The sequence below is a fragment of the Azotobacter tropicalis genome (assembly GCF_059739045.1).
Genome location: NZ_AP046060.1, coordinates 114511 through 227825 on the forward strand (window position 1 = coordinate 114511; position 113315 = coordinate 227825).

Annotated in this window: 102 protein-coding genes, 21 pseudogenes and 2 CRISPR repeat arrays (2 of these 125 only partly in view); of the genes and pseudogenes, 74 read left to right on the forward strand and 49 right to left on the reverse strand. The window is 61.4% G+C overall.

The window, feature by feature from the left end:
* Positions 1-612 (forward strand): annotated as a pseudogene (locus tag Atro_RS22505) (IS630 family transposase) (it extends 485 nt beyond the left edge of the window).
* A gap of 9 nt (positions 613-621) precedes the next feature.
* On the opposite strand, the gene Atro_RS22510 reads toward Atro_RS22505, so the two are convergent.
* The 6 genes and pseudogenes from Atro_RS22510 to Atro_RS22535 form a co-directional block, all read right to left on the reverse strand.
* On the reverse strand, positions 622-2649 hold the full coding sequence (locus Atro_RS22510; protein WP_497927955.1) for a di-heme-cytochrome C peroxidase: 2028 nt from the start codon (positions 2647-2649) through the stop codon (positions 622-624).
* 218 nt (positions 2650-2867) lie between these two features.
* A pseudogene (locus tag Atro_RS22515) lies at positions 2868-3110 on the reverse strand (transposase); the annotation flags it as partial.
* A 39-nt stretch (positions 3111-3149) separates the two neighbouring features.
* A pseudogene (locus Atro_RS22520) lies at positions 3150-4353 on the reverse strand (IS3 family transposase).
* 87 nt (positions 4354-4440) lie between these two features.
* Positions 4441-7187 (reverse strand): annotated as a pseudogene (locus Atro_RS22525) (M10 family metallopeptidase C-terminal domain-containing protein).
* 277 nt (positions 7188-7464) lie between these two features.
* A pseudogene (locus Atro_RS22530) lies at positions 7465-7644 on the reverse strand (PD-(D/E)XK nuclease domain-containing protein); the annotation flags it as partial.
* A 346-nt stretch (positions 7645-7990) separates the two neighbouring features.
* Positions 7991-8675, reverse strand: a pseudogene (locus Atro_RS22535) (IS630 family transposase); the annotation flags it as partial.
* A gap of 383 nt (positions 8676-9058) precedes the next feature.
* Here Atro_RS22535 and Atro_RS22540 point away from each other — a divergent pair.
* Entirely contained in the window at positions 9059-10015 is a 957-nt protein-coding gene (locus Atro_RS22540; protein WP_497927956.1) for a DNA replication terminus site-binding protein, read from the forward strand.
* 79 nt (positions 10016-10094) lie between these two features.
* Here Atro_RS22540 and Atro_RS22545 read toward each other — a convergent pair.
* A pseudogene (locus tag Atro_RS22545) lies at positions 10095-10706 on the reverse strand (RNA-guided endonuclease TnpB family protein); the annotation flags it as partial.
* Between Atro_RS22545 and Atro_RS22550 the strand changes: the two are divergent.
* Positions 10699-11058 (forward strand): annotated as a pseudogene (locus Atro_RS22550) (RNA-guided endonuclease InsQ/TnpB family protein); the annotation flags it as partial. The pseudogenes Atro_RS22545 and Atro_RS22550 overlap by 8 nt on opposite strands.
* A gap of 44 nt (positions 11059-11102) precedes the next feature.
* On the opposite strand, the gene Atro_RS22555 reads toward Atro_RS22550, so the two are convergent.
* From Atro_RS22555 to Atro_RS22565, 3 genes are all read right to left on the reverse strand, one after another.
* The gene (locus Atro_RS22555; protein ID WP_497927957.1) at positions 11103-11510 is read right to left on the reverse strand and encodes a hypothetical protein; all 408 of its coding nucleotides are present in this window, start codon (positions 11508-11510) and stop codon (positions 11103-11105) included.
* Positions 11507-11968, reverse strand: coding sequence for a ParB/RepB/Spo0J family partition protein (locus Atro_RS22560; RefSeq protein ID WP_497927958.1), 462 nt, complete (start codon positions 11966-11968; stop codon positions 11507-11509). The genes Atro_RS22555 and Atro_RS22560 overlap by 4 nt, the downstream gene beginning before the upstream one ends.
* A 582-nt stretch (positions 11969-12550) precedes the next feature.
* Entirely contained in the window at positions 12551-13675 is a 1125-nt protein-coding gene (locus tag Atro_RS22565) for a ParA family protein (RefSeq protein WP_497927959.1), read from the reverse strand.
* Positions 13676-14881: 1206 nt separating this feature from the next.
* On the opposite strand from Atro_RS22565, the gene Atro_RS22570 reads away from it, so the two are divergent.
* A complete protein-coding gene (locus Atro_RS22570) occupies positions 14882-15781 on the forward strand; it encodes a RepB family plasmid replication initiator protein (RefSeq protein ID WP_497927960.1) in 900 nt (299 codons plus the stop codon).
* Here the strand turns inward: Atro_RS22570 and Atro_RS22575 are convergent.
* The gene (locus Atro_RS22575) at positions 15700-16314 is read right to left on the reverse strand and encodes a DUF4113 domain-containing protein (RefSeq protein ID WP_497927961.1); all 615 of its coding nucleotides are present in this window, start codon (positions 16312-16314) and stop codon (positions 15700-15702) included. The two genes, Atro_RS22570 and Atro_RS22575, sit on opposite strands and share 82 nt — an antisense overlap.
* Before the next feature lie 604 nt (positions 16315-16918).
* Between Atro_RS22575 and Atro_RS22580 the strand changes: the two genes are divergently transcribed.
* The 12 genes and pseudogenes from Atro_RS22580 to Atro_RS22635 form a co-directional block, all read left to right on the forward strand.
* The gene (locus tag Atro_RS22580; RefSeq protein ID WP_497927962.1) at positions 16919-17158 is read left to right on the forward strand and encodes a hypothetical protein; all 240 of its coding nucleotides are present in this window, start codon (positions 16919-16921) and stop codon (positions 17156-17158) included.
* 194 nt (positions 17159-17352) lie between these two features.
* Positions 17353-18198, forward strand: coding sequence for a hypothetical protein (locus Atro_RS22585; protein WP_497927963.1), 846 nt, complete (start codon positions 17353-17355; stop codon positions 18196-18198).
* A 562-nt stretch (positions 18199-18760) separates the two neighbouring features.
* Positions 18761-19936: an RNA-guided endonuclease InsQ/TnpB family protein gene (locus tag Atro_RS22590; protein ID WP_497927964.1), complete on the forward strand. Its 1176-nt coding sequence runs from the start codon at positions 18761-18763 to the stop codon at positions 19934-19936.
* A 779-nt stretch (positions 19937-20715) separates the two neighbouring features.
* Positions 20716-20985: a hypothetical protein gene (locus tag Atro_RS22595; RefSeq protein ID WP_497927965.1), complete on the forward strand. Its 270-nt coding sequence runs from the start codon at positions 20716-20718 to the stop codon at positions 20983-20985.
* 16 nt (positions 20986-21001) lie between these two features.
* Positions 21002-21304, forward strand: coding sequence for a hypothetical protein (locus Atro_RS22600; protein WP_497927966.1), 303 nt, complete (start codon positions 21002-21004; stop codon positions 21302-21304).
* A 1025-nt stretch (positions 21305-22329) separates the two neighbouring features.
* Positions 22330-22473, forward strand: a complete 144-nt coding sequence (locus Atro_RS22605) for a hypothetical protein (protein WP_497927967.1) — start codon at positions 22330-22332, stop codon at positions 22471-22473.
* Between the two features lie 307 nt (positions 22474-22780).
* A complete protein-coding gene (locus Atro_RS22610; RefSeq protein ID WP_497927968.1) occupies positions 22781-23182 on the forward strand; it encodes a histone-like nucleoid-structuring protein, MvaT/MvaU family in 402 nt (133 codons plus the stop codon).
* A gap of 19 nt (positions 23183-23201) precedes the next feature.
* Positions 23202-23927 carry a hypothetical protein gene (locus tag Atro_RS22615; protein ID WP_497927969.1) on the forward strand — a complete coding sequence of 242 codons (726 nt, stop codon included), beginning with the start codon at positions 23202-23204 and terminating at the stop codon, positions 23925-23927.
* 84 nt (positions 23928-24011) lie between these two features.
* Positions 24012-25508 (forward strand): DEAD/DEAH box helicase, encoded by a 1497-nt coding sequence (locus tag Atro_RS22620; protein ID WP_497927970.1) that lies wholly within the window; start codon positions 24012-24014, stop codon positions 25506-25508.
* Positions 25509-25662: 154 nt separating this feature from the next.
* Positions 25663-27123, forward strand: a complete 1461-nt coding sequence (locus Atro_RS22625) for a 3'-5' exonuclease (RefSeq protein WP_497927971.1) — start codon at positions 25663-25665, stop codon at positions 27121-27123.
* 27 nt (positions 27124-27150) lie between these two features.
* Positions 27151-27966 carry an IS5 family transposase gene (locus Atro_RS22630; RefSeq protein WP_497927947.1) on the forward strand — a complete coding sequence of 272 codons (816 nt, stop codon included), beginning with the start codon at positions 27151-27153 and terminating at the stop codon, positions 27964-27966.
* Positions 27967-28380: 414 nt separating this feature from the next.
* Positions 28381-28569, forward strand: a pseudogene (locus Atro_RS22635) (transposase); the annotation flags it as partial.
* Between the two features lie 236 nt (positions 28570-28805).
* On the opposite strand, the gene Atro_RS22640 reads toward Atro_RS22635, so the two are convergent.
* Entirely contained in the window at positions 28806-29714 is a 909-nt protein-coding gene (locus Atro_RS22640) for an AraC family transcriptional regulator (protein WP_497927972.1), read from the reverse strand.
* A gap of 114 nt (positions 29715-29828) precedes the next feature.
* Here Atro_RS22640 and Atro_RS22645 point away from each other — a divergent pair, with 114 nt between their 5' ends.
* A complete protein-coding gene (locus Atro_RS22645; RefSeq protein ID WP_497927973.1) occupies positions 29829-30170 on the forward strand; it encodes a carboxymuconolactone decarboxylase family protein in 342 nt (113 codons plus the stop codon).
* A 51-nt stretch (positions 30171-30221) separates the two neighbouring features.
* Here the strand turns inward: Atro_RS22645 and Atro_RS22650 are convergent, their stop codons facing one another.
* Positions 30222-31148, reverse strand: coding sequence for a LysR family transcriptional regulator (locus tag Atro_RS22650; RefSeq protein WP_497927974.1), 927 nt, complete (start codon positions 31146-31148; stop codon positions 30222-30224).
* 136 nt (positions 31149-31284) lie between these two features.
* Between Atro_RS22650 and Atro_RS22655 the strand changes: the two genes are divergently transcribed.
* Positions 31285-32019 carry an SDR family NAD(P)-dependent oxidoreductase gene (locus Atro_RS22655; RefSeq protein ID WP_497927975.1) on the forward strand — a complete coding sequence of 245 codons (735 nt, stop codon included), beginning with the start codon at positions 31285-31287 and terminating at the stop codon, positions 32017-32019.
* 27 nt (positions 32020-32046) lie between these two features.
* Positions 32047-32253, forward strand: a complete 207-nt coding sequence (locus Atro_RS22660) for a tautomerase family protein (protein ID WP_497927976.1) — start codon at positions 32047-32049, stop codon at positions 32251-32253.
* A gap of 29 nt (positions 32254-32282) precedes the next feature.
* On the opposite strand, the gene Atro_RS22665 is transcribed toward Atro_RS22660, so the two are convergent.
* Complete coding sequence (locus Atro_RS22665) at positions 32283-32870, reverse strand: CGNR zinc finger domain-containing protein (protein ID WP_497927977.1); 588 nt, start codon at positions 32868-32870, stop codon at positions 32283-32285.
* A 223-nt stretch (positions 32871-33093) separates the two neighbouring features.
* Here Atro_RS22665 and Atro_RS22670 point away from each other — a divergent pair, with 223 nt between their 5' ends.
* Positions 33094-33984, forward strand: a complete 891-nt coding sequence (locus Atro_RS22670; RefSeq protein ID WP_497927978.1) for an alpha/beta fold hydrolase — start codon at positions 33094-33096, stop codon at positions 33982-33984.
* Positions 33985-34164: 180 nt separating this feature from the next.
* On the opposite strand, the pseudogene Atro_RS22675 reads toward Atro_RS22670, so the two are convergent.
* The 3 genes and pseudogenes from Atro_RS22675 to Atro_RS22685 all read right to left on the reverse strand — a co-directional run.
* Positions 34165-34326 (reverse strand): annotated as a pseudogene (locus Atro_RS22675) (winged helix-turn-helix transcriptional regulator); the annotation flags it as partial.
* Between the two features lie 97 nt (positions 34327-34423).
* Positions 34424-34858 (reverse strand): GTP pyrophosphokinase, encoded by a 435-nt coding sequence (locus tag Atro_RS22680; protein WP_497927979.1) that lies wholly within the window; start codon positions 34856-34858, stop codon positions 34424-34426.
* 2 nt (positions 34859-34860) lie between these two features.
* Entirely contained in the window at positions 34861-36030 is a 1170-nt protein-coding gene (locus Atro_RS22685; protein ID WP_497927980.1) for an ATP-binding protein, read from the reverse strand.
* Positions 36031-36401: 371 nt separating this feature from the next.
* Here Atro_RS22685 and Atro_RS22690 point away from each other — a divergent pair, with 371 nt between their 5' ends.
* The 11 genes from Atro_RS22690 to traN (Atro_RS22740) all read left to right on the forward strand — a co-directional run bounded on the left by Atro_RS22690 (position 36402) and on the right by traN (Atro_RS22740) (position 46371).
* The gene (locus Atro_RS22690) at positions 36402-36878 is read left to right on the forward strand and encodes an Xre family toxin-antitoxin system antitoxin (protein ID WP_497927981.1); all 477 of its coding nucleotides are present in this window, start codon (positions 36402-36404) and stop codon (positions 36876-36878) included.
* Positions 36878-37345: an RES family NAD+ phosphorylase gene (locus Atro_RS22695; protein ID WP_497927982.1), complete on the forward strand. Its 468-nt coding sequence runs from the start codon at positions 36878-36880 to the stop codon at positions 37343-37345. Before Atro_RS22690 ends, Atro_RS22695 begins: the two co-directional genes overlap by 1 nt.
* A gap of 358 nt (positions 37346-37703) precedes the next feature.
* On the forward strand, positions 37704-38060 hold the full coding sequence (locus Atro_RS22700) for a hypothetical protein (protein WP_497927983.1): 357 nt from the start codon (positions 37704-37706) through the stop codon (positions 38058-38060).
* Positions 38061-38161: 101 nt separating this feature from the next.
* A complete protein-coding gene (locus Atro_RS22705) occupies positions 38162-39157 on the forward strand; it encodes an AAA family ATPase (RefSeq protein ID WP_497927984.1) in 996 nt (331 codons plus the stop codon).
* A 96-nt stretch (positions 39158-39253) separates the two neighbouring features.
* On the forward strand, positions 39254-40378 hold the full coding sequence (locus tag Atro_RS22710; RefSeq protein WP_497927985.1) for a DUF3150 domain-containing protein: 1125 nt from the start codon (positions 39254-39256) through the stop codon (positions 40376-40378).
* Positions 40379-40457: 79 nt separating this feature from the next.
* Positions 40458-42335 carry a VWA domain-containing protein gene (locus tag Atro_RS22715; protein ID WP_497927986.1) on the forward strand — a complete coding sequence of 626 codons (1878 nt, stop codon included), beginning with the start codon at positions 40458-40460 and terminating at the stop codon, positions 42333-42335.
* A gap of 72 nt (positions 42336-42407) precedes the next feature.
* A complete protein-coding gene (locus Atro_RS22720; RefSeq protein WP_497927987.1) occupies positions 42408-42824 on the forward strand; it encodes a hypothetical protein in 417 nt (138 codons plus the stop codon).
* Between the two features lie 110 nt (positions 42825-42934).
* Entirely contained in the window at positions 42935-43147 is a 213-nt protein-coding gene (locus Atro_RS22725) for a hypothetical protein (RefSeq protein ID WP_090732726.1), read from the forward strand.
* A gap of 233 nt (positions 43148-43380) precedes the next feature.
* Positions 43381-43578, forward strand: coding sequence for a hypothetical protein (locus tag Atro_RS22730; RefSeq protein WP_497927988.1), 198 nt, complete (start codon positions 43381-43383; stop codon positions 43576-43578).
* A gap of 205 nt (positions 43579-43783) precedes the next feature.
* Entirely contained in the window at positions 43784-45820 is a 2037-nt protein-coding gene (traN, locus tag Atro_RS22735) for a conjugal transfer mating pair stabilization protein TraN (RefSeq protein ID WP_497927989.1), read from the forward strand.
* Positions 45787-46371, forward strand: a complete 585-nt coding sequence (gene traN, locus Atro_RS22740; protein WP_497927990.1) for a conjugal transfer protein TraN — start codon at positions 45787-45789, stop codon at positions 46369-46371. Before traN (Atro_RS22735) ends, traN (Atro_RS22740) begins: the two co-directional genes overlap by 34 nt.
* A gap of 38 nt (positions 46372-46409) precedes the next feature.
* Here the strand turns inward: traN (Atro_RS22740) and Atro_RS22745 are convergent, their stop codons facing one another.
* The 8 genes from Atro_RS22745 to Atro_RS22780 form a co-directional block, all read right to left on the reverse strand.
* Positions 46410-47228: a hypothetical protein gene (locus Atro_RS22745; protein WP_497927991.1), complete on the reverse strand. Its 819-nt coding sequence runs from the start codon at positions 47226-47228 to the stop codon at positions 46410-46412.
* 221 nt (positions 47229-47449) lie between these two features.
* Positions 47450-50236: direct repeats of the CRISPR family, unit length 28 nt; unit sequence TTTCTGAGCTGCCTATGCGGCAGTGAAC.
* A gap of 129 nt (positions 50237-50365) precedes the next feature.
* A complete protein-coding gene (cas6f, locus tag Atro_RS22750) occupies positions 50366-50929 on the reverse strand; it encodes a type I-F CRISPR-associated endoribonuclease Cas6/Csy4 (protein WP_497927992.1) in 564 nt (187 codons plus the stop codon).
* Positions 50926-51942, reverse strand: a complete 1017-nt coding sequence (gene csy3, locus Atro_RS22755; RefSeq protein WP_497927993.1) for a type I-F CRISPR-associated protein Csy3 — start codon at positions 51940-51942, stop codon at positions 50926-50928. Before csy3 ends, cas6f begins: the two co-directional genes overlap by 4 nt.
* The gene (gene csy2, locus Atro_RS22760) at positions 51929-52915 is read right to left on the reverse strand and encodes a type I-F CRISPR-associated protein Csy2 (protein WP_497927994.1); all 987 of its coding nucleotides are present in this window, start codon (positions 52913-52915) and stop codon (positions 51929-51931) included. The genes csy3 and csy2 overlap by 14 nt, the downstream gene beginning before the upstream one ends.
* Positions 52905-54176: a type I-F CRISPR-associated protein Csy1 gene (csy1, locus tag Atro_RS22765; RefSeq protein WP_497927995.1), complete on the reverse strand. Its 1272-nt coding sequence runs from the start codon at positions 54174-54176 to the stop codon at positions 52905-52907. The genes csy2 and csy1 overlap by 11 nt, the downstream gene beginning before the upstream one ends.
* 478 nt (positions 54177-54654) lie before the next feature.
* Positions 54655-57984: a type I-F CRISPR-associated helicase Cas3f gene (gene cas3f, locus Atro_RS22770; RefSeq protein WP_497927996.1), complete on the reverse strand. Its 3330-nt coding sequence runs from the start codon at positions 57982-57984 to the stop codon at positions 54655-54657.
* Entirely contained in the window at positions 57981-58952 is a 972-nt protein-coding gene (gene cas1f, locus Atro_RS22775) for a type I-F CRISPR-associated endonuclease Cas1f (RefSeq protein ID WP_497927997.1), read from the reverse strand. Before cas1f ends, cas3f begins: the two co-directional genes overlap by 4 nt.
* Before the next feature lie 172 nt (positions 58953-59124).
* Positions 59125-59993: direct repeats of the CRISPR family, unit length 28 nt; unit sequence TTTCTGAGCTGCCTACACGGCAGTGAAG.
* An 807-nt stretch (positions 59994-60800) separates the two neighbouring features.
* Entirely contained in the window at positions 60801-62012 is a 1212-nt protein-coding gene (locus Atro_RS22780) for an RNA-guided endonuclease InsQ/TnpB family protein (protein ID WP_497927998.1), read from the reverse strand.
* Between the two features lie 23 nt (positions 62013-62035).
* Between Atro_RS22780 and tnpA (Atro_RS22785) the strand changes: the two genes are divergently transcribed.
* Positions 62036-62452 carry an IS200/IS605 family transposase gene (gene tnpA, locus Atro_RS22785; RefSeq protein WP_497927999.1) on the forward strand — a complete coding sequence of 139 codons (417 nt, stop codon included), beginning with the start codon at positions 62036-62038 and terminating at the stop codon, positions 62450-62452.
* A gap of 158 nt (positions 62453-62610) precedes the next feature.
* On the opposite strand, the gene Atro_RS22790 is transcribed toward tnpA (Atro_RS22785), so the two are convergent.
* Positions 62611-62808: a hypothetical protein gene (locus Atro_RS22790; RefSeq protein ID WP_497928000.1), complete on the reverse strand. Its 198-nt coding sequence runs from the start codon at positions 62806-62808 to the stop codon at positions 62611-62613.
* A 73-nt stretch (positions 62809-62881) separates the two neighbouring features.
* The gene (locus tag Atro_RS22795) at positions 62882-63271 is read right to left on the reverse strand and encodes a phage tail terminator-like protein (RefSeq protein WP_497928001.1); all 390 of its coding nucleotides are present in this window, start codon (positions 63269-63271) and stop codon (positions 62882-62884) included.
* Between Atro_RS22795 and Atro_RS22800 the strand changes: the two are divergent.
* The 3 genes and pseudogenes from Atro_RS22800 to Atro_RS22810 all read left to right on the forward strand — a co-directional run.
* Positions 63259-63476: pseudogene (locus Atro_RS22800) on the forward strand (IS5/IS1182 family transposase); the annotation flags it as partial. The gene Atro_RS22795 and the pseudogene Atro_RS22800 overlap by 13 nt on opposite strands.
* Positions 63477-63572: 96 nt before the next feature.
* A pseudogene (locus Atro_RS22805) lies at positions 63573-63757 on the forward strand (type II toxin-antitoxin system HicA family toxin).
* 30 nt (positions 63758-63787) lie between these two features.
* A complete protein-coding gene (locus Atro_RS22810; protein ID WP_497928002.1) occupies positions 63788-64192 on the forward strand; it encodes a type II toxin-antitoxin system HicB family antitoxin in 405 nt (134 codons plus the stop codon).
* Positions 64193-64345: 153 nt separating this feature from the next.
* On the opposite strand, the gene Atro_RS22815 is transcribed toward Atro_RS22810, so the two are convergent.
* The gene (locus Atro_RS22815; protein ID WP_497928003.1) at positions 64346-65140 is read right to left on the reverse strand and encodes an RNA-guided endonuclease InsQ/TnpB family protein; all 795 of its coding nucleotides are present in this window, start codon (positions 65138-65140) and stop codon (positions 64346-64348) included.
* On the opposite strand from Atro_RS22815, the pseudogene Atro_RS22820 reads away from it, so the two are divergent.
* Positions 65103-65279: pseudogene (locus tag Atro_RS22820) on the forward strand (transposase); the annotation flags it as partial. The gene Atro_RS22815 and the pseudogene Atro_RS22820 sit on opposite strands and share 38 nt — an antisense overlap.
* A 340-nt stretch (positions 65280-65619) precedes the next feature.
* On the opposite strand, the pseudogene Atro_RS22825 reads toward Atro_RS22820, so the two are convergent.
* The 13 genes and pseudogenes from Atro_RS22825 to Atro_RS22885 all read right to left on the reverse strand — a co-directional run.
* Positions 65620-65883 (reverse strand): annotated as a pseudogene (locus tag Atro_RS22825) (type II toxin-antitoxin system RelE family toxin); the annotation flags it as partial.
* A complete protein-coding gene (relB, locus tag Atro_RS22830; protein WP_497928004.1) occupies positions 65867-66094 on the reverse strand; it encodes a type II toxin-antitoxin system RelB family antitoxin in 228 nt (75 codons plus the stop codon). The gene relB and the pseudogene Atro_RS22825, both read right to left, overlap by 17 nt.
* 406 nt (positions 66095-66500) lie before the next feature.
* Positions 66501-68126 (reverse strand): NADP-dependent glyceraldehyde-3-phosphate dehydrogenase, encoded by a 1626-nt coding sequence (locus Atro_RS22835; RefSeq protein ID WP_497927749.1) that lies wholly within the window; start codon positions 68124-68126, stop codon positions 66501-66503.
* Positions 68127-68191: 65 nt separating this feature from the next.
* On the reverse strand, positions 68192-68947 hold the full coding sequence (tpiA, locus tag Atro_RS22840) for a triose-phosphate isomerase (RefSeq protein WP_497927750.1): 756 nt from the start codon (positions 68945-68947) through the stop codon (positions 68192-68194).
* Positions 68944-70263 (reverse strand): phosphopyruvate hydratase, encoded by a 1320-nt coding sequence (eno, locus tag Atro_RS22845; RefSeq protein ID WP_497927751.1) that lies wholly within the window; start codon positions 70261-70263, stop codon positions 68944-68946. Before eno ends, tpiA begins: the two co-directional genes overlap by 4 nt.
* Positions 70256-70387, reverse strand: coding sequence for a hypothetical protein (locus Atro_RS22850; protein ID WP_349618597.1), 132 nt, complete (start codon positions 70385-70387; stop codon positions 70256-70258). The genes eno and Atro_RS22850 overlap by 8 nt, the downstream gene beginning before the upstream one ends.
* 15 nt (positions 70388-70402) lie before the next feature.
* The gene (gene pyk, locus Atro_RS22855; protein WP_497927752.1) at positions 70403-71848 is read right to left on the reverse strand and encodes a pyruvate kinase; all 1446 of its coding nucleotides are present in this window, start codon (positions 71846-71848) and stop codon (positions 70403-70405) included.
* A 47-nt stretch (positions 71849-71895) separates the two neighbouring features.
* Positions 71896-73428, reverse strand: a complete 1533-nt coding sequence (gene glpD / locus Atro_RS22860) for a glycerol-3-phosphate dehydrogenase (protein ID WP_497927753.1) — start codon at positions 73426-73428, stop codon at positions 71896-71898.
* A 213-nt stretch (positions 73429-73641) separates the two neighbouring features.
* Positions 73642-73854 carry a transposase gene (locus Atro_RS22865; RefSeq protein WP_497927754.1) on the reverse strand — a complete coding sequence of 71 codons (213 nt, stop codon included), beginning with the start codon at positions 73852-73854 and terminating at the stop codon, positions 73642-73644.
* A gap of 52 nt (positions 73855-73906) precedes the next feature.
* Positions 73907-74245, reverse strand: a pseudogene (locus tag Atro_RS22870) (transposase); the annotation flags it as partial.
* 281 nt (positions 74246-74526) lie between these two features.
* A complete protein-coding gene (locus tag Atro_RS22875; RefSeq protein ID WP_497927755.1) occupies positions 74527-75282 on the reverse strand; it encodes a DeoR/GlpR family transcriptional regulator in 756 nt (251 codons plus the stop codon).
* Positions 75283-75387: 105 nt separating this feature from the next.
* Positions 75388-76905, reverse strand: a complete 1518-nt coding sequence (gene glpK, locus Atro_RS22880; RefSeq protein ID WP_497927756.1) for a glycerol kinase GlpK — start codon at positions 76903-76905, stop codon at positions 75388-75390.
* A gap of 28 nt (positions 76906-76933) precedes the next feature.
* Complete coding sequence (locus tag Atro_RS22885; RefSeq protein ID WP_497927757.1) at positions 76934-77773, reverse strand: MIP/aquaporin family protein; 840 nt, start codon at positions 77771-77773, stop codon at positions 76934-76936.
* Positions 77774-78337: 564 nt separating this feature from the next.
* Here Atro_RS22885 and Atro_RS22890 point away from each other — a divergent pair.
* The 3 genes and pseudogenes from Atro_RS22890 (at position 78338) to Atro_RS22900 (ending at position 81502) form a co-directional block, all read left to right on the forward strand.
* A pseudogene (locus tag Atro_RS22890) lies at positions 78338-79532 on the forward strand (GntP family permease).
* 21 nt (positions 79533-79553) lie between these two features.
* Positions 79554-80093: pseudogene (locus Atro_RS22895) on the forward strand (iron-containing alcohol dehydrogenase); the annotation flags it as partial.
* On the forward strand, positions 80036-81502 hold the full coding sequence (locus Atro_RS22900; RefSeq protein ID WP_497928005.1) for a CoA-acylating methylmalonate-semialdehyde dehydrogenase: 1467 nt from the start codon (positions 80036-80038) through the stop codon (positions 81500-81502). The pseudogene Atro_RS22895 and the gene Atro_RS22900, both read left to right, overlap by 58 nt.
* A 50-nt stretch (positions 81503-81552) precedes the next feature.
* Here Atro_RS22900 and Atro_RS22905 read toward each other — a convergent pair whose 3' ends face one another.
* Entirely contained in the window at positions 81553-82356 is an 804-nt protein-coding gene (locus Atro_RS22905; protein WP_497927758.1) for an IclR family transcriptional regulator, read from the reverse strand.
* 185 nt (positions 82357-82541) lie between these two features.
* A complete protein-coding gene (locus Atro_RS22910) occupies positions 82542-83219 on the reverse strand; it encodes a hypothetical protein (protein ID WP_497927759.1) in 678 nt (225 codons plus the stop codon).
* A gap of 451 nt (positions 83220-83670) precedes the next feature.
* Between Atro_RS22910 and ssb the strand changes: the two genes are divergently transcribed.
* The 20 genes and pseudogenes from ssb (at position 83671) to Atro_RS23010 (ending at position 97602) form a co-directional block, all read left to right on the forward strand.
* Positions 83671-84165: a single-stranded DNA-binding protein gene (gene ssb / locus Atro_RS22915; RefSeq protein ID WP_497927760.1), complete on the forward strand. Its 495-nt coding sequence runs from the start codon at positions 83671-83673 to the stop codon at positions 84163-84165.
* Positions 84166-84318: 153 nt separating this feature from the next.
* Entirely contained in the window at positions 84319-85464 is a 1146-nt protein-coding gene (locus Atro_RS22920; protein ID WP_497927761.1) for a recombinase RecT, read from the forward strand.
* A gap of 136 nt (positions 85465-85600) precedes the next feature.
* Positions 85601-85780, forward strand: coding sequence for a hypothetical protein (locus Atro_RS22925; protein ID WP_497927762.1), 180 nt, complete (start codon positions 85601-85603; stop codon positions 85778-85780).
* On the forward strand, positions 85761-86270 hold the full coding sequence (locus tag Atro_RS22930) for a hypothetical protein (RefSeq protein WP_497927763.1): 510 nt from the start codon (positions 85761-85763) through the stop codon (positions 86268-86270). Before Atro_RS22925 ends, Atro_RS22930 begins: the two co-directional genes overlap by 20 nt.
* A 104-nt stretch (positions 86271-86374) precedes the next feature.
* Positions 86375-86659, forward strand: coding sequence for a hypothetical protein (locus tag Atro_RS22935; RefSeq protein ID WP_040107235.1), 285 nt, complete (start codon positions 86375-86377; stop codon positions 86657-86659).
* 150 nt (positions 86660-86809) lie between these two features.
* Positions 86810-87181, forward strand: a complete 372-nt coding sequence (locus Atro_RS22940; RefSeq protein WP_497927764.1) for a hypothetical protein — start codon at positions 86810-86812, stop codon at positions 87179-87181.
* 87 nt (positions 87182-87268) lie between these two features.
* Entirely contained in the window at positions 87269-88309 is a 1041-nt protein-coding gene (locus tag Atro_RS22945; RefSeq protein WP_497927765.1) for a lambda-exonuclease family protein, read from the forward strand.
* 227 nt (positions 88310-88536) lie between these two features.
* Positions 88537-88884 carry a type II toxin-antitoxin system RelE/ParE family toxin gene (locus tag Atro_RS22950; protein WP_040107375.1) on the forward strand — a complete coding sequence of 116 codons (348 nt, stop codon included), beginning with the start codon at positions 88537-88539 and terminating at the stop codon, positions 88882-88884.
* Positions 88881-89225 (forward strand): helix-turn-helix domain-containing protein, encoded by a 345-nt coding sequence (locus tag Atro_RS22955; RefSeq protein WP_040107376.1) that lies wholly within the window; start codon positions 88881-88883, stop codon positions 89223-89225. Before Atro_RS22950 ends, Atro_RS22955 begins: the two co-directional genes overlap by 4 nt.
* A 281-nt stretch (positions 89226-89506) precedes the next feature.
* Positions 89507-90531, forward strand: a pseudogene (locus Atro_RS22960) (IS110 family RNA-guided transposase).
* A 319-nt stretch (positions 90532-90850) separates the two neighbouring features.
* Positions 90851-91111, forward strand: coding sequence for a type II toxin-antitoxin system Phd/YefM family antitoxin (locus Atro_RS22965; protein ID WP_497927766.1), 261 nt, complete (start codon positions 90851-90853; stop codon positions 91109-91111).
* Complete coding sequence (locus tag Atro_RS22970; RefSeq protein ID WP_497927767.1) at positions 91108-91449, forward strand: type II toxin-antitoxin system RelE/ParE family toxin; 342 nt, start codon at positions 91108-91110, stop codon at positions 91447-91449. Before Atro_RS22965 ends, Atro_RS22970 begins: the two co-directional genes overlap by 4 nt.
* 163 nt (positions 91450-91612) lie before the next feature.
* Complete coding sequence (locus Atro_RS22975; protein WP_497927768.1) at positions 91613-91912, forward strand: hypothetical protein; 300 nt, start codon at positions 91613-91615, stop codon at positions 91910-91912.
* Positions 91913-92168: 256 nt separating this feature from the next.
* A complete protein-coding gene (locus Atro_RS22980) occupies positions 92169-92345 on the forward strand; it encodes a hypothetical protein (RefSeq protein WP_497927769.1) in 177 nt (58 codons plus the stop codon).
* A 14-nt stretch (positions 92346-92359) separates the two neighbouring features.
* Positions 92360-92950 (forward strand): MobH family relaxase, encoded by a 591-nt coding sequence (gene mobH / locus Atro_RS22985; protein ID WP_497927770.1) that lies wholly within the window; start codon positions 92360-92362, stop codon positions 92948-92950.
* Between the two features lie 8 nt (positions 92951-92958).
* Positions 92959-93231, forward strand: a pseudogene (locus Atro_RS22990) (TraI domain-containing protein); the annotation flags it as partial.
* A 713-nt stretch (positions 93232-93944) separates the two neighbouring features.
* Positions 93945-94736, forward strand: coding sequence for a hypothetical protein (locus Atro_RS22995; protein WP_497928018.1), 792 nt, complete (start codon positions 93945-93947; stop codon positions 94734-94736).
* Positions 94729-96567, forward strand: a complete 1839-nt coding sequence (gene traD / locus Atro_RS23000) for a conjugative transfer system coupling protein TraD (RefSeq protein ID WP_497927771.1) — start codon at positions 94729-94731, stop codon at positions 96565-96567. The genes Atro_RS22995 and traD overlap by 8 nt, the downstream gene beginning before the upstream one ends.
* A gap of 14 nt (positions 96568-96581) precedes the next feature.
* Positions 96582-96959, forward strand: a complete 378-nt coding sequence (locus tag Atro_RS23005) for a hypothetical protein (RefSeq protein WP_349617918.1) — start codon at positions 96582-96584, stop codon at positions 96957-96959.
* Positions 96952-97602 (forward strand): IncC plasmid conjugative DNA transfer DtrJ family protein, encoded by a 651-nt coding sequence (locus Atro_RS23010; RefSeq protein WP_497927772.1) that lies wholly within the window; start codon positions 96952-96954, stop codon positions 97600-97602. Before Atro_RS23005 ends, Atro_RS23010 begins: the two co-directional genes overlap by 8 nt.
* A 251-nt stretch (positions 97603-97853) precedes the next feature.
* Here Atro_RS23010 and Atro_RS23015 read toward each other — a convergent pair whose 3' ends face one another.
* A complete protein-coding gene (locus Atro_RS23015; protein WP_497927773.1) occupies positions 97854-98588 on the reverse strand; it encodes an SDR family oxidoreductase in 735 nt (244 codons plus the stop codon).
* A 447-nt stretch (positions 98589-99035) separates the two neighbouring features.
* On the opposite strand from Atro_RS23015, the gene Atro_RS23020 reads away from it, so the two are divergent.
* Together Atro_RS23020 and Atro_RS23025 are read left to right on the forward strand one after the other, a co-directional pair.
* Positions 99036-99464, forward strand: a complete 429-nt coding sequence (locus Atro_RS23020) for a DoxX family protein (RefSeq protein WP_497927774.1) — start codon at positions 99036-99038, stop codon at positions 99462-99464.
* Between the two features lie 60 nt (positions 99465-99524).
* On the forward strand, positions 99525-100448 hold the full coding sequence (locus Atro_RS23025) for an NADP-dependent oxidoreductase (RefSeq protein ID WP_497927775.1): 924 nt from the start codon (positions 99525-99527) through the stop codon (positions 100446-100448).
* A 13-nt stretch (positions 100449-100461) separates the two neighbouring features.
* Here Atro_RS23025 and Atro_RS23030 read toward each other — a convergent pair whose 3' ends face one another.
* Positions 100462-101520: an RNA-guided endonuclease InsQ/TnpB family protein gene (locus Atro_RS23030; protein WP_497927776.1), complete on the reverse strand. Its 1059-nt coding sequence runs from the start codon at positions 101518-101520 to the stop codon at positions 100462-100464.
* 21 nt (positions 101521-101541) lie between these two features.
* Between Atro_RS23030 and tnpA (Atro_RS23035) the strand changes: the two genes are divergently transcribed.
* Positions 101542-101958, forward strand: a complete 417-nt coding sequence (gene tnpA / locus Atro_RS23035; protein ID WP_497927777.1) for an IS200/IS605 family transposase — start codon at positions 101542-101544, stop codon at positions 101956-101958.
* 84 nt (positions 101959-102042) lie between these two features.
* On the opposite strand, the gene Atro_RS23040 is transcribed toward tnpA (Atro_RS23035), so the two are convergent.
* The 4 genes from Atro_RS23040 to Atro_RS23055 all read right to left on the reverse strand — a co-directional run bounded on the left by Atro_RS23040 (position 102043) and on the right by Atro_RS23055 (position 105178).
* Positions 102043-102912 carry a helix-turn-helix domain-containing protein gene (locus tag Atro_RS23040; protein ID WP_497928006.1) on the reverse strand — a complete coding sequence of 290 codons (870 nt, stop codon included), beginning with the start codon at positions 102910-102912 and terminating at the stop codon, positions 102043-102045.
* A gap of 156 nt (positions 102913-103068) precedes the next feature.
* Positions 103069-103488 (reverse strand): nuclear transport factor 2 family protein, encoded by a 420-nt coding sequence (locus tag Atro_RS23045; protein WP_089169851.1) that lies wholly within the window; start codon positions 103486-103488, stop codon positions 103069-103071.
* Positions 103489-103547: 59 nt separating this feature from the next.
* Complete coding sequence (wrbA, locus tag Atro_RS23050; protein ID WP_198868159.1) at positions 103548-104147, reverse strand: NAD(P)H:quinone oxidoreductase; 600 nt, start codon at positions 104145-104147, stop codon at positions 103548-103550.
* A 125-nt stretch (positions 104148-104272) separates the two neighbouring features.
* The gene (locus Atro_RS23055) at positions 104273-105178 is read right to left on the reverse strand and encodes a LysR family transcriptional regulator (protein WP_497927778.1); all 906 of its coding nucleotides are present in this window, start codon (positions 105176-105178) and stop codon (positions 104273-104275) included.
* A 99-nt stretch (positions 105179-105277) separates the two neighbouring features.
* On the opposite strand from Atro_RS23055, the gene Atro_RS23060 reads away from it, so the two are divergent.
* The 12 genes and pseudogenes from Atro_RS23060 to Atro_RS23115 form a co-directional block, all read left to right on the forward strand.
* A complete protein-coding gene (locus tag Atro_RS23060) occupies positions 105278-106201 on the forward strand; it encodes a pirin family protein (protein WP_497927779.1) in 924 nt (307 codons plus the stop codon).
* Positions 106202-106377: 176 nt separating this feature from the next.
* Positions 106378-107142 (forward strand): SDR family NAD(P)-dependent oxidoreductase, encoded by a 765-nt coding sequence (locus Atro_RS23065; protein ID WP_497927780.1) that lies wholly within the window; start codon positions 106378-106380, stop codon positions 107140-107142.
* A gap of 36 nt (positions 107143-107178) precedes the next feature.
* Entirely contained in the window at positions 107179-107481 is a 303-nt protein-coding gene (locus tag Atro_RS23070; RefSeq protein WP_165892784.1) for a putative quinol monooxygenase, read from the forward strand.
* Positions 107482-107510: 29 nt separating this feature from the next.
* Positions 107511-108350, forward strand: a complete 840-nt coding sequence (locus Atro_RS23075; protein WP_497927781.1) for an oxidoreductase — start codon at positions 107511-107513, stop codon at positions 108348-108350.
* A gap of 63 nt (positions 108351-108413) precedes the next feature.
* Positions 108414-109180, forward strand: a pseudogene (budC, locus tag Atro_RS23080) (meso-2,3-butanediol dehydrogenase).
* A gap of 177 nt (positions 109181-109357) precedes the next feature.
* Positions 109358-109528, forward strand: a complete 171-nt coding sequence (locus tag Atro_RS23085; RefSeq protein WP_497927782.1) for a hypothetical protein — start codon at positions 109358-109360, stop codon at positions 109526-109528.
* Between the two features lie 25 nt (positions 109529-109553).
* Complete coding sequence (locus Atro_RS23090; protein ID WP_497927783.1) at positions 109554-109802, forward strand: Atu4866 domain-containing protein; 249 nt, start codon at positions 109554-109556, stop codon at positions 109800-109802.
* Positions 109803-109929: 127 nt separating this feature from the next.
* Positions 109930-110847, forward strand: coding sequence for an AraC family transcriptional regulator (locus tag Atro_RS23095; protein WP_497927784.1), 918 nt, complete (start codon positions 109930-109932; stop codon positions 110845-110847).
* A 17-nt stretch (positions 110848-110864) separates the two neighbouring features.
* Positions 110865-111741: pseudogene (locus Atro_RS23100) on the forward strand (transposase); the annotation flags it as partial.
* Between the two features lie 379 nt (positions 111742-112120).
* Positions 112121-112912 (forward strand): DsbA family protein, encoded by a 792-nt coding sequence (locus Atro_RS23105; RefSeq protein WP_497927785.1) that lies wholly within the window; start codon positions 112121-112123, stop codon positions 112910-112912.
* On the forward strand, positions 112905-113195 hold the full coding sequence (traL, locus tag Atro_RS23110; protein ID WP_497927786.1) for a type IV conjugative transfer system protein TraL: 291 nt from the start codon (positions 112905-112907) through the stop codon (positions 113193-113195). Before Atro_RS23105 ends, traL begins: the two co-directional genes overlap by 8 nt.
* Positions 113195-113315 carry the 5' portion of a TraE/TraK family type IV conjugative transfer system protein gene (locus Atro_RS23115; RefSeq protein ID WP_497927787.1) on the forward strand. 512 nt of this gene lie beyond the right edge of the window, so 121 of the gene's 633 nt are visible here — the first part of the coding sequence; its start codon is at positions 113195-113197; its stop codon lies beyond the right edge, outside the window. Before traL ends, Atro_RS23115 begins: the two co-directional genes overlap by 1 nt.

Below are 113315 nucleotides of genomic sequence, written 5' to 3' on the forward strand. Positions count from 1 at the left end.
GGGCTCTATCTAAATCCCCCTGATAAAGCGCTGGTACTGTGTGTCGATGAAAAAAGCCAGATCCAGGCGCTCAATCGAACACAGCCGGGGCTGCCGTTGGAGCCTGGGTATCCGGCGACCCGTACCCATGATTATCAGCGCCATGGCACGACGTCCTTGTTTGCCGCCCTGGATGTGGCCACCGGCGAGGTGATCGGACGCCTCAAGCGCCGTCATCGCAGCGCAGAATTCCTGGAGTTTCTCAGGGCCATCGAGGAAACGGTCGAGAGCGACAAGGCCATCCACCTGATCATGGATAACTATGCCGTGCACAAGACTGACAAGGTGCGCGCCTGGCTTGTCGCGCACCCGCGTTATCACGTGCATTTCACCCCGACGTCTGCGTCATGGCTGAATCGGGTGGAGCGCTTTTTCTCGATGCTCACCCAGAAGTGGATAAAGCGCCAGGCCCATACCAGCGTGAAGGATCTCGAGCAGTCCATCGAGTATTACCTGGCGACCTACAACCAGAATCCAAGGCCCTTCCGCTGGAGTAAGGGAGCAGGTGAAATCCTGGCCTCTGTCGGCAGGGCTGCTCGAGCCTTGCAAAGAAATAGTGAAGCGAACTTGTGATTCACCACACTAGAGGGTCTTTAGATACTCGATCAGCTGGTATCTCTCCTCTTGACTCAGTGCTCTGCCGATTCGACCTTTGATCTGATCATCCGTGAACAGATGACCGGTGTTATGATTCCCGAGTTCATGGGTATTCAAGTAGAACAAACCACCCTCGTATTCCGGAATGAAATCTTCAGGCGTTTCTCCAGAGCCAACACTGTAGCTGTCCTCGAAACCCACGGCATCCGAATCCTGCAGAATCCCAACATTCTTGGGATCGAACACCTGGCTTCCCAACTGTACGAACTGAGGACGATCCTTCAAAGGGGAAAGCAAATCGAACAAAGTTGGTACTGAGCCATTATGCAGATATGGCGCTGTTGCCCAGATACCATTCAGTGGCCGGGCCTTGTAGCCTTGGCCAACCTGTAGGCAATTGGGCCGTTTCCCCTCCATTTGGGATCTAGATGAAACCGGAATATAATTTTGATCGAACCACTGCTGATTGGTGCGATTCACTAATGCTCCCAGGGCCAAACCGAAGTTAGATGTTGCACTATCGTCAAGGTTGACGAACTTCAAGGCTTGTTCCCCTTGATCGCTGCCAGTACTCACCAGGGTGCAGACCTGAGTGTCTAGGTCCACGTTCGTTGTGTCGACAGTGCGTTCTGCCAGAACGATGGACTGAGCGACATCTGTACCAATCGTGTTTACCGGAATGATGTTCACGTGCAGATACTTTGCAGGGGTCTCTTTAGCGCTCTGGTACTGGTCAACATACTTGATGGGACGCCAGTACTGATCAGTCCAGAAATCGCTCTCTGGCGTGATTGCCGGCAGATGACACTGCTGACAGAGCTCCCGATACAGTGCCTTCCCCTTGGAGGCTTTAGTCATGTCGACTGCTGGCAGTGCTTCTGGCCACTCGGGAGCGGGGAGCCCGTTGAAGCGATTGTTCTCCAGAGGGTCTGATCCTGCCAGCCAGGATTCTATTCCGACCAGATTGTGGTAGTTGATGGATGAAGCGAAACGCTGGGCTTTAGGCCCTTTTGTGTCGACATAGGCCTCGACACCTAAAGCCTCACCGGCATTTCTGATCAGTGGCTGCATGATGGAGCCATCATACTGAACCCAGTTGAACCAGGATGTCGTCCAGATGTGGGGATAATTCACTGGTGCATCAATCGGCGTATAGTTGCCAGCAACATCTGTATCATGACTGAAAACCTGATTTCCGATCCGGTTCAGGGCATCGAGGCGAGTGAAGCCTTCAGTGACATCGATGATATCCGAGTCTTTTGCAAGGGCTGCAACCATAGCCTCCAGCTCCTCTCTGAGCTTGTTGCGGCTGGCTGTATTCATATTGCTGCCAAGCACCCTTCTGGCAAAGCGATTAAAGCGGCCATCAAGTACTGAGAATTTCCCTGACAATGCAGTCTGACCGATAGCGGCACCCAGCGTGCGGGTCACCAGGCCAAGGTCAATCATGGCTGGACCACCATTCACGATATAGCGCTTGTCCTCATGAATGAATTGCCCTGTGTGGCAGGCGGCACAGGTAAATCCGGCAGCGGCTGCCTTGCGGTCAATGCCCTCAAAGCGAATGCTGGGAGTCTTGGCGATACCGACAGGCAGGCCATCAGGATTCCACTCAGACTTCTGCGAGCGAATAAAACCCATGTGGAGTATGTACTCCTCCATAAATGGCTCTTCTGATCCAAAGAACACCAACCAGGGGTTGCTTTTCGGCGCTTCGAGGGCAATCAGCCAGTCATATGGAATCGGCAGAGTGGCAGTACCTTGAGATGCATGGTGAAACCAGCTCGAGTCCTTGCCATTCCAGACAGTGTTGTTCAGCTCGACAGGCTGGCCCAGATCAACGTAAGCCGGTAGTTCTGGGGGGGTCAAAGCGTACTTCAGACTGTCAATCGCGGATTTGATCTGCAGGCTGATGTATGTGCCGGCAATCACTAGAACAAGGGTGGTCAGCCAGGACCACTTGGATTTTGCAACACGTTTGAGTCGCGATTGTAGTATTTGTGAAGAAATCATTGTATTTCCTTGATTTATAGTTATTTTTCCATAATGGGATGTTGCTGAATGCAGCAACGCCTTAAGGAAACTCCGAACAAGCCAGCGCCACCCCGGCAATGGCCCAACTAACCCGCCATCCACCGACCAAAACCAGGTGGTACCTCCAGAAACCTGGGCCTTGCCCTGATTTCTGCCTTTTACAGGCGCATCTCCCCTGCCTCGGCCAGCAGATGCCGTCAGGCCATCCACAGGTTTGACAGGGCTAACAGCGTTATCAGTTGCGCCGTATTCTTGGCCAGACCACGGAAGCGCACCTTGACGTAGCCGAACTGCCGCTTGATCACTAGGAACTGGTGCTCGACCTTGGCGCGTGCCTGAGCCTTGGCCTTCTCGATCTTGCGGATCGCCTTGTACAAGGCGCTGCGCTTGCCATGTTTCCTGTAGGTGCTGCGCCGGGCCGCAATTTGCCAGATGACTTGACTGGACTTGCCCCTATCAAACCGGACACCGACACCCCGTTAAGTTGATGTCGCAGTCATCCGCCTGAACTCCCGAGGCGAGCGGTAGTTCAAGGCGCTGTGCGGATGCTCCTCGTTGTAATGCATGAAGGCAATCTCCAGATTGCGTAGCGCCGTCAGGCGATCCGGCTTGGGCATGTGGGCGATGTAGTCGCGCTTCATCGTTTTCACGAAGCTTTCCGCCATGCCGTTGCTCTGAGGGCTGCAGACCGGTGTGGTCAGCGGCAGCAAGCCAATCTCCCAGGCGAAGGCCCGGGTCTGCTCGGCGGTGTAAGCCGAACCGTTGTCGCTCAACCATTGGATCGGTGCGGGCGGCAACGTCTGGCCGAAGCGCCTCTCGACGGCCTCGAGCATGGCATCGCGAACATCGTCACCACGGTAGCGGTGAGGGCTGGTCACCCAACTGATGGCCTCCCGGTCGCAGCCATCCAGGGCGAAGGTTATGCGCAGGCGATCGCCATCGTCGCAGTGAAATTCGAAGCCATCCGAGCCCCAGCGGGTGTTGCTCGTCTTGACCGCCACACGACCGTCATGGCGACGCGCGATGCCAGGCCGCTTGCGGCGCCGCTCCAGCAGCAACCCGTGATCACGCAGCACCCGGTACACCCGCTTCGCGTTGACGGCCGGCTGAGCCTGTTGCTCGGCCTGTCGACGCCGAAGCGTCCACACTCGGCGGTAGCCGTAACTGGGCAAGTTGGAAACCGTGCCCCTGATCCAATCCGCCAATGCCGCATCGTCGAGCGTCTGTTGGGAACGAGGTCTCCGTTCCTCAAGAGCCTGGTTGATTCGAGCCGTCAGTTGCGAGCGCGACACACCGAGACTTCGTCTGACCCGCTTCACTGGTCGTCCCCCGGCAACCAGGGTGAGTGCGCAATCCATTTTCGCGAGCGGGCCGCCTCGACAGCTTTCTTGAGGATTTCCGCCTCCATCGTCTTCTTGCCCAGCAGCCGTTGCAACTCGCGGATCTGCTTCAAGGCATCGGCCAGCTCCGAGGCGGGTACCACGGCCTCGCCGGCACTGACCGCCGACAGGCTGTCGTCCTGGTAGAGCTTGCGCCAATGGAACAGCTGGTTGGGGTTGATGCCGTTGCGCCGGGCCACCACCGAGACGCTTTGTCCCGGCTCCAGGCTCTCGCGCACCATGGCATGGCGAGCTTCTCCTCGACGCTCCAGCGGCGACGCCGCTCCTGGCCGAGCACTTCGATGTATCTGTCTTTGCTGGTAGTCATAAACACGACCGTTTGCCTATCCCTTATGGTAAGGGGGAAACGGTGTTCAGTGTTTCTGAGGACTCATCCACAGACAACCTGTTCAGACTGTGCGACACCGATCAACTCGAAGTCCGCCACCGGTGCGGCAAAGAGGAAATCCTCGGTAGAAAGATCGCCATGGTCGCCATCTAGGACAATCTCGAAACGCCGTCCTTCCGCATCTGTCTCGAAGCTCTTTAGATAGGTGCGCTCGCCGCTCACTTGCACGGCCAGGGTGCCGTTGTAGCCGTTGCCCAGACCACTGAAGCCAAGCGCCGAGAGATCGATGCGATCCGTGCTGCTCTCGAAATCACGGATCCGGTCAGCGAAGCCCTCGCTGGCGGTACGGTAGCTGTCCTCGAGGCCCGCAAAGCGAAACAGATCAGCACCGCTGCCGCCGCTCAGAACATCGCGCCCGGCGCCGCCGACCAAGCTATCGCCTCCGGCACTGCCATCCAGGCGATCGTCGCCGGTGCCGCCGTGCAGGTAGTCGTCGCCGTCCGCGCCGCGGAGGATTTCCGTCGCCGCGGTACCAATTAACAGGTCGTCGACCGCATTGCCTTTAAGAGTCACGGCGGTGAAGAGCACATTGTCGTTGTCGAGCCGGCCAGTGAGATCGCCGTCCAGGGTAAGTTCGAAACGCTGTCCTTCGGTGTCTGCCTCGAAGCTTTTGAGATAGGTGCGCTCGGCGCTCACCTGCACGGCCAGGGTGCCGTTGTAGCCGTTGCCCAAGCCGGTGAAGCCGAGCGCCGAGAGATCGATGCGATCCTCGTCGGGGTCGAAGTCGCGGATTCGGTCGGCGAAGCTCTCGCTATCAGTGCGGTAGCTGTCCTCGCGGCTGGCGATGCGGAATACATCGGCGCCGCTGCCGCCGATCAGCAGGTCACGTCCGGAGCCGCCATCGAGCAGGTCGTCGCCGCCGGCGCCGTGCAGGCGGTCGTCACCGCCCGCGCCGTCAAGGATCTCCGCCAGCCGCGTGCCGCTCAGGTGCTCGCCGACCGTGCTGCCCTCAAGGAACTGCGGCGCGAAAATCAGTTGACCGCCGTCGAGTTGGCCGCCGAAGTCGCCGTCCAGGGTTACCTCGAAACGCCTTCCTTCGGTATCCGCCTCGAAGCTTTTGAGGTAGGTGCGCTCGCCGCTCACCTGCACGGCCAGGGTGCCGTTGTAGCCGTCGCCCAGGCCGGTGAAGCCAAGCGCTGAGAGATCGATGCGATCTTCGTCGGGGTCGAAGTCATGAAGCCGGTCGGCGAAGCCTTCGCTGGCAGTACGGTAGCTGTCTGCGCGATTCGAGAAACGGAACAGGTCAGCGCCGTCGCCGCCGGTCAAACTGTCGCGCCCGGCACCACCGTCGAGGATGTCGTCGCCGCCAAGAAAGGCAGCATTGCCCCGCCGTTCAGAATGTCATCGCCACCCTTGCCGAGGAGCAGTTCGTCGATGTCGGCGTGACGGCGGCCGATCAGCTCGTCGTTGCCGTCGCCACCCTCGACGAGAACGATGCCATCGTCCAGGTCGCCGAAGTTCGTGTCACGACTGCCGTCGGCGTTCATACGGATCACGCCGAAATCCCACTCCCCCGAGGGCTCATCATCTTCCAGGGTGCTCGATTCGGCGGTGAAGTGCCCTTCGGCCAGGAGGATCTTGCCGTCGGACTGGACGGCGAGCCTGGAATAGCGCTCGTCGCTGGAGGGGGAGGTGAGAAAGCCGTCGTTACCGAAGCCGGTGTCGAGGCTGCCATCGGCGTTCAGCCGGGTTATGGTGTTCTGGTACTCATAGCTGCCGCCGCCGAATAGCAGGATCTTGCCATCGGGCTGTACCATGGCATCGCTCCTCGCATCGAAGACCCCCACGGGATCGACGATGGCCCTGCCCTGGTCGCCGAAACCGCTGTCGAGACTGCCATCGGCATTCAGGCGGATCACGCCGAAGCTGTAGTCGTCGTAGTAGCTGTTGTGGGTAAGGTAATGCTCGTAGTAGCCAGTGCCCGCGACCAGAATCCTGCCGTCGGCTTGCAGGAACAGACCGTAGCTCTTGTCGTCGCTCGCGTGGGTCATGCCGAGATCGACGACCACCTTGCCGAGGTCACCGAACCCGGTATCGAGGCTACCGTCGGCATTCAGCCGCATCACGCTGAAGTCCCAGCCGCCAGTGGCAGGGTTGTAGCTGGAGCCCGACACCAGGATCTTGCCGTCGGGCTGCACGACGAGGCTGTCGACTTGGTCCTCGCCGCCGGCGATATCGACGATAATTCTGCCGAGGTCGCCGAAACCGCTGTCGAGGCTGCCATCGACATTCAGCCGGATCACGCCGAAATCGCCGTCGCCGGAGCCGGCCAGCAGGATCTTGCCGTCGGGCTGCACGACCACGACACGGGCGAGGCCTCCGCCGTCGAAATTGACGCTGGCCTTGCCGCCCTCGCCGAAGCTGGTGTCGAGGCTGCCGTCGGTGTTCAGGCGGCTCACCGCGAAGTCATGATCGGCGCTGAACCCGGCCACCAGGATACGGCCGTCAGCTTGCAGGGACAGGCTGCTGCCCCAGTCGCTGGAGACCTTGCCGAGGTCGCCGAAATCGGTGTCGAGGGTGCCGTCGGCGTTCAGCCGGATGACGGTCTCGGAACCGTAGAAGCTGCGGCCCAGCAGCAAGACCTTGCCGTCGGGCTGCACGAGCATGTCCTCGATGTTCCGGTCGTTGTCGTTGGGGCTGTAGGCACTCTTGTTGTCCACGAGCACCTTGCCGGTGGCCGCGCGGGGCGTGGAGGGCGTTACGTTACTGCTTAGTGTCGATATAACCATTCAACAATCCTTGTTTGGCTTGATGTTTTGCAGAAACCCCATGTGGGATGCCTTGGTGGGTACCAATTGCAAACTCGCAGCAGCCTTTCAAGACAGCTGCTCCGCTCGCCACTTTCCTGCTCAGAAGGGTTCTTACTAGGGGGGTGAACTCAAGCAGATCTGTGACCGTTTTGATTTGAGCAAAGTGCCCAACCTTGTAGCGTAAATTTTAACCCGGCCAGCTGTTTCCTTACTCCGCTAGCCTTGGATCTCACCAACGTCTACTTGCGCGAAGTGGTCAGTAGCCCTGCTCTACCTCGAACCCCACCACACTTCGACTCTTGTGGCTGAACTCCACGCCGATCAGGTGAATCGGCGCGTGGTACTTCTCGGCATAACCGCGCTCGCGGATCTGCTGCAGTGCCTTGCCTTCGGGCACCAGCTCCACCACCTTGAACTCGAACAAGTAGACTTGGCCTATTCCAGCAATTGAGCAAAACTGCCGCGCATCCTACGCATGAACGCTTCGGCGTCATGCGCTAGGGCCTGTTACCACTACTCTCCGCGAGCCGCGTTGCTGCGCCAAATGGCGCCAGGCGAGGCGCGGGACGCAGGGAATGGCATTCCCTTGCCAAGTCCCGCAACGACGCATGGCGCCATTTGCCGCGCAACCCACAGGGACGGGCCTGTTTTTGCGCAGTGCGTCGTTGCTCGTCGTTCATTTGGAATGACCAAACTTCTCTCCTCGCACCTAACTCCGCGCAAAAACAGGCTCCGTCGCGACCGCGCGGAGTAGTGTTAACAGGCCCTAGAGCATTTTTACCTTATCCCGATTCATATCCGGCTGCCTCGAAGTAGTGCCTGCAGTCCTGCGCCGAGAACTGCCCGATTGCCTCGCCAATGCTCTGCCACAGCTCCGGCACGGTCCGCGCCGCCGCCTTTCGCAGCAGCGCCTTGAGCTTGGAGAAGGCCATCTCGATCGGGTTCAGGCCGGGGCTATAGGGAGGCAGGTAGCGCAGTGTGGCTCCTGCGCCTTCAATGGCCTGGCGTACCCCCGCGACCTTGTGGGCCGGCAGGTTGTCCATCACCACGATATCGCCGGGCGTCAGCTCGGGAACCAGGACCTGCCCGACATAGGCCAGGAAGGCCGGGCCGTTCATGGCGCCGTCGAGCACCAGCGGAGCAGTTAGCCCGCCCACGCGCAGGCCGGCGGTAAAGGTCGTGGTTTTCCAGTGACCGTGAGGGACCGCGGCCAGGCAGCGCTCGCCGCGAGGGGCCCAGCCTCGCAGGCGGGCCAGGTTCGTCGCGGCGGCGGTTTCGTCGACGAAGATCAGATCAGCTTGCGCCAGTCGAAACCGGGTTGTTCCTCGAACCACTCCTGTCGGGCTGCCTGGACATCCGGCCGCTGCTGCTCGGCCGCATGCGCGGTCTTTTTTTGAACGTCATGCCGTGCCGGTCGAGAAACGTCCATACCGTCGCCAGGCTGACCCGAATATCAGGGCGGGCGCTTCGAGATTCGCCGCTTCCTCTACATGGCAACCGTGACTCGGAAGACGGTTACTCAGTCCCTGCAGGTGGGCCATCAGACCATAGTCCGTGACAAACAGCTTGGACGACATCTGGAGTCTCTTGCCGAGATTGGAGGACCAAGCGGATCAGAAACAGACTCTCCTGCATGATAATACCATCCCTATACTACCCAACCAACTTCCCACCTAAAGCAGCTTCCTCCCCTCCTTCTCCCCACAACTCAAGAAAAAAGAAGAAGAAAGGAGAGAAAGAAGCAAGAAAAAAGCTGGCCAAGCAGGAAGAACAGCCAAACGGGTCAGGCGTGAGGGGGCATGCTAAGATTGAATATGTAGGGATGGTATTATCAGCTAAGGAGCCCCTCCATGTACAAAGAGATCCAGAGCACATTTGCCCGACTGCGCGGCGCACTGCACGACTTCAACCTCATCTGGCCCGACCACGTTGTCTCAGGTATGGTCTGGCGGCTCCCCTTGCTCACAGAACAGCGGACCCCCGATACCATCCAGGTCGAACGCCTGGTTGGGCAAGAAGCCGTGGCAGCGACACAAATGGCACTGGTTGAATTCGAGCGCGACCTCGGCCAGGCACCTGGTACCGTCATACGCCTGCCAGGCTACTTCGTAGTCAGCGAATCGGTCTTGGAAAAGGTCCGCCAAATCAACGCGCTCAAGGATGAAGTGGCTGCAGCCATCGAGAAACTGCGCCTCGAGCTCAATCTCGTGCCGGCCGCCCGCCCCCGTCTCATGCGCCGAGCACTGGGTGCCAAGTTCAACACCAAGCAGCTGCTGCGCCACATCCAGTGCTTCGAAGGAGCCCCGCGGCTGATCACCTTCACCTGGGCAGGCCACACCACCGCCACCGGCAGGGTCTCCACCGCCAAGGTGCGCGAAACACTTCAGGCAAGTGCCGAAGCTAGAGCCGGTCGCGAAGGTCTGCAGATCGAAGAAACCCCAGAATTCCTAGAGTTGCGCACTCTGGTGAACATGGCCGACTCTGAAGTACTTACAGAGCGAAAGTCGGTAGCGCCCCATCCGCGTGCCATGCTGTGGTTCACCGACAGCTCACGCTATGACGCGATGATCCACGCCAACCTGCCAATGTTCGTCATGGCTGGAGAAAATACTTTCGAGATGAGGGAATTGAAAAACTTCGATCGTAATGCGCGTCAAGCCAAGCGACCTGATGAAAAGCGCCGGATAGAGGTTTTACCCAACCGGGATCTCTTCCTATCCAGTCGTCGGCGAGAAACCGAGGAAATTTCACCCAATAAGGTCGAGGAAGCGAATGTCGCCTCAACCTATCGGAACACCGAATACTGACCGCCTCCCCTCCAGGCAAACCAGCTTGGCAACCACGCTTCTTGACTGCTCCCCTCCCTGAAGGAAGGGGATTCCCAATTCACCGAGAACAGGACACGGATACTTGACCCATGCCGCTTACGTTCTCTCCAAGGGCTAACACCGCCAGCCCGGCGGCTTTCACGTTGATCGCGGCGTTCACGTCGCGGTCATGCTCGGTTGCGCATTCCGGGCAGCTCCAGCGGCGAACATCCAGCGGCAGGCGCCCGAGGGTATGCCCGCAGCAGGAGCAGCGCTTCGAGCTGGGATACCAGCGGTCGATCTGGACGATCTGCCGACCGGCCCACCCGCCCTTGTATTCCAGCTGGCGAACAAACTCGCCCCAGCCGGCATCGGCAATGGCCTTGCCCAGTTTCGGATTGCGGATCATGTTCTTCACGGCAAGGGTTTCGGCGCAGACCACTTGGTTCTCGTTGATCAGTCTGCGGGACAGCTTGTGCAAGCCGTCCGCTCGGCAATCGGAAATTTTCGCATGAATACGGGCCACTTTCCGTCGGGCCCTGGCGCGGTTCTTCGAGCCGGGCTGCTTCCTCCCCAGCCGGCGTTGGGCCAGGGCCAGACGGGAGGCGTATTTCGCGCTGTGGCGGGGATTGCCGAATCGTTCGCCCTTGCTGGTGACGAACAGGTCTTTCAGCCCCAGGTCGATGCCGAGCGAACAGGTGCGGGCCAAGTCAGGGCTCAACCGAGCGATTCTGGACCAGAGCTGATTTGAGTTCCGCCGCCAGCTGGATTACAAGCTGGCGTGGAGCAGTGGCCATCTGGTGGCGGTGCCGCCGCGGAACACCAGTCGCACCTGTCCAGCCTGCGGGCATGTATCGGCGGAGAACCGCCGCACGCAGGAGCGATTCGCCTGCGTCGAGTGCGGCTTCGAGGAAAACGCCGATCTGGTCGGCGCCATCAATGTGCTAAGGGCGGGACACGCCCGGTTAGCCTGTAAAGTGAGCGGTGCAGCAAGGCCGCCAGCAGCAGGAACCCACCGAGGTGAGTCAGCCCTGTCGGGCTGAACACGGTAGGAATCCCCTTCCTTTCCGCCCTTGGGCGGCGAGCGTCAGCGAGAGGAAGGGGAGGATGTCAACGTTTCCAGGAACGCGGCCAGCTGTTCACTGAACACTTCCATGTTCACATTCTTTTCGCAGCGAAATTCCATTTTGCGCCCGTCAATTTTCATCGTCCCGAGCCCGGTGAATGATTTCGATACGACTCTCGACAGATCCGGATTACCCTGCTGCTCGGAAATTTTTTTGCTGATCCAGCGTAGAGCCTGCACCTGGCTGAGGCCCTCGTCGCACATCGCGATGATCGCCTCCAGCAGCAGTTCAGGATGAGTTTTTCCAAACTCAATGAACTCTTTGGCCTTCAGGCCGCCGATCAAGCCAGGATTCTTGTCCAGAATCTTGCGTACCTCCTCTGGCAACTCCATCAGAAGCAGGCAACGACTGACAATGGAAACATTCACACCCAACCGCCTGGCCAAGGCTCGCTGACTGGACTCATCACCAGAGGACAGAATATGGCGTAGCTGCGGCCACGCTCATATTCAGTAAGTGGCTCCTGTCCCTCGTTATCCGTGAGGGCCAGAATTTTCGCCATGGCATCGCTCATTGGACGAACGTAAGCCATTACCGTTTTGAGCCCCACAAGCTTGTGGGCTCGCCAACGCCGTTCTCCACCGATCAGCTCATACTCACTCGATCCGATGGGGCGAACAATCAAAGGTTTGATCAGACCTATGGATTGGATCGAGTTGGCCAGCTCCTCAATGGCAGCCTCATTGAATGTCAGACGTGGCTGGTAGGGGGAGGTCTTGATCGCCTCGACAGGGAGCTCTACCAAAGTCGTTTGTGAGTCATTTTTGGCTACGAGCTCTACAGCAGCCTCAGCAGGGCCATCATCTTCTTTGCTCATGGCAAGCATTTGAGCTCTTGATACCTGTTCCGTCGGTTGCGGTGCAGTTGCTGGCATCCTTAGCCCCACCATTCCTGCCGTTCTTTTACGGCCTGGATAGTCGTCAGATCTCACTCCAAATTCTCCATGTTCAGCTGTTGCTTGAAGCAACAGGTCACTCGGGGGTAAGGGTGTTGCTTCAAGCAACACCCCGGCAGGGCTAACACTGTTGCTTCAAGCAACACCCCGGCAGGGCCAACACTGTTGCTTCAAGCAACACCCCGGCAGGGCTAACACTGTTGCTTCAAGCAACACCCCGGCAGGGCTAACACTGTTGCTTCAAGCAACACCCCGGCAGGGCTAACACTGTTGCTTCAAGCAACACCCCGGCAGGGCTAACACTGTTGCTTCAAGCAACACCCCGGCAGGGCTAACACTGTTGCTTCAAGCAACACCCCGGCAGGGCTAACACTGTTGCTTCAAGCAACACCCCGGCAGGGCTAACACTGTTGCTTCAAGCAACACCCCGGCAGGGCTAACACTGTTGCTTCAAGCAACACCCCGGCAGGGCTAACACTGTTGCTTCAAGCAACACCTTGAACGGTCCCAGGATCAGGCTATCGCTCGCATACGCTCGAGAATCTCACCGAAGACAGTCCTGGCTGATTCGAATGTTTTGGATGTCGCTCCTTTCCAGAGAAGCAATGGAACCCCCTGGTCCAGGGCTTTACCGTAATCCTCGGAAAAGTAGAGCCTTTCGTCCGTAACCCGATCAGGGAAGAGCTCATTGAGAAGCACTAGGTTCTCAAGAAGGCGCCTACGGTTTTTGATAAACATTGTCGGCAAAGCCGCAAGCGCAGGAGAGCGCTTATAGTCCTGCGCAAAGCGAACCACCCAATCGTGTAATCGCATCAACGCACGGAAGGAAAACTTATCCATACGAATAGGACACAGCAGAAGGTCGCAGGCAGCGACGGAGTTCTTGGTTAACCTGGATGCAGCAGGCGCATTGTCAAAGATGATGACGTCGTAAATGGAAAGATCACAGTCAGGCAGTCCTCCCGTGTTGCCAGCCTCAATCCATTGCGCATACCAGAAGTCGCTATTGTTCGCGGCATCTAGGGCAACGCCAAGATCGTCCAAGTAACCATCGGATGGAATGAGGTGAACACCGTTCTCACCAAAGGGCTTTTTAATTACCTCATTGAGGGTCTTGCCTGGGAATGGGCGCATTCGAAGCAGAGGGCTAACAAGGTTACCGAGATGACCATCGACAAGGCGGTCAGCAGGAATTCCCATGGCTTTCAGGTCTGTTTCACTCAAATCTGGATCATAGCCAAGCATGCACGACGAGTCGCCTTGGGGATCATTATCGATAATGAGGGTTTTCAGGCCGGCCAACTGAAGATAAATGGCAAAGTTGACTGCCGTAGTGGTTTTCCCAGTACCTCCTTTCTGAACAAAGGTGGAAACCACGATCTGCCTCTGCAAGCCTTTGGCATACCCCTTTGCCCGGCGCAGGGCCGCGATTGTGAAAATGTCATCGAGCGTATAGGCCCTGGCCGTGGCGGTGCCACGAGGTATCCGACGAATCTCGATTCCATTTTCTTCTTCAATGTCTTTTAACCTTCGGGTCGTCAGGCCAAAGCATTCGGCCGCGAACTGAGGCGGATAGAGAAGAGAATTGAAGTCTACAAAGTTGGCACTTTCTTCCGGCAATTCACTCTGAACGTTCATGTCAATCTCGGCCATGGGTGGGTATGGCAAAGATGATAATAGGGTTATTCATTTTTTAAAGTGAAAATTCAGGTTGTGATACATTTTTCTTCAAAATTCCTGAATTCTCCAGATATGTCCGGGTGAGGCTTGAGCTGTTGCCACGGATCCAGATCCTCAACTCCATCAAGCACTTCTCGCTGCCGAGTAGCACGCTTGGATTGGCAGCAGCGCTTCCAACGCTATAGCGTCTACAGTTTTTTGACTTGGCAAGGTAGAGATCGAGCTGGTACCCGGAAAAGGCAAAGGACGAAAGTGCCTAAAGAAGGGATAGAGATTTCCGGTCGCACAGATGGTGGCCCCCAGCCTCAGAGGATAGAAATTTCCGGTCACCTGAAGGGCGGCATCCAGTCTTCCAAAGGGTAGAAATTTCTAGTTCCTGGGAGGGCGGCATTCACCTTTCCAAAGGGATAGAGATTTCCGATCACCAGGAGGGCGGTATCCAGTCCCTCAAAGGATAGAAATTTCCGGTTCCTGGGAGGGCGGCATTCATCTTTCCAAAGGGATAGAGATTTCCGGTCACCAGGAGGGCGGTATCCAGTCCCTCAAAGGATAGAAATTTCCGGTTCCTGGGAGGGCGGCATTCACCTTTCCAAAGGGATAGAGATTTCCGGTCACCAGGAGGGCGGTATCCAGTGCCTCAAAGGATAGAAATTTCCGGTTCCTGGGAGGGCGGCATTCACCTTTCCAAAGGGATAGAGATTTCCGGTCACCAGGAGGGCGGTATCCAGTCCCTTAAAGGATAGAAATTTCCGGTCACCAGGATGAAGCATCACCTCCCAAAGGATAGAGATTTCCGGCCTGCACTTCTTCTCTCCAACGGCTAGGCAAGTCAAAAGCGGGGAAATCTTTGAGGCTTTTAAGCCCTTGTGAAGCTAAAGGTTGTGATTTTTAAAGCTTTTAAAGCTTTTAAAGCTTTTCGGAGGGCTGAAAGCCACGGCTGATGCGGTCTCCAGAGGCCCAAAGGATAGAGTTTTCCGGTTAAAAGATAGAATTTTCCGGTCTAAAGGATAGGAAATTCCGGTATATAGGATAGAAATTTCCGGTGAAGGATAGAAATTTTCGGTCGGCTATTTGAAAAATAGGAGAGCATTATGGATATAGAAAATTGACGTCTATCCATGGTGGATCTAGCATTCGCGCCAGACGCTAAGGAGTGCCGTCTGGATGAACACCAGTACAACTGATCTTGTGGTGAAATCGAATCGACTTATCGAGGCGGGATACCGGCTCGATCTGATTGAGCAGCGCATGGTTCTGGCAGCAATTGTCGAGGCTCGGGAAACGCAAACAGGCCTCTCTGATGGTTATGTGACCTTGGAAGCCAAGCGTTTCTGCAAACTCTTTGGTATGCGGCCCGACTCGGTGTACGGACAGCTAAAGAAGGCTCTGAACACCCTGTATGAGCGGGAAATCACGTTCTACGACATTCATCCAGAGACCGGTGCAAGACGGCATAACTCCATCCGCTGGATTAGCAGCAAGACCTATATCGACGGCGCCGGGGCTGTTCAAATGCGCTTTGCCCCCGAGATCGTTCCCTACCTGACTCGCCTTGAGGCCGAGTTTACCTCCTACCGCCTGGATCGCATCGGGCGCATGTCAAGTCCACATGCAATCCGGCTGTATGAGCTGCTGCTCCAATACGAGAAGCTGGGGCAACGTACCTTTACGATGCAAGAGTTCCGACGGATGCTCCAGATCGAGGATATGTATGAGAAGCTATCGGCCTTGAAGCGGTACTTGCTTGAACCCGCCGTAAAGCAGATCAATGAACTCTCTGACCTCGAAGTTTCCTGGAGCGAGCGCAAGCAGGGGCGTGCAGTCACGCACCTTGTTTTCGATATTAGTTTGAAAGATATGCGCCTGTTGCCCAAGCCGGACAAGCCCGCAGTAAAGCCTAGGAAAGCCAAGTCGAAGTCAACGACGCTGCTTGCTACTCGCCCGAATGCTCCTGAGTGGTTCACCCTCGACTTCATCCGTACTCACCAGCAGCGTGACGAGTCCTTGGAGGCAGCAGAGGTTCGGTTGCGCGAGCAGTTCAAGTTGTCTCCCTTGGAGAGCTGATCGCCGCTGAAAAGAAAGCACCTTGCCTTCGGCAATCCCTGCCAGGAGGTGGTATATGCAGGGCTCAGCAACTCCTGGCGCATGACCCAAGAGCCGCTGGCATTCTCTCTCCCGAAACGCACCGTCCCTCGCCCATGCTTGGCGTTGATCGCATCTAGGACCCGCATCAGCTGTTCGCTGTTGGATCTGGGCTTGGGGGCGAAAAGATCGCCTGTGATTGTTCCGTGCTCGACGAACTGGGAGAAGACGACTCCTGCCTTCGCATAGGCTGGGCCAGGCTGGTAGAGCGCCCGCAGGCCTCCAATCGCTGCCTGAACCAGATCGCGCGTATCGTCGGTGGGATAGGGTAGGGCAATGATCCGCGAGCCACTGTAGGAATCGCCCGGGCTGAACAGGCTGGTTCCGGCAAACACCTGCAGGCAGTTGGCGAGGCTCGCCTGCTGGCGCAGCTTGACCACAGCCGCAGCGTGGGCGGTGAACATGACCACAGCTCTCTCCAACTGCTCGAGGGAGAAAACTTTCGTTCCGAGCAACTACCGCCCAGCCAGGCTATGCAGTACCCAGAGGCAGAGGCAGAGGCTGAGGTTAAGGGCTTTGGGAGAGGCTGGCGATTAGGTGGGCGTTCATCTTCCATTGCTTACTGTGTTTTTATACAGTAAAAATCTAATCCAAGATTCACAGCCAGTGAAGCCCACCGGCAGGCCCGCTTGGGTTTTCTCTAACTCGTGAGAGAACGGATTCGTCTTTCACACACCACGAGCAACCTGATGCAGTCTTCACCTTCCGTTCCATCCACCTCTGGGCGCCGTTTTTGGGTCCGCGACCTGTCGTCGCATTACGGCGCGCCGACCTTCGATCTCGTCTTTTTCGATACGGGGAACGGCGTAGAGCGACATTCGAAGCCGTCTGGAATAGCCAGGAACAGGCCATTCTCGAAGCCGAACACCTGGATGCAGCCCAGCTACGCCCGCTGCATTGGGATGTGTGCAGGCAAAATAGTGGCGATCTTGTTAATTTCTAACCGCTTTATGTACGAAATTGCACAAAAAAGATGCGATCTTGCACTGACGGTTATAAATGACGCATCATGGATAGATTGCTTCAACGTCGCCTTTCGAGGCTCAAGGAGTGAGCGCCATGGTCTTTGACCGGACAGTCGTAGCAGCGCACGTCAGCGCTGGTTTTATTGCCGATGCCACTATCCGCCCTGCCGAGGATCAAGAGGCGTGGGTGCTCGAGTTTGCACGCGTGGATGGCGACAAGGATTGCCTGACCTATGCGCGCCGAACCTGTGTCAAAACATACAAGCACTGCGATGCGGCCTTGACCGACGCTATGGCCGTGGGAATGAAGAAAGTGACGGTTTTGATGAGTTAAACCGACGTAGAAAAGCAGAAGGCCCGGTCTCGCAAACCGGGCCTTCTGCAGAACCATGGGTAGGTCAACTGTTTCGCGACCGTTCCTACCCCAATGACAACCAGCCATTTGGTGAGTTGGAGTATGACTTTGCCTGTAGATTTGTGCAAGGATGAAGCCGCCTCTTCCCTCGCCACCGATCCGGTGAGGAAACGATGGCCAAGCTAGCGCACAAGAACCTGCACCCCGCATCCCCGGCTGCGGCACTACGCGCCCCGCCCCGCCCTGATCCCGGCGCTGATCCGCGCCATGAACGACGGCTTTCCGAGGCCCAGCTGAAGCTGCCGTTCTTCAAGAAAGCGCTCGCACGCCTGAAATCGATTGCCCAGACACGCACTCAGCTGCTGCCCAGAATGATCTCCACCAACGGCAGCGAGCGCGTCACCCGCATCGAGGTCTACAACAACCTGGCGGCAGTGGCCAATCCCCTGCTGGCCCGCCTGGATCTGGCCACCGGCGTGCTCGGCTGGCTGGATGAGGGCGGCAATTTCCGCCTCAACAACCAGAAAAACCTGGCCCGCGATGCCGGTCTCGCACCGGCCTGCCTGAACCGGCTGTTCAAGCGGCTCGAGGGCGTTGGCTACCTCACCCGACGGCTCGAACGCATCGCCGTTCGCGAGCACGGCATCCAGCTTGTGCGCACCCGGGTGCTGATCAAGTTCACCGACCTGTTCTGGCAACACCTCCGACTCTCGCTTGCCCATACCCTGGCCCGGAAAGCGGCACGCAAGAAGCGCCTGCGCAAGCTGCATGCCCTCGAACTCGCCAAGGCTCAAACCGCCCGCACGCCGGCCAGGAGGAGCAACCTGCGAGGGCAGGGCAGAGCGGCGGCGGCACTCAACGGCAGACTCCGGGTCCGAACCGCCCCCCTCGACGACAGCAGGATGCCCGAACAGCTGCTGCGACATGAAATCCTGCTCCGGCTCAAGAGCGAGCATCCCTCGCTCCCGGCCGCCGAGCTGAATGCCATGGCAGACGCCATCCTTTCCGGCGCCGGATAGCGCTCGCCGGCAAAACCGAAAAGGCGCCCCCTCCCCAACCTTTATCGTCGTGCCTGGCGAGGCGTTGTCGTGCCTGACGGAAACCCAGCCACCGAACCCTCCTCTCCCCAAGGCCAAAGAGCCGCTAGCAAGACTTCCAAGCGCTCCCTGAACAGCCCCCCATTCCGGCCAATCGAGCAGGTCGCTCAGCACACAAACCGGCGATACGGAAAACGGCACGTCGATAAGTCGAATTTTAAATAGCCTCCAGTACCAACCTTTCCGGTTGAAAAGCCTTTGCCTTGGATCAAACAGCATTCCCAAACAGCCACTGCACTCGTTCGCCACCGTCGCGTAACGGTTCGGCCCCTTCTCCCAACCAGGAGAAGCTGATCGGGGATCGGCGATCGACCCTCAGCACCGAGCCGCCAAAAAACGAAGCGTTCAGCAAAAATCCGCGAGAACCCTCGCCCATTCGGGCGGGGAGGAAAGCGGGGCGTGCAGGGCACGCCTGAGGGACGCAAGGGTTGACGGAGCCGTTGGGCTGAATACTATATATTTATCCAGCTTTCTGGTGTGATTCATGCTGAAGGCCACCAAGGTACGCCTCTACCCGACCTCCGAACAGGCGGAATTTCTGCATCGCCAGTTCGGTGCCGTGCGGTTCGTGTACAACAGCGCTCTTCGCATCCTGTCCCACCGCTACAAGCACCACGGCCAGTCCCTGAGTGCCAGACACGACATCAAGAAGCTGCTGCCGGTCGCCAAGACCTCCCGAAAGTACGGCTGGCTGAAAGAGGCGGATTCGATGGCGCTCCAACAGGCGTGCCTCAACCTCGACAAGGCCTTCCAGAACTTCTTCAACCCCAGGCTCAAGGCCCGGTATCCGCGCTTCAAGAGCAAACGCGGCAAGCAGTCCAGCTATCACTGCGTGGGGGTGAAGGTCGGTGACGACTGGATCAAGGTGCCCAAGCTGGGGCCGATCAAGGCGCGGATTCATCGGCCCCAGGGCGGCAAGCTGAAAAGCATCACGCTGACCCGCACCGTTACCGGCCAGTACTACGCTTCCCTCCTGGTTGATACCGGTGAGGCCGCCCCGGCGCCGCTGACGACGCTCGACGCAGGCAAGGTGCTGGGTCTCGATGTGGGCCTGACCCACCTGCTGATCGACTCCAACGGTGCCAAGATCGACAACCCGCGCTTTCTCAGGCGTGCCAGGGCGAACCTTCGGCGCAAGCAGAAGGCGCTGTCGCGCTGCCGGAAGGGCAGTGCCAATCGGGCGAAAGCCCGCCTCAAGCTGGCCAAGGCCCATGAGCGCGTGGCCAACGCCAGAAATGACTTCCAGCACAAGCTGTCTCACACGATTGTTGGCGACAACCAAGCGGTGATCGTCGAGACCCTGCAAGTCAAGAACATGCTGAAAAACGGCAAGCTGGCCAAACACATTGCCGATGCCGCATGGCACTCTCTGCTGATCAAGCTGGAGTACAAGGCCAAGGTGCAGGGCAGACACCTGGCCAGGATCGACCCGTGGTTCGCCAGCTCGAAGACCTGCCACGTATGCGGCTACAAGGCAGAGTCGATGCCGCTGGGTGTCCGTGCATGGCAGTGTGCCGATTGTGGCACCCCTCATGACCGTGACATCAATGCTGCCCTGAACATCAAGCGACAAGGCATTTTGAAGTTGAAGGCGGAAGGACTGTCCGTCTCTGCCCATCGAGGCTTGCATAAATCCGGTGTGTCGCCGGTTGCAGCCTGAGAAGTGGGAAGCCTCGCCCGATAGGGCGGGGAGCAGTCACAAACACTGAATTCAAGCCAGAAAATGGCCTGAAATGACCGCACACGGCCGAAATCGACATGCACACTCAAGGCTCGTAATCGAGATCAAATCAAGGAGCCTTCCGTGACCCCACTGAGCACGCGCTTCAGTGTCCTATCCAACCAGCGGTAATCGGACTGGATATTGGCGCAACACTTCCGGTCATCAGAAATACGTTCAAATCGCTGGACCCAATGATTGGACATTCCTACACAGGCGGACCGCTATTCAGGATCGCTGCCTATGAACTAAGCGAGTTAGGCATTCTCGGGGCGGAACTGGCCTTCAATCGCGACCATTGTTTGGATGCCTTCTACTTTCAGTTCGAAAAGGTCCATTACCCATACTTATCGGAGCACTTAAAAAATGTATTTACATGTGCAAGTGAGCACGACCATGTTCAGAGTAACTTCATATCCGTTTTCAACCATGGCCCTCTCGAGATCACCCTCGACCCTCAAAGGCCCGGCAACGCATGTTTTTTAAGTTACACCAGCCTCTCTTTCAAACGGGCCCGTGAAGCTTATACCTGTGCGATAAGCGACAATGTTTTATTGCCTTGCACTTCCTGACTAATTTAAAATACAAGGACCGTAAGCCTGGTATTCGAATTAGACAGGCGGTTATCCAATCGATCCACCTGTTCAGACACTCTTTGAGTTTGAAAAAGGGTCATTGCACATGTGCAATGCCTCGCATGGACATTTAAGGATAAGACCATGGAAATGATAAATAACGTCGAACCCAGCAAAGCTTATGATCTGCGTATTACTGCGGTCTCTCGCCAGACGATCATCATGAAGTCCGATCTGGAGAGCCTGGATATATTGGCCCGGTACGTGATCGCTGCCGCGTTGTGGAGCAAATGTGCGGAGTGTGCGCGGCAAGCCTTGCTGTCGGCTCAGGTGCCTCTCATCAGCGAGGCCGCCCAGCAGAGCCAGGCAACGGAAACAGTACAGCGCACGATTGCAAATGTGCGTTTGAACTGACGGGGAGGTTTTAAAAATGGATGCCTCTGCTGCAAAAATGCTGAAGGTGCGCTTCAAGCACCAGAGGCGCCATTTCGACGCGACCGTGACCTTCGCTGGAACCATCGCAACGGTGGTCCTCTCGCCGCTGCCTCGCTACTCATTCACCGTCGACCTGGACGCTCCCGAGGACGTCACCCTTACGCTGCCCTCGGATCGTGAAGGCGCGAAGCCCGTGATCTGTGGCAGCCTGGACAATATACCCTTCCTCGCCGAGGCCCTGGACGCAGCCCGTACTGCGTTGTGGCTGGCGCCAAAAGCTCCCCCGCACTACGTCTGATTTGGCCAGCAGGATTTTTCTGACTGCGTTCCAATGGTAATGTTAAGCTGAATTGACCATTGGAGCTTGCCAAGGCAAGCATAAGGTTATTGAAACGGTAGCAATGTGCATTTAATTTATTTGCGGCAATTCTCGAGGAGGCCTGTAATTGGCAGTCTTTCTTGTTAACCGAGTGGACATTAATTGACGGGCGAGATGGGTGCTCGACATGACCAAATCGCACAATGACGACGCGCACATAAAAACCGCTGAAAATAGGGCATCCTCCTCAGACACAGCTGAGAAAGGGAATTTATATATATGAAGAACTCTAATCCATATGTCATACGCCGCTTCCCCTACTGGGTCGCTCCCCCCGAGCCCCATGAAACCTTCCGGGATATAGAATGGGGCGTAATGGAGGTTCTTTCGGATGACACTCTCCGCTTCGTCCGTGAGCAGCCGGATAAGGCCGAACTGGAAAAATTGATCCGGCATCTGGAAAGCCAGTGCTAAGCAAAAGGCCACCCCCACGGTGGCCTTTCTGCTTTTGAGGCTTGCCGAAGTTAATTTCCGGCCATTTTGTGGCTTGAAAGGCCCACACGCTGCGAACGTTCTTGTTTAACGTCCTGCTAGAGCATTCGACATCCACTGTCTGGCCTGGCCGCGCGCCCTGAAGCACGCTTCCCCGGGTCGGGCTCCTTCAGGGCATCCGGCATGGACTTTCAAGCACTCGAGTTCCACCCATTCTCCAATTTCTTTCCGCTCCTGCAGGATGAGGACTTCACCCATCTCGCCAAAGACATAGAGCTCCACGGGCAGCGCGAACCGCTCATCCTTTTCGAAGAGCAGATCCTCGATGACCGCAACCGCAACCGCAACCGCAACCGCAACCGCAACCGCAACCGCTATCGCGCCTGCCTGGAGCTGGGGCGAGAGCCCGTACGCGCTCCTTCGAAGGAGCCGACGCCCTCGAGTGCTGAGCCTCAATTTGCACCGACGACAGCTGACCATCGCCCAGCGGGCGGTGATCGCCGCCGAGCTGTGTGCGCTGCGCGAACGGACGCCAGCCCGAAGTGGTCGCCGAGCGGCTGCTGGCCGATTTGGAGGAGGGCATCGACCTTGAGCGCCTGTTCTTCACGATCGAGGTGGCCATGCATCTTCGTGATCGGGTGATTGCCCGGGAATGATGGGCCGATCTGGAGTTGGGTCTTGCCGAAGCGGTAGTGAAATGAACTTCACCGGCTCACGCTTGGCCAGGCGTTGTTCCCTGCCAGAGCAAGCGGCTTAAAAAGTATCGACCTCAAGGATAAACGCCATGTACGAGCGCCTGAAAACAATAGCCTGGTATTTGGGCTGGCCCAGTGCGGGCTATGTCGTGGGACACTTGCTGTTGCAGCTCAGTGGAATAATCAAGTGAGCTTTCATTTGCTCGAGGCAACAGCTGCAGTAGTAATATGTTGCCGTTAGGCATAATTAATCGACGAGGGAGTTTAGATGTCCAAGATCCTGGAGTTTCGTGCTGCCGAAGAAGCACTCAATGAACTGCAAGCCAAGCTCGATGCCCTGAAGGGAAATGAGCGCTTGCAGGAGGAGTTGGAGTTCGAGCAAAAGCTCCGCCAGTTGATGCAGGAGCATGGAAAGACCCTGCGCGACATCAACCTGCTGCTGGATCCGCAGCAGGCTAAGCAGAGTGTTCCCTCTGCCAAGCAACCAAAGCAACCACGCCGGCCGCGCGAGGAGAAACGCTACCGCAACCCTTATACCGGCGAAGTCGTGGCCACCAAGGGTGGCAACCAGCGCACGCTCAAGGCCTGGAAGGAGCAGTTCGGGGCCGAAGTGGTAGAGAGCTGGCTTGAAGGCGCGCAACAAGAAGAACCGCTGGCCAATGCCGGCTGAAGCCGGCCTGTAGCTCGTCATGCCGTCGCCTCCCAGCGCCTTGTCCGCCCGACCCACCCTGGCCGAGATCAACGCGGCACTGGCTGGGCTCGGGCTCCCGCGAATCCCGCAGGAAAAGATCGCCGTGGTCCTTCAGGTCGAGGACCGTGCGCGAATCGTCGCCGCCATCGACCGGGCACCCCAGGATGCGGAGGCCCGGCGCTTTCTGGCCGATGTGCTGAGTGCCGCGGGCATCGGCGCAGAGGCAGCCATCGACACTTCGCGGGTGCCGGAACAGCCGGATCCTCGCCTGGATAATGCCGCCGTGCACGTCTATGGCGGTCGGTTCGCGCTGTGCTTCGAGGCCGACACCACCCGCCAGGGTTTCCCTACGGTGGCGCTCGATGCGACCAACGCCGACGGTCCCCTGCAGTACAACTGGTCGCAGAAGATCCGCCTGCAACTGACGCGGGCCGAGATGCCTGTGGTCACTGCCGTGTTGCTGGGCGTATTGCCCGGATGCGAGTTCAAGAACCACGGCCAGGACAAGGACAAGGGCTTTTCGCTGGAGCGGCAGAAAGGTGGTCGCGTGTATGTCAAGGTGTTCGCCCGGGAGCAAGGCGTGAAAGGCGTTCCGATCATTCCCGCCGATCTTTTCTTCGTGTCGGCCTTGTTCATCCGGCAACTTCAGAAGGCCTGTCCCTGGATGAATGCCGCCTCGCTGGTCGAGTTGATCAGAATGACCCAGGCCTTTCCGGAAAGTTGAACTTGGCTAATTAGCCCGGCTCTTCGCTTGGGATTTTGGGCGGCGGTGTTATCCCTGTTTGCACTACATTGCAGGGAGAGACCGATGGAACTTCGTCCTTATCAGAACGACCAACTTCACCTGCTTCGGCAAGGCATTGCCGCCAAGCAGTATGTGCAAATGCTCATGAGTCCCACGGGCTCCGGCAAGACCGAAGTCGCCAAGGCCATCATCGCCGGTTCGCAGGCGAAGGGGCGCCGGGCCTGGTTCGTCGTCGACAGCGTGAGCCTGCTCGACCAGGCCCTGAGCCGCTTTCACCAGAGCGGCCTGTATGCCGGCGCCATTCAGGCGGACCACCCATGCACCGACTACGGCAAGCCCATCCAGATCTGCACGGTGCAGAGCCTGCGGCCCCGGCTGCCACACCTGCTCGCCGCGCAGCCGCCGGACCTGGTGCTGATCGACGAGGCGCACATCCTCCACAAGCCCCACCTCGAGCTGATCGATTGGTGCCGCGCCAACAAGGTGCCGGTGATCGGCCTGAGCGCCACGCCGTTCCGCCGCGGCCTGGGCAAGATCTTCGACCGGCTGGTCAGTTGCATCACTACCGAGGAGTTGACCGAGCAGGGCTATCTGGTACCGACCCAGTGCTGGGCCCCATTCGTGCCTTTGCTCAAGGGCGTGGGCACCAAGGCCGACGGCGACTGGATCGAGGACGAGCTGGCTGAGGTGATGGGCGACGCCCAGCTGCTCGGCGATATCGTCGCCCACTGGAAGGAACTGGGCGAGAACCGCAAGACCCTGGTGTTCGCCTGCAACGTCAAGCATTCCAAACGCCTCGCGGAAGCCTTCTTCGCCGCCGGCGTCATGGCCGCGCACATCGACGGCTACATGCCGCCGCACGAGGTCGAGGAGATCCTGCGGCTCTACAAGGCGGGCAGGATCAAGGTGCTGGTCTCGGTGGCTATGCTGATCAAGGGCTTCGACGACCCGGAGATCGCCTGCCTAGTGCTGGCCCGCCCCACCCAGTCGCTGATACTGCATTACCAGATGCTCGGTCGCGGGCTGCGCCCCTCGCCGGAAACCGGCAAGACCGACTGTATCATCATCGACCATGCCGGCAACCTGCTGCTCAACGGACGGCCCACCGATACGCTGCCTGACCGTCTCGATATCGGCGATGGCGAGCCGGTGGACAAGCGCCCGCAGAACAAGGAGGACCACGAGCAAAAGACCAAGGCCTGTCCGCACTGCGGCTTCGTGTTCAGCGGTCTGCGCTGCCCGAAATGCGCCCACGAGATCCTGCTGCCCGATGGCGTGGCCGTCGCCGCGGGCAAGCTCGCCAAGCTCGAGGATCGCCGCCAGGTGCTCGGGCCGACCTGCAAGCAGGACATCTACCGGGAGCTGCTGGGCTATGCCCGCGCGAAGGGCAAGAAAGAGGGCTGGGCCTACTACGCCTACCAAGCCTTCCTGAAGGAGCCGCCGGATCGCGCCTGGCGCAGCAGCTCCCTGCAGTCCAAGCCCCTGACGCCGGAGATGCGCGGCTGGATCAAGGGCTACAACATCCGCCGGGCCAAGAGCCACGCCAAGTACGGCACGTGAGGCGGTCCGGGAAACCATACGGCCCGTGCGCCCCTGCGGGCCATTGCCCCTGCCTGATCCTTCACTTTCAAGCCACAAAAGCGCCGGAATAGGCCGCCCGGCGCCCGCCAGGCCTGCCACCATCGTCGACTTCACCGGGCAAAAAGGATTCACCATGAAGTCGACAGCAGAACAGCTTCCCATCATCCACTACGAGGGCAACCACCTGGTCGTGAAGGCCTACGCCGGCTGCGGCAAGACCACCACCCTGGTGGCCTATGCCGAGCACCACAGCCCTCTGCGCATGCTGTACCTGGCCTACAACCGCGCCATCCGCGACGAGGGCGCGGCCAAGTTCCCGCGCAACGTGGTCTGCAAGACCTCCCACCAGTTGGCCTGGCCCGGCTTCGGCCAGCGCTACCAGCACAAGCTGGGCAACATTCGCCTGACCGATGCCGCGGGCCTGCTCGAGACCCGCCACTGGGGCAGCGTTCGCGATGCCCTGGCCGTGCTCAACGCCTATCTCTCGAGCGCCGACCGGGAGATCGGCCTGGCCCATGCGCTCGCCGGACTCGACGGGGAAAGCTTCACCACCGGCGGGGACGCCCATATCGAGCGAACCATCAGCTCGGCCCAGCGGCTGTGGGAGGCCATGATCGACCCCCAGCACAACTTTCCCTGCCAGCACGATGCCTACCTGAAGCTGTTCCAGTTGAGCCGGCCGAAGCTGCCCTACGACGTGATCCTGTTCGACGAGGCCCAGGACAGCAATCCGGTCACCGCCGCCCTGGTCGCCGAGCAATCGACACGGAAGATTTTCGTTGGCGACAAGTGGCAGCAGATCTACCGCTGGCGCGGCGCGGAGAACGCCCTCGACCGGCAGATCGAGGCGGGCGCCGATGCGCTCTATCTGACCAACTCGTTCCGTTTCGGGCCGCTGATCGCCGGCGTGGCCAATGCCATTCTCGCGCTGCAGGGCGAGACCCGCCCCCTGGTGGGGTTCGGCCCGCGCGATCGGGTGTCGACGCGCCTGCCGTTCGGCTGCGAGCGCTACACGGTACTGAACCGGACGGTGGTCGGCGTGATCTTGACCGCCATCGGCGCAGTCGGCCAGGACAAGGTCGTGCATTGGAACGGGGGGATCGACGCCTACCAGCTTTCCGACCTGGAGGATGTCCATCACCTGCGGGAGGAACAGGTCGAGAGGATTCGCAACCAGCGGCTGCTGGCGCAGTTCAAGACCTTCGCCGATTTCAACGAGGCGGCAGAGGAATCCCAGGATCCGGAGATGAAGCGCACGGTCCGCCTCCTCGAGGAGCACCACGACATCCCGCGCTTGATCGCTGCGCTGCGCCGCCATTCCACGAATGACCCCAACGAGGCGGATATCATCGTCAGCACGGTGCACCGGGCCAAGGGCCTGGAATGGGACATCGTGGTGCTGGAGGAGGATTTCCCGGACCTCTTCGACGACGAGAAAATCTCCCCGGAGCAGCGGGTCGACGAGTTGAACCTGCTCTACGTGGCGGCTACCCGTGCCAGGCAGCACCTGGTCGTCAACGGCATCGTTCAGGCCATCGTCCGGTTGGCGCATTCCAGGGCGAAGGCAGCCAATGGCTCTAGAGCCTGTTATTAACCACTGCTTTGGTTATCGTTTGCAGTTATGCAGACGACAACCCGAAAACCCTACCCCACCGATGTCAGCGATGAGGAGTGGGCCTTCGTGGCGCCCTATCTGGCGCTGATGCCCGAATCCTCCGCCCATCGCGTCCACAGCCTGCGCGAGGTCTTCAATGCCCTGCGCTACATCGTCCGCGGCGGCCTGCTCTGGCGGCAGATGCCGCATGATCTGCCGCCGTGGCAGGTGGTGTATCAGCAGACCCGACGCTGGATCGAGGCCGGCGTCTTCGAGGAACTGCTGCATGATGTGCGCGAGTTGATCCGGCTGGCGGACAAGCGCAAGGCTCAGCCCAGCGCCGTGATCCTCGACAGCCGCACCCTGCAGTCGACGCCGGAAAGCGGCGCACGGGCCGGCTATGACGGGGCCAAACGCCGCAAGGGCTCGAAGGTGCATATGGCCGTGGATACGCTGGGGCAGTTGCTCGCCCTGCGGGTGACGCCCGCCAACGAACAGGACCGCGCCCAGGTGGCCGCCCTCGCCGAGCAGGTGCAGCGGGTGACCGGTGAGGCGGTGGAGGTTGCCTTCGCCGACCAGGGCTACAGCGGCGAGTCGGCGGCCCGACAGGCAGAGGCGCATGGCATCCAGCTGGAAGTGATCAAGCACACGGAAGCGAAGAAGGGCTTCATCCTGCTGCCTCGGCGCTGGGTGGTCGAGCGCAGCTTCGGCTGGATGGCCCGCTTTCGAAGACTGAGTCGGGATTACGAGCGCCTGGCCTCGACGCTGGCGGGCTTTCACTTCATAGCCTTTGTTTGCCTGATGTTGCCGACTGCTCTCAAGGCCTTGGCAGCACCAGGCTGATCAAGAAACGAACGGGTTAATAACAGGCTCTAGGGGCTGTTGACGTTTCGAGCCAGAGGGGGCGATGAGGAAAGGCAAACCTGCAGGATCGGAGTTCCCACACCGATAACCCTGCAGGTTGGCAATGCTCCGATTGATGCTCAGTGGCGAACTTTGTCGAAGCTGGGGTTTGGGGAGCAACGGAACCAAAAAAAACCAACGTAAGGCGGGATTAGAGTGCGGCGCCGCCGTGAACACGAGCAGTTCTCAGGACTTTGATTTGACGAACGGGTTTTCTGCACGACTACTGCCGCCTTTACTCTGGCAAAGAAGACGCCCCTGGCCTGGTTCGGCAAAACGGTGGTTTTTCCGAACTCACCAGACGCCACAAGGGTTTGCGGGCCGGCACCGGGCTTAAATGCACTTTCTGTTCCGTTGCTCCCCAAACCCCAAGCTGGAAAAGTACTGCTTCAGCAATCCATCTACCAAAACTGGATCTGCGCATGACGGTCGAGGGCATGCATCTACCGGATGCGCATGGGCTGCCTCTGGAGAGACCTGCCCAGCGCCTTCGGATGCTGGAACCGGGTCTACAAGCGCTTCAATGCCTGGTCGTCGGCGGGTTTGCTTACTCCACAGAGCCCGGTGGGCTGCTCTTTCCCTCCCGGCAAACCGCATGCGGTGCTTTCGCCGCTTTGCCAGCCCCTCTTCAACGGATCGCCCAGCACGCCAGGCCACGGTGGCCTGAGTGAGTCTGAGTGAGTGCAAGAGTCGAGAGCGGGACCAGGCCAATACGACGGGAGGGTACGCTTTCGGCTCCCACTGGGGAAGGCAGGCCGGGTTTTGGAAGGATGCTCGACTCAGCGGACTGTCCGGGCGGCTTGGCGAAACTGCCCCGGCGCCACGCCGAACGTTTGGCGGAACGCCCGGGTGAACAAGCCTTGAGACTGGTAGCCGACCTCCAGAGCAATGGCGCCGACGCCGAGGTTCGAGCCGAGCAGCAGCGCTCGGGCGCGCTCCAGGCGCAGCCGGGTGAGCAGCGCCAGCGGCGACATGCCCGCCAGCCGGGCGAAGCGGCGCATGAAGGTGGAGCGCGACATGCTGGCCTGCCGGGCCAGTTCGTCGACGGTCCAGTTTCGCGCCAGGTCCTCGAGCAGGACGTTCGCCACCTTGCCGAGACGCCGGTCCAGCAGCAGCGCGACGACGCCGGAGATATCCTGCCGCTGCGCCAGGTAAGCGCGGAGTATCAGGGTGAACAGGGCGGACGACAGCGCGTCGATGACGGCGCCGGTGCCGAGGTGTTCTTCCTCGGCCTCACCCCGCAGCAAGCCCACCAGCGCGCCCAGCGGGTCGCCATCACTCGCCGCCGGGAACTGCACCAGCACCTGTTCGGACAAGGCGGCGAACAGCGTGGCGCCCGGTGCATGGAGGAAGCGGCCGCAGAGCATGTCCAGCCCTTCGTCGGGGTGTCCCAGGCGCAGCCGCGGCAGCCAGCCCGAAGTATCCCGCAGCACCTCGCCCCGCCCGCTCCCGCCGCGCAATCCATGGGCCATGCCGTGCGGCAGCAGGAGGATCTGCCCGGCGCTCAGGCGCCGGACGGAACCGTCCGGCAGCTCCAGCCGGCATTCGCCGCGCAGGACGATGTGATAGGTCGCCTCGCCGGGGGGCAGCGGCGGATGGTCCAGGGGCCAGTCACCCTCGAGCCGGCAATGCAGGTCAAGCATACCCTTGAGACCGGCCAGGCCGATCAGTCTGTCGATGGCATTCATTCGGGACTTTGGGACAAGAAACCGGGCCGATCGGAGCAATCCCTCCCGCTCTTCCGGGACAGACTGGTGTCACTGGCGCCGCCAGCCCACCATCCGACGCGAGGAGAAAATATCATGCTGTTCAACTGGTCCGAATATGTCCCTGCCGTGAAGAAAGCCTTCGGCAACCTCGGCAAGTCCCACCCGAAGATGCTCGATGCCTACAAGGCGCTGGGCGAGGCCGCCAGCGCCGACGCCGCACTGGATGCCAAGACCCGCGAGCTGATCGCCCTGGCGGTGGCCGTCACCACCCGCTGCGACGGCTGCATCGGCGTGCATGCCGAAGCCGCCTACAAGGCCGGCGCCAGCGAAGCGGAAGTGGCCCAGGCGCTGGCCACGGCCATCTCGATGAACGCCGGCGCGGCCTACGTCTACTCGCTGCGCGCCCTGGAAGCCTTCGAGCAGAACCGGACCTGACCGGCCGAAGAGTGGCAGGTGCCGCCCGGTGCCTGCCGACAGCCTGGCCATTCAGGTGGCGCGATCCCAGTGTGCCCGCTGCTCCATGAGAAAATCGATGAAGGCGCGCAACCGCAGCGGCAGGTGCCGGCCGTGCGGGTACAGCAGGGTGAACGGTCGCGAGCATCCGCCGTATTCCCGCAACACCTCCACTAGCGAGCCTTCAGCCAGTTCCCTTTCCACGATGAAGCGATAGGTCTGGAACACCCCCGCGCCGTGCCTGGCCAGGGTGACTCCGCCCAGCACATCGTCCGAACAGACATAGCCGCCATCGGCGAGGATCTCCCGGTCCCGCCCCGCTTCCCGGAACAGCCAGGCGATGCGCCGCCCGCTGCTGGGCAGCTCGAACTGGATGCATTCGTGACGCGCAAGGTCGTCTAGCGTTTCCGGAACTCCGGCGCGGGCCAGATAGCCTGGCGCGGCGACCACCACCAGCGCGGCATCCTCGAGCGGACGGGCGATCAGCGTCGAGTCCGGCTGCGCGCGGACGCGGATCGCCATGTCATAACCCTCGTCGACAAAATCGATGTTGCGGTTGCTCAGGTGGATATCCACCTTCACCTTCGGGAAGCGCTCACGGAACGCCGGCAGCAGCGGCAGTATCCGGTGGTGCCCGTAAGTGGTCGGGATACTGATGCGCAGCACCCCGGACGGCTCCAACTGCTGGCCCGTTACCTCGCGCTCGGCCTCCACCAGTTGGGCGAGGGCCTCGCGGCACTGCTCGAAGTAGGCGCGTCCCTGTTCCGTGAGGCGAATACTGCGCGTCGTGCGGACGAACAGTCGGGTGCCCAGCCGCTCCTCCAGCCGCGCGACCGACCGGCTGACCGCAGCCGGCGTCACGCCCGCGGCGAGCGCCGCCGCCGTGAAGCCACCGCTCTCTGCCGCGAGGCAGAACAGCTCGATGCTGCCCAGCTGGATGTCGTCGAAATGGCGCCGCATGACTCATTACACCATGTAATTAGTGAAGTGCATCAAACCGTATTTATCCAAATACCAGGGCACAAATAAAGTCGCTCTCATCAGCGTGATGCCGCCGGCCCGCTGGCCTTTTCCACTTCCCACAGGAGCATTCGTCATGAGCAACTCGCGCACCGCTGTTATCACCGGCGCCTCCAGCGGCATCGGCCTGGGTTTGGTCCAGGCCTATCTGGATCGGGGCTTCAACGTCGTCGGCAACGCCCGCTCCGAAGAACGCCTGGCTCAGGTCGGTGCCGACCTGGGCGACCCCGAACGCTTCCTCGGGGTCGCCGGTGACATCGCCGTGCCGGAGACTTCCCGGCGCCTCTTCGAGCAGGCGGTGCGCCGCTTCGACCAGGTCGACATTCTGATCAACAACGCCGGCATCTTTCTGCCCAAGCCATTCATCGAATACAGCGAGGAAGACCTCGACAGCCTGCTGGCCACCAATCTCAAGGGCTTCGTCTATGCCTCCCAAGCCGCCGCCCGGCACATGATCCCGCGCCGGCAGGGCCATATCGTCAACATCACCGCCAGTGTCGCCCTGCAATCGAACATCAGCGTACCTGCTCTCCTGCCGGTGCTGATCAAGGGCGGGATCAACCAGGCGACCCGGGCGCTGGCGCTGGAGCTCTCGCCCCACAACATCAAGGTTAATGCCGTCGCCCCCGGCATCGTCGATACGCCGATGCACGATCCGGAAGCTCGGCGTTTTCTCGAAGGCCTGCAACCGGCTGGCCGAATCGGCCGAGTCGAGGAGATCGCCGCCGCCGTGCTCTATCTGACCGACGCCGACTTCACCACGGGTGTGGTGCTGCCGGTGGATGGCGGCATGAGTTCGGGCAAGTGGTGAGCCCTTTCAGGACAAAGGAGATCCGTCATGCCCTTCGTCAGCATCCGCCTCACCCGCGACGGCATCACCCGGGAACAGAAGGCCCAGGTGATCCGGGAAATCACCGAAACCCTGCAACGGGTGCTCGACAAGCGCCCCGAACTCACCCACATCGTCATCGAGGAAGTCGATACCGACAACTGGGGCTACGCCGGGATGACCACCACGGAATACCGTGGCAGGACACCGGAATGACGCAGCGGAACGGGTGAGGCTCGCCGCCGTCAGCTCTGCTTGCGCTTGCGGAACTCGGCCACCTTGGAGCGGTTTCCGCAAAGCGCCATGCTGCACCAGCGCCGGCGGTGGGACTTAGTCCGGTCGTAGAACCAGAGGGTGCATTGCGGGTGCTCACAGACCCGTATCAGCGAGAAGTCGCCCGCACACAGCAATTCGGCTGCCTGCTCGGTCAAAGGTGCCAGGAACTGGGCGGCGGACTTGCGCTCGCCGACCGTCTCCAGCCGGGGACCTTTATCGACATCCCAGTGCACCTGGCGGTAGCTGGCGGTCTGCTTCAGAAAGCGGTTGAGTTCGGATGGGTCGCCGGGCTGGCCTGCCTTGCGCCGCTCGACCAGAACCCGAATGGCTTCGCGCAATGCGCGAGCCGTCTCCAGCAAGGCTCCGGGCGGCAGGCTCGGCGCCTCGTCCGTGGTGGCTATCTCCAGACGCGCCAGCCAGCGCAGTACGTCCGTATCGGATTGCCAGAAGTCGTATGAAACACCGTCAATACAAGCCACGGTATTGAGCATGTCGAGCACGGGATGGTCGGCCAGGACATAGGGCTCGGCCGGAGCATCGCCAGATTTTGCAGTCATTTCGATCCTCCGTCGCGACAGCCCATAGTAACCCTCATACATCGCTTTTCAAGTTACCCGATGCAAACGAGCCAGCATCGGCTCTCTTCGCCGCTGGCGGGGTAAAGACGACGAGTAGCATTATAACCTTTAAAAATTGATTTGACAGGTTACAAAAAAGAGCCAGAATGAACTCGTCAGTAACCTTTAAAAGGCTTTTAAAAAGTTACAGAGGGCCGCCCAGATGACTACCACCTCCTTCAGCACCGCAACCGCTATCCGCCACCAGTTCGCCGACGCCGATGGCGTCCGCGTGTTCTACCGTGAGGCCGGCAATCCCGCCGCGCCGGTTTTGCTCCTGCTGCACGGCTTCCCGAGTTCGTCCCATCAGTTCCGCACGCTGATTCCGCTGCTGGCCGACCGCTTCCACGTCATTGCCCCGGACCTGCCCGGTTTCGGCTTCACCGAGGTGCCGGCCGAGCGTAACTACCGCTACAGCTTCGACGCCCTCGCCCAGACCCTCGGCGCCTTCGTCGACGTGCTCGGCCTCAAGCGATACGCCCTGTATGTGTTCGACTACGGCGCGCCGACCGGACTACGCCTGGCCGTGGCCCACCCGGAGCGCGTCACCGGCCTCGTCTCGCAGAATGGCAACGCCTACCTGGAGGGCCTGGGTGATGCTTGGGCGCCGATCAGGGCCTACTGGAACGAGCCCAGCCCGGAAAACCGCCAGGTCATCCACGATGCCATCCTTCACCTGGAAGGCACCCGCTGGCAGTATCTGCACGGAGTTGACGATCCAGCGCTCGTCGCCCCCGAGGCCTATACCCTCGACGCTCTGCTGCTGGAGCGCCCCGGCAACAAGGACATCCAGCTGGACCTGTTCCTCGATTACGCCAACAACCTCGAGCGCTACCCGGATTTCCAGGCGTTCTTTCGCGACACCCAGGTTCCGACCCTGGTGATCTGGGGCCGGCACGATCCGTTCTTCATTCCGCCGGGCGCCGAAGCGTTCAAGCGCGACAACCCTGACGCCGTGGTGGAACTGCTGGACACCGGCCACTTCGCGCTTGAAACCCACGTGGAATACATCGCCAAACGTATCCATGAGGTAGTGGGGAACTCGACCCACTAACAACGCGCGCCCCCAACGAAGCCATCACGTAGGGGGCGCTTTTCATTGGACGGACGACGCATGGTCACGATACTGCGTAGGTAGTGGGCCGTAATCTTGCTCAGGGGCGGATGGCCGGGATTGTGTTCCTGCCGAGTAGAGCACAGCACTCCTGTGGGCCAGCCAACCCGGATGGCGAGCTTATTGCTGATCGTAGCGGCTTCTGGAGCTTCTGAATTCGTCCGCGTTCTCCACGACCCATATCCATAGCGGAATCATCCGCACCAGCAATTGTTTGCCTAACTCTGACAGTTCGTATTCGACTCTTGGTGGGACTTCCCCGAAGTCGTAGCGGCAAATCAATGAGCCCGAGCGCGGCGCCGGGCAAGCTCTGCAACCAAGTTCATGACGGTCTTGGCATCGTCGCCATGCAACGAGGAATCACCGTGGACAGTGTTAACTAAGCCTCCGGTGAGTCCAGGTACTTCCATGCCCGGTGGTACTTCGCGACGCGCTGTAGGTCTTTCTCGCTCACCGCGTTGAGCCGCAGCAGATTCATGTTGTCCTCGATGTCCAACAGTTTGATCTTCCTGGCGAGCGGGTGGACACGAACGCGGTCAATGAAGGCCTCGTAGCTTTCGCCCTTGCGGCGGGTAAGCACTACAACCGCGCTCACGACCGATTCTGGAAATCCATCGTTACGCAAATCGTCAGCAGTTGTAGGGGAATCCTCGATCACATCATGGAGCAAGGCGACACACTGGGCGATTGGGTCATCCAGGCGGGCCGCGAGGCGAAGCGGATGCAGGATGTACGGCTTGCCCGCCTTATCCACTTTCCCTCCGTAGGCCTTGAGGGCTCGATGCAGAGCGAGTTCGATCAGGGCTGAGGGCATATTCATTTTTTCTCGCGTTCCTTCCGCGTTAGCCATTCAGCCATGGACGAATCCTCCAGGGCGTATTCACCCCGAGAGGCCTTCCAGACAAGCTCTTTCTCGCGCAGCACATCGAGCGCCTTCTGGACGTTCGGAGTACTGGCGTTGGCCTCAGCGCCAGCCAGCTCCAGCTTGCGGTTCACTTCGATAAATGTCTGCTCAGAAAATGGCGTGAAAGGCTGCTTGCTCATGACTCGCTCGCCCATCACCTCCAGCACCGCCCGTTGCAGCGGCGAAAGATCGTTGTAGGCGCTCTCATAGTCGCTCCAGACCCCGGCTTGGTGATTCAGGGCGCCAGTGCGTAGTAGCTCCGCGAGATTACTGGCTTCGCCCAGGCCTACGCTTACCTCCGTGAGCAGGGCGTTGAGCATTTCCGGGCGACGGCCAACCAATCCGAACGCATAATCCATGTCGTCGGCGCTGAACTGGTTGGTAGCGGCGAGGCGGGTATTCCACACGCCGGTCACGAACTCAACGAAGTCGCGGCCAAGCAGCGGGAACGGCGTGATCTGAGCGCCATAGAAGGGCTGCTTGGACTTGAGGACTAGGTTGGCCAGCTTGTCCCGGCTCGACCCGGTGAAGACCAGTCGCAGTCCATCGGGGCGGTTGCCCCGGTTGAGGTGATCCCGCGCAGCCTTGAGGGCGAACATGGTGTTGATCCCGCTCTCGCTGTTCAGCGCGTGCTGAGCCTCGTCTACGATCAGGACTATCATCTGGCCGGAGACTTGGTGCAATACATCTAGGGCCTTGGCCAGTGTCGTGCCTGGAGGCAGTTGCGGCTTGCTGAAATCCCAACTCAGGGTGCGAAGCAGGTTAATCTTCTCGACGCCGACCTTCTTTGCGGCCTTGCGGGCGGTGCTGTCGAACTCTGCCAGGGCGCGCCCAATGGCGCCGGCAATCAGCTCGGCGGGATCGACCTCTCGGTTTTCCCAGAGGTCCACGTATACCGGCAGCCAGTCCTGGGCTTCGCATTCGGGTGCGAGGTCGTTTTCGAGAAACGTGCTCTTGCCAGTGCGGCGAGGTGCTGCCAGAAACATGCCCGAGCTGTAGTCGGCAAAGGACTCGCCGGCCAAGTCTCGCACAAGAGATTCGGCTAAGGCCTTGCGGTGGAAGATGGGACGGGACGGACTCATCTGATTATCCTAAATTATCTGACTTACTATAATTTATACCTCGCTGGATATTTTTAGCATAATTCAGTGCTTGGTGAGAGCTAATCGTCCCCGCTATCGGGCTGGGTCACTGCGAGACTGGGGGATAGATCGACAATTCCCGCCACCCAGGCTGGGAAGCCGGCACCGCTGAAAGATCAAAAGGCTGGGTAGCGATGATTATGCGCTGGGTGACCCGGTGGCCAAATCGATCTGGTTTCCTGTGGTTACGGGGCAGACCACAACCGGGCGCATCGCAGGCTGCACGACAGATACCGCACCTTGCACCACTCCCACCCTGAGCTGGGGTATTATTCAAGTGACTAAATAAAAATCATCATTTGGAGATACGCATGGGCGAGCACGCCGTTACTGGGGCCAGCGCCAAGAGAACGTCCAGCGGCAAGAAGCCGAATCCGCCGTCGTTCTGGACCATGGCACATGCTCTAGCCTTGAAGAGTGAGCATGAGCGGATACAGACCATCCAGCAAGGAATGGAGTCGGTATGGGTGGAGGCTTTGAAGAAGGCATTCGACCTTAATAGGCAAACGCTGGCCCCCCTCATCAACCTTTCAGAGTCCACCTTGGATCGCCGGCTGAAGGCTCGTTCACTGCTCGATCCTGTGGCATCCGAACGACTCGACCGCATCGCTCAGGTGGCCGTGCTGGCTGAATCGGTGTTTGAGGACAAGCAGATAGCGGCGCGCTGGATGTCTACCAGCAACGATGTGCTCGGGGGGAAAACACCGCTCTCGCTGTGCGACACGGAATTGGGGGCTCGGCAGGTCCGCCGGGTGCTGCACTCGATTGAGTGGGGAGGGGTGGCCTGATGCGCGCTTGGCGCATTGCAAAGGCCAAGCGCGCTAGAGACCTTTCCGGCCAGGGCGCTGCGCTGGAGGGTGGCCGTTGGAATGAGGTGGAAGTGCCGGCGGTCTACATGGGCTTGTCCCCCGGCATCTGCTGTCTCGAAACCTTCGTTCATCTACCTGCCCGGCCACTTATCCCGATGAAGATCACACTGTTCGAGTTGCCCGATGATCCCGACCTGTACTTCGAGCCGCCCGCTGCGGAGCTGCCGACCTCCTGGAACACGATGCCAGCCGACCGGCAAAGCATGGCATTCGGAACAGAATGGATCAGGAACGGGGAGCAGCTCGGGCTCATTGTTCCCTCAGCTGTGATGCCGCTGGAGCGCAACATCGTGATCAACCCTCGGCACCCAGCCATCGAGCAAGTACAAATCGTCGAGGTGCTCGACTTCAGCTACGACGACCGCATGTTCCGCGTTCGCCCCTAACAGGGATGCTGTAACGCAGGCTTGCAGGCCCCCGTCCGATTGGGCATCCTTGAACGAGCCGATAGGTGCGTTGGCTGTACGCTACACAGCCTAAGAATCCTAAAACAATGCCCAGGCGTTGTTTCCAAATAACGCTCATTGATATGAGGGCGTTATTTCAAAAAGAGTGCATCCAACCGATGCCACTTTTTCTCCAAAGAATCATTCATCTGCGCGTGTGCGCTGATGTTTGTCCGTGCTCGGCACGGGTCGTTGGCTGACGACACTTTCAGCCTAAATACTGCAACTTAAAAACTCAAACCCTGCGGGGATTTCCCCGCCTGGGGATTTCTTCGCTTCAAGTCATTGGAGTCGAGAAATGAAAACCGAACCCGTCATTAACCTGACGAAATTTAAAATTACTCCGGAACTCGCCAGTTTCGGTGTGCACGACTTGAGCAACTGGAGGGAGTTTCAGGAGATCAGAGGTCTCTTGTACTACCCCGATCCGCCGACCAAAGAGCAAATCGATCAGCGCGTTGAGCGCCTGGCGAATATTGCCCTGCGCGAGGCCAAGAAAACGGGCGCGACTCAGGTATTGGTGAGTTGTCCGCCCTGGATGCTGTCGCCGCTGTGCAAGGAGCTGTTGTATTTGAACATGCAGCCGGTGGTGACCTTCACGAAAAGCAACAACGACAAAGGCGTGACCGTTCTTTCATTGGTCAACGCCGCTTAATTCAAACACCCACTTAAAAAGTTTAAAACTGCCCTTGGGGGAGATATTCCCCTATGGGGATGCTCCTTTTTCGGGCGTTGCATTTGAGAAAGGAGAGCATCATGAAATTCAACGCCAAAGTCGGCATGAGCGAGTTCGGTTTTGCTTCGAGCGCGCAAGCGCCCGCCTTCGAGGCCGGACACGAGTTCATGCCATACGTGGCTCCCAAGAAGGATTATTTCTTCCGCCAGGAGCTGTTGAGGCCGCTGATGAACTGGCTCTATACCCCTTGCGGGGATAGCGCTCTGCTCGTCGGGCCTACGGGCTCCGGCAAGTCCTCGCTCGTCGAGCAGTTGACGGCCCGCCTGAATTGGCCCTGCCTCACCGTCTCGGCGCACAGCCGGATGGAGATGCCGGAGTTGACCGGCTACAACCTGCCGGTCACCGACCCGGTGAGTGGCGACCTGAACACGAAGTTCGTGGACGGGCCGCTGACGCGAGCCATGCGCCATGGCTTCGTGTTCGTGCTCGACGAGTACGACACGCTCGATCCGGCGGTGACGGTGGGCTTGCATGCGGTTCTGGAGGGACGCCCTCTGGTCATCGCGGAGAATGGTGGCGAAGTGGCGCCACCACACCCGAACTTCCGGTTTGTCGCCTGCGGCAACACGGCAGGGCAGGGTGACGACAACGGCAATTACACGGCAACGATGCAGCAGAACCTGGCGTCTCTGGATCGCTTCCGCGTCTGGGAAGTGCCCTATCTGGCGGCTGAGCACGAAGTGCAGACCATCGTGTCCGCGCTTCCGCAACTGCCGGAGGACATGGCGAAGCGGATGGTGCAGGTCGCAAACTCGGTTCGCAGTCAGCATCAGGGACTGGGCGGTCAGTACCTCAGCGTCACGCTGTCCACCCGGACCGTGCTGCGCTGGGCGCGGATCGCCTGCGGCTACACCCAACTGGGTGCCAGCAAGAATCCCATCCAGGACGCCTTGAACGAGTCGCTGCTCAATCGCTGCGACAAGGTGCAGAAACTGGCCATCACGAAGATCGCCCAGAGCGTCTTCGGCGGTGACTGGAAAATCCAGAATGGCAGTTCGGATGACCTCCCGTTCTGAATTTTAACTTCAAGTTTCAATTAAACCCTCAGGGGGAATCATTCCCCTGTGGGGGTGATTCCTCCTGATTTTGCTATCGAGAAAGGAGAATCACCCATGACCCTCCCAACGAACGAGATCCGCATTCTGGATCAGATTCTGCTGGTCGACCTGTCCGCCATCCATTTGTGGACAGCTCGGAAAAAACTGAAGGCCGAAATGCTGGAGGGCAAGATTCCTCCGGCCGATCTGGCTTCGCTGGGTTCGATGCGCGTCATCGATCCGGAAAAGCTCAAGCCGTTCGAGAAGATCAAGCGGCAGGCGATCAAGGCAGTCGAGGAGTGCGGGGTCAAGTTCCTGGGCGGCTATGCCGTTTCGCAGGACAAGATCCAGGAGGTCGTCGACCACCTGGAGGCCCTGAAGACGCAATTCTACGACCTGAAGAGCAGCTTCCTTCCCAACTATGACCGCTGGGTCAGCGACTGGGTGAACCAAGGTTGGGAGAAAGTCGAATGGCGTGAAGCCATCCGATCGTCGGCGACGCCCAAGGCGGAAGTCGATGCCGGCCTGCAGTTCGGCTACGCGGCCTGCCGCGTGGCGCCGGACGGCGACAAGCACCTGTCCAGCACGCTGGGCGGGCAGGTCCGTGGCCTGGCGGATCAGCTCTTCGCCGAGACGGCCGACACGGCGGAACGCCTGCTGGAAACCGGCCTGGCCACTCGTGGCCATGTCACGCAAAACACGCTCAATACGGTGCGCAAGATGAACGCCAAGCTGAAAGGCTTGATGTTCCTCTCCTCGGAGGTGAAAGGCCTGTCCGATCACATCGAGGCGACCCTCGCAGCGCTGCCCACCTCAGGCGTGGTCAACGGCGTTCAGTACGGCGCCGTCGTGACGCTGATCTCGTCGCTCTCGACCGAGGAGTCGATCAAGCGCCTGATCAAGCACCTGAACATCGCCAATGGCTCTGACGAGGCTGTCGCGCCGGCGGTGGAGGTTCAGTTGCCGACCGAGCCGGCGGCTCCCCAGGAGCCTGTCGTTGAGGCGGTCGTGAACTCGGAAAAGGCCTCGGTCACTCTGGATGCTTTGATATCCGAGCTCGTGCTGGCGACGGCGCTTGCCGAGGTGACCGAAAGCCCCGTCGCCGTCTCGCCAGAGCCTGCGCCGGAGCCGGAAGTCGCCAAGCCGGCTGAAGAAACCGAACCCGAACCGCTGCCCCAGGCTGCCGGCTTCTGGTTCTAAAGCCCATCAACCCCCTGCGGGAGTCCCCTCCCGCGTGGGGGGATTCCCTTTTTCCGCTGTGTGAGAAAGGAGAATCGCAATGCAAAAGAAAACCCTGATGGGCTCCCTGCCGGTCTATGCCCAACACCTGAGCGAGCAGACCGGCGTGAAGGTGGTGGTCGAGGGTTCCCAGGCCTACACGGATGGGACCAAGGTGGTCGTTCCCTTCACGGAGACCGATCCCGAGCTGTCCTTTGGGTATGTCGCTCACGAGTGCTCGCATGTCCGCAATACCGACATGCAGTGCTTCGGCGAGGCGCAGGCGGTGCCGTTCCGGCTCTCCGTGCTGAACATCCTCGAAGACATCCGCATCGAGCGGATGAGCATGGATCAGTACCCGGGCACCGAAGGCGACCTGAACCATCTGGCGAAGGCTGTTCTCGGCGACCGGCTCGATCCGGCTGAGGTGGTCCAAAAACCGGCGCTGCACGTCGTCCACGACACGCTGTTGCTGGCGGGCCGTTGGCAGGTGCTCGGCCAGGATCTGGAGCAACCGGCCACGGTGATGCTCCAGGCGCACGAAAAGCTGCTGGGCGCTCAACTGAGTGCCCGGATCATGCAGAAGGTCGGGGAGGTCCTGCAGTGCGACAGCACCCGGGACGTCCTCGCGCTGGCCGATGCCATCATTGCGCTGCTGCCCTCGCAGGAGGACCCGCAGGACAAGGGTGGCTCCGACCAGCAGGAGCAGCCCCCTCAAGAGAACTCGCAAGAGAGCTCGGGAGGTGGGCAAGGCGACCAGCAGGATCAGGAGCAGCCGGACAGCCAGCCGCAGGAGGGCGATGACGCTTCGGCGTCGAAGGTCGACTTGGACGAAGGCGAAGGCGAAGGCGAAGAAGCGGGGCAACCCGATTCCGAGCAGAAAAACTCCGCTGGGGATCAGGCCGGTGACGGCCAGGACGATCGGCAGGACGGCGGCTCCAGTCGCAGCCAGGGTGGCGACACCCCGGCCGAGGCTGAAGGCGACGCTGCTGCCGGCGATTCGGGCAGCCAGTCAGGCGATCACCCCAGTCAGGAGGCGAACGACCTGCGCGAGCAGGCCATGCAAGCCACCGCGGGTGACCTGCAAGGGTTGATCTCCGAGGTGGGCGATAAGGCGGCCGAGCTGCTGAGCCAGAAAGCCAGGCGCGATCCCTGCGCCAGACGGCTGCTTTCCCTGGCTGGGCGCTCCTGCTTGCGCAGCGATGCGGCCAGTGGGCGCCGGGTTCAGCTCGGTCTCGAGCAGTCCTCCGGGCTGCGGCAGTGCCTCAACGGGCTGCTGCAGGCGCAGGTCGACTGCCGGGTCAGCCTCAAGCGCCAGGGCAAGCGCCTGGATACCTCACGGATCGCCTTGCTCAAGGCGGGCGAGACGCGGGTGTTCAGGAGCAAGGCCCGGGCCGAGCGCCAGTCCGCCGCGATCCAGTTTCTCCTCGACAAGTCGGGGAGCATGAGTGGGGCGATGGACGAGGCCGAGGCCGCGCTGTACGCGGTGCTGCAGGCTGTGGAAAACCTGCCGCAGGTATCGACCGGGGCGATCGCCTTCCCTGAGCAAGGGACGGATGGCGTCACGCGGTGCGCCCTGATCAAGGGACACCGGGAGCGGTTGTTACAGGCGGTGCGGCTGGGCGGCTTCGGTGCCCTGCCGCAGGGGTTTACCCCTCTGGCCGAAGCGCTGTGGCCGGCGGCAGTCGAACTGCTCAGGGCCAAGGGTGAGCGCAAGATCCTGTTCGTCATCACCGATGGTGCGCCGGACAGTCCCCTGCTGGCCCAGGAAATGGTCGAGCGCTGCAAAAACAACGGTATCGACGTGATCGCGTTGGGCTTTGGAAAGGCGACAGCCGACCTCCTGAGCCGGACGTTCACGAAGTACCGCGCCGTGGGTGAGGTATCCCGACTCAGGCAGGCGCTCTTCGAGCTCATGCGCGAAGTCCTGGTCGCCTGATCCACCACCCAACCAACCCGATAGGGGGCCTTCCCCTACCGGGCGGCCTCCGTCGGTTTGAGGAGGCCTGAAATGAAAACGGCATTGGCAGTACTGCCTCTCGATCTGTTCGGCGAGGAGGTGATCCTTCGGCGCCGCTGGTTCGAGCGGCGCCCCGTGCGCAAGCCGGCCCCTGCACGACAGGAGCCGGTCCAGCTGGGGTTCCTCGACATCCTCGAGATGTCGGACGAAGCGCTGGAGCAACTGCGGGTACACGACGACATCTCGGATGAGTACGTCGAGTGGCTGCGGGAGTACCTGCTGAAACTGACGCTGAGGCAGCTCGTCCACCCCCAGGTGAGCGAGTTGCACCGGCGCGAAGCGGTTGAATGGGTGATGTCGGACGAAGTGCACCCCTTCAGCTTCAAGGTGTGCTGCGCGGCCTTGCAGGCCGATCACGAAGACGTTCGCGAGGGCGTCCTGGCGATCATGCGCAAACACGCGAGTTGAACCAGCCCCGGCGGGAAGCTTTCCTGCCGGGCTGTTTCTTCGCCCATAACCCCTGACGGGAAAATCCCGTTGGGGATTTCTCCTGTCGGGTTGTTCACACAGGAGAAAATATGTTCAAGAACATTCTGATCCGGTGGTTTCAGAGCTGCCTGATCGGTGTCGGCTGTAGCCTTCTGGCGACAGCCTTCGTCGGTCTGATTGGTCTGGCAGCCACGCCTTGGGAGGTCAGCCTGACGCTGGTTACCGGCATGCTAATGTTGGTAGCAGATTTGATATTCTCGGGCGTTCAGGCGCTGCCCAAAGGCCCCCAAAAAGGAGAGTGACATGACTCTTGCATACGCAGTCACCGGCGTTGTCCTGACACTCTGCATCGTTGCAGCCATTGGCTACAGGGTTGCAGTCTGGCTGGATAAAAAGTACGGGACCGAAAACAAATAAATCGGTTCAGGCGCAGCCCGGCTGCGCGTGACGCCTGATCGAGGTCACCCTTGGGGTGATCCACCCGAGTTCTTCCGACTGGGAGGACTCCGGGGATCACCCTAAGGAGAAAAGACCCATGAATGCAGTACACGCTATCTTCTGCCGCGAACGCGACGAGCTGATGATCGATTCGGGAAGGATCTTCAAGGTCCCCCCGCAGGTCGCTCGGACGGTCAGCGCCAACGCGCCCGACACACGCTTCGTGAAGTCCTGGGCGGTGATATTCGGCCTGATTCCGGCTCACGCGCAGGTCACCGTCCTGCAGTCGGCGTGAGCAGCAGATAGAGACCCGAGGCCCCGGTCTGGACTTCCAGCCGGGGCCTTTCGTTTTTCGCGTTTCAAGAGGCCAAATCAAGCCAGAAAATCGCCGGAAAAGCCCACACAACCCCCTATCCGGCTTTCTAGCATCGCGGTATCCCCCTCACGAGATACCGTCCTATGCAAACCTTCCGTTCCCCCGCCTGGCCCGCTGGCTCTGTGTGAGCCTGATCGGCCTGCACCTGAACCTGCTGTCCCACAGCGCCTGGGCCGATGCTGTTTCGGACAGCGCGGCGCAGGCTCAGCAGCTCGGCAGGCAGGTCCTCCAGGCCTTCCCGGACAGCCAGCCGCACAAAACCCTTCAGGACATCTTCCCGGACAGCGGCAAGGCCTCGACGGCCACGCTGGAGGAGGTTTTCGGGGATGACACCGCGACCGTCCAGCTGGGGCTCGAGGCCAATGCCCGCCTGAAAGACGAAGCCTCCGAGGAGGGCGAGGCCTACCGAACCATGATTCAGAGCGCCAACCGGGTGTCACCGGACCTTTCCAACGACCCGGTGTTTCGTCAGGCCGATGAAGTGCGCTCCACCAGTTACATGTCCGCCTTCAAGAAATTCTTTAGCGATTGTTCGAGCCAGGAAATTTTCGAGAACGCTACGCGGGACACGCACATCGCCAAGTATCGGACCTGCGAGCGCCTGGTCGATCAGGGCGGAACCGTCGAGTTCATTCACGACTACAGTGCCGGGGTTGTCGAATATGACTCTGGCCAGCCGAACTATCAATCATGCGGCGTAGGCTGCCTGTATGTGTGGGTCGGTACAGTCGGCGACAACTACTGGAATGGTAACTGCAGCATCTTCGAGGAGTACACGCGGTTTCGAGTAGTTGCGAAAGAAGCGATCCAGTCTGCCGTGATTGAATATGCCGCGTTCGACGATTACTTCGAGGTTTATTTCAACGACCAGATGCTCTGGACGCATACGCCGGGTGTCTTTCCGCCGGAAACGAAGGGCAAGTGCGAGCGCAATACCAGCTGGAAAGTGAACCCCAACACCGATGTCACCAATGTAATCAAAAATGGCGGCGAATATATAACCTTCAAAACTCGCACTTCGGTCACGCGCAAAGGCGAGGGCTATGCGCGCATCAAGATCACCTACGATCCGACCAAGGCCTTTGTCGACAACGGCTGGGGGCCGCAGGACCGCCTGCCGATCTTTGGCATGATCAACGACGGCTTCTGCAGCAACACCTCAATGGCCTGTACCTCCATGCCGGAGAAAGATGCCAACGGCTGCATCACCGAAAACGGTGTTTTGCTCTGCCCTGGAAACATGCCGGCCTCGCCACATCCGGACATCGATCCCTTCTGCAAGCGGGCAACTGTGAGTGCCGAATGTTCTTTCTACAAGGGGCAGATGGCCTGCTACACCGATGCACAGGGGGTTGAGCGGTGCCCGCAGAACGACGGCGGCAACCTCAACACCTGCCGGGAATACGAGCAGAACTCCTCCTGCGGCTTCATTTCGCAGAAGTGCATCGAGGGTGCCCAGGGGCCGTCAGGGCAATGTTACGCCTTTGAAGAGGTCTGGGACTGCGGCTATGACGTTTCCGTACCCACCCTCGTCAACACGGGCATAAAGTACGATTGCCCCGGCCCCGTGAACTGCATGGGCGGCGAGTGCTTCGATACTAGCAACGTGAAAAGCACCGACTTCGCTTATGCCGTGGCCATGCTCCAGGCTACCCAGTTTGCCGAACATGATCTCGAGTGCGGAGGGGACGGGACAGATGTATTGGAATCCAATACCTGCAAAGTTTTCAAGGGCGAGGGCATGGAATGCAAGAAAGCCCTGGGCGGGTATGTCGACTGCTGTGAAGCACCCGATGGGGTCAGTATCTTCGATTATGTGCGACTTACTATGGCCAGTTTGAAAATGGCTTCTGCAGTGCATGCACTCGCCATCGACAAGTCCATCACCAATGGATATTGGTATGCGGCTCAGAATGCCATTTTCGACGGAGCTGCGAAACTCATCAGAGGCGAGTGGAGTAACGTGCTGAGTACGGCAACGGGTTCTTTTGATAAAACTGTAGCAGAAAAATATGGAGTTGGCGCAATCCAAGGATTTTTAATGGAGCAGACCTACAGTGCAATGGTGGAAATGGGGGCCACGCAGGCGGCCAGTGCCATTTTCGAGCCTGCCGCTACGGAGGAGGGATGCAACTTACGTCTCAAGCGGCAGCATTTGTAAACTTCGTCGGCATGGTTTATACAGCCTATGTCGTTACCGACATGATGATCAAGGTCATCTGGGAATGCGAGCAAAAAGAGTTCGAGCTCGGGGCGAAAAAGGAAACCCGTCAGTGCTCCTATGTCGGTAGTTACTGTGCTTCCAAAGTGTTAGGCACTTGCGTGGAAAAGAGGGAAGCCTACTGCTGTTTCAGTTCGGTCGTGGGGCGAATCATTCAAGAGCAAGGGCGGCCCCAACTGGGCTTGGATTTCGGAGATCCCGAAAATCCCGTTTGCGAGGCGTTGACGGTTGAGCAGTTGGGTCAGATCGACTGGAGTCAGATCGATCTTTCAGAGTGGATCGGCATGCTGTATACCACAGGTCATCTGGATACGCCCGATACCGCCACACTTGAAAATCTTACAGGCTCTGGTAGCTCGCTCGGAAATGTATTTGATAATACGACACGGCCGAACAGCTTGAGTCGAAATATCGAGCGGCTGGATGGCGTCGATGTCGATCAGATAAAGTCTCAAGCAGAGCAGGAGATCAAAGGGGATATCTTCCAGTAACATGAAGCCCCGTGCTAAGCGGGGCTGTCTTTTTAGTATTATTTTCCAACGAAACCGTATTCTTTACCTGCAACCAGAATCGAAGGTGGAAATGGAGTAATTCCTTTCCCTGCTTTCGGTTGGCCACTGTTATAAATTACAAGCCAGCTTGGTAGTTGTGAGCTAAATAATTTCATTGCCTTATCTCGCGCAATATCGTTTTCGTAGGCGTCCATCCAAATTTGATCAAAAAATTTACTAAAGAAAATTGGCCCATAGTATTGCCCGGCAGGCGCAAAGCTGGGGCCATCCACAGGGCCTCCGGAAGGAGGAATAGGGTTCTCCATGAACCTTTCCTTGGGACTTGTATATTGGCCTGGAGAATTATCCGCCAGCGCGCTGGGCTTGACCTTGAGATTCGTTGGATCACTGAACGCCCGCGTTCTCGCCTGGCTCCAAGTATCCATGGCAACCTGTATTGCTTCGGCCATACTGCTGGCTTTCCCAACGGGAACCCAGGCAGCAGCTTGCTCTATTTGCCAGGAGCCCAGCGCCTGGCCGGTTGGAATCAGAAACAAGGCTGCCCCAATTCCACCAAACGCCAAGTCACCCATCGAGCCACTATTACCTCTGACTGGCTCGCTCACCCCTGCAATCAAACCATATTGGCGGGCAGTTTCGACTGGGACATCCTTCATGCCCTTGATGCCCATATCGTCGCGCAGAATCTTCATCGCGTCCGACCACTTCTCACGAGGCGTTTGCTCCGGGTCCTGGAGCGTGATCTGAGGGGCCGGCGGCTCCTTGCTCGCACACCCAACCAGAAGGGCGGCAGTGAAGGTGGAGCAAAGCAGGCGACTGATGTGTTGCAGTTCCATAAAAATTCCCTTTCGATTCGTGATTGCAGAGTAACGGGTCGGCACTAGACACCCAAATGCAGAGGAAATTTTCCTGCCCCTTCAAGCATCTGCCGCGTTCGTTCCAGGGAATAAAGAAAGCCCCCACTGGGGGCTTGAACTTGGCTACTGATACTTGACCTGAGCTTCTGAGGCCATGCTTGACGCTTAAGCCAGTGCTGGAGGAGGGCCGAGGCCGTCGATTTCCAGGCTGCCTATGCGGCAGTGAACTACACCGTCAAGTCGATCAACTTCGACTCCATTTTCTGAGCTGCCTATTCGGCAGTGAAAAATTCCCTTTAAAAATCATGGGAAAGGTACCTTTCTGAGCTGCCTATGCGGCAGTGAAGGAGTCGTTCCACCGGACGGCACGCTACGGGGATTTCTGAGCTGCCTATTCGGCAGTGAACGCTTCGACGCCTTCCTTGCCGGCCTTGATCTGTTTCTGAGCTGCCTATTCGGCAGTGAACCCAGGGCATCGGCAGGACGGCAGGTCGGACGCTTTCTGAGCTGCCTATGCGGCAGTGAAGAGCGCCTCATCTCCCAGCTCTCGATCTGCCTATTTCTGAGCTGCCTATGCGGCAGTGAACGACTCTTTCCCGGAGTGCCGGCTGCATGCGAATTTCTGAGCTGCCTATGCGGCAGTGAACCAGATTCGGGCGACAATGGCAGGATGCGGAGATTTCTGAGCTGCCTATGCGGCAGTGAACGAGTGAGTTTTTGAAGCGCGAGTGCCTCTGTTTTTCTGAGCTGCCTATGCGGCAGTGAACCTGCCCGACGGCTCGGTGATCGTCATCGACGATTTCTGAGCTGCCTATGCGGCAGTGAACGCTCCCGGCATGGCCGGCGCGGTCGCCGTGGTTTTCTGAGCTGCCTATGCGGCAGTGAACCACTCGCTGGAGATGAACGAGCTCGTCGAGCATTTCTGAGCTGCCTATGCGGCAGTGAACGATATCGTGTGCTGGGTATTCGATGGTTTCCTTTTCTGAGCTGCCTATGCGGCAGTGAACCGATAGCGCCGGGCAGATCCTGCGGCCCTGCGTTTCTGAGCTGCCTATGCGGCAGTGAACCGTTACGTTTCGAGTCGGCTCCGATGCTCTCTTTTCTGAGCTGCCTATGCGGCAGTGAACGCCGCCGTATCCAACGCCGCCGAAGCGGGCAGTTTCTGAGCTGCCTATGCGGCAGTGAACTTTGCCAGTCTGAAAAGAGTACTGCTGTTGAATTTCTGAGCTGCCTATGCGGCAGTGAACGGAGTGTGTTCGCTATCCGGACGGCATTCACTTTTCTGAGCTGCCTATGCGGCAGTGAACCCCCCATTTGCCCGCTGGCTCTGCGCGAGCCTTTTCTGAGCTGCCTATGCGGCAGTGAACTGCTGGGCGGACTGCTGGAACAGGTTGACGTTTTTCTGAGCTGCCTATGCGGCAGTGAACCTGAGATGGCCGGTACTCCTGGCGCTCGGTTCTTTCTGAGCTGCCTATGCGGCAGTGAACTGACTCTCTCCGCGCCGCCCGCGGGCAGCGTTTTTCTGAGCTGCCTATGCGGCAGTGAACCCGGTGACCGCCGCGCAGGCTTTTTTTTGCCTTTTCTGAGCTGCCTATGCGGCAGTGAACGGCTCCAGTTCGGCCAGGTCATCGGCGGTCAATTTCTGAGCTGCCTATGCGGCAGTGAACCAAGGATGCGGAGCGGTATCGGTGGGCTCGTATTTCTGAGCTGCCTATGCGGCAGTGAACTCCCGCCGTGGGTAGATGGCGTTCTCGGGCATTTTCTGAGCTGCCTATGCGGCAGTGAACGTCATCTACATCGGCGCCTTCTGCATAGATCATTTCTGAGCTGCCTATGCGGCAGTGAACTATACGATTGTCTTTCATGTAGGGAGCATTACTTTCTGAGCTGCCTATGCGGCAGTGAACGTACCTGATCGGCCACAACGTCGACTACGACTTTTCTGAGCTGCCTATGCGGCAGTGAACGTTCATTTCTTCTCCTTCGCCGGCTTTGTCACTTTCTGAGCTGCCTATGCGGCAGTGAACGTGAGCCTCGACTACAACACCAAGCCGGTGCTTTTCTGAGCTGCCTATGCGGCAGTGAACGTTCTTGTCACGCTAGACGACGTGCACATTGATTTCTGAGCTGCCTATGCGGCAGTGAACCCGTGGAAATCGACTGCGGCCTGGGTTACTGCTTTCTGAGCTGCCTATGCGGCAGTGAACTCATCCGTTGTTGTTCCTAGCACGTTCGCAATTTTCTGAGCTGCCTATGCGGCAGTGAACGTGGGGATGCGTGACGGCAAACCCCACCAGGTTTTCTGAGCTGCCTATGCGGCAGTGAACGGACGTGCGCGGCGGCTCCATGGTCGCCAAGTTTTCTGAGCTGCCTATGCGGCAGTGAACAAGCAGCCCAAATAACCTGGGTCTGGTGTCCTTTTCTGAGCTGCCTATGCGGCAGTGAACGGCTTTCAGGCGCTGTTTCTTGGCCTGCCACTTTTCTGAGCTGCCTATGCGGCAGTGAACTTGCCGCGAAGGTCCACCCGACTGTCGGCTATTTTCTGAGCTGCCTATGCGGCAGTGAACTCGTAGACCGATCGGTCAAACCTGGCGATGTCTTTCTGAGCTGCCTATGCGGCAGTGAACTGAATGCGGCGGCGGGACCACTGGCACATGGCTTTCTGAGCTGCCTATGCGGCAGTGAACGTGTGTATGCTTGCGGGTGTCTAAGTCGCGTCTTTCTGAGCTGCCTATGCGGCAGTGAACCATCACAGGTCCCCCAGGTCATCGGCCCAAGATTTCTGAGCTGCCTATGCGGCAGTGAACCATGACTGACGCGATCACCAGCAGGGCTGGCATTTCTGAGCTGCCTATGCGGCAGTGAACGGAAGCTGGGCGGAACGCAGACTCTCAAGCAATTTCTGAGCTGCCTATGCGGCAGTGAACTTCGGAATCAGTGTCACCCCTGACGCCGATTTTTTCTGAGCTGCCTATGCGGCAGTGAACTAGAGCCCTTTCACTTTAACTGTCTGATTCTTAAAGAACTACCCCATTTCCTCGCCGGTACACCCTTTTTGTGCAGGCGTTACAAGTGCCTGATTTTCCATGGCCTTTGTCAGGCCACAGAAAAAAGGGTCAGAACCAGGGGATGGTGGTGCTTGCGCTCAGGCCGTAAGTGCTGAAGCGGCCGGGGCTGGCGCTGTCCTGCAGCGGGCCGTGCTCGATGAACAGGCGAAAGCGCTGGCCGCTGCTCTGGCTGCGCATTTCCACCCAAGGCAGGCGGGTCAGGCGCATGGCGCTGTCGGGGATCTGCTCATGCGCAGCGGCCTCGTCCAGTCCCTTGCGCTTCATCAGCCGGCGGCGCAGGCGCTCCGGGTTGCTGTCCACCTGCACCCGGCGCACCACCCGGTACTGGCAGCCAGCCGGCACGGCAGCCGGCTCGCTCTGGCGCATATGGTCGCGCATGCCGGTCAGCCATTCCTGCTGCTGCAGTTGCCGCAATGCACTCAGGCTGCCGTGCAGGCGCAGGTGTTGGCCAGTGCCACGTTCGCTGTGGCCCGGCAGGCTGAGGCCCACCGAGCCATCGCCCAGCTGCACCAGCGCCCGGTGCAGTTTGGCGAACAGCGCCCGCAGCAGCTGGTCCGGCGCGAACTCCGGGTCAGGCAGCAGGTGCAGGTCGAGGTAGTGGTCGTGGCTCATTTTTCCGCGTCCCCGAACACGCCACCACGGATCAGGCAGGCCATCACGAAGTGCTGCTGCTCCAGCGCCGGGGCATCGCCATTCAGCACCCAGTTGTCCAGCAGATTGTAGAAATCCTGTTTCTGCTTCGGCTGGCGGTAGGCCTTGCCCTGCGAGGTCACCGAGCCGTAGGGCTCCACCGCAATCGGCCCCAGTTCGCCGGCACCCTCGTACCAAGTGTCGATGGTGCGCAGCGCGTTGCCGATCTTCTGCGAGTGGATGGAGGCCACGTCGCGCACGGCGTACAGGGTCTTGCTCTTCTGGCCCTTCTTGTCGCCACGGTCGAGGATCAGCTCCTGCGACGGGAACACCTCCTGCCCGGCGCCGATGCGCACCCAGGCGGTCACCTGCAACAGCACATGGCCATCTCCGCTCAGGCCTTGCTCGATCACCGTCGCCAGCGCATCCAGATCGCTGGTGTGCGGAAACTCGCGCAGGCCGATCTGCAGCGCATCGAAGTCCCAGCTCTGCTCGGCCTTGCCGTCACGCAGGCGGCTGACCCGCACCAGCACCGATTCGGCACCCACCCGGTTGCGCCACAGGAAGCGGCCGTTGGCCAGATTGACCGCGTAGCGGTGTGCCAGTTCGGCGAAGCTGCCGTACTGGGCGATGGTGGCCTGCAGTGCCGCCTGATAGTCGGCATCGTTGCAAGCATTCGGCGTGCCGGCACCACCGAGCACGCGCAGGGTGAAGCTCAGTTGCAGGCTGTCGCAGTCCGCCGGCAGGCTGGCGACATCCACGGTCTGCAGGTTGGGCTTTTGAATTTCGCCGTTCAGTTTGGCCGGATCGGCATCCTTGGCCTTCAGGCGGTTGGAGATGGTGCCGCGCACCGACTTGGCCTGCACACTGACCGGCTGCCAGGCTGCGGCGTCATCGCGCTGATCCCAGCTGCCAGCGAACAGCAGCGCATCGGACGGGTCGAGCTTGCGCTCGAAGGCAAGGACGGAAGCGGTTTTCAGATCATTCTTGGCCATGACGGATTTCCTTTTCGGTGTCTTGCAGCTGGAAGTCGGTGGTTTCACACAGGTACAGGCCATCGGCTGGTTCGGCGCGGTGATACCAGAACAGTTCGGAGAGATCGCGCACCCGGTGCGGGCTGAGCCACTGCCCCAGGCTGTACAGGCTTTCGACGAAGCGGAATGGCGTATCGCGGTCGCGGGCATTGCGCACGCTGCCGGCGGGCTGTAGCTCGCCGAGGGCGCGGTAGCCGACCGGGATCGGCACCAGCCAGCCGGCACGTGGGCGCATATGCCAGCCGGCGGCAGCGCTGTGCGGTTCGACATCGGCCTGCGGCGGCTCGATGTTCATGCGGGTCAGATCCAGCAGCGCATCCAGGGTATCGGCCTGCGGATCGGCAGATTGCAGCTGCGCCGCATGCTCGGCCAGCAGCGCCTGCCGGCTGACCAGCGCAAAGCCCGGCAGCAGGCGGCGGCGCAGGCGACGCAGACCTCGCTCACGCTCCTGCTCCGTGCCACGGTTTGTCAGCAGCTGCGGATACTGGCCCGCTGCCGGCAGCAGACTGCCACCAGCCAGCCGCATGCCCAGCGCCATGTCGAGCATGAAGCTGGCGAACTCGCGCTGCACCTCCTGGGTATCCGGTATGTCCGCCCCCTTCATGCCAATCAGCAGGCTGACTTCCAGATGCACCCGGCCTTCCTCGACGATGGCGGCAGTGCTGCCGTCGGCATTCACCGGGTTGCGCGTCAGGTGAAACACATGGGTGCGCTTGCCAGCCGGCCGTGAGGTCTGTGCCTCGAAGTGGTGGCAGACGATGGCCACGCCATTCAGTTCGATATCCAGATCATCCGCCTGCAGGCGGCGCTGCAGTGCATGCACGAAGCCGGTAAAGGCGGTGACGGCCGGAAAGCCCCAGCTCATCGGCCCGGAGATGGTATTGGCATTCTGCACCCGCAGGTGCGGCAGCAACAGCATGGCTTCATGCTTCATCGTCGAGCACCTCGCGCAGCAGTTTCAGTTCGCCATGCAGGTCGCTCTTCCACTGGGCATGGGCATCCTCATCCAGCCGCAGCTGGCCTTCACCCAGCACATGGTTCAGCCAGTTGGCAAAGCGCTGGCTGACCTGCTGCTGCCAGTCGCCACTGTAGCCCTGCGCATGCTGCGGATCGAGCCAGCGCTGCTCGGCCGGATGCAGCTTACAGTCTTCAGCCGCACTCCAGCCCGGCTCCAGCGCCTGCAGGCTGGCGGCATACTGCAGCAGCTCATCGCAGATCGCCGCGACCATCGCGGCGCGCTTGCGGCGGATATGCACGTTGTTGCGCTCGGTACCCTGCAGGAACTCGCGCAGCCCGCCGGTCAGCTCGCGCACCTGACGCTGGCCACCGAAAACACGGTCGAACACCGAGCTCACCCCCAGCGGCATACGCACCTGCGCCGACTGCCACTGCGGCGGCAGCGAGGCCAGCAGCCAGTTTTCGCCATAGCGCTCGCTGTTGAGCTGGCTGATGTTCTGCGGCTTGGTGCCACCGAACTTCTGAATGGCCATGTCCAGGTATTCGCAGTAGCCATGCGGCCAGCTTTCTCCGTCCTTGCGCGCTTCACGGGCGGCTTTCGCCTCATCGCCGAAACGATCATTGCGCAGGGTGCGCTGCAGGCGATGAATCAGGCTGGTGGGAAACAGTGGTGCCAGCAGGTGATAGCCACCATTCTCCAAAGGGAAATACAGCTGGCGGGCCAGGGTGTGCGAAGCCAGCCCGCCCTTGCTGTCGACAATGCTGGCAAAGGCCGCCTGCCAGGCGGCTCCCTGCTCCAGATCATCCGACAATGCGGCCGCCACCTGCGGGTCATGCGTCAGTACCCGCTGCAGCAGACTCTGGCCGTCATGCTCGAGCTTCAGCAGCTTGTACACATCCAGTGCAGCCGCGTTGCCCACCACATCGTCATCCGGCGCTTGCAGGATGCGCGACGATACCAGCCCGGCCAGCTCCGGCGCATCACTGCGCACATACAGGTTGCTGCCACGGGCATCCGGGTGGATCGGTTTCAAGGTATGGGTAGCCAGCTGGATCTGGCTGACCCGCTTCGCCGCACTCTCCAGCCAGTTGGCCGGGTGATGTTCTTCCAGCAACTTCGCCCGCTGCTCGTGCTCATCGGGCTTGAGCTTGTCGAGTTTGTCCTGCAGGCGTGAGTCGATGAAGGCATGGATGCCGGCGCGCAATGCGCTGGCATCCGGGGATATTGCGGTCGCCATTGAACCTCCTGGTAAGGCAATGGGGTATTGATCGCTGAAGACAGATTGATCAAGATCCCCCCAGAGCAATGCCCTGGGAGGGCGGGCCTGTGTGACCTAAGGTGGTTTCATGGAAATACCCTCCTTCTCTGTCTGAACCTTGGGTTCAGTTGCGTGTGCGAGCGCGGGTTTGCTTGAGGCGATGACAGAGCTGGTACCTCTGTCCATCGCCGACCTCTTTTTCAGGCTACGCCTCTTCTCGATAAAAAATCAACACCTACTGCCGATCAGTGTTTTTATCATTAATGGGCGCATAGGCATGGTAGAGCAAGCAGTGATAGAGTGCAGAGCCTGCCGAACAGGCAGCTTAGAAATACTGGCGATCAGTGTTCTTATTTACTGCCGAACAGGCAGCCCAGCGCCCCGGGATAACTATCCGGCCATAGCCAAGGACGGGGCGGCTAACTTTCTCTCTTCTGCTAACTTGCGCTAACCACAGCTACTTCCTTCGCCGGAACCCCAGCACCTCATGCCATTCCCAGCCCTGACTACTGTCCTTCGGCTCGGCCAGCTGCACCTGGCCATAGCGCCGGGCGCACTGATTGGGCGAGAGGTCGAAACGGTCGGCTAGATCCAGCAGTTCGCTGCGGTAGTCGATGCAGGTCCAGGCGTGCATGCGCTGGCCGTACTTCAACCCCTGTGGCTCCAGCAGATTGGTCAGGCGGGTCAGCTCGCCATCGTGTTCCAGCCGGCAGAACTGCAGCTCGCCATCCTCGTCATCGTCTTCCAGCTGCAGGACGTAAGGTTGGTCAGGGCGACCGGCGCGGAAAGGCGTTTGCTGCTGCAGCACACCACAGATATGCAGCCGTGAGGGTTGCCCATCGACAGCAGCCCACCAATCAGCCACATGAGGGTTGATGCCATCGCCACCGGGCAGCGGCCCCTGCTCCAGCAGCAGGCCGGTCAGGCGGGCGTGCTCCAGCAGGTCAAGACGGCTCGGCCAGTCAGTCAGCTCGCCCTGCTGGCAGATACGCGGCACGGCGTTGATGACCTGCAATTGCTCTTCCGGTATCAGGTTGTATAGGTCGTGAGTGCTCAGCCGGGCCTTGTCGGTTTCCTCGAAGCCGGGACGGGTGAAGGCGACCTTGCTGCCCTGCAGCGCCAGCAGGTTGTACTGCAGCAGCAATAGATTGCTGCTGGCGACAGGATCGGGGCGGTGGCGACGCACGCGGCCGGCCAGCTGGATCAGCGAGCGGCTGGACGAGGGCTCGACGATGGCCCAGTCGTAATCGTGGTCGCGCCCCACCTCGGCAACCGGCGAGGCCAGCACCACGAACAGCTGATCCTGCTCGGGATGGGCGGCCAGTGCATCGCGTACCAGCGGATGACTGAACAGCGCCTGCGCATCGTGGCGATCCAGCAGGCTGTCCAACTCGCGCTCCAGCGCCGAGCGCAGCAGTAGCGGATGGCGCGAGTGGTACACGCACAGGTGGATGTGCGTACCCTGCGGCGCATCCAGCGCAAACAGCGCCTGCGCCACCTCGGTCAGCGGCTCGATATTGGCCATGCGCAGCAGGCCGCAGCTGACCCGGCGGCCATCGGGTGCCTGGGTGTGATGGGCCTGATGCAACTGCAGCATCGCCGGCAGCAGACTGGCGGCCAGTTCCTGACTGACCTCTGGGCGACGGCGACTGTCGAGCACCAGTGGCATGATCTGACCACGCCGTCGTACTGCCTGCCCGGCCAGTTGCTGCACACGCTGGCCGACAAACTCACTGTGAGCTGCCAGCAGCGTATCGCGTTTGCCGTGGCGCGACTGCTGGCAGCCGAACTCGTCGAACCAGGCGCAGCAGATTTCCAGCGCCTGCCCCGGCTCGCCGCGATTGGCCTGATACACCCGGCGGCCGGCGCAGTAGGCATCGAACAGGCCGCCGACCAATGCCGGCGGCAGGGTGGCGGACGACAGCAGCACCCGGCTGCCGAGCATGCCGGCCCAGTACACCAGCCGTGCCAGTGCTGGCAGATCATTGAGATCGAAGTCGTCCACCTCGTCCAGCACCAGATCGCTGGTCAGCAGGCGCAGCATCGGCGCGATCTGGTGACCGCCGCGCAGGCTTTCACAGGCCGGCATCAGGTGATCGATGGTACAGGCGAGGATCGGCGCGCTGACCATCTTGTGCGCTGCAGGACTCTTCTCCAGCCAGCGCTGCAGCGGGCCATCGGCCAGCGCGCTTTCGTAGTGAACGTGCAGGTTGTCAGCCAGCAGTGCATCGGCCGACTCACTGCCGCTCTGCACCGCCTTGCTCATCTGGCCGGCCTCGAACAGCTGGCGCACCGCAGCCCCTCCGACCATCACCGCCAGATCATCCTCATCCAGCCCGAGGCGATCCCGGTACACCTGCCCCGTCTGCAGGGTCAGGGTGCGCAGACCGAGGGCGATGCTGAAGCGCGGGCCACGCTGTGGGTCGGCAAGCGCATATAGGATGCGGCCATTGGCCAGCGTCTTGCCGCAGCCGGTGGACGCCATGTTGATGCCGAAGAAGCCCTGCGCTGTGCTGGGCGCGTGCAGGCTGCTGGCCAGATCGAAGGCCTTGTCCTGCCAGGCAAAACGCCGGTCCGCGCTGCGCTTGCGAAAGCCGCGATGTGGCGACAGCCTCGGCAGACGGCGCTCCAGCTGCGGTAGCACCTGCGCCACCCGCCGTGCTTCGCGTGCCACGCCCAGCAGGTGCTCGTCCAGTCGCTGCTTGAGCTGGCCACCCCTGTCGGTGTTGGCATGCGCAGCAAAGCCGGTATCGCCAAGCCCGGCCGAGGACGGCAGGCTGGAGTAGTGGTGGTCGGCCAGCATCAGCGACAGCCGCGACAGGTGCAGCAGCCAAGGGTTGTCCAGCATGGCACCAGCACGCTGCAGCAGGCCAGGATGGCGCAGCATGCTGGCCGCGCACTCGCCAATGCGGTGGCGCCAGCTGCGACTGGCAAAGGGCAGATGGCCCTCGGCGAACTGCCAGCAGGCAGCCCTGTCCTGCTCGCTGGCATCTTTGCGTGCCCCGCACCATTCGGCATTGATCGGGGTGGGCAGCGCAGGCAGATCCTGGCGCGACAGCTCGCCCAGCGGCAGGCGGTGATGGCTGACCACCAGCCAGCCGATCACTTGGGCCAGCGGTGGCATACCGCCTTCACGCAAGGGGTTGCCGCCCTGCTGCACTGACTTCTTGAAGCGTGCGGCGCCGGAAGGCTTTGCCTGCTGGCCGGGCAGGCCATCGCGCTGCAGCCGTGTCAGCCAGTCGCCATCCTGACGACCATCGCCACAGGCCAGCCGCTCCAGCCACTCACTATCGCTGGCCGCCGCGCCGACGAAAGCCTCGAACAGGCGCAGCGACACCCACTCATGGCGGTAAGCATCGGCCACGGCCTGTCGCCGTGTCAGCTTGGCCTGAAACGCCGCACTGGCCTTGCCTAGGTCATGTAGCAGCGCCGCCATCTGCGCCATCAGGCGAATGTCTTCACCTGTGTGCCAGTCGTTTTCATCGTCGCGGCGCAGGATGTCGCGGCTGGTGGTGTTGGTCGGCACCGCGCCGCGTTCGTTAAAGCGGCTGGCGTCGCCGACGATCCACAGCAGTTCGCTGTGGTTGAGGCCGCGGATCCAGTGGCAGGCCACGGCGGTGTTGCGCCGGGCGGTCTTCTTCAGCAGCTTGCGCAGGGTGTCAAGTCCGGCCTGGGTGATCGGCGTCTGCCAGCTGCGCTCGCCGCAGCGTTCGGCGAACTGGTCGAGGATGCGCCGACTCTCGACCAGCGCGCGCTTGTCGCACTGGCAGATCAGCAGCACGTTCATGCGTCACCGCCCAGCTGACTGGCCACGTCCTGCAGGCTGGCGATCATGAAGTCCAGCGATTCGCTGCGGGTCAGGCTGTCGATGCAGGCTTGGCGGAACTCCTGTTCTTCATCGCCGCGCACCGCCGAGATGAAGGCCTGCGGCAGGATGCTGGCATCCTTAACCAGATCGGCTACATCGAACACCAGCCCGCCGCGCCGGGTCTTGCCATGCAGCACGGCGAGGCCGTGTGGAATGCCGAGCACCCAGCAGGCACTGGCGGCCAGGCCGTAGGCCAGATAGTTGCCGTGATCGAGAAAGCGGTTGGCCGGATCGCCGCCGGTGCCGCGCTTGGCGCGGGTGAACTCACCGTAGCCGCTGGCATTGCAGGCCAGCCGGAACAGCCCCTTGGTCAGGCGCGCTTCCTCGGTGAGCAGCGCAGTGGTGTCCGGCAGGTCGGGGATCAGCTGCTGCGAGCGGCCGAGCAACTGGTCGAGCTGACCGCTGTCGAGGGCAAAGCCGGCATCACGCAGGGCACGACTGTTCCACTGCTCGCGCACCCGCTGCAGACGCAGCAGTTGGAAACGGCGCGCCGCCTCCAGCCGGCGGGCGTCATCGAACCAGAAATGTACCCAGCGCTGCAGGAGGCCGGTGGGGCGGTACTCGCTCTGTGGCGAGAGCCAGGCCACCTCTACATCCATCTCGTTAGCCGCGAACAGCGGCGTGCCACCGCCACCACAGAAACCGACCATCACCCCGGCCTTCGCCAGTTCGCGCATCGCTGCTTGGGTGATCGAAGTGCCGGTACCGAGCAATAGGGTGGTGGTATTGGCGATGGGGATGTTCCAGTAGCGCGAGCGACTCCCTTCGTCGGTCACGTACTCGACCCGCCCACCGTTGACCAGCACCCGGCAGTGCTGCAGATAGTAGAGGTTGGCGCGTTTGGAGTGCAGGATGGTTTTAAGGTCAGAGGGGGAAAAGTCGTCCATGGTAAAGCTCTTACCGGCAGAAGGCCGCCATGTTAGGACTTGGGTATGAATAAGGCGAAGGCTGGTTATTTATACATGTAAGATTTTCAAGCAGATAGATTGAGCCAGAAGCGCATGGCAATGCACACGGAATGGCGGTTGCTGGCGATCCATCAAGAGTAGAAGTTCGCCATTTTTGAGCTGCCTATGTGGCAGTGAAGCGGAGCGCATGCCCGAGGGCCGCCATCTCTACTTTCTGAGCTGCCTGCACGGCAGTGAAGCAGCGGTTCCGATGCGGTTTTCCGGGCCTCCATTTCTGAGCTGCCTACACGGCAGTGAAGTTGATCCTCGCCACACCGTTTGGGTGCTTGAATTTTCTGAGCTGCCTACACGGCAGTGAAGATCCGCGACTACGAGTACGCGCAGCGGCGCATTTTCTGAGCTGCCTACACGGCAGTGAAGCCGTCAACTCGTCATAGATCGGCGCAGAGGCCTTTCTGAGCTGCCTACACGGCAGTGAAGTTCGATGTAGCAATCAATATCTATTTTTCGGCTTTCTGAGCTGCCTACACGGCAGTGAAGCTGCCGATGACGCTGGCGGCCATCTACCCGGATTTCTGAGCTGCCTACACGGCAGTGAAGCCGCTTTTCAGTCAGTCGCCTCGACGTGCTCTTTTCTGAGCTGCCTACACGGCAGTGAAGTTTTCCACGTTGGCACCTCCGAAAATCGGATTTTTCTGAGCTGCCTACACGGCAGTGAAGCTACACCAGATTCGGCGCTCCTTATCGTCGTATTTCTGAGCTGCCTACACGGCAGTGAAGGCACCGGCTACCAATCGCAGCAGGTGTTTCAGTTTCTGAGCTGCCTACACGGCAGTGAAGCTGATCGCAACCTTGCTGACGCCCAGCAACTGTTTCTGAGCTGCCTACACGGCAGTGAAGCCAGAAGCGCCTGATTAGCCTTCAGTCCTGCCTTTCTGAGCTGCCTACACGGCAGTGAAGCTTTTGCGCTTGGCGGAGACGGGTGGCCATGATTTCTGAGCTGCCTACACGGCAGTGAAGTAGCGACTCAAACAGCTAACACCTTGTCTGGCAAGGAAAAATCTAGCTCGCAGCACTGTGCCCCATAAAACTGGGCGAATATGTAAGTCATTGTTTTTAAAGAGCCTACAGTTAACCTTGGAAAAAAGGGTCATAGCATGGGAAACGGTTGCGCCGTTGCTTAACCCCGAGGAGGTCAAGCCGCGTTTTCTCAGCACAAACAAAAACGGCAAGGGGGTTAGCCTCGCCGTTCATGTTTCCTTCCGTCCGCGTGCTCGTCATCCTGACGAAGTAGCCGCTTATCCTGCGGCTTTCCCTTAGCTGCCATCCTTGGTCAGCCTGCGTCGTTCCTTCGACGTTTTGGTGGAAGTCAATCTACGCCGATGGCCGTTCCGAGCCTATTGGGCGAACGCTCCATCCGCTGTAGGCGATGGCTTACAGGGAGGGGCAGCGGAGCTACTTACCTGTCTTTAGTGTTATATTGCAATGCAAAAAAATCCCTCCAAAGTGGAGGGATAAAGGTACTCATGCAAGTCACGCACCTCAGAACTAATAAGACAGACAGGCAGCAAGAGAAGAAATTCAAATAATTTTGCATTGCAAAATAACTGGCTTGCTTTGCTTCAGTAGCGCTTGCCCAAGAGCCGCTTGAGCTTGGTGAGCAATGGCTGCTCGGTGCCTGGTACTACCGCTTCCCTCGGGTAGCAGAGCTTCTATTTCTTAGGGGGTCTGTACCGCTCCAAGCAACGGTCTCGGCTTGACATCCTCCCCTCCCTCTCGCTGACGCTCGCCGCCCAAGGGCGGAAAGGAAGAGGATTCCTACCGTGTTCAGCCCGGCAGGGCCGACTCACCTCGGCGGGTTCCTGCTGCTGGCGGCCTGACCGCACCGCTCACTTCACAGGCTAACCGGGCGTGTCCCGCCCTTAACACATTGATCGCGCCGACCAGATCGGCGTTTTCCTCGAAGCTGCACTCGACGCAGGCGAACCGCTCCTGCGTGCGGCGGTTGTCCGCCGACACATGCCCGCAGGCTGGACAGGTGCGACTGGTGTTCCGTGGCGGCACTGCCATCAGATGGCCACCGTTCCACGCCAGCTTGTAGTCCAGCTGGCGGCGGAACTCGAACCAGCCCTGGTCCAGAATCGCTCGGTTGAGCCCTGACTTGGCCCGCACCTGTTTGCCCGGTGTCTCGGTAGTGCCTGCTGCCGATCTGGACAGGTTGCGTACCTGCAAGCCCTCGACGAACACGAGCGCGTGGTTTTGGCTGATCGCGGTCGAGGTCTTGTGCAGGTAGTCGCGGCGGGCGTTGCCGATGCGGGCGTGAATCCGCTGGACACGGGCTTTCGCCTGCTTCCAGTTGTTGCTGAACTTCGTCTTGTGACTCATGGCCTGCTGCGCCTTGCGCAGCGCGGCCTCATGGCGCTTGAAGCTGTTGAGCGGCGCGTAGAACGTGCCATCGCTCAAGGCGGCGAAGCGGGCGATGCCCAGGTCGATACCGACGGCGCCACCCTGCGACACGGGGATTTCCACCTCGCGGCGGGTCTGTACGCTGACAAACCACCTGCCGCCACTCAGGCTGACCGTGACGTTGCGCAACTCGCCCAGCGCTTGCCGGCTGTTGCGGTAGCGCAGCCAGCCCAGCTTGGGCAGGAAGATCCGGCCGTTGGCCTGATCCAGCTTGATCTGCTTGGGGTCGGGATAGCGGAAGCTGTCGCGCTGGCCCTTGCGCTTGAAGCGCGGAAAGTCGGCGCGCTGCTCGAAGAAGTTTTTGTAGGCTTTTTCGAGGTCTTTGAGGGCGTGTTGCAGGGGGTGGACGGGCGCTTCTTTCAGCCAGCTCGTTTTCGCGCTGTTGCGCCAGGCGGTGAGCTGTTTGGCCATTGCCACATAGCCGATGTACTGGCCACCGGCCTCCCGATTGGCCTGCTGCAACGCCAGCGCCTGGTTGAAGACGAACCGGCACGAGCCCGCGAAGCGGCGCATCTGGCGCTGCTGTTCGCCGGTCGGCATCAGTTCGTATTTGAAGGCCTGGAGTCGCTGCATGGCCGGAACTATACTTTTGGTCTATGAGCCTAAAAAGCGATATTAGACGCGGTAGACACTGCGTCTTCCTGATGCATGTCCACTTGGTCTTCGTGACAAAATATCGGCGCGAAGTCTTCAGCAAAGACATTCTCGATGACCTGCATGGCATCTTCGCCAGCGTTTGCGCCGACTTCGAGGCGGAACTGGTGGGGTTTGATGGCGAGGATGACCATGTGCATCTGCTGGTGAACTATCCGCCGAAGGTGGCCATCTCCAGCCTTGTGAACAGCCTGAAAGGCGTCTCCAGTCGCATGATCCGCAGAAAAAACTACCCCAGCATCCGCAAGAAGCTGTGGGGGGGTGCGCTCTGGTCACCGAGCTATTTCGCCGGCAGCTGCGGCGGTGCGCCCATCGAAGTCGTCCGCCAGTACATCGAGCAGCAGCAGACGCCTCATTGAGGGCAAACCCGAGGACGGCTATGCCGTCCGCGCTATCCTTCCCCGCCCTGAAGGGCGAGGTTTGCCGCGCATCGGATCAATCAGCCGCCGGCGGACAAGGGCCAAGGCTTGGTTGTGATTCCTGAGAGGTGGGAAGTCTCGCCCATCAGGACGAGCAGTCACAGGTCATGCCAGCTTTCGATGTCCTCATCCCAGCCGTCTTCATCTTCTGGCTCTAGTTCTACCAGGGTTTCCAAGACTTCGTCCTCGAACGAATAGTCGAGACCATCATCCTCAAGCTTCGTCAAAAACTTGTCTGCCTCGCTATCCAGAAGACCTTGATGCTCAAGGTCGAACTTGTCTTCGTCTGTCCACATGGCCGCTCCTATACAACAGTGCTTCTCCAATGGGCGCTCTGTATTGAGGCAAGGTAGTCGACGAAGAGTTCTATCAAGTGGTATCAGCCCGATAGATGAAGCTCATTGGTAGCGTTATGTATGTATCATCCGGGATCGCCGAGCCCTGACTGCAGGGCGAGACGATCTGCACGGCGAAGGCGCCGGCAGTCAGGCGCAGGTTCACGGGGCGTTCGGCATCCAGGTCTGCGGCCAGGTGCTCGGCATCGCCAGAGCCCTGCCCGTTTGGCACGATGATCGACACTTGGAACACGCCGACGCACTGCCGATGCTTTCCTTCCAGATTGGGGCTGTCGGTATCAGCCGGCAGCAGGAAGGCCCATAGGCAGATACCGGATGCCGGAGGTGTAAACGACACGTTCTGCCAGGCGATAGGCAGCGAGCGGATGGCGATGTGTTGCTCGCTTTGGACGCTACCGACCACACCTGAGGACGCGCGGCATCAAGGCCTGCATCGCCTGCAAAGGCGTGGAAAGCAAGGAGCGACTCTGAGTTGTTGAGCGTATCCATGCTTGGTTGGCATGAGCAAACTGTGCATCCGATTCGAGCGCAGGCGCGATATCCATCAGGCCATGCTGTCCCTGGCTTGCAGCATTATTTGCGTTAGGAACCTGCCAGGGTTTTGTTAGTCGTGCACGGTGGCTGGCTGTGCTTGGGTGTGTATGGTGTGTGCTTGTCGTGCGCCAGTGTGTATAATGCACACCATGCAGCGCGAGGAGGCGATGATGCGAAGTCGGGATGTGATCGAGCTGCTGGAGGCAGATGGTGTTGGTACGAAGTAGCGGTGAAGGGTAGCCACCACCAGTTCAAGCATCCGACCAAGCCGGGGAGGGTGACGGTGCCGCACCCGAAATCGGATCTGCCGAAAGGTACCTGGCAGAGCATCCTGAAACAGGCCGGACTCAAGTGAGGCTGATTACACCCGCCGAGAGGGGCGCACATGAAATATCCCGTCGTTATTCACAAAGAGCAGATCAGCGACTACGGCGTGACCGTACCGGACGTGCCAGGCTGCTTCTCGGCTGGCGAGACGATGGCCGAAGCGCTGGAGAATGTCCGTGAGGCGCTGGAGTTGCATTTCGAGGGGCTGCTGGCCGATGGCGAGCCGCTGCCGCAGCCGCAGGAGATCGATGTGCACGCGGCGAACCCGGACTATGCCGGCGGCGTGTGGGCGCTGGTCGACTTCGATGTGATGCCCTACTTGGGGAAGGCAGTGCGCTTTAACGCCACGCTGCCGGAGCACTTGCTGGCGCGGATCGATGCCTACGTGAAGGCCCATCCGGAGCAGAAGAGCCGCTCTGGATTCCTGGCTGCGGCGGCGCTGCGGGTGTTGCAACATGCTTGAAGGGAAAGCTCGCCAGTGAGGGTGAACCAGACTGCACCTTGAGTGCATCGTCATTCCATAGTGCCGAGCGCCTGCTACCTTCGAGAAAAAAAGACGCCAAGGAGGGCGCCGATGGTTATTGAAATCGTTGCTATGAACTACTCCACCCAGTTGCTACGCAATTGGATGGAGTTTCACAGGGTTGCCGCTGGCATCCCTGTCACGGCCAATTCCTGACCAGATTGGCGCTGTCGGAGATCCGAACAGTGCCCAATTAAGCACAACCCTTGCCGATGCCAAATCTCGGGGTTCACTGTGCCCACAGGGGCAGTCGTGAATCCTGTCATCCAGCACCTTACGTGCTGTCCGGCCGCAGGCGGGGCAGGTCTGGCTCGGCTTGAGCTTTCGCGTCGGTGCATCAACGAACTCGCCACCAGTTTCCGTCACTTTATAGCGAATCAGTTGAATCAGTTGAATCAGTTGCGCGGGTGCCGTATCCAGAATCTCCCGGTTCAGCCCGGCCTTTTGCCGGACATTCTTGCCGGGTTCCTCGGCGGTCCCTTTCGCACTGCGGGTCATGTTCTTGATCGTGAGTTCTTCCATCACGACCAGTGCGTTTTCTCTGGCCAGCCGGGCGCTGAGCTGGTGATGGTGCTCCAGGCGCTGCCGTGCCTGTCTCGACCTGGCTCGGGCCAGTTTCTGAATGGCGCGTTTGCGCCGGTTGGAGCCACGTTTCTTGCGGTTGACAGCCTGTTGCAGTCGAGCGATTTCGTCCGCTTTCTGCCGGTACCAACGCGGATTTTCCTTGTGACTGGAGCCGCCTTCGTGATCGGCGATGGTTAGCAGGTGCTCCACGCCCCAGTCGATTCCGATGGCGGCATGACGGGTGCGCTCACGCACGATCACTTCAGGCTCGACCGTCAGTGACAGCCACGCCTTGAAAACAGGGACCAGTCGCCGGCTGCGCAATGAGTTCCGGGAGCACTTGGATCGGTACTACAGCAAGCCAACGCTTTGGAGTCGAAGCTACTGCATCCTGAGTTGCGGCGGTGCGCCGCTGGAAATCATCCAACAGTACATTCAGCAGCAGGCGCGACCGGAGAGCTGAGTTTCGGGGCGATTCCCCTCCACCCAGTTCGCTGAGCTGAAATGGGTGGAGCCCCCTCGCCTAAAATCTGGTGGCTACGGGCCAGGCTGATGGATATTGCGAAGGGGTAGCGGGACGCAGGTTGGCTTTGCTGGGCCCGGGCGGCACAGTTCCGAATATTTTCTTGACTTTTATGGCGCTATTTGCGAAGCACCACAAGCATCAAGAAGATGCCGGCTGATGCCAGTGGCAGAAGAGGAGGGAGGTTGTCGGCCTTGAGAGGCGCGAGCTGATTAAAAAGCGAGATAAGCCCCGCTCTTCCAGCTTGGCTGCGAGCGAAGCGATAGGGCGGGGAGCAGTCCCGATACACCTCACGTCGATTGCCAAGCTCCACCACCAAGACGCGCAGCGCGCCATCTTGGATCTCGCAAATCACCCGGAAGTCGCCCACTCGGTAGCGCCACAGCCCACCCAATGGGCCAGTGAGCGCCTTTCCGGTACTGCGTGGATCTTCGCGCTGGGCAACCCGCGCATCCATGAAGTCGAGGATGCGCCGGGCGGATTGCTTGTCGAGCTTGCGTAGCTGGTTGAGAGCCGTCTGGGTGTAGTCAATCGTCCAGGCCAAGGTCTTTCCTTACGTCCTCCGCCGAATACACGGACTCTTGTCCCTTGCGGACGCGCTCTAGCACCTCGGCTGCGAGGTAGTAGTCTTCCATCTCGTCTAGGCCACGCTCGATGATTTCGCGCAGATAGTACGCCTTGGTGCGCCCGGTGTTGGCGGCTAGGAAGTCCAGGCGCTGCTCGATTTCGGGAGCTAGTCGGATTGACGTTGCCATAGGGTGTTCCTGTGAATACAAGTATTCAATGTATCACATTAAGCCGAACCTCAAATCTAGTATTGATCGAAAAGCTCGACAAACTCCGTACTTCCAGTGTGGGAAAGAATAGCGCGGGCTGCGAAGTGGCCCTGTACTCTGAGCTGCACGCATATGGCCCGCAGCGTGAACATCGTTTGGAGCTCGCGTATGGCAGTGTGCCAATTACGGTACCCATCATGACCGTGACGTCAATGCTGCCCATCAAGCGGCAAAGCATTTTGAAGTTGAAGGCGGAAGGAATGTCCGTCTCAGCCCATCGAGGCTTGCGTAAATCCGGTGTGTTGCCGGTGGCAGCCTGGGAAGTGGGAAGCCTCGCCCGAGAGGGGGGGAGCCGTCACGGTATGTGTGCTCATCGCTACTTCACTCAGAAGATGTAGTCGGTGCTCAGGAAGCCCGATTCACGGTTGCGCAGGATCTCGCTGATCAGCCGCTTGTTGTCTTCCTGGAATCTGGTCGCCACCAGGGTGCGGATCGAGAACACCCGCAGCGCGTCGTACACCGACAGCGTCCCCTCCGCCGAGTTCTTCCGGCCGTTGAACGGGAAGCTGTCCGGGCCGCGCTGGCACTGGGCGTTGATGTTGATCCGCCCGACCTGGTTGGCGAAGGCGTCGACCAGCCGGCCGACCTGCTTGGGGTCGTTGCCGAAGATCGACAGCTGCTGGCCGAAGTCCGACTCGCGCACGTAGTCGATCACCGTCTGCAGGTCGCGGTAGGGCACCACCGGCACCAGCGGACCGAACTGCTCCTCCTGGTAGACGCGCATCTCCGGGGTCACCGGGTAGAGCACCGCCGGGTAGAAGAAGGTTTCGCGCACCTCGCCGCCGCCCGGGTTGACCACCTTCGCGCCCTTGGCCCGGGCGTCGGCCACCAGGGTGGCGAGGAAGTCGGTCTTGCCCGGCTCCGGCAGCGGGGTCAGCGCCACCCCCGGCTCCCAGGGCATGCCCGGCTTGAGCGCGGCCAGCTTGGCGTTGAACTTCTCGAGGAACGCATCGACCACCTGCTCGTGGACGAAGAGGATCTTCAGCGCCGTGCAGCGCTGGCCGTTGAACGACAGGGCGCCGGTGATCGCCTCGCTGACCGCGTTGTCCAGGTCCACCTGCGGCAGGACGATGCCGGGGTTCTTGGCGTCCAGGCCCAGCGCGGCGCGCAGGCGGTGCGGGCGCGGGTGGAGTTTCTTCAGGTCGCTGGCGCCCTTGTTGGTGCCGATGAAGGCGAACACGTCGATCTTGCCGGTCTCCATCAGCGCGCTGACGGTCTCGCGGCCGCGCCCGTAGATGACGTTGATCACCCCGGCCGGGAAGCTGTCGCGGAACGCTTCCAGCAGCGGGCGGATCAGCAGCACGCCGAACTTGGCCGGCTTGAACACCACGGTGTTGCCCATGATCAGGGCCGGGATCAGGGTGGTGAAGGTCTCGTTCAGCGGATAGTTGTAGGGGCCCATGCACAGCGCCACGCCCAGCGGCACGCGGCGGATCTGGCCGAGGGTGCCCTGCTCCAGCTCGAAGCGGCTGGAGCGGCGATCCAGCTCCTTGAGCTCCTGGATGGTGTCGACGATGTAGTCGCAGGTGCGGTCGAACTCCTTCTCGGAATCCTTGAGGTTCTTGCCGATCTCCCACATCAGCAGCTTGACCACCGCCTCGCGCTGCTCGCGCATGCGGGCCAGGAAGGTCTCGACGTGCTGGATGCGTTCGGCCACCGGCAGGCTCGGCCACAGGCCCTGGCCGTTGTCGTAGGCCTTGACCGCGGCGTCCAGGGCGGTCAGCGCGGCCTCGGCATCCAGCAGCGGGGTACTGCCGAGGATGACCTGCTCGTCACCCTTGTCGGTCTTCAGGTGGATGGGGCTGCGCACGGCGGCCAGCGGGCCGTCCCAGCGGCGCAGCGTGCCGTCGATCAGGTACTCGCGCTGCTCGAGGGGCGCGCCCGGACGGTATTGCTCGGGAATCTCGGCGGCAGTGGGAAACAGGTTCTGCAGATGGTTTTCGATGCTCATGGCTGCCTCTTGTTGTCGTTGTCTGGGGCATCCCGGGACGCGTGTCCCAGGGGGCCGTAGTGGGCTCAGCGTGCGGCGGCCTGGCAGATCGCGGCGAACGCGGCCGCCTCCAGCGAGGCGCCGCCGATCAGCCCGCCATCGATGTCCGGCTGGGCGAACAGCGCGCTGGCGTTGTCGGCCTTGACGCTGCCGCCGTAGAGGATCGACGTGGCTTCGGCCTGCACGGGATCGTGTTGAAACAGCAAGGTCCGGATATGCCGGTGCACCGCCTGGGCCTGCTCGGGGGTGGCGGTCTCGCCGGTGCCGATGGCCCACACTGGCTCGTAGGCGATCACTCCGGCAGCAACTCCAGCGATGCCCACCCGCTGCAGTACGGCCTGCAGCTGTCCGGCGATGACGGCCTCGGTGACATTGTCGCGACGCTGCGCCAAGGTCTCGCCGACGCAGAGCACCGGCACCAGACCGGCCTTGAGCGCCATGGCGAACTTCTCCGCCACTACCGCGTCGCACTCGCCGAACAGGCTGCGCCGCTCCGAGTGGCCGACCAGCACATAGCGGCAGCCCAGCTCCTTGAGCATCCCGGCGCCGACCTCGCCGGTGAAGGCGCCTTTCGTCGCCACGTTGAGGTTCTGCGCGCCCAGCGCCACGCCGGAGCCTTCCAGCCGGGCGGCGACCTGCGCCAGGTAGGGGAAGGGCGGGCAGACCGCCAGCTCGACGCCTTCCAGCACGGCCAGCTGCGGCAGCAGTTCGTCCAGCAGCGCGGCATTGGCGGCCAGGCCGCCGTTCATCTTCCAGTTGCCGATGACCCGTTTGCGTCTCATGCCGCACCTCCGCAGCAGCGCCGCTTCAGCAGCGCTTCGGCGCTATAGGGCGCTTTGCCCTTCAGTTCTTCCTCGATGCGCAGCAGCTGGTTGTACTTGCCCACCCGGTCCGAGCGGCACAGCGAGCCGGTCTTGATCTGCCCGGCGCGGGTCGCCACCGCCAGGTCGGCGATGGTGGTGTCCTCGGTCTCCCCCGAACGGTGCGAGATCACCGCCGTATAGCCGGCCAGCTGCGCCATGCGGATGGCATCCAGGGTTTCGCTCAGGCTGCCGATCTGGTTGAACTTGATCAGGATCGAGTTGCCGATGCCCTTCTCGATGCCTTCCTTGAGGATCTTGGTGTTGGTGACGAACAGGTCGTCGCCGACCAGTTGCACCTTGTCGCCCAGCTGCTCGGTCAGGTAGGCCCAGCCCGCCCAGTCGCTCTCGTCCAGGCCGTCCTCGATCGAGACGATCGGGTAGCGCGCGCAGAGGCTCGCCAGATAGTCGACGAAGCCCTTGCTGTCGAAGCTCTTGCCCTCGCCGGCCAGCCGGTACTGCCCGTCCTTGTAGAACTCCGAGGCGGCGCAGTCCAGGGCCAGGGTGATGTCCTTGCCCAGCACGTAGCCGGCGCGCTCGACCGCCGCCTGGATCACCACCAGCGCTTCCTCGTTGGAGGCCAGCGAGGGGGCGAAGCCGCCCTCGTCGCCCACCGCGGTGCTCAGCCCGCGCTCGGAGAGCACCGCTTTCAGGGTGTGGAACACCTCGGCGCCGATGCGCAGCGCTTCCTTGAAGCTGGCCGCGCCGACCGGCTGGATCATGAACTCCTGGATGTCGACGTTGTTGTCGGCATGCTCGCCGCCGTTGAGGATGTTCATCATCGGCACCGGCAGGCTGAACTCGCCGGGGGTGCCGTACAGCCCGGCCAGGTGCGCGTAGAGCGGCAGGCCGCGGGCCGCGGCGGCGGCCTTGGCGGTGGCCAGCGACACGGCGAGGACGGCGTTGGCGCCGAGGCTCGCCTTGTTGTCGGTGCCGTCCAGCGCGAGCATCGCGCCGTCCACCGCGCGCTGGTCGAGCGCGTCGAGGCCGAGCACCCGCTCGCGGATGGCGCCGTTGACGTTGTCCACCGCCTTCATCACGCCCTTGCCCTTGTAGCGCAGCGCGCCGTCGCGCAACTCGAGGGCCTCGCGGCTGCCGGTGGAGGCCCCGGAGGGCACGCTGGCGAGGCCCACGGCGCCGCCGGCCAGGGTGACCACCGCCTCGACGGTGGGGTTGCCGCGCGAATCGAGGATCTCGCGGGCGACGACCTGCTGGATCAGGGTGCTGGCATTACTCATCGTTGTTGTGGTCCTGTGCGGGAGTGGACGCGGCCTCGCCCTCGGCGAGCAGTTCCTGTTGTTCGGCATGGGAGGCGCGGATATCGAAATCGCGCGGCCAGTCCTGCTGTTCGTTCGCTTGCATCGAATCGCCCTCCCTTCAGTGGATCACGTCGCCGACGCGCACGATGCGCAGGGTGTCGGTGCCGCCCTGGGCCTGGCCGGCGCCTTTGGTGATCAGCACCAGATCGCCCTCGAACACCAGGTTGCGCTGCATCAGCTCCTTGACCGCCCGGGCGTTCAGCTCGCTCTCGGGGATCCGGTCGGTGTCGAAGGGGATCGGGTTGACCCCGCGGAACAGCGCCACCCGGCTCTGCGTGCGCGGATGGCGGGAGAAGGCGTAGATCGGCAGGTGCGAGCGGATCCGCGACATCAGCCGCGGGGTGTCGCCGCTCTCGGTCAGGCAGACGATCGCCTTGACCCCTTCCAGGTGGTTGGCCGCGTACATCGCCGACAGGGCGATGGTCTCGTCGATGCGGTGGAACACCTGGTCCATCCGGTGCTTGGAGCGGTGCGCCAGCGGGTGCTTCTCGGCACCGAGGATGATCCGCCCCATGGCCTCCACGGTCTCCACCGGGTAGGAACCGGCGGCGGTCTCGGCCGAGAGCATCACCGCGTCGGTGCCGTCGAGCACCGCGTTGGCCACGTCGAACACCTCGGCGCGGGTCGGCAGCGACTGGGTGATCATCGTCTCCATCATCTGCGTGGCGGTGATCACCGCGCGGTTGAGCACCCGCGCCCGCTCGATGATGCGCTTCTGCACGCCGACCAGCTCGGCGTCGCCGATCTCCACGCCCAGGTCGCCGCGGGCGACCATCACCGCCTCGGAGGCGAGGATGATGCCGTCGAGCACCTGCGCATCGGCCACCGCCTCGGCGCGCTCGATCTTCGCCACCAGCCCGGCGTTGCCGCCGGCTTCCTGCATCAGCCGGCGGGCGTGCTGCATGTCGGCGGCATCGCGCGGGAAGGACACCGCCAGGTAGTCGACCTGCATGCTCGCGGCGGTCTTGATGTCCTCGCAGTCCTTGTCGGTCAGCGCCGAGGCGGACAGGCCGCCGCCCTGGCGGTTGATGCCCTTGTTGTTGGACAGCGGGCCGCCGACCTGTACCTCGCAAACCAGCTGGGTGGCCTCGACCTTGAGGGTCTTGAGCACCACGCGGCCGTCGTCGAGCAGCAGGATGTCGCCGGGCTTGCTGTCGGTGATCAGCGCCTCGTAGTCGATGCCGACACGGGTGGCGTCGCCGGCGTTCTTGTCCAGCGCGGCGTCGAGAATGAACTGCTGGCCCTTCTCCAGCAGCACCTTGCCTTCGGCGAAGCGCGAGATGCGGATCTTCGGCCCTTGCAGGTCGGCAAGGATGGCGACGAAGCGCCCGTGCTTGGCGGCCATCTCGCGCACCAGCTCGGCGCGGGCCTTGTGTTCCTCGGCCTTGCCGTGGGAGAAGTTCAGGCGCACCACATCGACCCCGGCCTTGACCAGGCCTTCGATGGCCTCAGGGGTTTCGGTGGCCGGGCCGAGGGTGGCGACGATCTTGGTTCTACGCAGCATGGGTCTGAATCCTCCAGAGGAGTGTTGGGGGGCGTCGAGGAACAACGTCAGGAGGCCAGGACGCAGGCTTCGGGCCGGCGAGTCGCTGCGTTCAGATAGGCACGTAGACGCTCCTGATCCTCCGTACTCAGGAAGAGGCCGAGCTTGCTGCGTCGCCAGAGGATGTCCTCGGCCTCCTTTGCCCATTCCTGCTCGCATAGGTAGTCGACTTCGCGGGCATGCAGCGTGCCGCCGAAGTGCTCGCCGAGATCGACAGGACCATCGACGCCTTCCAGCAGGCGCCAGGCGCGGCTGCCGTAAGTGCTGGCCCAGCGCTGGGCGAGTTCCGAGGGGAGCCAGGTGTGGCGCTGGCGCAGCAGGCCGGCCAGGGTGCCGCTGTCGCTCATCTGCTCGCCGCCCGGCAGCGGCTTCGCAGCGGTCCAGCAGGGGCCCATCTGCGGGAAGAAGGGCGCCAACTGCTCCAGAGCCGCCTCGGCCAGCTTGCGGTAGGTGGTGAGCTTGCCGCCGAACACCGACAGCAGTGGTGGCTCGCCTGGATCGCCCGACAGCGCCAGGGTGTAGTCGCGGGTCACCGCCGAGGGGTCGTCGGATTCGTCGTTGCACAGCGGCCGTACGCCGGAATAGCTGTGCAGGATGCTGTCCTGGGTCAACTGGTGCTTGAAGTGGCGGTTGACCACTGTAAGCAGATAGTCGGTCTCTTCTTCGCTGATCCGTACCTGCGCCGGGTCGCCCTGGTATTCGCGGTCGGTGGTGCCGATCAAGGTGAAGCGCTCCAAATAGGGAATGGCGAAGACGATGCGCCGATCCTCGTTCTGCAGGATGTAGGCATGCTCGCCCTCGTAGAGTCGCGGCACGATCAGGTGGCTGCCTTGGATCAGGCGGATGCCGTAGGGCGCCTTCTGCTGCAGGCCGGTCTCGATGAAGCGCGCCACCCAGGGACCGGCCGCGTTCACCAGCGCCTTGGCGCGGATCGAAAAGGCACTGCCGTCGGCGCGCTCCAGTTGCAGGTGCCAGTGGTCCCGATGGCGGCTGGCGGAGACGCAGCGAGTGCGGGTCTGCACCTGGGCGCCGTGCTCGCGGGCGGCCATGGCGTTGAGCACCACCAGGCGGGCGTCGTCGACCCAGCAGTCGGAGTATTCGAATCCACGACGGATCTCCGCCTTGAGCGGGCTGCGGGCACCGAAGCGCAGGCCGTGCGAGCCCGGCAGCTTCTTGCGCTTGCCCAGGTGATCGTAGAGAAACAGACCGGCACGAATCATCCAGACTGGACGCAGGTGCGGACGGTGCGGCAGCACGAAGCGCAGCGGCTTGACGATGTGCGGGGCCTTGGCCAGCAGCACCTCGCGTTCGGCGAGCGCCTCACGCACCAGGCGGAATTCGTAGTGTTCGAGATAGCGCAGGCCGCCATGGATCAGCTTGCTGCTGGCCGAGGAGGTGTGCCGGGCGAGATCGTCCTGCTCGCAGAGAAACACCGAAAGACCGCGGCCGGCCGCATCGGCGGCGATACCCGCGCCATTGATACCGCCGCCGATCACGGCGACATCGTAGAGCTCGATATTGGAGGTATTGGAAGGGCTCATGAGGGTTACCTTTGCTGAAACGAAAATCAATGTTCGGTTATGAAAATAATATGGCAACAAAACGAACATTTCCACCCCTATTCATGAATGTTTTCGAACTTTATTGTGTCAGTCGAAAGAGGGTAAGAAAGAGCGGGACAGGGAGGCCGTGGGGAGGGTGCTGGCAGGAGAGGAAAAGACGGCGTGCGGGAGCAAAGGGGTGCTAGAGCGTTTTCATCCTGACCGGCCATAGCCGCCATGGCGGATATAGCGTTCGCATTCGGCGGCCGGAAAGCGCTCCAGCAAGGTGCCAATGGCCGACCAGAGGGTATCGACCGTGCGGGCGGCGGTTTTGCACAGCAGCGCCTTCAGCTTCGCGAACACCTGCTCGATCGGGTTGTAGTCCGGACTGTACGGCGGCAAATAGCGCAGCTCGGCACCGCGCACTTGCTGAAGCCTTTCGCACACCGGCCACCTTGTGCGAGCCGAGGTTGTCCATCACCACGATGTCTCCGACGCCCAGACTGGGCGCCAGCGCCTGCTCGACCCAGGCGCGAAACACCCGCCCGTTGACCGGCCCGTCGAGAACCAGCGGAGCGACCAGCCCTTCGCTACGCAGCGCACAGACGAAGGGGGTCGTCTTCCAATGACCCTGGGGCACCTGCCCCGGGCAACGCCGCCCGCGCGGCGAACGTCCCCGGCCCGGACTCATGTTCGTGCTCGCCCAGGTTTCGTCGAAACGCCCCTTCGAGCCCCTGGAGCCGAAGAGGGACGTGATTGCACTGGACCCCGGCACTGAGCTGGCCCAGTTGCTGCCGCGAGCGTGCCTGCGCCACATAGGACTCGCTCACCGCAAAGCGCCTGGCCACCTCGCGAACCGGGCCGTCGGCCGCCAGTACCCGATCGCGCAGATCTTGCCCGTAGGCTTGCCCTCGACGCCACCCATGAGCCACCTCCCGCGGTTGCCGAACCCCTGCTTTCTGTTCAGCGTGGCTGCCCGATTCCGGTCTGGCTATAACCGCTAGTCAGGACGAAAACGCTCTAGGGCGACGGCTGTCGAACGGCTCAGTCGTAGAGGGTTAGGACGCAGGTCGTAACCCACCGAGCGGCCTAGTGCCGTCAGACGACTTCCAGCTTGACCTTGTGTTCGGTCAGCAACTGGAGCAGCTGGGGGGCAGGCTGGGCGTCGGTGAAGACACGATCGACCTGAGTGATGGAGCCGAGGCGAACCATGGCGTTACGCCCGAACTTGCTTGAGTCGGCGGCGAGAAACACTTGGCGCGCGTTATCGAGAATGGCTCGGGAAACGCGCACTTCGCGGAAGTCGAAGTCGAGTAGGCTGCCGTCCTCGTCGATGCCGCTGATGCCGACCAAGGCATAGTCGACCTTGAACTGCTGAATGAAATCCACCGTAGCCTGGCCGACGATGCCGCCGTCGTTGCGCACCTTGCCGCCGGCGACCAGCACTTCGAAATCCTCCTTGGCACTGAGGATGCCGGCCACGTGCAGGTCGTTGGTGATCACCTTCAGTGCTTGATGGCCGAGTAGGGCGCGGGCGATCGCCTGGGTGGTGGTGCCGATGTTGATGAACAGCGAAGCATGATCCGGCACGGCCGTGGCGATAGCCTCAGCGATGCGCTGCTTCTCGTCGTGCATCTGGCCGGCACGCATGGTGTAAGCCGTGTTCTCCACGCTAGAGTCGTAAGCGGCGCCACCGTGATAGCGGCGCAGCAGCCCCTGCTCGGCGAGCTGGTTGATGTCGCGGCGGATGGTCTGCGGCGTGACGGTGAAGGAGTGGGCCAGTTCTTCGATGCTGACGTAGCCGCGTTCGCGGACCAGGTCGAGAATGTTCTGTTGGCGGGGCGCTAGGCTCATGCGGCATTCCTTGTTTGCGCCCGGAGTATACCCCAGCGGACGCCCGGACCAACCGCCGCAGCCCGGGTACCCTGCCTGGTGCAACGAAAAGACTCCGCTCCGCGCTCAGTCGTCCTCGGTCCAGCGCCGGGTGCGCGCCACCGCCTTCTTCCAGCCGGCATTCAGCACCTCGCGCTTCTCGTCGGAGCAGGCCGGTTCGAATACCCGCTCGATCCGCGCCTTGTCGCGCAGCTCGTCGAGGCCGCTCCAGAAACCGGTGGCCAGGCCGGCCAGGTAGGCAGCGCCGAGCGCGGTGACTTCCTTCACCGCCGGGCGCTCGACTGGCGTGCCGAGCAGGTCGGCCTGGAACTGCATGAGGAAGTTGTTGCTCACGGCGCCGCCGTCCACGCGCAGCGCCCTGAGCGGCTCGCCAGCGTCCCGCTGCATGGCGTCGAGCACATCGCAGGCCTGGAAGGCGATGGATTCGAGCGCGGCGCGGATCAGGTGGTCGGCCTTCACCCCGCGGGTCAGGCCGAACACCGCGCCGCGCGCATAGGGGTCCCAGTAGGGCGCGCCCAGGCCGGTGAAGGCCGGCACCAGGTAGACGCCGTTGCTGTCCTTGACCTTGGTAGCGAAATATTCGGAGTCGAACGAGTCGTCGATCAGCTTGAGCTCGTCGCGCAGCCACTGCACCGTGGAGCCGGCATTGAAGATCGCCCCCTCCAGCGCGTAGGCGACTTCTCCGTGCGGTCCGCAGGCGATGGTGGTGAGCAGCCCGTGGGCCGAGCGCACGGCCTTGGCGCCGGTGTTCATCAGCAGGAAACAGCCGGTGCCGTAGGTGTTCTTGCCCTGGCCGGCCTCCACGCACATATGCCCGAACAGCGCGGCCTGCTGGTCCCCGGCGATGCCGGCGATGGGGATGCCGTCGTCCTCGTTGCAGCCGGCGATGAAGGCATGGCCGTAGACCTCGGAGGACGGGCGCACCTGTGGCAGCATCTCGCGCGGGATGTCCAGGGCCTCGAGCAGGCGCGCGTCCCAGTCCAGCGCATGGATGTCGAAGAGCATGGTGCGCGCGGCGTTGGTGTAGTCGGTGACGTGCACCCGGCCCTGGGTCATCTTCCAGATCAGCCAGGAGTCGACGGTGCCGAACAGCAACTCGCCGCGCCGCGCCCGCTCGCGACTGCCCTCGACGTGGTCGAGGATCCACTTGATCTTGGTGGCGGAGAAGTACGGGTCGATGACCAGGCCGGTGTGTTCCCGGACATATTCCTCTAGGCCGTCGCGCTTGAGCTCCTCGCAGATCACCGCGCTGCGCCGGCACTGCCAGACGATGGCGTTGTGGATCGGCCGGCCGCTCTGCTTGTCCCAGACCACCGTGGTTTCGCGCTGGTTGGTGATGCCGATGGCCGCCACCTGTCGGTGGTCGATACCGGCCTGGGCCAGCGCCTCCACCAGGGTGGCGCTCTGCGTGGCCCAGATCTCCATGGGGTCGTGCTCGACCCAGCCCGACTGTGGGTAGATCTGCGTGAACTCATGCTGTGCCACGCTGACGATATTGGCGTCGCGGTCGAGCACGATGGCTCGCGAACTGGTGGTGCCTTGGTCCAGGGCGACGATGTACTGCTTGTTGTTGGTTTGGGTCATGGCGTTGGCCTTCTGGAGTACGGGGTGATCAGGCTCTGGCCTTGCAGGCCGGCTGGGTGGTTTCTTCCGGTTTGGCGTGGCTGGGCAGGTGGCGGGCGATCAGTCCGCGGTAGCCCGCCGCGCCCAGGCAGGCTCCGAGCAGCGGTGCGGTCAGGGGGACGAGGAAATAGGGTATTTCGCGTCCGCCGGTCAGGGCGATATCGCCCCAGCCGGCCAGGAAGGTCATCAGCTTGGGACCGAGGTCGCGGGCCGGGTTCATGGCGAAGCCGGTCAGCGGGCCCATCGAGCCGCCGATGACCGCCACCAGCAGGCCGATTAGCAGCGGTGCCAGCGGACCGCGTGGCAGGCCGTTGCCATCGTCGGCCAGGGCCATGACGACAGCCATCAGGATAGCGGTGATCACCGTCTCCACGGCAAAGGCCTGGCCGACCGAAAGCAGGGGATTGGGATAGGTAGAGAATACCGAGGCCAGCGCAAGACTGGCCTGGCTGCCGCGCACGATCTGATGGCTTTGTTCGTAAGCGAAAAATAAGTTCGAATACAGACAGTAGACCAGCGCCGCAGCGCAGAAGGCGCCCGCCAACTGAGCCAGGATATAGGCCGGCAACTTGCGGCGATCGAAGCCGGCGAACAGGCACAGGGCTATGCTCACCGCCGGATTGAGATGGGCACCGGAAACGCCGGCGCTGAGATAGATCGCCAGGCTGACGGCCAGGCCCCAGATTAGGCTAATCTCCCATAGCCCAAGGCTTGCGCCGCCGACCACCAGGGCAGCGACACAGCCGGTTCCGAAGAAGAGGAGCAGGGCGGTACCGATGAATTCGGCCAGGCATTGGCCGAGAAGCGTGGGGGAACGCATGTCATGCATAGAGGCCTTCCTTCATTTTTGTATTTGTTGTTGGGCCTTGTGGGCCTTTTCGTTTGCGAAAAAATTATACTCGCAAATGAACAATGTCAACGCTTCTTAAGCCCGGTATTGGGTCAATACCACATGGGCTTTCCCTGTCTCGTGCCGGCATTGTGCTAATACACCAAATAGCTCGTCGTGTTGATCCCGCGCCCTGCCACAGCCCGTGTTTCCTGCCATTAAGGATCACGATCACCTCCTCAAGGTGTCACTTGTCGTCTTGAGCCCGTTTGGTAGCGCCAATACACCGAGCGATGCTCGAGCGAAATCTCATGAACAAGAGCCGTGCGGTATCGCCGTTAACTGCTTACAACATGACAGTGCCTGCCCGCTGCAGGCCATTGGACCGTGCCTCACCAAGCCCCCCTCTCCTGTGATCCCCCCGCTTCATGCTCTCCTGCATCCAATGCCAGAGCGGCGAGTGAGGCCATCCTGGCCATGCCAAAACCTGGCTTGACATAAATTTACTCGTGAATAACGATAAAAATCGTATCGTTTTATATAAAAACAACAAAGGAAAACGCTATGCTCGCCATCTCCGGGATAGTCATATCCCTCGTTCTGCTCATGTATTTCGCCTACCGGGGAATCAGCGTTCTGGTCCTCGCGCCCACCTTGGGGCTGCTCGCTGTACTGCTCAGCGGCGAAAGCGGCACTCTGCTCGGTACCTACACCCAAGTGTTCATGCAGAGCCTGGGCAACTACGTGGTCAAATACTTTCCGCTGTTCATGCTCGGCGCCATCTTCGGCAAGCTGATGGACGATTCCGGCTCGGCCCGGGCCATTGCCCACTGGCTGGTGCGCCGGCTCGGTAGTGAGCGCTCAATCCTCACCATCGTGCTGGCCTGCGGCATCCTCACCTACGGCGGGGTTTCGCTGCTCGTCGTCGGCTTCGCCATCTACCCGATCGCGGCCGCCCTGTTCCGCGAAGCGGACATGCCCAAGCGGCTGATTCCCGGCGCCATCGCCCTGGGCGCGCTGACCTTCATCATGACTGCGCTGCCCGGTACGCCGGCGATCCAGAACGCCATCCCGATGCCCTTTTTCGGCACCGACGCCTTCGCCGCGCCGGTACTCGGCATCCTCGGCGCAGGAGTCATGCTGATCGGCGGCATGTTCTGGCTGAACCGCCGGGCACTGCAGGCCAGGATCACCGGCGAGGGCTTCGGCACGCACGTGGACGATGCAGCGGCAGAGGAGGGGGCGATCGCCGGGCCAGGCATCGGCCTGGCGCTGCTGCCCATCGTGCTGGTGATTCTGGGCAACTTCGTGTTCACCAAGTATCTGATCCCGACACTGGACCATAGCTATCTGGCGCAGCAGAAGTTCGGCTCCACCACCCTCGGTGCAGTGCTCGGCATCTGGTCGATCATCTGCGCCTTGGGCGCTCGCCTGCCTAGTGATGATCGCCGTCAACTGGCGGCGCTGGGCGGACCTCAAGGACACCCTCAACAAGGGCACCCTGGGCTCGCTGCTGCCGATCTTCAACACCGCCTCGGAGGTGGGCTATGGCTCGGTAATCGCCTCGCTGAGCGCCTTCGTGATCGTGCGCGACTTCCTCGTCGGGCTGTCGCCGAACAACCCGCTGATCTCCCTGCTGGCGATCTGCGGGCTTACCCACCGGCAATCCTATCCCGACATCTTCGTCGTGGCGGTGGCGATTCCGCTGCTGGCTCTGGCGCTGGTGATCACCCTCGGTACCGCCTTCGGTGCCTTCTGATTCCTTCCTGAGGAGAACTCTATGTCCGTGCAAGCCATACTGCCGCGCATCATGGAAATCGGCGCCGGCGCCAGCCAGAAACTCCCCGATGTGTTGGTCGCCCTCGGTTGCCAGCGGCCGCTACTGGTCACCGACCGGATGATGGTGCAGCTCGGCTACACCGCACGCCTCCAGGCGACTTTGGCCGAGCGCGACATTGCCTGCGAGCTGTTCGCCGATACCGTCCCCGAACCCACCGCTGCTTCTATCCAGGCGGGCGTGGCGAAGGTGCGCGACGGTGATTATGACGCCCTGGTTGCCCTCGGCGGTGGCAGCCCGATCGACAGCGCCAAGGCCATCGCCATTCTCGGCCGGCATGGAGGGCAGATCCGCGACTACCGTTTCCCGCGCCAGGTAAACGAGGCCGGCCTGCCGATTGTCGCTATCCCCACCACGGCCGGCACCAGCTCCGAGGTGACCCGATTCACCATCATCACCGACGAGGCCAGCGATGAAAAAATGCTCTGTGCCGGAATCGGCTTCATGCCGCCGCCCGCACCCAGGACGTGTTCAATCCCGCCACTGGGCGGGCGGTGGCCTTGGCTGCCAAGTCCACGGTGGAGGAGGCCATCGCTGCCGCCCAGGCGGCTTTCCCTGCCTGGCGCGACACCCCGCCGATCAAGCGCGCGCGGATCATGTTCCGCTTCAAGGAGCTACTGGAGCAGAATGCCGACCGGATTTGCCAACTAATCGGCGAGGAGCACGGCAAGATCGTCCATGATGCCGCTGGCGAGTTGCAGCGCGGCATCGAGAACGTCGAGTACGCCTGTGGCGCGCCAGAGTTGCTCAAGGGCGAGCACAGTCGCAACGTCGGTCCGGGTATCGATTCCTGGAGTGAGTTCCAGCCGCTGGGCGTAGCGGCCGGCATCACCCCGTTCAATTTCCCGGTAATGGGGCCGCTGTGGATGTTTCCCATGGCCATCGTCTGCGGCAACTGCTTCGTTCTCAAGCCCTCCGAGGGCGATCCCAGCTCGACTCTGTTCATTGCCGAACTGCTACACGAAGCCGGTCTGCCACCGGGCGTGCTGAACGTGGTCAACGGCGACAAGGAGTCGGTCGACACCCTGCTGCACTATTCGCGCGTGCAGGCGGTCAGCTTCGTCGGCTCGACGCCCATCGCCGAATACATTTATCGGACCGCTGCGGCCAACGGCAAACGCTGCCAGGCGCTGGGCGGTGCGAAGAACCACGCGATCGTGATGCCCGACGCCGATCTGGACAACGCAGTCAATTCGTTGCTGGGCGCCGCCTTTGGCTCCTCCGGCGAGCGCTGCATGGCGCTCTCGGTGGCCGTGGCGGTCGGCGAGGCGGTGGCCGATGCGCTGGTCGCCAGACTGCAAGAAGCTATGGAAGGCCTGAAGTTCGGCATCCATCATGAGCGTAGCAACGACTTTGGCCCCCTGATCACCCAGCAGCACAGGGATAAGGTGGTCGGTTACATCGACAGCGCCGAGCGCCAAGGGGCTCAGGTAGTGGTAGATGGGCGCGGTGTGCGAGTTTCCGGTTGTGAGGAGGGCTTCTTCGTCGGCGCTACCCTGATCGACCGGGTGACCGCGCAGATGGACAGCTACCGGGCGGAGATCTTCGGCCCGGTGCTGCAGGTCGTGCGCGTCTCTAGCATGGAAGAAGCTATGGCGCTGATCGATTCTCACGAATACGGCAACGGCACCTGTATTTATACCCGCGATGGTGAGGCGGCGCGCTACTTCAGCGACCATATCCAGGTCGGCATGGTGGGCATCAACGTACCGCTGCCGGTGCCGGTGGCCTATCACAGCTTCGGCGGCTGGAAGCGCTCGCTGTTCGGCGACCTGCATGCCTACGGCCCGGACGGGGTACGCTTCTACACCCGGCGCAAGACCATCACCCAGCGTTGGCCATCGGCCAGCCTGCGCGAAAGCGCCGAGTTCTCCATGCCGACCCTGCGGTGAACCCGCTCCCACGGCTGTCCTTCACCGGGCAGCTGCAGAGCGCGGGCCGTTCAAGCCGGCTGCATGCCCTCCTGCGGACGCGCCTCTAGCAGCAGCTCGGCCAACTCGTCCGCAGCGTGGCGCAACAGTGGCGCCATCGCTTTGAGTTCGTCCAGGCTCCGGCGCAACGTCGGCGCATGTACGAACAGGCAAGCATGCAGGCGCCCGTCAGGCCTGCGGATGGGCACCGAGCAGGCCACCATGCCGTCGATGAACTCCTCATTGTCCACGCCCAATTCGGTTTCGGCGATCGACTGCAGGGCAGCTTCCAGCTCTTGCGGATCGGTGATGGTATTTCGTGACAGCCGCGTGAGCGGCAGATTGCGCAGAATCTGCTGGCGGCGCGTCTTGGAGAAGCTGCTCAGGTAGAGCTTGCCGCTGGCCGAGCACCAGACCGGGACATGAGAGCCGACCGGAAGATGGATCTGCAGTGGCCAGTTGCTCTGCACCCGGTCGTAATAAATCATGTCGATGCCATCGGGGATGGCGATGCCGCACGTTTCGCCGGTTTCCCTCGCCACGCGCTGCAGGATCGAACGGCGCAGCGCCTTGTGGCGGCTGGCGTACAGCACGCCCATGGCGATCCGCTGCAGACGGTCGCTGGGCACGATCAGTCCGCGCAGATCCACCTGCAGGTAGCCGTCGGCCTGCAACTGCTGCAGCAAGCGATGGATGCTCGGCTTGGGGATGTCCAGCATGAAGGCCAGCTCGCCCGGAGAAAGCGCACGCTCTGCCTGCGCGACCGCCTCGATGATTTCCAGGACCCGAGAGATGGAGGACCCCTTGCTCCTGTGTTCTGCTTGTTCATCCCTCACCCGAAACCTCTCCTGTCATCGAGCCTCTTTCGTTTTAGTGATCGGCATATCTGTAACACCGCTATAGGACTACATTCTCCCTTTCGCTTGGCTGATCTGTCCAACCTCCACGGACGCGCGTACTGCAGAGCCTGGCCGTGGCACTGCAGACGCCGATGCCTACGACTATCTATGCTCAGGGCTGATCACCATGGAAAGATATCTATGGTGGAGTTGGAAGGGGTTCTCGAGGGGCTGGATGCCTGCTGTGCCTGGATGCGCACGGGAGGCAAGGGTTGTATGGGGCTTTCGGGGATACGCAGGGGATGTGTGGGCTGTGCCGGAGTACGCGCGGGGGGCTGAGCTTGAATGGCCACCGGCAGGTCCTTGGGCGTGCCGTTGACCAGGGTCAGCCACTCGTCATAGGTCAGCCGCATTTGCCCTTGGCACAGCTTGTTGCGCACGCGGATGTAGTCGTTCACCTGTTCACGGGCCGAGGCGTTCACCGAATAGCCGGGCGCGGTGTAGACCACAGGGTTGCCGGCGTGTTGGCAGTTGCTGGCATAAGTGGAGGGCGGGACTGCGACCATGGCTACTGGGGTCGTACTGGCGACCTGCAGCTCCGGATGCAGGCGGCCCGAGCGGGTATCGAGCTGGTCCTGGGGGCTCACCGTGTGTTGGTAGGCGGGTTTGCGCAGGGCTGCTCCGCCGCGGCCCTGGTGCCCCCAGCTGGTGTGGTAGTCGCGCAGGTCGGGCTCGTATTCGCTGACGGCGAACTTCGGTTCGGTAGGAGGGGGTGGTGCCTCCGGCTTCTTGTCCTTGGCGCAGCCGGCGACAGCGATCGCGCTGAGGGTCAGCGCCAGCAGAAAACTGGGATGTTTCATGGGGGTTCCTCATCGATGGAGTCGCCCCCATTGTGAAAAGCCAATCCGCTCCTGTGTGGCCATTTCGCGCCACTTTATGGCTTGAAATTGGGTTGCTCGAACAGACAGAAGGACGACCGCAAATTTGCGTGCGGCGGCTCGATTGCAATAGGCAGCGGACTGTTGCAGACTCCAGCCACGCCCTTGTGCGGCGCTAAATAGGCCTGCCGGAACTCCGGCCAGTGCCCTTCAAGCCCTGGTGGCTTAATCGGCTGAATTAAAGCCGTCAAGAATTCCCCTAATTAAATTGGCCGGCGTGTGTCTGCCGATTTAGTCGCGTAGTGATTACGCGGACGGGTGGTGCCGTCTTATAAATCAACCTTAAAAACGCTCTTAAAAAACCAACCCATCGGGGTCGCAGACTCCCGCTTGGGGAAAATGCCGCCCCGTATTATCCCGAAAGGAGAATCTTATGGCGCGCGGTGTCAATAAAGTCATTCTGCTCGGCAATGTCGGCGGTGATCCGGAAACTCGCTCTCTGCCCAACGGCAATGCGGTGACCAATATTACGCTGGCGACTTCCGAAAGTTGGAAAGACAAGCAAACTGGCCAGCAACAGGAGCGCACCGAATGGCACCGCGTAGTGTTCTTCGGCAAGCTCGCTGAAATCGCTGGAGAATATTTGAAGAAAGGCGCTCAGGTTTATATCGAGGGCAAACTGCAAACCCGCAAGTGGCAGGGACAGGACGGTCAGGACCGGTATACCACGGAAATCGTGGTCGACCAGAACGGCACCCTGCAGCTGCTGGGCGGGCGCAGAGACGGAGGTGAGGGGCAATCCCCGCAGCCTCAATCAAGCGCAGGTGGAAGTCGCCCGCGTCAATCTGGAAATCGAGCAGACAAGTCGACGCCGGCTCCCCAGCCGACGCCCGACTATGACTCTTTCGATGACAATATTCCTTTTTAGGAAACTTCAAAAATGGCTGACCTGAGTTCAGGTCCGCTTTTTAGTCTGTGAAAACCAGCGCCGAATAATCCCGGCACTATCCAAACCCTGAGGGGCGACTTGTCCCTTTGGGGGCCGTTCGCCCTGAAGGAATATTTTGAAAGGAGAACGGTTATGAGCGAAGTTCAAAAAGACACTCAAAAAGAGTTTCAAAATGCAGTGGCAATCATGGTCAAACTTGAAGACAAGTTCATTGAGCTGGTGAAGACATCGAATACGGATGTCGCCTTCAAGAATGAGTTGCTATATGCCTCGCAGGCGATGATGAATAACGACTATCTCTGCAAGGTGGCGCTCAGCAACTCGCTGAGTCTGCGCAATGCGTTCAGCCAGGTCGCCGCGTGCGGTCTGACGTTGAATCCCGCCCGGGGTTTCGCGTACCTGGTGCCTCGCGAGGGGCAGGTCATCCTGGACGTGTCCTACCGGGGCATGATCAAGGCGGCCGTGAACGATTGCGCCATCAAGGACTGCATCGTCGAGCTGGTCTACGCGAACGACGAATTCGTCTATCGCGGCAAGCGGCAGAGCCCGACCCACACGTTCAACCCCTTCGACAAGAAGGCCGACCGTGGGGAGTTCGTCGGGGCCTTTGTCGAGGCCTTGCTGCCCGATGGGCGTGTCCATGTGGAGGCCGTCACCGCCGAGGAAATCTATGCGGCGCGCGAGGCTTCCGAGCTGTGGAAGCGGAAGAAGAAAGGCCCCTGGGTCGACTTCTTCGCCGCCATGGCCAAGAAGAGCGCCATCAAGATCGCCAGGAAATACTGGCCTCAGTCGGGACCCAAGCTGGATGAGCTGATCCAGTACCTCAACACCAACGGTGGCGAGGGGTTCGCTTCGCAAGACGTGCCGCTGGCGGTCGTCGAGCGGGTGATCGGGGCCAGCGATGAGGTCGAGCCGGTCGAGCCGCTGCCCACCTCCAACCAGGAGGAGGCTGCGAGCGAGCCGTCTCCCGCCGCTCAACCGGCGGAAGTCGATCCTGAACCTGAAAGGGCTGACCCGCCTGCTGCCGAACCTGCCGCCGATCCTGAGCCGCAGGCCGTCGAAGGCGAGGTGATGCCCGCGAAAGAACCGGAACCCAAGCCTGTCGGCCTGCCTGAAAAGCTGGTGAAGAAGGTGGCGGAACTGGTTCGCCGCGCCAGTGCCCAGGGTTGCTGGGCCGCGGCCAAGGAGTACGTCTCCACCTGGCCGGAAGAGGCACGGCAATACGCGCTTCAACAGCTCAAGGCCGGCGAATACCTGGCCGCGAGCGAAGGAGAGTGAACCCATGGCCGATCTGATCGCGACCCTCCTGTTGCTGTTGTTGCCGTAAGGCCTGCAGCCATTTGAAACCCACCCTGAGGGGGCATGTCCCTCTCCGGGGGTGTGCCTTTCTCGGGGACGAGAAAGGAATCACACCATGCGGACTTACCTGTTGAGCGTCACCGACATGAGCACCCGGCAGCGGGTTTCGTACCGGTGTCGGGCCACAACCTTCGCGGCAGCGATGAAGATGGCCGAGAAGGAGCATCCCGGCTTTTTTGCGGCACTGCGTTCTGGCTTCAAGGGAGGGCACAGTCATGCGCCCAGCGACACCTGAGCGTCTGAAGGCTTCGCTGCAGGACTGGCGGGAGATGAAAGCGACGGGCGAGGGCCTTGCCTGTTGTGCGGACGAGATGATCGAGCAGATCCAGGCGAAGTTGGCGGTACTGGAGCCACTGCTGGGTGAGCTGGCCGCACAGGGTATGGGCTTCACGCTCAAGCACGGCCAGCATGATGCCTGGGGGATGATCTGCCCCGATGCATCGGAACCCGGGCGCTATCGCTGGCAGGCGTTTCGACGTGACGGCTTCACCGGCCACAGCACGTTCGATTCGGTGGAGCAATGCCTGGGCGACCTGGTGGACGACGGTTACACGCTTCCGGATCCGGGAGCGCTGGATCGTCTGGCCGCCACGGTCGAGTGGCAGCGCGGCATGGAGGTCGTCGCAGTGATTCAGGCCTGCAATGCAGGACGGATGAGCTACGAGGATGCCTTGCGCGCGCGTGAGGCAATCGATACCCGGTATGCGAGCGACGCCGCGCGCTGATACCGGCTGAGCGCTGGAATTCCAGCAAAAAAAATTCCCTGAGGGGCGAATCTGCCCCCTGGGGCTCGTTCGCCTCGACGGGATAACCGAAAAGGAGAACGGATATGCGATCCAGCATGGCTTGTGTGATCGAGGGCCAGTCGAGCGCGTTCGATGCGCTCAAGGCATTGGGACGACAGGCGGGCAACGACCTGCTGCTCAGCTGCACGCTGCCTGTGGACCGGCGAGTGATCGAGGCGTTGAGCCGTGCAGCGGCACGCCGGGTTCGTCTCGATGGGCAGCGGTATGTCTGCCTGTTCGACGAGGGGCCGTTTGCAGAAGGCTTCTACGAGAGCTCCGGCTTGAACAGAACCGAACTGCTCAACTGGTGCGGGCTTGAAGCGCGATGAACGTCGCGCTCTGAGACCGGCATGACGGCTGGCCTTCCAGCCAGAAAAAATTCCCCGAGGGGCGAACCTGCCCCTCTGGGGGACTCGTTCGCCTCGAGGGGACCGCTTGGGCTTTTGAGCCTGGGCGGTGCACTCGAAAAGGAGAACGAGATGGAAGCTTTTGACATCTGCCAAGAGGCCTACCTCCTGGCGCGGCATGAACAGGAGTCGATGTTGCTGGGCGCGTCATCCATGAAGCCTTCGGCCTTCCGCGAGAAGACCGAGACGCTGCGTGAGGCGACCGATGCGCAACTGTTCAACGCCTTGCAGGCCCTCGGCGAACAGGCCGGTCGTGAGTTCCTGAGCCTTCAGGGACCCATCGACCAGCGGCTCGCCGCGGTGCTCAACACGGCCAGCCGGACCCGCAAGAACAAGCTCGACGGGTTCGGGCTGGTCGGTGGCCTGCTGAAGAAGGGCAACCGCTTCGCCAGGGGGTTCTACAAGACCTCGGGCTGGAGCCAAAGGTGCTCTCGGAGGATTTGAGACGGTGTTACCTGTACCGATCGGGTGGCCTCTGTCTCAGTCCAGACGAAAAAGCTCGCCTGGGATTCGCTGACGAGGAGATGAACGATGAAGGTCGTTGATCTCGAGCAGCGGACTCCCGAGTGGCTGCAATGGCGTCAGGAAGGTGTCAGCGCAACCCGTTGCGCGGTCATCATGGGACACAACCCTGCCAAGACGCCCCTCGAGCTCTGGAAGGAGCTGGTCGGACTGACGACCCCGCCCGACCTGTCGGTTATCCCGCAGGTGAGGCGTGGCCAGAAGTTCGAGCCGCTGGCCCTGCAGATGTTCGAGGAGAAATACGGCCAACTGGGCTTGCCGATCTGCGCCGAGTCGCAGGAGCACCCGTTCATTCGGGCCTCCTTCGATGGCCTGCTGGGCGAGGGTGCCCCCGTCGAGATCAAGAATCTCGCGGAGGACAATCATCTGCAGGTGCTGGCGCTGCGGGACAAGAGCCCGGCTTTCCAGCTCTATCGCTGGCAGGTCATGCACCAGCTGATCGTCTGCGGCGCGCGGCGCGGGTACCTGTGGTTCTGGTCGCCCAAGCACGAGCCGTGCTGCCTGGTGGTCGAGCGGGATGACCTGCTCATCCAGCGCATCATCGAGGCAGAAAAAATCTTCTGGAACACGGTGGGAACCGGAACGCCCCCGGCAGCCGATCCCCTGCGGGATGTGCTGCCGATGGAGCAGACCGACGAAGCCGCCTGGAAGGCGTTGGCGGAAAAGCGCCGCGAGCAGGAGGCCAGGCTGGTCGCCCTCAAGGCGCAGTTGAACGCGCTGCAGAAGGAGGCCGGCGAGCTGGACACCCAGCTCAAGCTCCTCGTGAGAGCGGCAGGGTTCCGCCGGGCCGACGCCTACGGAGTGAAGATCACCGTCTACGAGACGGCAGGAACGGTCGACTGGAAGGCGATTGCCGAGGAGATGGCCCAAGGGAAGGAAATTCCGGCGGACCTGATCCAGAAGCACCAGGGCGACAGTGGCTGCCGGACGCGCATGACGGTAGATCCCAGCTTTGACCCGAACCAGCCGGCACCGGTGCTTCGCATCCGCAAGCCGGCACAACCCGAACCGGAGGAACAGCCGCCCTTTGCAGCCGGTTTCTGGTTCTGATGCCCAACCTCTTCGACCCGGCCTTCGTGCCGGGTTTTTTGGGGTAGGCCTTTGAAAAGGAGTTGCACATGCGTGATTTAGAAACTCGAATCTTCTGGGGTTCGAGCGTGCTGCCGGTTCAGCAGGACTGGACGTATGCAGTTGCGGCATTGATGGCACGGGAGCCCTTGTCTTTCCCCATGGCTAACCTTGCGTCGCGTATAAAATTTGATACATTGAGGTAAGGCATGGACGGAAAGCCGATCAAGTGGCGTGGCTCTTCATATGAGGACATCAAGGATGACCACATTTTCACGCCTCGCGCACGTAGGGATGCGGGATTCCAGCTCAGTCAGGTTCAACGTGGGTTGGACCCAGAGGACTGGAAGCCGTTCGACGTGGTTGGCGCCGGCACCAAGGAAATCCGTATCAACCATGATGACGGCTGGTTCCGCGTTATGTATGTCGCAAAATTTCCCGAAGCGGTTTATGTGTTGCACTGCTTCAAGAAGAAAACAGCCACCACGAGCAAGCGCGACAAGGAAATTACCGCTGCTCGTTACAAGGCTGTTATCGAAGAGAGGTCAAAAAAATGAGCATTGATACCAAGATTGATACCGAGACACGGCACATCACTCCGGCTGGGGGGAATGTGTTTGCGGACCTCGGTTTTGGTCCGGAAGAGGCGGCTGCGTTGAAGGCCGAATCCGATCGGCTCATTTCACAAAAACTTTCCATCAGGGAGTCCTTGATGAAAGAAATCGCGAACTGGATCGAGACCGAAAATCTGAAACAGGTCGATGCTGCCCAGGTCCTGGGTGTCACCCGGCCGCGGGTCTCCGATATCGTCCAAAATAAATCGGCCAAGTTCACCATCGATTCGTTGGTGGACATGCTGGCCAGAACGGGAAAACACGTTCAGTTGTCTGTTCGCTAATCCTAGAAATCCTCTAACCCCCGCGCAGTCCTGCTGCCGGGGGTTTTTTATTTCAAACCGGTAATTTCAAACCAAAAAGTGGCGGGAAATGGCCACACAGGCGCGATTTGATTTCCGATCATGGGAAGTCGAACCGGAGGAGCAGCCGCCCTTTGCGGCCGGTTTCTGGTTCTGATGCACAACCTCTCAACCCGGCCTTCGTGCCGGTTAATGAGATGGTCACCCCCACACCCTGCGAAGGCCCTGCTTTCGCAGGGTGTTTCATTTTGGAGACCATCACCATGAGCGATGTAGCACTGGTCGGTATCGACCTTGGCAAACACAGCTTTCATCTCCACGGGCAGGACAGGGCCGGCCGGGAAGTCTTTCGCAGGAAGTCGTCGCGTCAGCAGATGATGAGGTTCTTCAGCAATCTCCCGGCTTGCACCGTGGTGATGGAGGCCTGTGCCGGCTCCCATTTCATTGCCCGGGAGTTGATGGCTCTGGGCATCAGGCCAAGCTGATCTCCCCACAATTCGTCCGGCCCTTCGTCAAGAGCAACAAGAGCGACTTTGTGGATGCCGAAGCGATCTGCGAAGCCGCTTCACGTCCCTCGATGCGTTTTGTGACACCCAGGACCGAGGCCCAGCAGACGCTCTCGGTCCAGCATCGTATGCGGGAGTCGCTGGTGCGGGATCGGACCAAGACCGCCAACCAGATGCATGGTTTTCTGCTGGAGTTCGGGGTCAGCCTGCCCAAAGGGCTGGCAGTCATGAGACGCCTGCCCGATGTCCTGGCCGAGCGGCCGCTGCCTGTTCGGTTAAGCCTGCTGCTGCAACGTCTGCACGCGCACTTCAACTACCTCGACGGACAGATCAGGGAACTGGACAAGGACATTGCAAGCCAGCTCGAGAGCGATGACCTGGGCAGCCGTTTGCTGACCATCCCGTGTGTCGGCCCCATTACCGCCAGCCTGCTGGCTGCCGAAATGGGGGATGGCAGGCAATACGGATGCAGCCGGGACTTCGCCGCATCCGTTGGTTTGGTGCCCCGGCAGTACAGCACTGGGGGTAAGGCCAGGCTACTGGGCATCAGCAAGCGTGGCGACAAGAGGCTCAGGCAACTGCTGGTCCAGTGCGCCAGGGTTTACCTGCAACGACTGGAGCATCAACGCGGCGCCCTGGCCGACTGGGTGCGTGCCCTGCGCAGTCGCCGCCATTCGAACGTGGTCGCTTGCGCCCTGGCTAACAAGTTGGCTCGCATCGCCTGGTCGATCGCGGCCAACCACACGCAGTTCGAGGCGGGGCCAGACGCCTTGGCGGCTTGACCCTGTCGTTACGCAGTACTCCGAACACCTTCCAGGTTTTGCGATCGCTGAACAATCGATGACGTGAACGGCCCACCAGCTTGGCGAAGAACCTGACACAAAAATCGGCTTTCGAAGCCGCCCGGGTTTTCAGGATCGCCAGGCGCGACTCTCATCGTGGCGCGGAGCATGCTCCAACCAGACGCCGGATAGATTTAGGCAAGCCAAACACCCATCGCTGGACAGCATTGCAAAAACGGGGGTGACCATAGATTTTTGTTCTGTCGACGTAGATCTAAATTTAGTCTATAAATAGACTTCTTAAACGCAGGACATTGCTATGAAAATCGAGACGATCAGCTTCTTGAAGAAGCACGCCGCATCGTTGGATCTAACCGAACCCATGGTGATCACCCAGAACGGTCTGCCCGCCTATGTCATCGAGTCCTATGCCGAACGCAAGCAGCGCGATGAGACGATTGCGCTCGTCAAGCTCCTGGCATTGGGTTCCCGCGACAAAGAGCAAGGCAAGCTGGTGTCGGGTAACACGCTCCTGGATCGGTTGGCACAACGATGCCAGCAACCCAAAGGAACCTCATGAGCTTCGACGTTCAGTTTGCTACGACGGCTGAAACCAGCCTGTTTTCCCAGATCGCCCACCTGGAGCCGTACCACGGCTATGACGGGGCCTATGACAAGCTCTCCACCTTGGTGGCAGAAGTTATGCGCCGCCTGGCCGATCACCCGTTGGGCTACCCCATCAGTGCACAAGCCAGCGAGCTTGGGATCACCCATTATCGAGAGCTCAATCTCGATGGCTATCGCGTCTTCTATGAATGCGATGAGGAAAAGCGCCTCGTGGTGGTCCTGCTCATCCTGGGGCAGCGACAGAGCATCGAGCAGCAGCTGATCCACTACTGCCTGATGTTCGACCGTTGAGCCGTAACCGCCAGTACACCTGGCAAACCGCCGAACCTGCCATTGGTGTTGGCCGTTTATCGGTGCTGGTCTGGGGAAGTGGCCAAGAGCGTGAGAAAACTATCCTCAGGTCGGTCGCTACCAGCACCGGCATTTATAACGAACGAAGAAAGAGCGAAGGGCAATGAGCAATAAATACACCCTTGACCAGACCGAACTAGACGAACTCGCCGCCAATTGCCGCGCCCTCTCGGAGTTCATCAAGGATGAAGAAGACGATAGCCGCGCTGCTGAGCTGAGAGAGATTTATGGGACATTCGTGGACATTTTGACCGGCGTGCACAGTGGCGCCCCCAACATGGCCGACACCCTCAAGGCCATCAATGTGCGCGGACAGGACAACCAGGCGTTGAACGACCTGCACGGTGCCGCTTCTGCCTTGGTGGTAGCCATCGAGCGCGAGTGGGATCGGCGCAAGGTCTGACCCGCCGTCTGCACCACAAGGCCTCGTATACCACCGGGACTACTAGCGCGGGCGCCCGAAGGAAATTCACTGGCCAGAGTGACGAAAAATAGGCTGACGCAGCACAGCTCAATGCCTCAACCCCCGTGCAGTCCTGCTGCCGGAGTTTTTTCGTCTCGATCGGGTAATTTCAAGCCAAAAAGTGGCGTGAAATGGCCGCACAGGCGCGATTCGATTTCCGATCATGGGGACTCGACCCACTGCTACGAGAGTCCTCATGCTACTTACCGCCATCAAGCGCTGGTTGTTCGGCGACAACTACGCCTCGCTCTTCGCCGAGGCGCCCCATCCGGCCGAGCGGCTGATTCCCCCGAGCTTCGCCCCTACCTGGAAAACCATAACTGGCGGAACCTGCGCTATCCCCCCTATCAGGAAGGCTATCCCGGCAAGGTGACGGGCGAGTGGTTAATGCGCCACTACCAGGGCAAGCTGATCGACCGCATCGCAGGCTCCATCGGCCTGCCGAAGGACGAGTACCAGCGCTACGTCGAACCGATCCTGATCAACTTCGCGGAGCTGGCGCACCTGCTGCCGGCCTCGGAGCACCATCACCACGCCGGTCCCGGCGGGCTGCTGCGGCACAGCCTCGAAGTCGCCAACCTCACCCTGGATGGGTGCCTGACCACCGCCTTCGACACCGCCGAGACACCGGCCCGGCGCAGCACTCGCCGTTGGCGCTGGAATGTGGCGGGCGTTGCGGCAGGCCTGCTGCACGATGCCGGCAAGGCCCTCACCGATCTGCGCGCCACCGACTTCGAGGGCAAGCTCGAGTGGAGCCCCGAGCAGGAAACCCTCCACCAGTGGGCGGGGCGCCACAAGCTCGACCGCTACTTCCTGCACTGGAATGCCCAGCGCCACGAAAAGCACATCCAGGCCTCGGTGGCCCTGGTGTCGACCCTCATACCCGCCGAAGCCCGCGCCTGGATTCAGGGCGGCGGACGGGACATCTACGATGCCCTGCTCGATGCGATTGCGGGCAACAGGAACCCCGCCCCCTGACCGAGCTGGTGCGCCGGTCGGACTCGGCCTCGGTCAGGCGCGACCTGCTCAAGGGGCCGAGCCATGCCCGAGGCGGGGATACCGGCGTGCCGGTCATCCGCCTGGTCAGCGACGCCATGCTGCGCCTGCTCAGTACGGGACGCTGGACGGTCAACGTGTCGGGCAGCCGGGTATGGGTGGCCACCGATGGCGTCTATATCGCCTGGCACAGCGCCGCCGAGGAGATCGTCAGCCTGCTGGTGAAGGATGGAATCGTGGCCATTCCGCGCTCGCCGGAAACCCTCCTGGCCATCCTGGCGGATCATGGCCTGGCCCAGCGCCGGGACGATGGCGACCTCTACTGGCTCGTCACCCCGCACGTCCTGTGCAGGAACGGCAAGGGGCCGGCTCTGCGCTGCCTGAAACTCAGCTCTGCGGACGTGCTGTTTCCGCATGTGCCGGTCCCGCCGCCGACCTCCATTCTCCTCGGCAAGGAGGGCGAGCAGGTCGAGCTGATCGCGCCCAACGAAACAAGTCCGTTCGATCGCGAGAAGCCGGTTCCCGCGCCGACCGCGGTGCCTGCCCAGGAACCCGCGGCGGCGAAACCGCAGCCGCCGCGCCAGCCCGAGCCGGCTCCGGAGCCAACGCGAAGCGTTATTTCGACGCCCAGCCTGCCGACCGAGCCCAGTACCCCGTCGATGCCAGCCCCGGCGGCTGCCGAGGTGCCCTCGAACGTCCCGCCGGCGCCCCAGCCCCCCATGGAAGAGGCAATGGACGATCCGGATGCGGATCTGCAGCGGATGCTGCTGGGCACAATCTCGCCGGAACAAAGGGCCCTCGCGACGTCCAACCTAGAGTCGGCCCCAGAGCCAGAGGCGCCGGAATTCCCCGAAAAAGCGGCAAGGTTTCGCTGGCCGAGCTGCTGGGCACGCCGGTCGATGGAGAGGCGCCCCCCGAGTCGAGCGCCGAGACGGCTCCCCGAAAAGCCGCACGCGGCAAGGTTCCGCTGGCCGAAATGCTGGGCACGCCCGCCAACGCTCCGTCGGCCCCTGAGCCAAGCCCCGAGCCCGAGGCCACCCGCGGCAAGGTCTCGTTGGCCGCACTGCTGGCCGAGCCGGCGCACTCCGACAGCCAGCCCCAGCCGGCCCCCGAGCCGTCCATGCCGCTCTCCGCGTCCGGGGCGGAGGCAGCTGACTCCGAACAGGAGGTATTGCTGACGCCCGAGCAGGAAGCGCGACTGACGCCGGCGGAGATCGCCCTCCTCGAGGCCCAGCCCGCGTTCGCCCGCAAGCTCATCGCCTGCCTGGGCATTTCGCAAGAATTGCGACTGGTCAGTGGCAGGGTATTCGTGCCGCTGTGCGACAGTCCTTACAACGACGACGACATCCTGCCGCTCTTCCGCGCCGACTGGCTCTGGCAGGACTTCACCCGGGAAGGCGCCCCGCTCACGCGAGCCTGGCATAAGCGAACCGGCTTCCTCCTGACCGCCCAACCGAGTCTGATCCTCTGCAAGCTCGCCGGGCTGGACTGGGACGTGCCGCATATCAGCCGTGTCCCGGCGGAAAAAATCCCCGTGTACCGCCATTACCTGGAGGCGGTGCTGGAGCAGGCCCGCCCCGAGAAGATGGGCGAGGTGAACACGCTGGTGGTCAACCCGACCCAGGTCGCCACGGTCGCTGAGCGCCTGAATGCCTCCGCCCTGGCCATCGAGGAAGCCATTTTCTACCTGCGTGATGCGATGAAGGTTCATACCCGCAAGAAGACCTATATCCGTGCTCTGCCCCAGGAGGTGGCCGCCCATGACTGAATGGAATTACACCAACCTCTGGCGCCCCAACTACGAGGCCGCGGAGGCGACTGCCTGGTGTGCCTCCATGGCGGCCAGCACGGCGGTGCACCTGCTGAGCAGCATGCCGCTCACCCCCTACCTGATCACCCTGGGCGTGCAGGCCGGTTTCGCGCTGGCGGCGCTGCCCAAGGCCGTCCGCCTGCACCGGGCCAAGGCGTGCCTGTGCGGGGTCGAAATGAGCTTTGTCACCCTGGAGGCGCTGCTGAAGGAAACCCGCCAGCGTCCCGACCAGATCTATTACGGCAAAGCCTTCCTCTGGGCGCAGAAGCACGGGCAGATGGCCTTCGAGCTGCTGTCGCGGGACATCGACAAGCTGGTGGCCCGCAAGGGCCGGCGCCAGGCGAGCGTCAAGGGGAGCCGCTGGATCCACGGCCTCGGCATGGCGGAGGAGGAGCCCTGTTTCCGGCCGGAAGACCAGCGCTCCATCCACCACCTGATCATCGGCACGACCGGCGCCGGCAAGACGCGCCTGTTCGACCTGCTGATCGGCCAGTGCATCGCCCGCGGGGAGGCCGTCATCGTCATCGACCCCAAAGGCGACAAGGGGCTGGCCGAAACCTGCCGGCTGACCTGCGCGGCGACCGGCGATCCCAACCGCTTCAAGTATTTCCATCCCGGCCACCCGGAGCACTCGGTGCGCCTCTCGCTCACCAAGAACTACGGCCGGGCCACCGAGGTGGCATCCCGCGTGGCGGTGCTGATGAAGAGCGAGGCGGGCGATCCCTTCCAGGCGTTCGCCCAGATGGCGCTCAACAACGTCATCCAGGCCATGCTGATCTGCAACATCCTGCCCACCCTGGTGGGGATGCGCCGCACGCTGGAGGGCGACATTCCCGGCCTGACGATCAAGGTCGTCACGGCCTACGGGCGTCAGGTGTTCGGCGAAGCCCAGTTCGACAGCATGGCCGACACTGCCGTGCGGGCGGCCAAGGCGCGCGACCCCGAGGCCCGCGCCAAGGTGCTGCGCAAGCTCTACTACAGCGACATCGCCGAGGCCGAGCCGAACCCCGACATCGAGGGCCTGCTCACCATGCTCGAACATGAGCGCACCCACTTCGGCAAGATGATCGCCGGCCTCTTGCCGATCCTGGTCATGCTCACCTCGGGGCACATGGGCCCGTTGCTGTCGCCGGTGTGGGACGATGACGACGAACGGCCGATCTGTGACCTGAACTCGGTCATCAATGCGGCCCACGTGCTGTACCTGGGCCTCGATGCCCTGTCCGACCCCATGGTCGGCTCGACGATCGGCTCCCTGGCCCTGGCGGATCTGGCCTCGACGGCCGGCGAGATCTACAACCATCGCCAGCCCACGCCGGTGAACATCTTCGTCGACGAAGCCGCGGAAGTGCTCAACGACCAGCTGATCCAGCTGCTCAACAAGGGCCGCGGTGCGGGGATCAACCTCTACATCGCGACCCAGACCATCGCCGACTTCAAGGCGCGGATGGGCGACGAAGCCAAGGCCCTGCAGGTGTTGGCCAACGCCAACCACATCGTCGCGATGCGTGTGCTGGATACCGACACGCAGGAGTTCATCGCCAGCAAGATGCCCATGAGCCGCTACCAGTACGTCATGCGCACGCAGGGCAACTCCAGCGGCGAGGCCGGCGTGCTGCAGTCGGGCAACGTCGGCGAGCGGCTGATGGAGGAGGAGGGAGAGCGCTTTCCCATGGCGCTCTTGGGCGAGCTGCCGGACCTGGAATACCTGGCGGTGTTCGCCGGCGGCGACATCCGCAAGGGACGCCTGCCCATCCTGCAACTGCCTCAATCCCCCTCGGCCAACTGATCCGGAGCCTCCCCGTGTCTACGTCCATTGCCCGCGATATCCAACGACTGGCCGGCCTCGACGAGCCGTCGACCACCCTGCTGCGCTCCTTCGATCTGGAGTGGCGCTGCGGTACCCGTTTCATCAAGACCCTGCTGCTGGCCGGCTACAACCCGCCGGCCATCGGCACGGCGCTGACCGAAGCCCTGCAGCGCTATCAGCGCATGTGCCAGCAGGGCGTGGCGGACTACGAGCGCCTGAAGTTCGTGCTGGGCCACCTCTATCGGGCGCTCGAGCGCGCCGACCAGCGCCCCGGCGACGAGCTGACGGCCCGCTGGGGCCGTCACGCCTACGTCCCGTCCGAGGTCACCGAGTACCTGATCCAGACTTACGGAGCAGCCGAGCATGTCTGAGGTGATCGAGGAGAAGTGGCCGAAAGGACTGGTCACCTCGCTGGCGTTCTTTTTCATCCTGGTCCTGATGCTCGCCACCGTGGTGCCGAACGCCCTGATCGACCGGGTGCTCACCCTGGAGCGACAGTGGGGCTACGACCTGCTGACCAAAGCGGACATGAACTCCGTGATCCGGCGTACCGGCAGCGTATACACCACGCTGGTGATCGACTCCGGCGCCAAGGCGGCGGTGTCAGATCTGCTCATGCCGCGGGGCGAGCGGCTGGTCGAGTCCTTCGAGGCGAAGGTCGATGGCTGGTTCGAGTACCTGGCCTCGCGGGGAGCGGCCCTGCAGAAGATCCTCTACCAGATGGTCTACCGGATCATGATGATGCTGTTCTGGTTGCCGTTCCTGGCGGTGGTGCTGCTGCCGGCGGTATTCGCCGGCTGGATGCGCTGGCATGCCAAGCGGCACAGCTTCGACTACGCCTCGCCGCTCCTGAACAACAACGCCGTGGCGATCCTGTCGTGGGGCGCCATTCTGCTGCTGTTGAGCGTCCTGCTGCCGGTGCCGATACCGCCGCTGCTGGTCTGCACCTTCATCCTCATCCTGGTGCCGGTCGTCTTGTCGCTGTTGATCAGCAACCTGCCCAAGCGCATTTGATGTGCTGCAAAGAACATCCTTACCAATAGGGTTTCATCCTGAGTCGAGCGAGAGGACGTGCGTACTGATGAGGTACCGCGTCCCCAACCGACCCGCTGCAACAGGCAGAAACCGACCCAGGCGGACGTCTGACTTTTAAGCTTGTCTTCTTTATCTATGCCTGGATGCCGAGCAGACCGCCGCCCCTGCCGTTTCTTTGGAAGCGGCTTTCTGCCTGGCATGAGCAATGAGGCACGGGGTCGAGAGCGGTCTCAATGCGGACTCGCGGTAGGCCGAACCACGATTTCGCTCACATCCACGTCGTTGGGCTGATCAATTGCATAGACAAGCGCCCGCGCAATCGCATTCGGGGTCAACGCAACTCGGCGGAACGCCTTCATTTCCTCGCGCGCCGCTTCGTCGGAAATCGAGTCAGCCAGCTCGGACTCGACCACGCCCGGGCAGACTACCGTTACGCGGATCTTGTCTGTTTCCTGCCGCAGGCCATCCGAAATGGCTCTTACGGCGAACTTGGTGGCGCAATACACCGCGGCGGTAGGAAATACCGTGAGCCCGCCGATCGAAGAAATGTTGATGACCTGACCGTGCCCCTGGGCCTCCATCGTCGGCAGCACAGCGGCAATGCCGTGCAGCACGCCGCGGACGTTTACGTCCAGCATCCGGTTCCATTCAGCCACCTTCAGGGATGAGAGCGGTGACAGCGGCATGACCCCGGCGTTGTTGATGATGACGTCGATCTTGCCGAATTCTGCCTTGGCGAAATCGGCAAACGCCTGCATGTCGGTATGATCAGTGACATCCAGGGCGCGGCATCTTGCCGAGCCGCCTTGCGCATTGATATCCGCCACAAGCTTCTCCAGCCGATCGGTACGGCGCGCGCCTAGCACGACATGGGCGCCCTTGGCGGCGATGAGCCTTGTAGCAGCCTCGCCAATCCCGCTGCTTGCACCTGTGATCAGTACGACCTTGCCTTGAATGTTCGACATAACCGGATCTCCTCGCTTGAAATCATCACTGTGGGCTCAGCTCCTTCCTCCTGCGCGATGTGCTGGTGGATCGAACTGAGTACGGTGCGATGCTAGGGAAGAGCGGCGAACGGGCGAATGCCGATACCTCCACGGCGCTTGCCTATTTCTGCCTGGCCGGTTGTTGGATAGCGAGGTGTCGGGGGCAGTGAGGCCAATGAACCAGGCGCGAGGGGCCGGCGTATCGTGCCGTCAGGTCAGCTTGTATGGGATTGTGGTGTCCATGTTGGATCGGATCTCTTGCAGTCCGGATTGGGCTGTGCGGAAGCGAGTGTCGGGCCCTCTGTGAGTTCGAATTAATCGAATCTACTCTTCGATATTAGCCGTCTATTTAGATAAGAGAACTGCACGCAGAATTCTCCTCATTGCGGCTCACCAGGGTGGTGGGTCCTTCAAGGGGAAACAGCCATGACGCAATCCATCGCACTCTCCAGCGCCACCGACAGCTCTGTCACGCTCTCCGCTTCGGCCTCACTCGCCGGTCGCGTGCTGCTGAGCGCCATCTTCGTGCTCTCGGGAATCTCCAAGGTCAGCGCCCCTGCTGGCATGATCGGCTATATCGAATCGGTCGGCCTGCCGTTTCCGACCCTGGCCCTCGCGATTGCCATCCTTGTGGAGGTGGTAGGCGGCATCGCCCTGATCCTGGGTTACTGCACTCGCCTGGTTGCCGCGGGGCTCGCGCTGTTCAGCGTCGCCACTGCCCTCGCATTCCACAACGAGCTGGCCGACCAGAGCCAGTTCATCCACTTCTTCAAGAATATCGCCATGGCCGGCGGGCTGCTGCAGGTGGCCGCCTTCGGCGCCGGTCGTTTCAGCCTGGACGCACGTCGCGCCTAATCCTGCGCCGGCTCCTGTTGCCGGCTCCTTCAAGCAGCTCTCAACTTTTCGAGGTGACACATGAAAGCGATTCGCGTAGCGCAATACGGACAACCAGAGGGTTTCGTGTTCGAGGAACTGCCTTCGCCGATGCCGGGCAAGGGTGAGGTACTTATCGAAGTGGCAGGCAGTGGGGTCAATCCGATCGACTGGAAGGTTCTCTCCGGTGCAATGAAAGCCTTTATCCCGCTGGAGCTGCCCTACACGCCGGGCGTCGAGGTAGCCGGTCGAGTGGCGGCGGTAGGCGACGATGTTCGCGGCTTCTCCGTGGGTGACGAGGTGTTCAGTTTCATCAATATTGTCGGTGGTTACGCCACCGAGGTTCTGGCCAGCGCGGACCGTCTCGCCCATCGACCGGGCCGGTTGTCGGCCCTGCAGGCAAGTGGCGTTCCGGCTGTGGCGCTGACCGCTTGGCAAGCGCTGCATGAGCATGCGCAGATCAAGCCAGGGCAGACGGTGCTGATCCACGGCGCCGCTGGCGGGGTCGGCAGCATGGCGGTGCAGATGGCGCGGATCGCCGGCGCCACCATCATTGCCACGGCCTCGGCGCGCAACCATGAGTACCTGCGGGAGCTAGGTGCCTCTCAGGTGATCGACTATACCCAGACGCCGTTCGAGACCGTCGTGAACTCGGTCGATGTCGTGCTGGACCTGGTTGGTGGCGATACGCAGACACGTTCATGGTCGGTACTAAAGCCTGGGGGGGTACTGGTTTCCCCAGTGAGCCCGCCTGACGCCGCACAGGCAGAGGCGGTCGGCGCAACGGGCAAGCATTTCGCGGCACGCTCCGATGGCGCTCAGCTTCAGAAGATCGCCGCGTTGTTTGAGACGGGCGACCTGGTAATCGAAGTGGAAGTGCTGCCCTTATCCCAAGCCGAAGGCGCGTTGCGCAAGAGCTGGGGGCGGCACACACGTGGCAAGCTGGTCCTCGATGCCAGTTTTTGACATCCTCCCCGCCCTAAAGGACGGGGATTCCCACTGCTGGACGGCCATGCCCGGCCGCGAGAATGTTCCTGGCCGCGTTCACATCGCGGTCGTGAGTGGCACCACACTCACAGGTCCATTCTCTTATTCCAAGGCCGGCTCTACCTTTCGGACTGTTGTGGCTGATAACGCCGCAACACGAACAAGCCTGGGTGGTGTACGCCTCGTTGACCTCCCCGAACACGATGCCTGCGTGCGCGCACTTATAGGCCAGCATCGTTTTCAGTTGGCCCCAGCCAGCATCCAGCACCGACTTGGCCATCGAGGTCTTGGCGAGTTGCGTGGGGCTCACATCGCCCACGATGATCGTGCCGCAGCGCTCGACGAGCGCCCGGCTGAACTGGTGCAGGGCATCCTTGCGCCGGTTGGCGATCTTGGCGTGGATGGCTTTGACGCGGGCCTTTTTGCTTGCCCGCTGGGCGACCGCCAGCTTCGGCTCCAGGTCGCGGTAGAAGCGGCCGTTCTCCAGTTTCGTGCCGTCGCTGCAGGTGGCCACGTCCTTGAGGCCAAGGTCGATACCGACCGCCCCCTGCCCGCTCGACGGCCTCACTTCGACCTCGACGACGACGTTGAAGTACCAGCGGCCCCGAGCATCCTCGCTGAAGCTGCCCGAGCGAAAACGGTACTGGCCCAGGCCGTAGCTATCCCAGACCTTGAAGTGATGCCCGTTGTGGTAGACCTGGCCGTTCTTCCAGCTGGCCGCCCCGGACTTGAACGGCACCCAGCCCAGCGAGCGACGGACACCCCCTGACTTGCGCCAGTTGAGGCGAGCCTTCCTGAACTGCTTGCGGCGCGTGGCGTACTTCCGCGACACCTCTTGCAGCGTCTGAGAATGGAGCCCCAGCTCTTTGCTGGAGCCCTTGGTGTAGCGGTCCATGTCGTAGGCAGACAGAAATAGACCGCGCTCCTGAATGGCTCGGGAGCTGAGCTCGTTCAGATAGTTCCAGACGAAGTTCACGCTGCGGGCCATCTGCCGAAGCAGCGGCGCGTGCTTGTCTCGAACGCGAACTTTGAAGGTCTTGGTCTGCTTCATGCGCTCTACTATACTTGGTCTATGAAAGAGAATACAGCAATCCGTACAGGTAGACACTGCATCTTCGAGCTTCATGCTCATTTGGTCTTCGTGACCAAATACAGAGGGCGCGTATTTTCGTCCGCACACCTCGAAACACTGGAAACCCTGTTCCGCAAGGTATGCCATGACTTCGAGGCCGAGCTTCAGGAGTTCAATGGGGAGGCCGACCATGTTCATCTGCTGGTGACATACCCGCCGAAAGTGGCTCTCTCGAAGCTGGTGAACAGCTTGAAGGGCGCGTCCAGCCGCCGAATGAAACAGCTACACCCTGAGCTGGCCGCGCCGGCATACCGGAGCAATGCCTTGTGGAGCCCCAGCTATTTTGCCGGCAGCGTCGGCGGCGCTCCTCTTGCGGTGGTCAGGCAATACATCGAGCAGCAGACGAGGCCGCTATAGGGGAGGCGAAGCCTCCCCCGCTATTCATCCCCGCACTAGAAGTACTGGGCTTTTCGCGCATTTTGGTAAGGCCCGGGGCGAGCATCACGCCTGGCGATAGGCCCTGGGCGTGACGCCCACCTCGCGGCGAAATACCTGGGAGAAATGGCTCGGGCTCGAGTAGCCGACCTCCATCCCGATGTCGATGATGCTGCGGTCCGTCTCGAGCAGCAGATGGCGGGCGCGCGCCATGCGCAGGCGGATGAAGTACTGCGAGGGCGACAGGCCGGTGGCGCGCTTGAACATCCGGCTGAAGTGGTACTCGCTCAGATCCGCGATTTCGGCCAGGTGTGTCAGGCTGAAGTCGTCGGCCAGGCGCTCGCTCATCGCCTCGATGACGCGCCGCAGCTTGTACGCCTGCAGCGCATTGCCGCGCCTGGCAACGCTGTGCGGATCAAGGTAGGTGCGGACCAGATGCACGGCCAGCGCCTGCGCCAGGCTACGTGCGAACAGCGGGCTGGGCTGGCGCTCGCTGATCAGCTCGATGCGCAGCTGATCCAGCATGAGCCTCACCCGCTCATCCCGTGCACCGGACACATCGAGAAAGGTCACCGGGGTGGCGTGTTTGCCCAGCAGATCCCGTGCGGCCTGATCGATTAGTGGCAGGCCGAGATATAGATGCATCACCTCGAAGGTATCGCCGTCCTGTGTTTGCCAGCGCATCTCATACGGCTCGCTGGTGTTGGTGAGGAAGAAATCGCCGGCCTGAACGTTGGCGGCTTCCCATTCCCCGCCGAGGGAGCGTTCTTCGATGTTGGCGGCGCCGGCCAGCACCAGCACCAGCAGCGGCTCCACCACGGCGGGAACCAATATCGGCTCGACGATAGTGTGATGGGTGAACAGCTGCACCACCACATCCTGCATCTGCGGGCGCGGCGGCAAGGCCTGCTGCTCGCCAGGCAGATAATGCAGCATCGATTCGGCAGTGATGCGTTGGGCATCACTCAGTGGCGGTACATCCGGTTCGGTCTGGTGCACGGCATGCTTCCATCGGCAAAGCCCTCAAGCGAGGGCTATGATCGATAGGGTAGCGCAGGGATGGGCAGCCTCGATTAGGTCGACCCGACCGGCTCAGCTGGCCAGTGCAGGAATAGGCGCATCCAGCGCAATGGCGGCCCGGACCGGGTCGAAGTATTCGCGGATGAAGGCCAGCTTGCCGTTTTCGACGCGGACGAACAGTACGTAGTCCTGCTGGTAGAGACGTCCGGTCGGTTTGATCAAGCCCTCGGCCTTGACCTCGGCGCTCGCCTCGGAGGGGGCTGCGCCGGGGTGCACCTTCAGGTCATGGAAGCGGAAGTTCTCCACGGCGCCGACAAACCAGCCGACGTGGCTCAGCACCTGATCGCGCCCACTGAGGCGGGCCGGATGACCGAGCGCAGGCGCGAACGGCAGCTCCCACACCAGATCGTCGGCGATCAGCGTCTTCCACCGTTCGTGGTCATCGACAAAGGTTTCGAAATGCAGGTGCAACAGCTGCTCAGCAGTATTCATGGTCATCGCTCGTTTCAGAACAGAAGGGAAAGGGCTCGCCATTGGGCAAGTCTCAACCATCAGCCGAACAACTTGGTGGCGGTCTTGGCGATCAGTTCACCCTGGTGGCGGGCGCCGGCCAGTTCGGTTTCGCTGGGCTGACGGGAGCCGTCGCCGCCGGTGATGGTGGTCGCGCCATAAGGTGCACCGCCGACCACTTCGGAAACGCCCATCTGGCCCTGGTGGCTATACGGCAGGCCGACAATGGTCATGCCGAAGTGCAGCAGGTTGGTGATGATCGAGAAGAGCGTGGTTTCCTGGCCGCCATGCTGGGTGGCGCTAGAGGTGAACGCGCCACCGACCTTGCCATTCAGCGCGCCGCGCGCCCAGAGCCCGCCGGCCTGGTCGAGAAAGGCTGCCATCTGGCTGCTGATGCGACCGAAGCGCGTGCCGGTGCCGACGATGATCGCGTCGTACTGTTCCAGCTCGGCGACCGTCGCGACCGTCGCCCCCTGGTCCAGCTTGAAGTGCGCGCCCTTGGCGATTTCCTCGGGCACCGTTGCCGGAATGCGCTTGACGTCTACCTGCGCACCGACTGCGCGAGCGCCTTCGGCCATCGCGTTGGCCATGGTCTCGATATGGCCGTAGGACGAATAGTAAAGAACCAGAACCTTAGCCATGTGATGCCTCCATTTAGGTAGTTGCCAACGGCGCCGTCACCGAGATGGAGGCAATGTTGCACGGCAATATGATCGACAAAAGGCGACCAATTTCGACCGTTACGTTCAGCTTTATCGAACGGTCATTATCCCGCTGTCGCTTGTGCCTTGAACCGCTCGATCAACCAGTTGGCCGCAGGACCGGGTGGCGTGTCGGTGCGGTAGATGATGTCGAACACATAGTCACCGCCGACGCAGTCGGGCAGGTCGAGTCGCACCAGTCGGCCGCTGGCCAGATCGTCGCGCACCATGTCGATCGGCATGTTTCCCCAGCCGATGCCTTCGCGAAGCAGCATGTGCTTGGCGCCGAGATCGGCCAATCGCCAGGTGCGAGTGCCAACGACGGCAAATTCCTGATCCTCAGTGAGCTTGGAACGATCGGTGAGTACCAACTGTACGTGCTCGCGGCCGGCGCCGGGCGCGTGCGGCCCGTGCTGGGCCAGGGGATGGTCGGGCGCGGCTACTGGTACCAGCGTTACCTTGCCCACGCCGATGCGTTCGATGCCGTCGATGCTTGTGGTCAGCGGGCCGCTGAGTCCGAGGGTCGCGCCGCGTTCGAGCACCCGTTGCATCACCGCGCCGAGGGCCTCGATATGCAGATGCAGCGACACGGTGGGGAACTGCTCGCGAAAGGCCTTGAGCGCATCGACCACCCGCTCACTGGGCAACATCACGTCGAGTACCAGGTGCACCTCGGCTTCCAGACCATGCAGCAGCCCGCGGACTTTGGCCCGCAAGCCGTCGATACCGTTGTATATCGTCCGGGCCTCGGCCAGCACCGTGCGCCCGGCGTCGGTCAGTTGTGGCTTGCGTGTGGTCTTGCGGTCGAAAAGGCTGACGCCCAACTGCATTTCCAGATTGGCGATGGAATAACTCACTACCGACGTGGCGCGATGCAGCTTGCGCGCCGCACCGGCAAAACTACCGACGTCGACCACCGTGAGAAACACGCGCAACTGGTCCAGCGTAGGGGTACCCGGCTCTGAAACCATTTCGAATTCCTCGAACGTTTCGGTACATATTATCCGGGTTTTACCGATAAGGCAGCGGGCCTAGAGTGACGGCACTTCACTCATTTAGCGAGACCCGCCGTGACCGTCCAGACGTCCAGCCCCAGCGCTATCGAGCAGATCATTCTTCCCAACGTGCGTGACATCGGCGGTTTCGATGTGCGCCGTGCGCTGCCCTCTGCGCAGCGGCGGATGGTGGGGCCGTTCATTTTTCTCGACAGCTTTGGCCCGGTGGTCTTCGGGCCGGGAGAGAGCGTGGACACCCGCCCGCACCCCCACATCGGCCTGTCTACCATCAGTTATCTGCTGCAGGGCGAGATGCTGCACCGCGACAGCGCCGGGCACATCCAGCAGCTTCGCGCCGGGGAGATCAACCTGATGACGGCAGGGCGTAGCATCGTCCACTCCGAACGCTCTAGCGATTCGGTCCGGGCGAGCGGCGGTAGGCTCAAGGGCTTTCAAGCCTGGGTAGCGCTGCCCGAAGCGCACGAAGAAACCGACCCGGGCTTTCAACACCTGCTCGCCGAGCGCATCCCGCTGATCGAAGGGGACGGTGCTTCGCTGAGCCTGCTGGCTGGATCTCTCGAAGGCGTCCAGTCGCCCACCCAGACGGTTTCTGATCTGTTCTACGCCCACCTCCAGTTGCAGGCGGGCGCGTGTTATCGCTTGTCGGCCGAGCACATTGAGCGCGCCCTCTATATGGTGAGCGGCGAGGTCGAGGTGGTCGGTCAGCCGGGGCGCTTCGGCGCTGATCGTCTGGTGGTGCTTCGCCCGGATAGCGAGGTGGTGCTGCGCGCCGTCGGGCCTACCCAGCTCCTGCTGCTGGGTGGCGAGCCGCTGGAAGGTCGCCGACACATCTACTGGAACTTCGTCTCCAGCCGGCCCGAGCGAATCCTGCAGGCCGCCGAAGACTGGCGTGCCCGGCGCTTCCCTGACGTACCGGGCGATGACGAATTCATCCCGCTGCCCGCCGATTCGCAGGTGCGGTGGCGATTCAAGGCGTGATCGTCACGTGCTGACGCCTCGGTGATCGCACTTTCGCGCAAAACTCCGACAGTCTGGGCAAGCCCCCGAAAGCCCGGCGCTCCCCGTTGCGAGACAGTGAACTCGTCGATAACGACAGCGCCCTCGGGCACAGGGCCAGCGAATGTCTCGTCTGGCTCGCACAGGAGGAGACCACCATGACTGATATCAAGCACAGCATTCCCCAAGAAGTCGAAGGCAAAGTCGCGCTGGTCACCGGCGCTGCCAGCGGTATCGGCAAGGCCATTGCCCTGTTGCTGCATGCGCGCGGCGCGAAGGTCGTCGCCGAAGACCTGAACCCGGCGGTCGAGGCGCTCTCGCGCCCCGGGCTGGTGCCACTGGTAGCCAACATTACCGAGGACGGCGCCGCCGAGCGTGCGGTGGGCCTGGCTGTCGAGCAGTTCGGCCGGCTGGACATTCTGGTCAACAACGCCGGGATCATCATCAACAAGCTGGTCATCGACATGACCCGCGAGGATTGGGAGCGCATCCAGGCGGTCAACGCCACCGCTGCCTTCCTGCATTCGCGCGAAGCGGTCAAGGCGATGATGCCCAACAAGTCCGGAGCCATCGTTAACATCGCCTCCTACGCGTCCTACTTTGCCTTTCCGACCATCGCCGCCTACACCGCGTCCAAGGGCGCGCTGGCCCAGCTGACCCGCACGCTGGCGCTCGAGGCCATCGAGCATGGGATTCGCGTGAACGCCATCGGCGTCGGTGACGTGGTCACCAACATCCTCAACGACGTGGTCGACGACGGCCCGGGCTTTCTCGCCCAGCACGGCGAAGCTGCACCCATCGGCCGTGCTGCGCAGCCGGAGGAAATTGCCGAAATTGTCGCCTTTCTCGCTTCGGACCGCGCGAGCTTCATGGTCGGCTCGGTCGTCATGGCCGATGGCGGCATGACCGTCACCGCCGGCTGATCGACCCATCACTCAGACAGGAGCCCCCTCATGAGCATGCTGACCAATGTGGCTTTCTTCACTGCACGCCCAGGGCAAGGCGATGCCCTTGGCCAGCGTCTGCTGGCGCTGGTCGGGCCCACCCGGCAGGAGCCTGGCTGTGTCCGTTACGACATCTACCGGGCAAGCGACTCGGCCGAGCGCTGGTTCGTTTATGAGGACTGGCGCTCGCCCGCCGACTTCGACGGGCACATGCAGACGCCCTACGTGCAGGCCTTCATGAAAGACCTCGACGCGCTCTGCAGCGAAGCCCCCGATATCCGCACCTTCAAGCGTCGCTCCGGAGCGGCTGAGCGCTGAACCTGACCCATTCACAGGAGGACCACCTCATGAGCAAGCAGAACACCTGGCTGGTAACCGGCTGCTCCACCGGTTTCGGCCGCTACATCGCAGCCCATCTGCTCGAACGCGGCGAGCGCGTTGTCGTCACCGCACGTAAGACTGAGCAGGTGCAGGATCTCGCCAAGCTCGGCCAAGCCCTGGTGCTGCCGTTGGATGTCACCGATGCCGAGCAGACCAAGGCCGTAGTAGCCGAAGCCGAGCGTGCGTTCGGCTCGGTGGATGTGCTGGTCAACAACGCCGGCATCGGCTACTTCGCCGCGGTCGAGGAGACTGACCCGCAAGCGGCGCGCCACCTGTTCGAGGTCAACTTCTTCGGTACCACCAACATGGTCCACGCGGTGCTGCCTGGCATGCGCCAGCGGCGCCGGGGCATGATCGTCAACCTGACATCCATCGGCGGCCTCGCCGGCTTTCCCGCGGTGGGCTACTACTGCGCGAGCAAGTTCGCCGTCGAGGGGCTGTCGGAAACCCTGCGCGCCGAGGTCGGGCCGCTGGGCATCGGCGTCATGACGGTAGAGCCCAGCGCGTTTCGCACCGAATGGGCGGGCTCGGCGGACGAGGTGCCGGAGCCGATCGAGGACTACGATGCCACCGCCGGAGAGGCGCGTCGTGCCTATCACGCCTCGGTCGGCAAGCAAGTGGGCGACCCGGCCCGTGCCGCCGCGGCGATTCACACAGCGGTCACCGCAGCCCAGCCACCGCAGCGCCTGCTGCTTGGCAACAGGGCCTTCGATGTGGCGATGAGCAAGCTCTCGGCCATGCAGATTGAGTTTCGCGCCTGGGAAGCCACCGCTCGCGGGGTCGACTTTCCCGAAACCCAAGATTGATAGACCGGTCGGCGGCTCGCCGCGCGGGCTGCCGTCCGACAGAGATATCTGGAAGATCGCATTATGACTGACTATCAGAACAAGGTCGCACTTATCACGGGCGGTGGTTCCGGTATCGGCGCCGCAGCCGCCCACCGGCTCCTGCACGAGGGCGGATCGGTCGTTGTTGCCGGGCGCAACCGGCCCGGTTGGACGCCTTCGTGGCCGGCCTGCCGGCCAACCGCGTGTTGGCTCACGCTGCGGACGCTTCGCAGCGCGATGCCTGCAATGAACTGGTGCGTCTGACGATCGAGCGCTTCGGGCGTCTTGACACGCTGGTCAACGCGGCCGGCATGAACCTGGTCGTCACCCTCGACGAGACCTCGGACCAGGACTGGAGAGCGTGTATGGGCGCGGACCTAGACAGCGTGTTCTTCCTGTCACGCGGGGCAATGTCACACCTGAAGAAGACGCGCGGTTCGATCGTCAATGTCGGCTCGGTGTCGTCGCTCGGCGGCGGCTGGCCCCATACCGCATACTGCGCCGCCAAGGCTGCGGTCGCCAACCTTACGCGCAGCATCGCCTGCGACTACGGACGCGACGGCGTGCGCGCCAACACCGTCTGCCCGGGGCTGACCATCACCGGGATGACCAAGGCGATCGTGGAAGACGAGGCGCTGCTGGCCAAGGCCTGGGAGCACATCCCGCTGCGCCGTGCCGGCACGCCCGACGAGGTGGCGGATGCCATCTATTTCCTGGCCAGCGACCAGGCAGCCTTCATCACCGGTACGACGCTGGCAGTCGACGGTGGACAGACCGCGACCGACAGCGGTCCCGAGTGGGGTAAGTGAGCCGTGTCAGCCGACAGGGAGGTCGGCACCGCCGCGCAGGATTAGGCAAACCCGCGGCACTTTCGACGTAACGGACGAACCGCCCATCTCCCTAACCTGAACTCACGAAACGGATGACATCGATCTGGCCCGAAAAGGCCATCCCGAACCCGCTATTCGACTTGTGAGGAAATCAACATGAAAAACTTCAGCCACCTGTTGATCGGCTGTATGAGCGCCTTCATCGTTTCCGCCGCCAGCCTGTCACCGGTCGGCGCGTCCTGCGCCGAGGAGGGTGCCGAGCGCACTCCGGACTTTCGTGTCGCCGAAGACGGTTCTGACTGCACCGCGATTGGACGCCCCGGCTGATCGCCCTGTTCATGGAGAGCCGCATATGCAAAGCTGTCAGATCACCGCCGGCAGTCACCCCTATGTCGGCATGTGGGTCACCGCCGATGAGCACATTCGCCACGAGCTGTTGCCCAATGGTCGGCGTGCAGTAGCCGCAAGAGCGCCTATCCAGGGGCTCTATGAAATAGAGGTCGACTACATTCGGTACTGGAACGACACCGGCTTCATCGCCGACAGGGGGTTTCGTGACGGCATCCTGTATCACGCCGGCATGGTGCTGTACCGCCGCTGAATGCCCCGACTCGGCAGAGACCCGGCCCCACGCTGGCCGGGCTTTTTTCGTCTCTGTTTGCAGCGGCGGGCTGCATGGCAACTGCCGTCTCTTTTGCTAATCTCCGACCACCAGCGAGGGTCTCCACATGGATGCGAACAACGCTCCCAACCTTCAGGACACCGCTGCCTACCGGGCCGAGTTGGCGCGGATATTGATGCAGCGAATACCAGCCCCTGGCACCTACGAAACGGCTATCGCGCCGCTGCATGTCATCCGTTGCGACGCACCGTCAGAGCCCGTTCACGGCATGCACCGGCCGGCGCTCTGCCTGATCGTTCAGGGGCGCAAGGAGGTAGGGCTGTGGGACGAGCGGTACCTTTACGACCCGCTCAACTACCTGGTGGTGTCGGTGACGCTGCCGGTCTCCGGGCGGGTGATCGAGGCGAGTCCGGACGCGCCCTATCTGTGCATTCGCCTGGACCTCGACCCGGCGGAGATCGCCCAGCTGATCGCTGATGCGCCACCTGCTGGCGTTCCGGGCGAGCCGACGCGGGGCCTGTTCCTCGACCGGATCGACGCACCGCTGCTTGAGACCATGCTGCGGCTGGTGCGCCTGCTCGATACGCCGCGTGACATTGGCATGCTCGCGCCGCTGGCTTTGCGTGAGCTCTATTACCGACTGCTGCGCAGTGGCGAGGGCCGTCGGCTCTACGAGATCGCGCTCAGCAACACGCAGACGCACCGTGTGACGCGGGCGATCGACTGGCTGAACCGGCACTATGCCAAGCCACTGCGGATCGAGGAGCTCGCTCGCCTGGCCAACCTCAGCACCTCCACGCTGCACCACCGGTTCAAGGCTGTCACCGCGATGAGCCCGCTGCAGTACCAGAAGCAGCTGCGCCTACAGGAGGCGCGTCGGCTGATGATCAATGAAGGGCTCGACGTTTCGAGCGCCTGCTATCGCGTCGGCTACGAAAGCCCATCGCAGTTCAGCCGCGAGTACAGCCGCCAGTTCGGGTGCCCGCCGTCAAAGGATGTGAACCGGATGCGCCACATCGCTTAATGTACTGGTAGCGTAAGATTGACCCGGAATTGATGGTTCGCATGCTAGTCATCGGCTACTGCTATGGCATCCGTTCCGAGCGGCGATTGTGCGAAGAGGTGCATCTAAACCTGGCCTATCGCTGGTTCTGCCGGCTGGGTCTGGAAGACGCAGTACCCAATCACTCGACCTTCTCGAAGAATCGCCACGGCCGTTTCCGTGACAGTGATCTGTTCCGCTGGTTGTTCAATGAGGTGCTGCGGCGCTGCATGGCGGCCGGCCTGCTCAAGGGTGAAGGTTTCGCCGTCGACGCCAGCATCATCAAGGCGGATGCCAGCCGGCAACGTGGGATAGCGGGAGATGAGGTCAATTGGGCTGGCCTGGATGGTCGAAGAGAAGGACATCGAGCCGCACGTGCCAGTGTGGGACAAGACCGAGCGCAAGGACGACAGCCTCTCCAGTAACGACTTCTACTGGAATCAGGAGGCCAATGAATACCGCTGCCCAGCCGGCAAACCGCTACGCAGTGAATGGCGCGCCTTCACCCGGAAAAGATCGCGGGTGACCAAGGCCAACACCATCATCTACCGCTCCAGCCAAACCGATTGCGCTACCTGTCCGTTAAAAGCGAAGTGCTGCCCCAACACGCCGAATCGGAAGATCGTCCGCAGCATCCATGAGGCTGCCCGCGACGTGGCCCGACGCATCGCCAAAACACCGGAATACCTCGTCTCTCGCTGCGAGCGAAAGAAGGTGGAGATGCTTTTCGCCCACCTCAAACGGATCATGAAACTCGATCGCTTACGACTGCGTGGACTGACAGGTGCCACTGACGAATTCACCTTGGCGGCGATGGTGCAGAACTTGCGCCGCATGGCCAAGCTTTTGCCTCAAGGGCCACCGCTTACGGGATAGGTACGTCTGCTGCGAGCAGAAACCCTCGGATTAACCCTCAAACCAGAGCAAGGACGCTCAGTGAAATACCGAAAGGCAACTTGAAGTGACTTGCAGCCACTTCGACAGCAGGCACACCTGAACGGCTGGCTGCCGCTGAACCTACTTTTTCAACAGAATCGGCCACAAGCGGCGAATTCGATCCAATAGCCAAGCATTGGAATGATTCTTTATTTCCAGGCGAGACTACTTCAGCAGGATTAGGCCTGCTCAGGATGAGACTTTATTGCCATCCAACATTTAAAGGGGCCTTTCAAGCCAGAAAATGGCGTGAAATGGCCGCACAGGCACGAATCGGCTTTTCACAATGGGGCAACTTCCTCCACACAGGTTGCCCCACATGTCCTCCACCTCCATTCGCTCAACGCTGCTCACCACCGGGCTCGCCACCGCCCTGGTGGTGGGCGGTTTCTATCACTTCAAGCTCGTCGGCCAATACCAAGCAGAAATCGCCGACCTGAAAAACCAGCTGGAAATGCTTACTCCGGCAGGCATCGACACCACGGCGATGACGGAGCTCATCGGCAATCTGAAGCTCGTCCCATCCGGGGAGGCGGGGAATACGGGTAATGCCATGCCCGACAACTGGATCTACGGGGCGGCCACGGCCCGCTACACGCTGGTCGAAATGACCGATACCGAATGCCCCTACTGCCGCGAGCACTTCCCGATCCTCAAGGGGCTGATCGACAGCTCGGGCGGACACATCAACGCGGCGCTGCTGCATGTGCCGGCCCACGGCGAGGCTTCGCGCAATCAGGCGCTGGCCATCGAATGCGCCGGCGAGCAGGGCGGCTCGGAAGCGGCGTGGAAGTACGCCGAAAGGGTCTTCCAGAGCACGCCGTCCAACGGCAAGGGCGTGTCCGGCTCGCTCACCGGCCTGGCCACCGCCCTCGGCCTCGACGGCAAGCGCTTCGCCAGCTGCCTTGACTCCGTCGAGGCCGTCGACCGCGTGAAGGCCGACCTGGATCAGGCCCTCACGCTCGGCATCACGCAAACGCCGTCCACCCTGGTGGTGGACAACGAAACCGGCCAGTCGCTGGTGCTGCAGGGCGCACATGCCAGCCGCGACGGAATACTGCAGGCCCTGGAAGGGCTATCGGGCCAGCGCCAGGGGGCCAACCATGAGTAACGACGGCGTGAAGATTCCCGCGTACATCGACGAGCCGCCCTACGTGCTGTTCTGGCGCATCGACGAGGTGATGCCGATCGGCATCGCCATGGTCGCCGGCGTGCTGATCGCGCAGCTGATGGTCTGCCTGGTCATCGGCTTCGCGCTGGCGCGTTTCTACCGGCGCTATTGCGACAACCGCCCGGATGGCTATCTGCTGCACGCCCTGTACTGGCACCTGGGCGCGATTTCCGGAAAGAACGCCAGGAGCATGCCCAATGCCTACGAACGGGAGTTCATCTGATGCTGGCCAGGAACCTTAAGGACAGTTTCGACACCTTGCGCGGCGAGGCCAAATTCCTGCGCATGGTCGTGCTGGGGCTGATCGTGGCCAACCTGTTCGTCTCCTGCGTGGCGATCAGTC

Bases quoted from the DNA above. Each gene is read 5' to 3' on its own strand.
- Atro_RS22650 (WP_497927974.1), bottom strand. From the start codon at position 31,148: ATGCGGCGCCATTTCGACGACATCCAGCTGGGCAGCATCGAGCTGTTC.
- traL (WP_497927786.1), top strand. From the start codon at position 112,905: ATGAGTAACGACGGCGTGAAGATTCCCGCGTACATCGACGAGCCGCCC.
- glpK (WP_497927756.1), bottom strand. From the start codon at position 76,905: ATGACCCAAACCAACAACAAGCAGTACATCGTCGCCCTGGACCAAGGC.
- Atro_RS23065 (WP_497927780.1), top strand. From the start codon at position 106,378: ATGACTGATATCAAGCACAGCATTCCCCAAGAAGTCGAAGGCAAAGTC.
- Atro_RS23015 (WP_497927773.1), bottom strand. From the start codon at position 98,588: ATGTCGAACATTCAAGGCAAGGTCGTACTGATCACAGGTGCAAGCAGC.
- Atro_RS22685 (WP_497927980.1), bottom strand. From the start codon at position 36,030: ATGAGTCCGTCCCGTCCCATCTTCCACCGCAAGGCCTTAGCCGAATCT.
- Atro_RS22695 (WP_497927982.1), top strand. From the start codon at position 36,878: ATGCGCGCTTGGCGCATTGCAAAGGCCAAGCGCGCTAGAGACCTTTCC.
- Atro_RS22600 (WP_497927966.1), top strand. From the start codon at position 21,002: ATGGATGCCTCTGCTGCAAAAATGCTGAAGGTGCGCTTCAAGCACCAG.
- Atro_RS22625 (WP_497927971.1), top strand. From the start codon at position 25,663: ATGAAGTCGACAGCAGAACAGCTTCCCATCATCCACTACGAGGGCAAC.
- Atro_RS22720 (WP_497927987.1), top strand. From the start codon at position 42,408: ATGAAAACGGCATTGGCAGTACTGCCTCTCGATCTGTTCGGCGAGGAG.
- Atro_RS22690 (WP_497927981.1), top strand. From the start codon at position 36,402: ATGGGCGAGCACGCCGTTACTGGGGCCAGCGCCAAGAGAACGTCCAGC.
- Atro_RS22875 (WP_497927755.1), bottom strand. From the start codon at position 75,282: ATGAGCCTAGCGCCCCGCCAACAGAACATTCTCGACCTGGTCCGCGAA.
- Atro_RS22810 (WP_497928002.1), top strand. From the start codon at position 63,788: ATGAAATATCCCGTCGTTATTCACAAAGAGCAGATCAGCGACTACGGC.
- Atro_RS23020 (WP_497927774.1), top strand. From the start codon at position 99,036: ATGACGCAATCCATCGCACTCTCCAGCGCCACCGACAGCTCTGTCACG.
- cas1f (WP_497927997.1), bottom strand. From the start codon at position 58,952: ATGGACGACTTTTCCCCCTCTGACCTTAAAACCATCCTGCACTCCAAA.
- Atro_RS22570 (WP_497927960.1), top strand. From the start codon at position 14,882: ATGAACACCAGTACAACTGATCTTGTGGTGAAATCGAATCGACTTATC.
- Atro_RS22585 (WP_497927963.1), top strand. From the start codon at position 17,353: ATGGCCAAGCTAGCGCACAAGAACCTGCACCCCGCATCCCCGGCTGCG.
- Atro_RS22970 (WP_497927767.1), top strand. From the start codon at position 91,108: ATGAGCTTCGACGTTCAGTTTGCTACGACGGCTGAAACCAGCCTGTTT.
- traN (WP_497927990.1), top strand. From the start codon at position 45,787: ATGCAACTTACGTCTCAAGCGGCAGCATTTGTAAACTTCGTCGGCATG.
- Atro_RS22715 (WP_497927986.1), top strand. From the start codon at position 40,458: ATGCAAAAGAAAACCCTGATGGGCTCCCTGCCGGTCTATGCCCAACAC.
- Atro_RS22540 (WP_497927956.1), top strand. From the start codon at position 9,059: ATGTACAAAGAGATCCAGAGCACATTTGCCCGACTGCGCGGCGCACTG.
- Atro_RS23055 (WP_497927778.1), bottom strand. From the start codon at position 105,178: ATGGTTTCAGAGCCGGGTACCCCTACGCTGGACCAGTTGCGCGTGTTT.
- Atro_RS22995 (WP_497928018.1), top strand. From the start codon at position 93,945: ATGCTGGGCACGCCCGCCAACGCTCCGTCGGCCCCTGAGCCAAGCCCC.
- Atro_RS23095 (WP_497927784.1), top strand. From the start codon at position 109,930: ATGGATGCGAACAACGCTCCCAACCTTCAGGACACCGCTGCCTACCGG.
- Atro_RS22710 (WP_497927985.1), top strand. From the start codon at position 39,254: ATGACCCTCCCAACGAACGAGATCCGCATTCTGGATCAGATTCTGCTG.
- Atro_RS22725 (WP_090732726.1), top strand. From the start codon at position 42,935: ATGTTCAAGAACATTCTGATCCGGTGGTTTCAGAGCTGCCTGATCGGT.
- Atro_RS22610 (WP_497927968.1), top strand. From the start codon at position 22,781: ATGTCCAAGATCCTGGAGTTTCGTGCTGCCGAAGAAGCACTCAATGAA.
- Atro_RS22980 (WP_497927769.1), top strand. From the start codon at position 92,169: ATGCTACTTACCGCCATCAAGCGCTGGTTGTTCGGCGACAACTACGCC.
- Atro_RS22705 (WP_497927984.1), top strand. From the start codon at position 38,162: ATGAAATTCAACGCCAAAGTCGGCATGAGCGAGTTCGGTTTTGCTTCG.
- csy1 (WP_497927995.1), bottom strand. From the start codon at position 54,176: ATGGCGACCGCAATATCCCCGGATGCCAGCGCATTGCGCGCCGGCATC.
- Atro_RS22655 (WP_497927975.1), top strand. From the start codon at position 31,285: ATGAGCAACTCGCGCACCGCTGTTATCACCGGCGCCTCCAGCGGCATC.
- wrbA (WP_198868159.1), bottom strand. From the start codon at position 104,147: ATGGCTAAGGTTCTGGTTCTTTACTATTCGTCCTACGGCCATATCGAG.
- Atro_RS22510 (WP_497927955.1), bottom strand. From the start codon at position 2,649: ATGATTTCTTCACAAATACTACAATCGCGACTCAAACGTGTTGCAAAA.
- tnpA (WP_497927777.1), top strand. From the start codon at position 101,542: ATGAAAGAGAATACAGCAATCCGTACAGGTAGACACTGCATCTTCGAG.
- Atro_RS22790 (WP_497928000.1), bottom strand. From the start codon at position 62,808: ATGTGGACAGACGAAGACAAGTTCGACCTTGAGCATCAAGGTCTTCTG.
- Atro_RS23105 (WP_497927785.1), top strand. From the start codon at position 112,121: ATGTCCTCCACCTCCATTCGCTCAACGCTGCTCACCACCGGGCTCGCC.
- Atro_RS22835 (WP_497927749.1), bottom strand. From the start codon at position 68,126: ATGAGCATCGAAAACCATCTGCAGAACCTGTTTCCCACTGCCGCCGAG.
- Atro_RS22940 (WP_497927764.1), top strand. From the start codon at position 86,810: ATGGAAGCTTTTGACATCTGCCAAGAGGCCTACCTCCTGGCGCGGCAT.
- Atro_RS23025 (WP_497927775.1), top strand. From the start codon at position 99,525: ATGAAAGCGATTCGCGTAGCGCAATACGGACAACCAGAGGGTTTCGTG.
- Atro_RS22660 (WP_497927976.1), top strand. From the start codon at position 32,047: ATGCCCTTCGTCAGCATCCGCCTCACCCGCGACGGCATCACCCGGGAA.
- Atro_RS22885 (WP_497927757.1), bottom strand. From the start codon at position 77,773: ATGCATGACATGCGTTCCCCCACGCTTCTCGGCCAATGCCTGGCCGAA.
- Atro_RS23045 (WP_089169851.1), bottom strand. From the start codon at position 103,488: ATGAATACTGCTGAGCAGCTGTTGCACCTGCATTTCGAAACCTTTGTC.
- Atro_RS22965 (WP_497927766.1), top strand. From the start codon at position 90,851: ATGAAAATCGAGACGATCAGCTTCTTGAAGAAGCACGCCGCATCGTTG.
- Atro_RS22665 (WP_497927977.1), bottom strand. From the start codon at position 32,870: ATGACTGCAAAATCTGGCGATGCTCCGGCCGAGCCCTATGTCCTGGCC.
- Atro_RS23010 (WP_497927772.1), top strand. From the start codon at position 96,952: ATGTCTGAGGTGATCGAGGAGAAGTGGCCGAAAGGACTGGTCACCTCG.
- mobH (WP_497927770.1), top strand. From the start codon at position 92,360: ATGCGCCACTACCAGGGCAAGCTGATCGACCGCATCGCAGGCTCCATC.
- pyk (WP_497927752.1), bottom strand. From the start codon at position 71,848: ATGCTGCGTAGAACCAAGATCGTCGCCACCCTCGGCCCGGCCACCGAA.
- Atro_RS22670 (WP_497927978.1), top strand. From the start codon at position 33,094: ATGACTACCACCTCCTTCAGCACCGCAACCGCTATCCGCCACCAGTTC.
- Atro_RS22615 (WP_497927969.1), top strand. From the start codon at position 23,202: ATGCCGTCGCCTCCCAGCGCCTTGTCCGCCCGACCCACCCTGGCCGAG.
- Atro_RS22595 (WP_497927965.1), top strand. From the start codon at position 20,716: ATGGAAATGATAAATAACGTCGAACCCAGCAAAGCTTATGATCTGCGT.
- Atro_RS22930 (WP_497927763.1), top strand. From the start codon at position 85,761: ATGCGCCCAGCGACACCTGAGCGTCTGAAGGCTTCGCTGCAGGACTGG.
- eno (WP_497927751.1), bottom strand. From the start codon at position 70,263: ATGAGTAATGCCAGCACCCTGATCCAGCAGGTCGTCGCCCGCGAGATC.
- csy3 (WP_497927993.1), bottom strand. From the start codon at position 51,942: ATGGCCAAGAATGATCTGAAAACCGCTTCCGTCCTTGCCTTCGAGCGC.
- cas3f (WP_497927996.1), bottom strand. From the start codon at position 57,984: ATGAACGTGCTGCTGATCTGCCAGTGCGACAAGCGCGCGCTGGTCGAG.
- Atro_RS22920 (WP_497927761.1), top strand. From the start codon at position 84,319: ATGAGCGAAGTTCAAAAAGACACTCAAAAAGAGTTTCAAAATGCAGTG.
- tnpA (WP_497927999.1), top strand. From the start codon at position 62,036: ATGAGCCTAAAAAGCGATATTAGACGCGGTAGACACTGCGTCTTCCTG.
- Atro_RS22925 (WP_497927762.1), top strand. From the start codon at position 85,601: ATGCGGACTTACCTGTTGAGCGTCACCGACATGAGCACCCGGCAGCGG.
- Atro_RS22975 (WP_497927768.1), top strand. From the start codon at position 91,613: ATGAGCAATAAATACACCCTTGACCAGACCGAACTAGACGAACTCGCC.
- Atro_RS22580 (WP_497927962.1), top strand. From the start codon at position 16,919: ATGGTCTTTGACCGGACAGTCGTAGCAGCGCACGTCAGCGCTGGTTTT.
- Atro_RS22945 (WP_497927765.1), top strand. From the start codon at position 87,269: ATGAAGGTCGTTGATCTCGAGCAGCGGACTCCCGAGTGGCTGCAATGG.
- relB (WP_497928004.1), bottom strand. From the start codon at position 66,094: ATGGCAACGTCAATCCGACTAGCTCCCGAAATCGAGCAGCGCCTGGAC.
- Atro_RS22560 (WP_497927958.1), bottom strand. From the start codon at position 11,968: ATGCTTGCCATGAGCAAAGAAGATGATGGCCCTGCTGAGGCTGCTGTA.
- Atro_RS23070 (WP_165892784.1), top strand. From the start codon at position 107,179: ATGCTGACCAATGTGGCTTTCTTCACTGCACGCCCAGGGCAAGGCGAT.
- cas6f (WP_497927992.1), bottom strand. From the start codon at position 50,929: ATGAGCCACGACCACTACCTCGACCTGCACCTGCTGCCTGACCCGGAG.
- Atro_RS22590 (WP_497927964.1), top strand. From the start codon at position 18,761: ATGCTGAAGGCCACCAAGGTACGCCTCTACCCGACCTCCGAACAGGCG.
- Atro_RS22935 (WP_040107235.1), top strand. From the start codon at position 86,375: ATGCGATCCAGCATGGCTTGTGTGATCGAGGGCCAGTCGAGCGCGTTC.
- ssb (WP_497927760.1), top strand. From the start codon at position 83,671: ATGGCGCGCGGTGTCAATAAAGTCATTCTGCTCGGCAATGTCGGCGGT.
- Atro_RS22745 (WP_497927991.1), bottom strand. From the start codon at position 47,228: ATGGAACTGCAACACATCAGTCGCCTGCTTTGCTCCACCTTCACTGCC.
- Atro_RS22910 (WP_497927759.1), bottom strand. From the start codon at position 83,219: ATGAAACATCCCAGTTTTCTGCTGGCGCTGACCCTCAGCGCGATCGCT.
- Atro_RS23085 (WP_497927782.1), top strand. From the start codon at position 109,358: ATGAAAAACTTCAGCCACCTGTTGATCGGCTGTATGAGCGCCTTCATC.
- Atro_RS22640 (WP_497927972.1), bottom strand. From the start codon at position 29,714: ATGAATGCCATCGACAGACTGATCGGCCTGGCCGGTCTCAAGGGTATG.
- Atro_RS22730 (WP_497927988.1), top strand. From the start codon at position 43,381: ATGAATGCAGTACACGCTATCTTCTGCCGCGAACGCGACGAGCTGATG.
- Atro_RS22700 (WP_497927983.1), top strand. From the start codon at position 37,704: ATGAAAACCGAACCCGTCATTAACCTGACGAAATTTAAAATTACTCCG.
- Atro_RS22680 (WP_497927979.1), bottom strand. From the start codon at position 34,858: ATGCCCTCAGCCCTGATCGAACTCGCTCTGCATCGAGCCCTCAAGGCC.
- Atro_RS22850 (WP_349618597.1), bottom strand. From the start codon at position 70,387: ATGCAAGCGAACGAACAGCAGGACTGGCCGCGCGATTTCGATATCCGC.
- glpD (WP_497927753.1), bottom strand. From the start codon at position 73,428: ATGAGCCCTTCCAATACCTCCAATATCGAGCTCTACGATGTCGCCGTG.
- Atro_RS23075 (WP_497927781.1), top strand. From the start codon at position 107,511: ATGAGCAAGCAGAACACCTGGCTGGTAACCGGCTGCTCCACCGGTTTC.
- Atro_RS22955 (WP_040107376.1), top strand. From the start codon at position 88,881: ATGAGCATTGATACCAAGATTGATACCGAGACACGGCACATCACTCCG.
- traD (WP_497927771.1), top strand. From the start codon at position 94,729: ATGACTGAATGGAATTACACCAACCTCTGGCGCCCCAACTACGAGGCC.
- Atro_RS22620 (WP_497927970.1), top strand. From the start codon at position 24,012: ATGGAACTTCGTCCTTATCAGAACGACCAACTTCACCTGCTTCGGCAA.
- Atro_RS23030 (WP_497927776.1), bottom strand. From the start codon at position 101,520: ATGAAGCAGACCAAGACCTTCAAAGTTCGCGTTCGAGACAAGCACGCG.
- tpiA (WP_497927750.1), bottom strand. From the start codon at position 68,947: ATGAGACGCAAACGGGTCATCGGCAACTGGAAGATGAACGGCGGCCTG.
- Atro_RS22645 (WP_497927973.1), top strand. From the start codon at position 29,829: ATGCTGTTCAACTGGTCCGAATATGTCCCTGCCGTGAAGAAAGCCTTC.
- Atro_RS23090 (WP_497927783.1), top strand. From the start codon at position 109,554: ATGCAAAGCTGTCAGATCACCGCCGGCAGTCACCCCTATGTCGGCATG.
- Atro_RS22950 (WP_040107375.1), top strand. From the start codon at position 88,537: ATGGACGGAAAGCCGATCAAGTGGCGTGGCTCTTCATATGAGGACATC.
- Atro_RS23040 (WP_497928006.1), bottom strand. From the start codon at position 102,912: ATGCTGCATTATCTGCCTGGCGAGCAGCAGGCCTTGCCGCCGCGCCCG.
- csy2 (WP_497927994.1), bottom strand. From the start codon at position 52,915: ATGAAGCATGAAGCCATGCTGTTGCTGCCGCACCTGCGGGTGCAGAAT.
- Atro_RS22630 (WP_497927947.1), top strand. From the start codon at position 27,151: ATGCAGACGACAACCCGAAAACCCTACCCCACCGATGTCAGCGATGAG.
- Atro_RS22780 (WP_497927998.1), bottom strand. From the start codon at position 62,012: ATGCAGCGACTCCAGGCCTTCAAATACGAACTGATGCCGACCGGCGAA.
- Atro_RS22565 (WP_497927959.1), bottom strand. From the start codon at position 13,675: ATGAACGTTCAGAGTGAATTGCCGGAAGAAAGTGCCAACTTTGTAGAC.